The sequence below is a fragment of the Flavobacterium plurextorum genome, from assembly GCF_002217395.1.
In the GTDB taxonomy this organism is placed as follows: Bacteria; Bacteroidota; Bacteroidia; order Flavobacteriales; family Flavobacteriaceae; genus Flavobacterium; species Flavobacterium plurextorum.
This window is the reverse complement of the sequence record NZ_MUHD01000021.1, coordinates 1-115,343: the sequence shown is the minus strand read 5'-3', so window position 1 is coordinate 115,343 and position 115,343 is coordinate 1. Positions and strand designations below refer to the sequence as shown.

Sequence of the window (115,343 nt, the reverse complement as noted above, 5' to 3'; positions counted from 1 at the left end):
ATCAGCGGAACTCAAATGTTAGGTGGTGTTCAAAAAACAACTGACTTTTTAGACAAAAGTACTTGGACATTAGCAACTATTTTGATTGTTTTAATTTTACTTTCAAGCTTAAGCTTTACAGGATCATTAAACGACACAGGATCTAAAATTATTGAAAAAACAGAAGCTCCTGCTGCAACTACACCAGCTGCACCAGCACAGCAAACTCCTGCTCCGGCAGCACCTGCTACAAAATAATAATTTTGATATAAATTAAAATGCCAGCCTGTCAAAGCTGGCATTTTTTTTAGGAAATAATGTCAGTTTTATGAGCATGGCACAGTTTCTGAAAGTTTTTAGAACATTAAAAAACGTATAACCTAATAACATAATAAAATCATGGCTTTAAACATAAAACCGCTTTCAGACCGCGTACTTATTGAGCCTGTTGCAGCTGAAACCAAAACTGCTTCAGGAATCTTTATTCCAGATACTGCCAAAGAGAAACCACAAAAAGGAACTGTAGTTGCAGTAGGAAATGGATCAAAAGATCACACAATGACTGTAAAAGTTGGCGACACGGTACTTTACGGTAAATACGCAGGAACTGAATTAAAACTAGAAGGAACTGATTATTTGATTATGCGTGAAGATGACATCTTAGCGATAATCTAAAAACACATATTGTATTAAGTACGAAGTCTTAAGAACTTCAATAACTTGAAACAAATCAAACTTTAAACAAAAATTAAAATGGCAAAAGATATAAAATTTGATATTGAAGCACGTGACGGATTAAAACGTGGTGTTGATGCATTAGCAAATGCTGTAAAAGTAACTCTTGGACCAAAAGGTCGTAATGTAATCATTGGAAAATCATTTGGTGGGCCAACGGTTACTAAAGATGGTGTTTCTGTTGCAAAAGAAATCGAATTAAAAGACCCATTAGAAAACATGGGCGCGCAAATGGTTAAAGAAGTAGCTTCTAAAACTAATGATTTAGCGGGTGACGGAACTACAACTGCTACAGTTTTAGCACAAGCTATCGTAAAAGAAGGTTTGAAAAACGTTGCTGCAGGTGCAAATCCAATGGATTTAAAACGCGGTATCGACAAAGCTGTTGAAGCTATCGTTGCTGACTTAGCTTCTCAAGCTAAAGTTGTTGGAAGCGATTCTGATAAAATCAAACAAATTGCTTCTATCTCTGCTAACAATGACGAGGTTATTGGTGAATTAATCGCTACAGCTTTCGCTAAAGTGGGTAAAGAAGGTGTTATAACTGTTGAAGAAGCTAAAGGAACTGATACTTTTGTAGATGTTGTTGAAGGTATGCAGTTTGACAGAGGATATCTTTCTCCTTACTTCGTAACAAACCCAGAAAAAATGGAAGTTGAATTAGATTCTCCTTACATCTTATTATACGACAAAAAAGTATCTTCTTTAAAAGAATTACTTCCAGTTTTAGAGCCAGTTGCTCAATCAGGAAAACCATTATTAATTATTGCTGAAGACGTTGACGGTGAAGCTTTATCTACTCTTGTAGTAAACAAATTAAGAGGTGCTCTTAAAATTGCTGCTGTAAAAGCTCCAGGTTTTGGAGACAGAAGAAAAGCAATGTTAGAAGATATCGCAATCTTAACTGGTGGAACTGTAATTTCTGAAGAAAGAGGATATACTCTTGAAAATACAACTATCGAAATGTTAGGAACTGCAAAAAGAGTTTCTATCGATAAAGACAACACTACTATTGTAAGTGGTGCTGGTGAAGCTGACATTATCAAAAACAGAGTAAACCAAATTAAAGGTCAGATGGAAACTACTACATCTGATTATGATAAAGAAAAATTGCAAGAACGTTTGGCTAAATTAGCTGGAGGTGTTGCTGTTCTTTACGTTGGTGCTGCTTCTGAAGTTGAAATGAAAGAGAAAAAAGACAGAGTTGACGATGCATTACATGCAACTCGTGCTGCTGTTGAAGAAGGAATTGTTGCCGGAGGCGGTGTTGCTTTATTAAGAGCAAAAGCAGCGTTGGCTTCACTTAAAGCGGATAACGCTGACGAAGCAACTGGAATCCAGATTGTATCTCGCGCTGTTGAATCTCCATTAAGAACAATTGTTGAAAATGCAGGTCTTGAAGGTTCTGTTGTTGTTGCTAAAGTTGCTGAAGGTTCTGGTGATTTTGGATACAATGCAAAAACTGACGAATATGTAGATATGCTTAAAGCTGGAATTATCGATCCTAAAAAAGTAACTCGTGTAGCTCTTGAAAATGCTGCATCTGTTTCTGGAATGATCCTTACTACAGAATGCGCATTAATCGATATTAAAGAAGAAAACGCTGGCGGAATGCCAATGGGCGGCGGAATGCCAGGAATGATGTAATTCATTCTCTTCTTAAAACTTAAAAGCGCTGGATTTTTATTCGGCGCTTTTTTTGTTTGACACAAATTACACGAATTTTCACGAATTATTTTTTAGCCACTGATTTAAAGGATTAGAAAGATTAAAATCTGTGAGAATCTTTTTAATCTGTGGCACTTTTTTTTCGCAAAGCATTCGTGTAATTCGTGTAATTCGTGGCAAGCTTTTTTATTTAACATTCTCTTTTTCTTTAAAAAATCTGTTATTTCTACCTTTGCAGTTCTATTAAAATTACAAAATGAGAAAATTCACAACTCACCTATTATCTTTTACACTCTTACTTCTTACTACTTTTTTACAAGCTCAAACTAACAAAGATTCTTATGTAGTTTTAGTTTCTATGGATGGATTTCGCTGGGATTATGCGAAACACTTTAAGCTTCAAAATTTAAAGCAAATTGCAGCTGAGGGCGTTCATGCAAAATCAATGAAACCTTCTTATCCAAGTAAAACTTTTCCAAATCACTATTCCATTGTTACCGGACTTTATCCAGATCACCATGGTATAATCAATAATGTTTTTTATGATGCTGCTTTAAACGAATCTTTCTCACTATCAAGCGATGCAAAAAGTGATTCTCGCTATTATGGCGGAAATCCTATTTGGAATCTAGCTGAACAGCAAGGTGTAAAAACAGCTTCTTTTTTCTGGCCTGGCTCTGATATTGATAAAAGAAATCCAAGTTATTTTAAAAAATACGATGGTAAAATTCCATACGGAGCTCGAATCGATACTGTCATGAAATGGCTTCAGCTTCCAGAAAAGCAACGACCTCATCTTGTAACTTTGTATTTCGATGAACCAGATCACACAGGTCACAACTTTGGACCATCATCGGCAGAGACTAAAAAAGCAGTAATAAAAATGGACTCGATTATGGGTGCAATATCACGAAGATTAGATCAATTAGAAATTGGAAAAAAAATCAATTTGATTATTGTTTCAGATCACGGAATGGCGAGCATCAGCAATGATAAAAAAGTGGCTGTTTTAGATTATTTAAAACCAGAATGGCTTGGATACAAAGCTGTAATTAACCCAATTATGAGTCTTCAGGCAAAAGCCGGCTGTCAAGATTCAATTGCAAAAGCCTTAAAAAAAGTACCGCACATTAAGTTTTGGAAATCAACTGAAGTTCCAAAACGACTTCATTACGGCACCAATCCGCGTGTGCATGATTTTGTTATCGAAGCAAAAAAAGGATACAGTTTAGTCAATAAAGAAAGTCAAAATATAAAAGGCGGAACGCACGGTTATGACAATAATGAGAAAGATATGCATGCCATTTTCTATGCAAAAGGCCCAGCATTTAAAGTTGATAAAACGGTAAAAACTTTTCAAAACGTTTCTGTTTACCCTTTAATTGCTCATATTTTAGGCTTGCAGATTGGGGAAATTGATGGAAAGTTCAACGATGTAAAATCGATGCTTCGTTAATTATAGAATGTGGCAATTAGAAAATTTGATAATTAGATAATAATCTAATTATCAAATTGATCGAAACTGAAAAGCACTCGAATTAGCAAGAGCTTCGACTCCGCTCAGCTAGGCAAAAAAAGAAACCCGACAGGTTTTAAAATCTGTCGGGTTTCTTTTTTTTTATATATGTTACGTAGACGCACTGCAGTGTGCTTCTACAAATACATTATTCTACATATAATTATCAAATTTTCTAATTGCCACATTATCTCATTCTCAGGACACCACTTTATACGTCGGATCTTCAATTATATTCACATTAATAACAGCATTGGCATTTTGAAGCAATTGCCTGCAGTCTGCACTTAAATACTGCAATTCTACAACTTTGTTTACTTGACTGTATTTTTTTGTCAAATTATTCAAAGCTTCGATCGCTGACATATCAGAAACACGGCTTTCCTTAAAATCAATAATAATATGATCTGGGTCGTTTTTAATGTCGAATTTCTCCATAAAAGCTGCTATCGACCCAAAAAATAACGGACCAAAAATTTCGTAGTGTTTTATTCCGTTTTCATCAATATACTGTCTAGCTCGAATTCTTTTGGCGCTTTCCCAAGCAAAAACTAAGGCAGAAATAATTACTCCAATTAGAACTGCTAAAGCTAGATTATGTAAAACAATTGTAACAAGGGCAACCAAAACACCAACAAAAATATCATGTTTAGGCATTTTATTGATAATTCTGAAACTCGACCATTCAAATGTTGTAATCGCAACCATCATCATAACACCAACTAAAGCTGCCATAGGTAATTTACCAATAACCGGCGCTCCAAAAAGTACAATCAGTAAAATTGTCAAAGCAGCAATAATTCCAGAAAGTCTTGCTCTGGATCCTGCACCAAGATTTACTAAAGTTTGTGCAATCATTGGACAGCCGCCCATTCCGAAAAAGAAGCCGTTTAAGATATTTGAACTTCCTTGCGCAATACATTCGCGATTACTATTTCCTCGTGTTCCTGTAATTTCGTCGACAAGATTGAGCGTAAGCAAACCCTCTGTCAAACCAACAGCTGCGACTATTACAGAATATGGAAATATGACTTTAAGGGTTTCGAAAGAAAAAGGAATATTAGGAATATGAAACGGAGGAAATCCACCTTGAACCGAAGCAATATCTTCGACTGTTTTAGTTTCAATATTAAAGATAAGCACAATGGCAAACACTACCATAATTGCCACTAAAGAAGCAGGAACTGCTTTTGTAATTTTTGGAAAAAGCAGAACAATACTAATTGTAAGGGCGGTTAAACCTAACATTATATACAAAGGCGTTCCTTGCAGCCAAGTTGTTTCGCCATTTACAATAGTTTTAAACTGCTCGAGCTGCGACATAAAAATCACAACCGCTAATCCGTTTACGAAACCAAACATAACGGGCTGAGGGACTAACCGAATAAACTTTCCGAGTTTAAAAAGTCCAACGGCGATTTGCACCAGTCCGCCAAGCGCAACCGCTGCAAAAACATATTCTAATCCGTGCGATTTCATTAGGGCAATTAAAACAATCACTGTTGCTCCTGCGCCTCCAGAAATCATTCCTGGTCTTCCGCCAAAAACTGCAGTAACTAATCCTGCAATAAAAGCGGCATACAAACCAACTAAAGGCGGAAATCCAGCCAAAATTGCAAATGACAAAGATTCTGGAATCATTGTCATTGCAACGGTTAAACCCGCTAAAATTTCATTTTTGTAGTTGACTTTTTGAGTAAAATCGAAGAGTTGAAAAGCTTTTTTCATAGGGCACAAATGTAAAAAATAATGCCCATAAAGTGAACATTGCTTTGTTCTATAAAAAAAGCAATAAAGAAAATTTTAACTTAGAACAACTGCTTTAATAGTAAAACTAAAGCAGTGAGAATAAAATTTATCATAATCTATTTTTGACTTTTATAAGAAATTAGAGTCCAAAATTATTTATAAAAGCAATATAAACAACTAGGTATTTATACCTGTTTTTACACGTTTTTACACTGCTGCACTCTCTTCTTATTACAGAATCAAATCTAAATCAATCCCATTTCACTTTTAATAAAAAAGTGTGTCACGGAAACCGTTAAAAATACAACTTCTTATCTCTGTTCTCCTTCTGCAATTTGCGCTTCTAAATATTGAATTACTTTTTGAAGACTTTCAATTGTCTCTTTTCGAGCTTCTGCAAGATCTTTATAATTGACAGCTTCATCTTTATCTAACTTCTCGGTTTTGTAATATATAACAGGTTCGTCACGAAAAGCGTCTAAATTTATCATGTGACCTGTACCTTTTAAAAGCCATTCGAGATTGATATCCGAATATCTTCTTAGAATATTTTCGAACTTATCCAGCCCAATTGTTTTATTTTTTTTTAATTGGCTTGCAAAAGAACCGTTAGACATACCAATCTCTCTCTCAAAAGCACTAACCCTAATATCTTTGTAATCAAGATATTGTTTTATTCTCTGTAAGGTGTTTTCTGACATAATTCATTATTTTATTAGAAAATATTCTATTTATTTGGTAATTAAGAAATATCTTACTATATTTGTCTCGTTTTTAATACAAATTAAGCAATGGACAAAAATATAAAAACTAAACCGAGTTACAACCAAGATGTCTTAAAGATTATCAAAAATAGATACGGATATTCTTACGACTATATTCGAAAGTCCATTCGAGGTGACAGAAACGGGATTACTTGCGACCTTATTAAAGCTGAATATTCCAAGCTTGTTAATGAGTATAAAAAACTAATGGCCAGCCAAATAAGCCAATTAAAGGATGTGAAAAAATAGCAGCCTTCATCAAAAAATATCAGAATTTAAACCTCTAAAAAACAAATTACACATAAAACAGACCCTACACTAGTCTCCATAATAGTGCTTATAACATAATACAGAAGAATCCTAACTCTCTGCACAAAAAATATAAGAAGGGTCGATGCAAATCTATTCATGCAATAGAAACGATTTTAGGTATGTAACTGATCCGCACATATCTAAGGTAATCTCTCAAGGAAGTCAAGGCCGTAAAGAAATTTCTTTACGGCTTTTGTCTTTTTATACTGATTCCAGTTTCAAATTAAGTGGCTATGAAAATCTTTATTCCTTTCTAAAAAAACTTAAAAAATCAAATTTGGAGCAGTATTTTTGCGTTACATATATACTTCACAATTAAAGCCCAAAAAATCGATATGACACGAGAACATTACATTCCTTTTAACAAGGAATTTTTACTCGAACAACAAATTACTGCTTTCGCTAAGGACTCACAAAAAACAGCCGATTTTAAAAAATTATTCGACATTATAGAACATTACTATCATTATGAATCTTTTAATCTGAATCGAAATCTAAAACAAAATTACTCTCTTTTTGATCCTGATTTGAGCGAAAAAGAACGCGAGGGTTTTATTGGAAAAAGTGATTTCTCTGTTTTCAAAAGTACTTTACTCACGGTTTTAGAACGCGGCAATTACCATCGCATAAACAAAGAAACTTTAGAAGTTGCTTTTAAAGAATCTGACTTGATTGGACTTGATTTATCGATTGATTTTAATGCTTTTAAAGATTACGAATTATATGTTCGCGGTCATCATAAGGCTAAAGAAAAAGTTTCGAAATATATTTTCTGGAAAAAAGAGGTTGAAATTGAATATTACGATCGAGTTATGATTTTTCTTAATTATAATGAGGCTGATTATTTAAGCGAAAAGAAAGTTAAACTGGGAAAAATGCCGATTGATCCGGGTTCGATCGCATTAAAAATCTTTAAACGTGTTCCTAAAAACGACCTTGAAACTATTTTCCCAAATGCCATTCCAAAAATGTCTTTAAAGGACAAATTACTGCTTTGGGTACCTGGACTTTTTGGAGGTCTTTCCTTATTAAGCGCTAAAGTAATTCCTGCTTTAATTAATATGTATGACGCTTATGAAACAGGTGAAACCATCGATTTACTAAACAGTAAAACATCTTTAAATCAAGGTTTGATTGCTTTAGGAATATTGTCTGCTTACTGTTTTCGTCAGTACAACAATTTTGTAAATAAAAAAATCAGATATTCTAAAATGCTTTCTGACAGTTTGTATTTCAAAAATCTAGGAAACAACAGCGGCGCTTTTTATTCGCTTTTAAATTCATCTGAAGAAGAAGCTTTAAAAGAAACCATTTTGGCTTATTCTTTTTTAAGCAGAAGCCAGCATCCGCTAAGCGCACAAGAATTAGATTTACAGATCGAGACTTGGTTTGCTGCGCACTTAAAAACGGAATTAGATTTTGATGTTAATGATGCTTTGTCGAAATTGAAAAGTATTGGCATCGGAATAGAAACCAATGGAAAATGGAACGTTATTCCGTTAAACGAAGCACTTATAAAGATTGACGAATTGTGGGATGGCGTTTTTAATTATAATGAGTGCAATAAATTACAAACGGAAGTTCTTAACTAAAAAAAACAGATCTAGAATTACAGTTTTATAAATTCTATCTGCCTATTTATTATTGCCATTCTCAATAAAACATTCGAAACTGAACAAGTAAAATCAAAAGAAAATTTTACTAGATTTACAAATACCTAAATCCAAAGAGAATGAGAACATTAGAGCAATGGTTTACTGAATATGCTGTAAGTCACCAAAACCCAAAGAACAAAGCGATACATTATATTTGTGTGCCCGCGATTTTCTTTTCTATTGTTGGTTTATTAATGAGTATTCCAAGCGGCTTAATTGCAAATACGCTAAAACTAAATGCTCCGCTTATCGAGAACTGGGCATTTGTCGTTTTACTCTTTGTTCTAATTTTCTACATCCGATTATCGATTGCAATGGCGATTAAAATTGCCATTTTTTCGGCTCTTTGTTTAATTGCGAATTATTATATCAGACAGGTTTTTCCGTTATGGATTTTCTCAATTGGCGTGTTTGTAATTGCTTGGATTGGGCAATTTTACGGGCACAATATTGAAGGCAAGAAACCTTCTTTCTTGAAAGATCTTCAGTTTTTATTAATTGGCCCGGCTTGGGTGGTAGAAAATTTATTTTCTAGAAAGCATTAATTATTACTCATTTACTTTAACAAAAGTAAACATCCACTTTACTGGGTTTTGCCAATCTTTACCTTTAAAACCTCCAACAGGCAGTTTAACTCTCACGGTATTCCAGCCTTTTTTCAGTGTGATTTTTGTTGGATCTCTAAACTCATATCCTTCATCAACCAATGGAATCTCTGAATTACCTTTCATATCAGGATGTTTCCAAATTGGCGGATTTACCAATAAATTATTCACCCAAACTGCGCTATTTAAATTATTCCAAGTACCAGCAGCCGGCGAATCTGTACTCATTGAACGTGATAAATTATTAAAGCCTATCCAAAATTCCTGCTCTTTATCTTCATCACTCCAAATTTGAGTTTGAGCATACCAAGTTGTATTTTCCTGCGGTTTCTCGATGACGCCAGAGATTTGCGGCGCCCACCAATGTCTCATAACCAAAGTACCGCCAACAGCTTTGTAAACAGGCTTTTCTTTCACTGCAGTAAATGACTGTTTTTCGAATGAAAAAGCTTTGGCTAAATCACCTTTATTATCATAAGGTCCATAAATATCCCAAACTAAATCGCCTTGCTTAACATAATTAAAAGACAAGTCTTTAAAATATTGTTTTTTTTGATCTAATAAACGATTTTCAAACTCTATAAATGCTTGTGCTTTTTCGGTTTCTGACTGACCAATAACTGCCGTCCAGCCTGCATAACCACCGCCACGCCAACTGCGTTCTGCAAAAGCCAGCATGCCTGGATAAACTGGATTCATTTTCATAACATCTTCTTCATTCGCCACTGCTCTATCATTCCATACGCAGACAGTGCCTCCTAAAGCATTTTCATTGCCTTCGGTTAAATTACATATCTGTCGATTAAAAATAGTAATAACACTTTCTAAAGGATCCATATGATTTAAATACAGATGTCTAGAATCTAAATATTTTATATTTTTATTCTTACTCACGCTCGCCGCACCTTCCATCCAAAGCTGACGAATTACTCCATCATTAAAATTCCCTCCAGGCTCCCATCCTATTACTTTTTTACCTAAACTTTCAGCCAAAGCAATAACTTCCGGCAAAAATTTCTGATTGGTTATTTTAACTTCGTCAGCACCTAAATGCAAATAAGGAACATCATAAGTTGCACAAAATTCTTTGATTATATTTTTTACAATTTCCAGACCTGCATCGCTTTGCATATCGACTCCCATTGCTCTTTTGAATGCTGCACTATGTCCAGGCATGTCAATTTCAGGGACTAAAGTTATGTATCGTTCTTTACAATACTTAATAAGCTCTTTTAAATCGCTCTCTGTATAATATTCTCCTTTATCACGAAGCATATATTCTGGAGCTGTTAACTGCGGATATAACTTACTTTGCAAACGCCATGCAATATCTTCTGTAGGATGAAAATGAAAGATATTTAATTTATAAGCCGCCATAACATCTATTTGCTGTTTCAAGAGTTTAACCGACTGATAATTTCTTCCTACATCAACCATAAAACCGCGCCAAGCAAAAGCAGGCCAATCGGTAATATCAGAAGCATCTACAAAAGTATTATCCCGCATTAATTGCAGTAAGGTTTGAATACCATTAAAAATTCCCTGCGAAGTATTAGCGGTAAGAATTATTTTATCTGATGTGGTTTCTAAGTGATATGCCTCAGATTGATTTTTTGGAACAGAAACATTCCCAAAATGCAACTGAATATATTTTTGATTGTATGCCGTTTTATTGGTCAATTTTACTCTCAACCCTTTTTGCCCCATAGCTTCTTTCAGGATCAAAGCTTCTTTCTCTAAAACTGGATCATCAAATAGAATTGCTGTTTCTGCAGTTAATGAAAAAGCACCTGTATTCCATTTCAACTGCTGTGGTTTTGGCAATAATGAAGGCTTTGATTCGAGATCAAAAACATAAGGATAAACTAAATGTTTCCATAATAAATAACCGTCTCCTTTAAGATGCAAACCGTCATTTGTTAACTCTTTTACTAACTTTCCGTTTTCATCACAAAAGGAAGCATGTAAATCAATATAGGTATAATGATAAACGGTAGAATTTTGCTTCAAAACAGCATTTAAGCGTTTTATCTGTTCTCCTTTACTCGTATGACTTTCAAATTTTTTATAGAAATCATTTACAGGTAATATACTTTGTACAAACAATTTTGTCGAGGGAGATTCTTGTTTTAAATACGAAACTATTTTTGCAATATTTTTAAAAATACTATCGGTCGAAATATTCCTTGACAAATCATTAACTCCAATCAACAAAAAAACCTTTGCTGGTTTTCTGATGGCAATTTCATCAATTCGATTCAAAACTGCAGCGCTTACATCACTGCTTATTCCACGGTTTTTTATACGATTATCCGCAAATAACTCAGCCCATTCTGCACCATTTGTAATACTGTTTCCAACAAAAACAATGTCATTTTTTGTCAAAGGCAGCGTTCTAAAATGAGAAACGCGCTGATGATAAAAAGTAGAAAATAAACTATCAGGCAGTATTGTTTTTTTTATCTGACAATTTGCACTTACTGCAGTACACAGGATAACAATCACGGCAAAATGAAACCAGCTGTGTTTTTTATAATAATTCATAATTCAATTCTAATTTTCCCATTTTAAACGTTCGCTTTTCTAATCTACTTTTAAAACACTTCGCTAAATCAATACAAGTTTGAAATATATAACACTCTATAATTATTACTTCCTTTCTTGAATTACTCTTTTAAATTACACCGTTTATTTAGAAAATTCTATATCAACAAACCTGCTCAATCCTCCTTTGGCAAGATCATTTTAAAACCCTCGTCATCATAGTGTAATTATTGCTAGTCATTATTAAAATTTTTTACCTCATTTTTCTTCTTCTTTTATTTCATCAAATAAAACCTCTCCTTTTTTACCTTTTTACATCAATTAATTAAACATTTCCTAAATATCATTCCTCCATTTGATTTTTAAAAAACATTCTTTTTTTGAGTAAAACACAAAAACAATACTTTACTTTATTTAATAAAATATTTTAATATTTAACAAATGTATATATTATAATCTAAGAAAAAAAGCAAAATAGTAAAAATGTGTTCGAACACATTGTGCAATAGCATGAATTAATAAAAATATTTAAAATGTTTTATTTTAAGATAAAAAATTACAATACAACAATATAAGCGTCATGCGCTGATTTCTTTACGGTTTTCCACATTGTTAAAAAATACTTAATAAATTTTTTTAATAATTAGATTGATTTATTAAAAACATTTCATACGTTTACAACCTAGAAAAACGTTTTAGTCAAAATTATTTGGTTCTTTTTTGATCTTTTGCTCTTTTATGCAGTAAAAACGGAACTAAAATATTTTAGTAGTATAAGCTAAAATCGAAACAGAAATACTATCGCAAAAAAAAGAATCCTCCCTTCTTTGAGCGATAGGTAATCTTGAGAGTTATTTACATTGAAATAACCGACTTGATTTAATTATAAATACATCAAAAAGGAAAAGAAGTTTTACCGGAACGTTTTGATTGAAGTTTATAATTACTAGAAAAACACTAAACCAGTATTTAGAAAGAAAGGATATCAAATTTAAAACAACAAGCCAATTTGACTAAAACGGGGAAACCCATTTTTATAGTTTTTTTTCATAAAAAAGCCAGCAGATGCTGCGAACACTACTGGCCGATTTCTTTTTATCAAGAAATACAGATTGGAAAAAAATAAACATGACCACGAAGGAAAATTATTATTAACCAAACCATTACAAAAGTATGAAATTACTACCAAAAAGCAAGCCTGAAAATTATTGGCTTATGCCTAAATTCGGGAACGTTATCAAATTAACTCCCTTATTTTTAATACCTTTTACTATACAGGTATCGGCAGCAAAATCTACTGCATCGACTATTTTATCAGAAAAAAATGAGGTCGTAAAAGCAGCTAATGACAGAACAGCAATTAACTCCTCTTTTTTTCAAAAACAAATAAAAGGAAAGGTACTCGACGAGGCAGGAAATCCTTTGCCTGGAGCAAATATTGTTGTTAAAGGAACTAAGGTTTCAACTCAAACTGACTTCAACGGTAACTTTGAAATAAATATTCCTGACGGCGCTACAAAACTTATCGTTTCTTACATCGGTATGGAGCAGCAGGAATTAACTATTGGCTCATCATCAATTACGGTTGTTTTAAAAGAGTCTGGACAAAAACTGAATGAGATTGTTGTTGTAGGTTATGGTACTCAGAAAAAATCTAAAATAACTGGTTCTGTATCAAAACTAGACAATAGAGTTTTAGAAACTGGAGTGCGCTCTAATCCTGCTTCGGCTTTGGCCGGTACTATACCTGGTTTAAGAGTGCAGCAAGCTTCAGGAAGTCCTGGTGCTGTTCCAATCATCACTTTACGCGGGGGAACTAATTATGATGGAAGTGGATCTCCATTAGTAATGGTGGACGGTTTTTTGAGAGCTAGTTTCAGCGAAATCAATCCTGATGATATTGCGTCTATAGAAGTTTTAAAAGATGCTTCGGCGACAGCTATTTATGGCGCTAGAGCAAATAATGGAGTTATTTTGATTACTACCAAAAAAGGTAAAGCGGGTGTTTCAAACATCACGATAAATACAAATCTTGGTATTAATACTTTAAATATCCCTTTTGATTTTATTAATGCACAAGAATATTTATACTGGTCTAGAAAAGCTATTCAAACTTCTGGTTCTTATGATGCCAGTCGTCTAAGTCAGTTAAATTCTACTGGGCCGTTTGGTACTGGAAACCTTTACAAAGATGCATCTGGAAACATTCTTGATGGTAATAAAAACGCATCTGCTGTATGGAGTCCAATGTTTAGAAACCCAAGTAATGAAGAGTTATTGGGGCAAGGCTGGCAAAGTATGACTGATCCTGTTCGCACAAATGCCGCTGGAGCTTATGATCCAAATGGAACTAATAAAGAAATCATTTTCAAAGATTTTAATTATAAAGACTACGCTCTTAGACCTCAAGGTATAACTAAAGATATTAATTTATCTATGACAGGCGGCAGCGAAAAAGGCAGTTATTACGCTGGTATTGGTTCTTATAATGAAGAAGGTTTACCAATTAATACTTTTTACAAAAGGCTGACTTTTGTTTTTAATGGTGATTATAAAATAAAGCCTTGGCTGACTTCTACTTCTGGCTTGAACTTCGCAACAGCACAATGGAGAGGTCCGCAAACAAATGGCGAAAGCAATTATTTAACTCGTTCTCTAGGTGCACCGCCAACAATGAGAGGAATGAATGCTAATGGAGATTTATTAGTAGGTAGAGATTATACAGATGGTAATCCGGCTGTTAATGATGATAAGTTCATCCGTAAAAACCAAACGGATAAATTTACAATGACGCAATCTTTTAAGGCTGATATATTGAAAAATCTATATTTTAGAACTAGTGCCAACTGGTTTTATAATGAAGGTTTTTATGAATCTTTCAATAAAGATTTCTTATCAAGCCCTAACAACATCAACAAAACTCGTTCTTCGTCAGCACAATTTGACAGATCATTTAGTCAGACTTACAATGGTACTTTTAACTATAATACTGATTTCTTAGGAAAAAACCATGTTGATGCTATGATTGGAACAGAGTACTATGACATCTACTCAAATGGAGTTTACGCTGCAGGTTCGGGTGCACCATCTGATGATTTTATGGATTTACAGTACACTAGTTCAGATAAAGACAAAAGAACTATTGACACTTACCACACGCGTCAGCGTATTTTATCTTTCTTTGGTCGTGTTACATATGATTATAATGAGAAATACTTAGCAACTTTTACTATCAGACGTGACGGATACTCTAAACTTCTAAATAATCGCTGGGGTAATTTCCCTGGAATATCGGTAGGTTGGAATGTACATAAAGAAAGCTTCTTAAGCGATTCTAAAATAATCAATACTTTAAAACTAAGAGCGAGTTATGGTCAAAACGGAAATGTGAGCGACAACCTTATCGGACCATACCAATTGCAAGGATCTTACGGAAGCAGCAAATATGACGGAACTGTTGGTTATCAGCTTAACGGACTTCCTTTTCCTGATTTATTATGGGAACGTTCTGCAACATATGAGTTTGGTTTAGACACTCGTTTATTCAATAGATTAGATCTTTCTCTAGCTTATTATAATAGACAAACAAAAGACAAAATTTCAAGTTTTACCCTTCCAGCTACCTCAGGCATAACGTCGATCACTACAAACTTAGGTAATATGCAAAACAAAGGTTTGGAAGTTGAGTTGAATTACAAAGTCATCAAAACTGCTGATTTCTCATTAGATTTCAATGCAAATGCGGCTTATAATGTTAACAAAATACTGAAACTGCCAAACAATGGTTTAGAAAACAATAGAGTTGGCGGAAGTCAGGTTACAGATAAAGACGGCAATTTAATTTGGGTCGGCGGACTGCAGGAAGGTCAAGATCCAAACGTTGCTTATGCTTATGTTGCAGAAGGTATTATTAGAACTCAAGCCGACTTAGATTCTTACGCATTAAAACTAAGAGATTTAATTGGAGCTAAAGTTTTAGTTCATCCAGATGTTTTTAACGCCATGAGTCCATCTGAAAAAGCGTTGTCTTATCCTATTGCTTTAGGAGACGTGAAATGGAAAGATGTAAACGGAGATGGTATCATCAATACTTATGATAGAGAATATATGGGACGAACTGTTCCTAGAGTAACTGGTGGTTTTGGTTTCTATACGACTTACAAAGGATTCTCTTTTAGCTCTCGTTTTGATTATGCTTTAGGTTTTGTTCAGTATGATGGTCCTAGATCTTGGTTTTTAAGTAATGCGCAAGGAACATTTAATACTACCAAAGAAGTTTTTGATACTTGGACTCCTGAAAACCCAAATGCTAAATACCCAACATATTACTGGGCTGATCAGTTGTTTAAAAACAATACTATGCGTACTTCAAGTATGTTTTACAATAAGGCAGATTATCTATCCTTTAGAGAAATCAGCTTATCATATTCATTGCCTGCTGACTTAATGACTAAATTAAAAATTGAGGGAATCAAACTTACTTTAACTGGACAAAATTTAGGTTATATAAGTAAATCGACTTTGTTTTCACCAGAGAAAACAGATCAAGGGATAAATGTTACTGGAGGTTATCCGTTACCTCGTACTATGGTTTTTGGTGTTCAAATTATTTTATAAAAAAAGATATGAAAAAGATATTAATAGGAATTGCATTTTTAGCGTTGTCAATTACGTTTAATGCCTGCGACAAACTGGATTTAGCTCCAGAAGATTATTACGCTAGTGAAAGCTTTTGGAAAACTCCTTCTCAAGTAGATGGAGCGATGGTAGGATTACATAACCAACTAAGAAACTATCAATTTACATTGTATACATTAGGAGAACTTAGAGGAGGAACATTAAGAGATGGAACCAGCTTTACTGGAACTGCATCTTTAAACTCAGGATCTATAGTTCGTCAGGATATTAGAGAATCATCACCTGGTATTTCAAGCTGGGCGGGACTTTACGCACCTATATTTCAGGTAAACAATTTTATCTATCAAGTAGAAAAAGCCCAATATTTGACTGCTGCCGACAAAAGTTATTACCTTGGTCAGGCTTATGGTTTAAGAGCGTTTTATTATTTTCAATTGTATCGCACTTACGGAAGACTTCCTGTAACCAAAGAACCTAAAGTAGCGATTACTACACCTACAACAGCTCAGGATGCTTATTTGCCTCGTACAAAAACAGAAAAAGAAACTTTAGACTTTATTAAAGAAGATGTAACAAAATCTATTGCAAGTTTTTCTGGAGATTATACGTCTAAAATGCAAAAAGGACAATGGTCACTAGGAGCTTCACAAATGCTTCAAGCTGAAGTATATCTATGGTCGGCTAAAGTAAAAATTGATGGTGCCAATCCAACATCTACAGCCGCTGATTTAGCGATTGCAAGAACTGCAGTAGAAGCAGTTATACCTAAATACAGCTTACAATCAAGCTTTGCTAACATATTTAACTCAGCTGCAACAGCTTCAATAAAAGGAAATAATGAAATTATTTTTGCTTTAAGATTTGGTTTTGGAGAAGCAACGAACAGCTACAGTCAATTTATTTATGCTATAACTGATCCATTAGCAGGTTATGTTGACGATAAAGGTGTTGCTATTCCTTCTAATGATCCACTAAAGGTAAATGGAGGCGGAACCATTATAAGATACGAGTACAAATATGAATTGTATCAAAAATATGATGCTGCAGACACGAGAGCAAATGTCACTTTCCTAAACTTCAACAAAGGAACAGTTCATGCGACCAACTTGCGTAAATTTATCGGAACTATTGTCGATGGCGCGCGTACCTTCTCAGATGACTTCCCTGTTTACCGCCTTTCTGAAGCTTATTTAATGCTGGCAGAAATAAAAAATAAACAAGGTCAAGATCCTTCTGCCGAAATCAATATTATTAGAACCCGCGCTTATGCCGGCGGCGGAGGTACTGCTCCTATTTATGCAAATGGTTCGTTCGAACAAAATGAATTAGCTATTTTTACTGAAAGACAAAAAGAATTTGTAGCCGAAGGAAAAATTTGGTACGACTTACGCCGTATGCAAGATGCAACTGGAACTCCTTTAGCATTTAGAACAGATCTTCCTTTAGTAGGTGTACTGCAAAACATCAGCGGAATAAGCCATAAAATAATATGGCCAATAGATATCCCTACTTTAAACAGTGATCCAACTTTAGAACAAAACCCATTATACAAAGGCACTTAATGCTTTTAAACTCAAAGCCTCAACAAAGCAATTTTGTTGGGGCTTTTTTAAAACAATAAAGTTGATTCTAGAAAATAAAAATTCGTCATTTAAGCATAAAATTTTAAATGATGTTTAATTCTCTGATTCGACGTTAATATTATTAATTAATCGTGTTTGTGTTGATTCAATAAAACAGTAAGTCCACTGAATTTTATCCCCATATCAGTACCAAAAGAATCCAACAAATTAAAAGTTCTTTTGATTATTTATAAGTTTATTATTATATATTTGATAAATCCTGACCTCCGTCAGACATATCTACCCAATTTTGATGTGATAAGCCTGATGTTATCAGTAGTATATACTAGTTGGCAGCAAGCAGAAACAAACATCCGTACCAATAAGAAACAAATGAAAATACGAAAAATAGAACTAAATGACATTAAGAATTTATCCGAGCTTTTTAATGACTACCGAATTTTCTATGAAATGGAATCTGACTTGGAAGGGGCAAAGAAATTCCTGCTTGAAAGAATTAAAAACAAGGAATCCGAGATTTTTGTAGCAGAAAATCCAGAAAACAACTTAATTGGTTTTGTTCAAATGTATCCAATTTTCTCATCGACAAGAATGAAAAGACTTTGGCTTCTGAATGATTTATTTGTTGTTGAAAATCACAGAGGACTTGGCGTTTCGGTTTTGTTAATCAATAAAGCAAAAGAACTTTGCATAGAAACCAATTCTTGTGGCATAGTTTTAGAAACTGCAAAATCAAACGATATTGGAAACAAACTATATCCAAAAGCTGGATTTTCAATGGACTTAGATCATAATTATTATTCGTGGAATAACAAATAAAAAAAAGAATGTTAGAAATTAGACCTATTTGTGAACATTGCGCAAAATCTTTACCAAACGAAAGTGAAGAAGCAATGATTTGTACTTTTGAATGTACTTACTGTAAGGATTGTGTAGACAATCTCTTAGAAAATGTTTGCCCAAATTGCGGAGGTGGATTTGAGAAAAGGCCAATTAGACCGAAAGAATTGCTACTGAAATATCCATCCAAAATAGAACCTCTACTAAAGCCAGTTAATTTAATTGAGTTTGAAGTTTTGAAGAGTAAAAACAAGGATTTAAAACCCAACAAACGATAATGCCAGCCTCTTTAATTGGTCATTCTAATGGTGCTGGCATTACCCAACACGATTCATAACAATATGGATGATAGAGATGACGAAACAGATCATAAAGTGATAGCAAATTATGTATTGACTTTTGTGAATGATTAGTCAAACAAAGAATAATAGCAAACCGCCAACATCTGCTACTAGTGATTTGGGCAATTGGCTTAATAGAAAGTTGGCTTTGTATTTGGGATGGTTTGGCAAATCCGAAGAATGAGCTTGATTTAGTTCCAAACATGCTGTAGTACCAAAACGTTATGGGTAAGTTAAAAACTAGATGTGCGAACTTAACAGATCAATGACGGAGTTCGAACCAAAATCTCCTTTAAACATAGTTATTTTCAAAACTAGAAGAAAATCTTAAGAACTTTCGAACCATAAAAAAAGCCTGAGAATATAAATTCTCAGGCTTTTTAAATTTTAAAGTGACCTTGACGGTGCAGAATTCGAACCATTTGTTAGAAGATTTAAAGATTTTAAATGACAACTTCTAATTCCATTGACTTATCATATAGAAGTCGTGCCTAGTCTAAACTTTGTAAATTTCGCCCCGAGGTTTATGAATTACTTAGCAGTAATTTTTATCTTTTTGCATTTTTCTTTGCCATAAGTTTTTCATATGCTTCTTGGCCATCAAAGCAATTTTTCCCTCTTTTGGTTACATAATTTTCTTTAAGCCAATTTTTAAGCTGATTCGTTATTGCTTCAAACTGATCAGACTTATCTTTTACATTTCCTTTGTCAAGATACTGATTACAGAAATTTATATAATACAAAAGACCATAACCCATAATTACGTAGGGAGCGGTTAATTGAATAATTTCATCTCTTCTCCAAATCCCTTCTTTTAAATATATCCCATTATCGTCAATCAACTTTGTATAGTTCGAGGTTTCTAATTCCTTTTTAGAAAAATAGAAGTTTAAGTATTTGTGATTGACTGTAATAATTTGAATTGCTTTTTCAAATGATACTTTTTCAAATCTTCTTTTATTTTCTGGATGTTGAGAAAACCAACAATAAACATTAAGATTTAAATCGCTAAAAATAAACTTCAAAAAATCTTTTAAGTTGTCCCCTGACCAATAACTTGTCAATTCTTGGAACTTATATTTAATCTTTGGCTTCGGACAAAAAGTAATGGGATTTTCAATCAATTCTTCAGTTGGAGAATAATCAATGTCTATTGACATTGGTTTAGAAATTTTATTGCAAAGAACGCAAGTTGTTACAATTAGTATTTCCCTAAAATCTTCCGTTCCGAGTCTTGGTATATAATTAAATGCAACCTTAAACCACTCGCTTTTACAACTGCATTTTTTCTTTTTTGGATACTCGCTTTGTATTAAGTCATACCAGAAGTCTAAACTGTCAAGGATAAGATAGTTTTGTTCACTTTTAGTTGTCAAAAGTCCAACTCCATCATTTTTAAGCAGACGGATTTGAAATTCATTTTCACCGCTTTCCGTCGATATATTTTTTATTACTTCTTGTTTCAAGATGTTTAAGGTTATTTGACAAAGTGAACTTAATAACTTTATTTTCAATATGCAAATAAAAAGTTACTCCATAAATTTAGAGACTTGACGGAGTTCGAACCAAAATTTGCCGTAAATACTGATATTTCAAAAAAAATAAAATTTTAGATAATAATTTTCGAACCAAAAAAAGCCTGCAAAATATACACTTTGCAGGCTTTCATTTTTTTAGTGACCGCGGAGGGGTTCGAACCCCCAACCCTCAGAGCCGAAATCTGATATTCTATCCAGTTGAACTACGCGGTCGATTGATTTATGATTTTAGAATGTAGATTTTAGATTACTGATTGCAATCTAAAATCTACATTCTGAAGTCTAAAATTATTTAAACTAAAAGTTTCTTTACAATTGCAGAGATGGTTTTTCCTTCAGCAGTTCCGCCTAATTGAGCAGATGCTAATCCCATAACTTTACCCATTGAAGCAATTCCTGAAGCTCCAGTTTCAGCGATAATTTTTGCAACCACAGCTTCCACTTCTTCTTCGCTTAACTGCGCAGGTAAAAACTTCTCGATTACTGCAACTTGAGCTAATTCTGGCTCAGCTAAATCAGGACGATTCTGCTCTGTAAAAATTCTAGCGCTCTCTTTACGAGTTTTTACTAATCTTTGAAGTAATTTAATTTCTTCATCTTCTGACAAATCTTCTTTAGATCCTGAAGCTGTCGAAGCTAACAATAACTCCGATTTAATAGCTCTTAATGATTCTAGTGCTACAGTATCTTTTGCTTTCATGGCCGTTTTTATCTCGTCCATGATTTGTGTTTGTAAACTCATGTTTATGTTTTATTTAAAATAAGCAAAATGCCTATTAATTGATATATTAATTTGGAATTTTTATTAACCTAATACTGTAGTTTGTCAGGCTGAGTCCTTCGTCCTCGCTCAGGATAAACTTAGTCGAAGCTCTTTCCAACAAGAAGCCCTTCGACTACGCTCAGGGTGACAATATTATTTTAAAAGTACTATTTAAAAGTCAAATTTCTAAATTCTGTGCGAAGATAAAAAAAATAACCCGAAAATTAAATCCAATTTTCGGGTTACCCTAATATTATGATTGTAAAATTAATCTACGTTGTCGTGCAAAAATGAATTATTTGAACGCAATTGAAGATCATTATTACTATCTGTTCCAACTGAAATTCTAGAATTTGTATTGTTAGATTGCGTATTTGATAAATCAATTCCTAATCTTTTGTAAGCTGGTTCTTTTTCCAACTCATCAATTCTAGAAACATTATTATGAAATTTATAATTAAACTCTTTTAGTTTCTTTCTTCTTTCTTCAGCTCTTAAACGTAATGTTTCTTCAATTGTTAATTCCATTGGAGAAACTTCTGAAGTTGTTGAATAATCTGCTTCTGTTGCAAAATCTACTCTTGGTTTCAAAGTAATGTTCAGCTCTTCTGGAACTACATCTTCGATCACTTTTTCAGCAGGTTTTGAAGACATTAAGTCATTCTCAACTTCCATATATTCTTCTAAAGAATATTTTATCACACCTTTATCTGAAAGTTCAGTTACCGGCACAAATTGTACAGGATCATTTACTTTAATGTTGCGAGTTTCATTACTCAACTCAAACATAATTTTTGATTCTTGTTCAGCAACCGGTTCTCTTTTAACTTCAGGCTCTGATCTAAAAAGAGGAAGATCAAAAGAAAAAGTCGTTTGTTCTTCTTTCTCAAATGTTCTTTGTTGTACTGGTTTAACTTCTTGAACAATTTCTGCTGCAGGCGTTGAAATTTTGAAATCAATATCTGTAATTGGCGAAACAATTTCAAAAGTTACGTCTAGGTTTTTAATAAACTCAGACATTACCACCAATTCTTCTTGATTAATTGTTGGCGTTGTTACAGGAGCAGCTGGAATTTCATTTACGGGAGCAACCGTATCCGTATCGTCCATTAAATCAAAAATAACTTTTTCCTCTGATTTTGCAATAGGTGTATCTGCATTCAAATCAAAAGAAGCAAGCGTTTTATTTGTTAAATTATGAACACTTCTTTGCTCATCTTCTAACGTATGAATTATTTTTTTAGGCTCTGTATTAACGATTTCATTTTGTTGTTCCACATCAAAACCAGTAGCAATAATAGTTACCGCAATAGCTTCACCAAGAGTTTCGTCTTCACCAACTCCCATGATAATATTAGCGTTATACCCCGCTTCTGCTTGAATGTGATCATTGATTTCTCCAATTTCGTCAAGCGTTATCTCATTAGATCCAGAAACGATAAGCAACAATACGTTTTTGGCACCTGTAATTTTATTGTCATTTAATAATGGTGAATCTAATGCTGATATAATCGCATCTTTAGCTCTATTTTCACCTTCTGCTACAGACGAACCCATTATAGCGGTTCCGCTGTTTGCTAAAACTGTTTTAGCATCACGTAAATCGATATTTTGAGTATAGTGATGCGTAATTACTTCGGCAATACCTCTAGAGGCAGTTGCTAAAACTTCATCGGCTTTAGAGAATCCTGCTTTGAAACCAAGGTTTCCGTAAACTTCTCTTAATTTATTATTATTAATTACGATTAAAGAGTCAACTTGTTTACGTAATTTTTCGATTCCTAAAAGCGCTTGTTCCTGACGTACTTTCCCTTCAAATTGAAACGGAATTGTCACGATACCTACGGTAAGGATTTCTCTTTCTTTTGCTAATTGCGCGATTACTGGAGCAGCACCTGTACCAGTACCACCACCCATACCTGCAGTGATAAATACCATTTTAGTACCACGATCCAATACTTTTTCGATATCGGCAATACTTTCAATAGCAGACTGCTGTCCTACATCAGGATTTGCACCTGCTCCAAGACCTTCTGTTAAATTCATACCTAACTGAATTTTGTTAGGCACTGAACTGTTTTGCAGCGCTTGTGAATCGGTATTACAAACGATGAAATCAACGCCTTTAATACCTTGTTTAAACATGTGATTAATGGCATTACTACCACCTCCACCTACACCTATTACTTTGATAACATTTGATTGGTTTTTTGGTAAATCAAATGAAATACTTCCAAATTCTGAGTTGCTCATCATCTTTTTGGTTTTTGAAATTCTTATTTAATACATTTTTTACTTCTTGGCTTGGGGCAAAGAGTAATCCTTTTCTTTTATTATTCTGCGTTGTCTAAAAAATCTTTGATTTTATCGACATATCTATCAAAAAATGATCTTCTTATTTTTGTTTCTGTAGATTCAGGTTTTTCAACTCTGCTTACTGTTTCTCGAGTATCTTCGATAGTTTCTACTCTTTCAACGTAATTTTCTTCTACTTCGTATCGCTGCACTGGCGGAGGAACATTTCTGTAAACTACTTTTGGCTGTTCGTTTACAATTTCCATTCTAACGGCACTTTGTGTGCTGTTTTCAATACTGTTCATCACTAAACCAACAGCTGTTGCAAACAATGGACTTGAAATTTCTTCGCTTGAATTTCCAGCTAAATGCTCGTTTGGATATCCTATTCTGGTATCCATTCCAGTAATATATTCTACTAATTGTTTAATATGCTTTAATTGAGCACCGCCTCCAGTAAGAACAATTCCTGCAATTAACTTTTTACGAGGATCTTCGTGTCCGTAAGCTTTGATTTCTGCAAAAACCTGTTCTACAATTTCCACAACACGTGCATGAATAATTTTAGATAAGTTTTTAAGCGAAATCTCTTTTGGTTCTCTGCCTCTTAAACCTGGAATAGAAACAATTTCATTGTCTTTATTTTCTCCCGGCCAAGCTGATCCGAATTTTATTTTTAAAAGCTCTGCTTGTTTTTCGATAATCGAACAACCTTCTTTAATGTCGTCTGTAATTACATTTCCACCAAAAGGGATTACTGCTGTGTGGCGAATAATTCCGTCTTTAAAAATAGCCAAGTCTGTTGTTCCGCCTCCAATGTCAATTAATGCAACACCAGCTTCTTTTTCTTCTTGACTTAAAACCGCATCTGCTGAAGCTAATGGCTCTAATGTTAATCCAGACAATTCGATTCCTGAACTTTGAATACAACGTCCCACATTTCTAATTGAAGATGCTTGACCAACTACAACGTGAAAACTAGATTCTAATCTTCCGCCATACATTCCAATTGGCTCTTTAATTTCAGATTGTCCGTCAATTTTAAACTCCTGTGGTAAAACGTGAATAATTTCTTCACCTGGCAGCATCGCCAATTTATTTACCTGATCAATCAAAAGCTGAATATCTTTCTCTCCAATTACCTCTTCTGGATTATTACGGCTGATGTAATCTGTATGCTGAATACTTCTGATGTGCTGTCCGGCGATACCCACAACAACATCTTTTATTTTATAACCTGAATTGTTTTCTGCTTCAAGTATAGCCTGCTGAATTGATTGAATAGTTTGCGTAATGTTGTTTACAACTCCTCTCGCAACTCCTAAACTTTTAGATTTCCCGATACCTAAAATTTCAAGCTTCCCATACTCATTTTTCTTGCCTATCATGGCAACTATCTTTGTCGTTCCAATATCTAGACCTACTGCAATGTTATCTTTTTCCATTTTCTATTATTTTGTGCAAACTACTTGTTCCGTAAACCTAAGGTCAATTTTATTGTATTTATATAACGAACTATCCAAAACCGCTTTTTGAAAAAAGGCTTTATAGTTTTTAAATTTTTTATCAACATTCATCATTCTGCCAAAATCGATGAAGTAATTATAATTTCTATTAAACATTTTTAGGCTGCCATTCGGCATAATTTCTATTGCAATGATGTTTTTTTTTAAAAACGCATCGTCATAAATTGTGCGAAATAAAGCAGCTAAATCTTCGTTATTTTTTTCATTTATTGCCCCTGAAACAAGAGGAACTCTAGCCGTAAAATTGTCTGACAAAGGCATTTTATCACCCTCATAGTCAATATAAAAAGACTGATCACCATCATAAACTCGCGCTATGGGTGTCTTCTGTTTTACTACCGCTTTTAGAATACCATCGATACTTACAAAAACATTCGACTTTTCAATCATGTCTTGCGTATCAAGGTTTTTTTCAATCTTATTCAAATCTAACTCATCTTTTCTAATACTGGAAGCGTCTCTTTTATTTTCTATCAACAATTTATTAACCGTTTCCGGCTTCACAAAAAGCGTATTTTCTCCTACAAAAACAACCATAGATTTCTTCAATTTTCGATCTCCATTTCGGTGTTGTGCGAAAGAATATAAAAAAAGCACCAACCCAAAAATTAGTATTAATCGAATATTTGTCCAATTAAATATTTTCATACAGCATTTTTTTGATTGACGGCACCATCTCTCCAACATCTCCAGCTCCTATTGTTACAATTATTGGCGCATCACTGGCTTTGATTTCCGCTAATAAATCATTTTTTGCAACAATTTTTTTGTTCGAATTCGTCATTTTACTTAAAAGCCATTGCGATGTAACTCCTTCCATCGGTAATTCACGTGCTGGATAAATATCCATTAAAAACACTTCGTCAAACTGAGAAAGACTTGCAGCAAATCCGTCAACAAAATCTTTTGTTCTGCTAAACAAATGAGGCTGAAAAATCGCCAAAACTTTTCGTCCTGGATACAATTCTCTAACCGCCTGATGAACAGCATTTATTTCAGTTGGATGATGTGCATAATCATCTATATAAACCAACTTATCCGATTTGATCTGATAAGAAAAACGTCTTCTGATTCCGTTAAATGAAGCAATGGCTTTTGCGATAGCACTGGTCGGGGTGCCATAAGTTTTTGCCATCGCAATAGCCATTAACCCATTCATTAAATTATGTTTACCAGGCAGTCCAAAATGAAGATCTTTCATTATTTCCGATGGCGTCTGCACATCAAAAACATAAGCTCCATCTTCGATTCTAACATTATACGCCTTATATACTGCATCTTCATTTATCGCACATTGAACTCCTTCAAGAGGTAATTCTTTTGTGATAAACAGATTATTCTTGTCTTCTACTTTCGCTGCAAATTCTACAAACGAAGCTTCAATAGCTTCACTTGTTCCATAAATATCCAAATGATCTGCATCCATTGAGGTTATGCAGGCAATATTTGGGTGCAAATGCAAAAACGAACGATCAAATTCGTCTGCTTCAACAACAGTAACTGTTTTTCCTGTTCCGATTAAGTTAGAGTTGTAATTCTCTACAATTCCCCCCACAAAAGCCGTTACATCAGCACCGCTTTCATATAGAATATGTCCCAAAATACTAGACGTTGTTGTTTTACCGTGTGTTCCTGCAACCGCAAAACTAAAAGTGTCTTTGGTAATGATTCCTAAAACCTCGGCACGCTTTTTAATTTCGTAATTTCTTTCTATAAAATAATTCCACTCCGAATGTGATTTAGGAACCGCAGGCGTAAAAATTACCAATGTATTTTCTACATGATAATTTGTTGGAATTAAATTAATATTATCTTCAAAATGAATATCTATACCGCTTTCAATCAATTCACTTGTAAGCATTGACGGCGTTTTATCGTAACCAGAAACCTGTTTCCCAATATATTTGAAATAGCGGGCCAGGGCACTCATTCCGATGCCTCCAATACCAATAAAATAAACGTTTTGTATTTGATTTAAATTCATTTCTTTTTTTATTTATAAAAACATTCCAACACTTTATCCCTCAACTCTGAAAGAATATAAATACCCACTATAATTAGCAGTAGGAACACAATATCACTTATTGATTTTTGAAAATATTTCTTATCTTTTTTAAAATCATAATAATAACCTAAACCAATTAAAACAACGAACACAAAAAGAATAATTAAAATATAATTCATTAATCCTGTTTACTATTTAATTAACTTGACAATTTCAGCAACAATATCTTTTGTCGCTTTTGGCATTGCCAATTTTTTAATATTTGCACTCAATTGTTTTTGTTTTCCTTCATCTTTCAGCAGCGCTTCAAAAACAATGCTAAACTCATTATCCAATTCAGATTCTTTCAACAAAATTGCACCTTTAGCCTCTACAATAGCTTGCGCATTTTTAGTTTGATGATCCTCAGCTACATTCGGTGACGGAATAAAAATTACCGGCTTTCCAACAATACATAATTCTGACACTGATGATGCTCCTGCTCTTGAAATAATAACATCTGCAGCAGCATACACAAAATCCATTCTTTCAATGAAATCAACCACTTTCACACCTGGTTGATTGTATTTTTTATATTCTTCAAAATATAACTTCCCACACTGCCAGATTACCTGAACATCTTGCGAAAGAAAGTTTGGTAATTCTTTTTCAATTAACTGATTGATTCTTCGAGCACCTAAACTTCCACCTAGAACCAACAATGTTTTTTTATTCGGATCTAAACCATAAAATGCAATCGCTTCATCACGCTTACTTTCAATGTCAATTAGATCCTGACGAACTGGATTTCCTGTCAAAACAATTTTCTCTTTTGGAAAAAATCTTTCTAAGTTTTGATATGCTACGCAAATTGCATTTGCTTTTTTGCTCAACAATTTATTCGTAATTCCAGGAAAAGAATTTTGTTCCTGAATCACTGTCGGAATCCCTGCTGAACCAGCTGCCTGTAACAATGGACCGCTGGCAAAACCGCCAGTTCCAATAACTACATTTGGCTTGAACTTTTTAATAATTCGTCTTGACTCCAATAAACTTGAAGCCAATTTTAAAGGAAACATCATGTTTTGCAATGTTAACTTTCTTTGTAAACCAGCAATCCAAAGACCTTTTATTTCATAACCTGCTTGCGGTACTTTTTGCATCTCCATTTTATCTTTGGCACCAACAAAAAGAAATTCAGCATCAGGAAATTGTAATTTTAATTCATTTGCAATCGCAATTGCAGGATAAATATGTCCTCCTGTTCCTCCTCCGCTTAGTATGAATTTATACTTTGTCATATTTTCTAATAGCTATTATTATAAACTATCTTATCCTATTTATTTAAAACTGCATTCATTGGATTTCTTGAACTATCCTCGATCGAATACATTTCTGAATCTTCATAAGCTTCTTTTTCATCAACAGCTAAATCTTCTTCGGCTAATTCTTTATCAATTAATCTTTGAAGTGCTTCTTTTCGTCTTTCTTTCTCCTCCATTTCTTCGGCAATCTCCTCGTCTTTCTTGGTTACACTTATAATAATTCCTAGTGAAAAACAAGTCATCCAAATCGAACTACCTCCAGAACTTATCAGCGGAAGCGTCTGTCCTGTTACGGGTAATAATTCTACTGCAACCGCCATATTAATCATTGCTTGAAATATCATGGGGAATCCGAGACCGACGACGACTAATTTTCCGAATAACGTATTGGCTTTATGCGATGCAATCACAAATCGGAATAACAACAATAAATAAAGAACCAATATCGAAACTCCTCCTACCAAACCATATTCTTCTACTACAATCGCATAAATAAAATCTGAAGATGATTGCGGCAAAAAGTTCTTTTGAACACTTTTCCCAGGTCCTAACCCGCCTAATCTTCCTGATGCTATTGCAATTTTTGCTTTCTCAATTTGATAATCATCTTCATCTGGTTTATCAGTAGTGAAGTTCATAATACGACTTTCCCAAGTTGATACCCTGCTGAAGAATCTTGAATCCGGAAATGCTTTTGCCACCAAAAGGAAAAAAGCCAGCATTGCAATTCCTGAACCAATGATAAATCCAATATATTTTAATGGATACTTACCAATAAATGTCAACATCATAACCATCGAAAAAATCAACGCTGTGGTCGAAAAGTTAGCTGGTAATATAAGTGCCAAAGTGATAAAAACCGGAACCCAAAGCTGAATAAATGAGGTTTGAAACGGTTCGTTTTCTTCTTTGGTTTTTGACAAATAACGAGCAACATAAATAAACAATACACTTGCAGCTAATGTTGATGTCTGAAATGTAATTCCAATGAACGGCACCTGAATCCAACGACTTGCATTTGCTCCCGCAATTACAGTTCCTTTCAACAAGGTGTATAATAATAATAACCAAACTACTGGAAGTGCAACCTTAGAAATCGCTCTAAAATAATGGTATGGCACTCTATGAACCCAGTAAATAATCAAAAAACCAATACAAACGTGTGCTAAATGCTTAACCAAATAACCTAATGTATTCCCAGTTCCATGACCTATGTATGCTAGATTACTACTCGCACTAAAAACCGGCATAAATGAAAACAACGCCAACAGAGCCACGAATGACCATATTACTCTATCTCCTTTTAGTTTGTTAACTAACTCCTTCATTGTTGTTTTGTTTCAAGTTTCTTTTGTTTCAGGTTTCAATTTCGATAGCTATCAGAACTGAAACTTTAAACTATTTTCTACAAGTTGTGCACTGCTTGTTTAAATTGCTTTCCACGATCTTCGTAATTTTCGAATAAATCGAAACTTGCGCAAGCTGGAGACAACAAAACAGCATCACCTTTTTCTGTTAATCTTTGTGCTGTTTTCACAGCGTCGTTCATATTATTTACTTCAACCATAATATCAACAACGTTTCCAAAAGCATCAATAATTTTACGATTATCGATTCCTAAACAAATAATTGCTTTTACTTTCTCACGAACCAATGACATTAATTCGTTGTAATCATTTCCTTTATCAACGCCGCCGACAATCCAAACCGTTGGAACATTCATGCTGTCTAAAGCAAAGAAAGTAGCATTTACATTTGTTGCTTTTGAATCGTTGATATATTGTACATTCTGAATTTTTAATACTTTTTCTAAACGGTGCTCAACACCTTGAAAATTAGATAAACTTTCGCGAATTGTTGCATTTCTAATCTGCATCAATTTTGCTACGGAGCTTGCTGCCATTGCGTTTTTCATGTTATGTTTTCCTTCTAACGCAATGTGTTCTGTTTCCATTGTAAACTCTTCTTGGTTGATCTTTATTTCCATTTTGTTGTTATTTATAGAAGCCCCTTCATCAAATTTCTGAGTCAATGAAAAAGGAATTAATTTTGCTTTTGTTTTGTTGTTTTTTAACCATTCTACACTTGCTTCATCATCTGCATCGTAAATGAGATAATCGCTTTCAGTCTGGTTCATTGTTATTCGGAACTTCGAATTGATATAATTTTCATATTTATATTCATATCGATCTAAATGATCCGGGCTTATATTTGTAATTATAGCAATATCTGGTCTGTAATCTATAATACCGTCCAGCTGAAAACTGCTTAATTCAAGAACGTATGCATCGTATTTATTTTCGGCAACCTGCCAGGCAAAACTCTTTCCTATATTCCCTCCCAAACCTACATTGAGTCCAGCCGATTTTAGTAAATGATAAGTCAACATTGTCGTTGTTGTTTTACCATTACTTCCCGTGATTCCCACTGTCATTGCTTCTGTAAATGGAAATGCAAATTCAATTTCCGAAATCACTTTTATTCCTGCTGCGATCAGCTTTTTTACTATCGGAGATTTCTCAGGAATTCCAGGGCTTTTCATTACCACATCAGCATTCAGAATCAAATCTTCAGTGTGCTGTTCTTCTTCCCAAGGAATTTTATTTATGATAAGAACTTCTTTATAACTCTCTTTTATCTTTCCGAAATCAGATACAAAAACATCGTAACCTTTTTTCTTCCCGAGGATAGCAGTTCCAACTCCGCTTTCTCCTCCTCCTAGTACAACTAATCTCATAGTTTTTACAATTAAAAATTGAGAATTAAAAATTAAAAATCACTTAATCTGACTTTCAATCACCCTCTATTTTCCTTTTAAGGTTAGTATTATTTTCGCTAATATTCTGCAAATCTCATTTGCCTCAAAATGAATACTGTCAAATTCATTTACAGAAATATAATCTGTTGCTTTTAATAATTTCAGCCAATAAATAGTTTCTCTTGCTTCTTTATATGAAATTTCAAGCTTAAACAAAAACTCTTTATCAGAACGCCCTCCAATCGATTCTTCAATATTTGCTCCTATTGAAGTACCAGATCTTAAGACTTGCTTACTCAAAACATATTCTTTTTTATTCTCAGTCAAGTACTTGTACAAATTGACAATTCTAACTGCGAAATCAAATGATTTATCTTGAATAACATTTTCCTTCATATTATAAGAACGTGTATTTTTTCAATTTTTAATTCTCAATTTTTAATTGAACTTTATCGAAGTTTCAACGTAATGATTGATAATATGGCTAACATAATTGCAACAATCCAGAATCTTGTAACGATTTTACTTTCGTGGTATCCTTTTTTCTGATAGTGATGATGCAATGGCGACATCAGGAAAATTCTTCGACCTTCTCCAAAACGTCTTTTTGTATATTTAAAATAAGCTACCTGAATAATTACCGAAGCACTTTCTGCTAGGAAAATTCCACAGAACAAAACGATTAATATTTCTTTACGAACTGCAATTGCTAAAACTGCAATGATCCCTCCAATAGTTAAACTTCCAGTGTCTCCCATAAAAACAGATGCCGGATAGGAGTTGTACCACAGAAAACCAATCAGTGCCCCAACAAAAGCAGAGATAAAGACGGTCATTTCTCCCGAGTTGGGTATATACATTATATTCAAATAATTGGAGAAAATAATATTACCTGAAACGAACGTAAAAATTCCGAGTGCGAGGACTGAGATCGCCGAGGTTCCGGCCGCAAGACCATCTATTCCATCTGTTAAATTAGCTCCATTAGAAACTGCCGTGATAATAAAAATTACTACAGGGATAAATACTAACCAAGCCCATTTTTCATATCCATCTCCTAAAAATGATAAAACTTCAGCGTAATCAAATTCATTATTTTTTACAAACGGAATTGTTGTTGCAGTAGATTTTTCTTCAGCAGGAGCTGGTAATACCACAGCGGTGCTTGCATTTACCTTAAAGATATCTGCTCTTCCAGTATCCGTTCTAACGGTAACCGCTGGGTTAAAATAAAGAACCGCACCTACTATAATACCGAGACCAACTTGTCCGATAACTTTGAAAATACCTTTAAGCCCTTGTTTATCTTTTTTAAATATTTTGATATAATCGTCAACAAAACCAATTGTACCCATCCACAATGTAGTTACAATAAGCAATACAATGTAAATGTTGTGCAGTCTTGCAAATAACAAAACCGGAACTAAGGTTGCAAAAATGATAATCAAACCTCCCATTGTAGGCGTTCCTGCTTTTTCATTTTGTCCAGCAAGACCAAGCTCACGAACCGTTTCTCCTACTTGCTGGTTACGCAAGAAGTTAATAATTCTCTTTCCGTAAATCGTTGATAAAAGCAGCGAAAGCATAAAAGCCAAAGCTGATCTAAAAGTGATGTACTGAAAAACTCCTGTTCCTGGCCAATCCAGTGTTTTGTCAAAATATTCAAATAAATAATATAACATATATCGTGGTTTATTTGTTTAATCGTTGGTTTGTTGATTCGTTAATTGCTCATTTAATAATTACTCCATTAAACGAATAACCAATTAACCGTTTAAACTTTACTTTGCTAGTTGATCTAAAATTTCTTTTACAGTTTCCATATCATCAAAATGATGACGAACTCCGTTTATTTCCTGATAAGTTTCATGACCTTTTCCTGCAATTAGGATAATATCATTGGGCTGAGCCAATTGACAAGCCGTTTTTATTGCTTGTTTTCTATCAGTAATTCTTAGTATTTTTTTGTAATTATGCGCTTCCACTCCTTTTTCCATTTCATCCAAGATCACTTCAGGATCTTCGTTTCTAGGATTATCTGAGGTTAAAATTGCTTTGTCACTAAGATCTGTTGCAATTTTTGCCATAATTGGTCTTTTTGTCTTATCTCTATTTCCGCCGCAGCCCACAACTGTAATCAATTGCTCGTTTTTAGTACGGATGTCTTCAATTGTTTTTAGAACATTTTCTAAAGCATCAGGTGTGTGTGCATAATCGACAATTGCTGTGATTTTAGAATCTGTAACAATATATTGAAAACGACCTGAAACACTTTCTAAATCAGACAATAAGCGCAACGCTTCAAGACTATCCATACCCAATTCTACAGCAGTCCCGTAAATAGCTAAAACATTGTATGCATTAAAAGTTCCAATTAGTTTTACCCAAACTTCATTGTCATTTACTTTTAACAATAAACCTGATAATTGACTTTCTAATATTGTCGCTTTAAAATCTGCATATGTTTTTAAAGCATACGTAAATTTTCTTGCAACCGTATTTTGCAGCATTACAGTTCCATTTTTATCATCGATATTCGATAAAGCGAAAGCTGTTTTTGGCAGAGAATCAAAAAATGATTTTTTCACATCTCTGTATTCAGCAAAAGTTGGATGATAATCTAAATGGTCGTGTGAAAGATTCGTAAAAATTCCACCTACAAAATGCAATGCTTCTGTACGTTTTTGATGAATTCCGTGTGAACTTACTTCCATAAAGCAATGCGTTACTCCAGCTTCAATCATCTCATTTAAATAATGATTGATTGTAATTGAATCTGGCGTTGTATGCGTTGCAGGATACTCAGTTTCATCCACCATGATTTTTACAGTTGACAATAAACCAACTTTAAAACCTGCTTTTTGAAACAACTGAAACAATAATGAGGCAATTGTAGTTTTACCATTTGTTCCCGTTACTCCAACCAATTTTAATTTTGCTGACGGATCTTCGAAATAATTCGCCGCCATAAAAGCTAAAGCCGTATTGGTGTCTTTTACCTGAACATACGTAATTCCTTTTTGAATTGTCTCAGGGAGTGTATCACAAATAACTGCTGCAGCACCTAACTCAATAGCTTTATTAATATAATCATGGCCATCTGAAAGTGTTCCTCGTATTGCCACAAAAACATCGTTTGCTTCAACTTTACGCGAATCAAATTCAATTTTATGAATAGCTGTTTCTGTTGAACCTATAACAGATTCAATCGCCGCTTTGTATAATATGTCTTTTAGTATTTTCACGATAATTCTAATACTATAATTGAGTTTCTACTAATATTTTGTCCCGCTTGAATCGATTGATTCTTAACTTTTCCTACTCCTGTTACTTTCACTTTTAAACCTAAGTTCTCAAGTAAAGCAATTGCATCCATTCCCGGCATTCCTTTTAAATCAGGAATTTGTTTCGATTTTTTATTAGATTCTACATCATATTTATCGTAACTGCTTTCCTGCTTCGCAATTTTAGAATCAAGCTGTTTAATTTTATTTGTGGATGGTGCGTCTGTAAATATTTTTTGAGCGATTCTTTTAAAAACCGGTCCTGCAACGTCTGCACCGTAATAATTATTTCTAGATGTATTTGGTTTATGAACCACTACAATACACGAATATTTTGGATGATCTGCTGGAAAATATCCAACGAAAGAGGACGCATAATACATTCCTTCTCTTCCTGCATTACCATAATTCACCATAGCAGTTCCTGTTTTTCCTGCCATCGAAAAATCTTTTGAATACAATTTAGAACCCGTTCCTTTTTTTACCACATTCGCTAAAACTGCTTTCACTTTTTTAAGCGTCTCTGGCGAACAAACCTTCGGATTAATTACTTCTGTATCAAACTTTTTAATTGTTTTATTCCATTCCTTAATTTCCGATACAAATTGTGGTTTTACCATTACACCATTATTTGCAACGGCATTATACAAGGCTAAAGTCTGCATTGGCGTAACCGAAACATTATACCCAAAGGCCATCCACGGAAGCGTAGTTCCTGACCAATGTTTATCTCCAGGCTGCGGAATATACGGTCTTCCTTCTCCTTGAAAATGCAACCCTAATGTCTTGTTTAACCCATAACTATTAATATGATTTACAAACTTAGAGGGGTTATTTTTGTAATTCTCATAAACTGCCTGTACCATTACAGTATTTGAAGAAAGCTCGAATCCTCTTGCTAATGTAACTTTTCCATAACCGCCTTTATGTGAATCACGAACAGCACGTCCGTAATATCTAATTTCACCACCTCGACTGTCATAAACTGTACTTGTATCAGCCACTTTATCTTCTAAAACAGCCATTAAATCTACTAGCTTAAAAGTAGAACCAGGCTCATGAGATTCTGCAATTGCGTAATTTGTAGTTTCATAATACGATCCATCTTCAGCTCTTCCTAGGTTCGAAATTGCTTTCACATGTCCCGTTTCTGTTTCCATTACCACTACACAACCATGATCTGCTTCGTAGTCTTCTAATTGTTTTAATAAAGCATGGTGTGCAATATCCTGAATAAAAACGTCGATTGTCGAAATAACATCATAACCATCAATAGGATCAACTTCGTTCAAATCACGAATTGGCTTCCATTGTCCTTTTGCGATTTTTTGCTTTAAGATTTTCCCGTCTTTTCCGTTCAAATAATTCTTAAAAGCCCACTCAATTCCTTTTCCAACTTCAACTCCTGTTGCTGGATCAATTCTATCGTATCCAATTGTTCTCTCGGCAATTTTTCCTATCGGATGTTTCCTAACTGTTTCTTGCTCAACAATAATCCCTCCTTTGAAAGCTCCTAAGTTGAATAATGGAAAACCTTTTATTTTTACATATTCAGTATAACTTAAGTTTCTAGCAATCAAATAATAACGATTTTTATTTGCTCTGGCTTTTCGTAATTCTTTCTCAAAATAACTTCCAGATTTTCCTAAAACCGTTACAAGAGAATCAGATAATGCTTTTACATGCTTCTCAAAAGTTTCTGTTTTTGGAGCTTTAGCATCAAAACGAATCTCATAATTCGGAATTGATGTCGCTAATAAACTTCCATCAGCAGAGTAAATATTTCCTTTGTTTGCCGGAATTACAAAATTTCTAACGGTACGCTGTTTTGCTAATTTTCGGTAATAATCTCCTTCAACCCATTGAATATTGGTTAATTTAACAACAATAGCAATTGCCATCAAAAAGATGAAAACTGCTACGAGGTAAATTCTGTAGGATATATGTTTATCGTCTACTGCCATATTCTTTTAAAGAAACTTTTTTCTTCTTCTTTTTTAACTTCTATTTTGACTGGAGGAACTGTCGATGGAAAAATTTGCTTTTCGAGCATCTTGTCCGATATTGTTGACTCCATTTTTAACTTCATCAATTCTGAACGTCGATCAACAAATTCAGATCTTAGTTCTTTTACTTCGTTATTTAATTTTGCAATTTCAAAAACCTTTTGCTCATAACGCTGTGTATTTGCAATCATCAAAATTGCCAGCAGAATTATAAAAACAATGAATCGCCAATTCTTTACCGCATCATCATTTAGCAGAAATCTTGCTTTTAATATTCCAAATACTCCACTCTTCATTTTCTACCTATATATATTATATCTTTTCAGCAATCCTTAATTTCGCACTTCTTGCTCTATTATTGATTTTAATTTCAGCATCATCAGGAACAATCAATTTTCCGATAGTTTTAAACGGTACTGAAAAATTCCCGTAAAAATCACGTTCTGGTTCTCCTTCAAACATTCCGTTTTTGATGAATCTTTTTACCAGCCTGTCTTCTAATGAATGGTATGAGATTACTGAAAATCTCCCGCCTGGTTTCAAAATTTCTAAAGACTGCTCAATAAACTCTTTCAAAACATCCATTTCTTGATTTACCTCAATACGAATCGCTTGATAAATCTGAGCTAATATTTTATTCTTAACTCTTTCCGGCAAATACCTCGCAAGAACCTCTTTTAATTCATCAGTTGTCTTGATTGGGTAATCTTGTCTCGCCTCAACAATCGTTCTTGCTAAAACTGGCGCGTTTTTCAACTCCCCATAATCAAAAAAAACACGACGTAAATCCTGTTCTTCATATTCGTTAACCACTCGATAAGCATTTAAATCATTTTTTTGACTCATCCGCATATCTAGTTCGGCATCAAATCTGGTTGAAAAACCTCTCTCTGGAACATCAAATTGATGCGATGAAACTCCTAAATCTGCCAAGATTCCATCTACTCCTTTAACACCATGAAAACGAAGAAATCTTTTTATAAATCTAAAGTTCTCATTAATCAAGGTAAACCTTTCGTCTGGCAATGCATTTGCAAGCGCATCCTCATCCTGATCAAAAGCAAATAATTTTCCGTTTGGCCCCAATCTTTTCAAAATTTCTTTTGAATGACCGCCGCCTCCAAACGTTACATCTACATAAATGCCGTCTGGCTTAATATTTAAACCATCAACTGTTGGATGAAGTAAAACTGGATTATGATATTCCATTGTCGTCGTCATTAATATTTCCCATTACTTCCTCGGCTAAATCTGCAAAATCCATATCTTCGCCGCTTATTGATTTTTCGTATAAATCTTTATCCCAAATTTCCACAATATTAACCGCAGATGAAAAAACAACATCTTTAGAAATACCTGAAAACGTCACTAAATCTTTTGGCACTAATAATCTCCCTAATGCATCAATATCTACCACTTTAACGCCGGCAGTAAATCTGCGAATGAAATCATTATTCTTTTTTACAAAACGATTCAGCTTATTAATTTTTGCCATCATTAGATCCCACTCTTCCATTGGATACAATTCTAAACATTGCTGAAAAACGGAACGCTTCAAGACAAAACCGTCCTGAAGAGAAGAAGCCAATTGCTTTTTTAAAGGCGCAGGTATCATTAACCTCCCTTTTGCATCGACTTTACACTCATATGTTCCAACAATTGTATTCAAGAAAAACGTACTAATATGTTACACAGCAAAAATATAAAAAAAAATACCACATATTACCACTATATACCACTTTGTTAATAAGTTTAACCACTTTACTACCACCTCACCTAAATCATGAACAATCAATACGTTAGACAAAAATCAGTTTAGAAATATTTTCATTTAAGAATTACAAAAAATCCGCTTTATTTCTCTTAAAAAAGTAAACATTCTGCAATTTATTTAACAACTCATTTTTCCGGAAATCAAGCACTAAAACCTGATTTATAATCACTTACTAATTCTAACGAAATAATCTAGTTAAAAAAGGGCAGCAAAAATTCATTTTTATTTATTTAACCCTATATTTGTCCAAAATGAAATTGGCATTAGATTAGATGGACAAAAACTACAAAAAAGAAGGCAAATACAGCTATTATGAAGCTGGAGAGGGGACTCCTATCGTTATTTTACACGGGTTAATGGGAGGCCTTAGTAACTTTGATGCTGTAGCGGAATATTTTCCAACGAAAGGATACAAAGTTGTCATCCCAGATTTGCCAATATACACGCAGAGTATTTTAAAAACAAACGTAAAAAGCTTTGCCAAATACGTAAAAGATTTTATTAATTTCAAGGGTTTTGATCAAGTTATTTTACTTGGAAATTCACTTGGAGGACATATTGCACTTTACCACACCAAACTATATCCCGAAAAAGTAGCCGGACTCGTAATCACAGGAAGCTCTGGACTTTACGAAAGCGCCATGGGCGACAGTTACCCAAAAAGAGGCGATTACGAATACATCAAAAAGAAAGCTGAAGATGTATTTTATGACCCAAAAATTGCGACACCAGAATTAATAGATGAAGTTTACGCAACTGTTAATGACCGCATAAAATTAATAAAAACATTAACGATTGCTAAGAGTGCAATTCGCCATAATATGGCCAAAGATTTACCTAAAATGACAGTTGAAACCTGCATTATCTGGGGTAAAAATGACGCTGTAACACCACCTAATGTCGCTGAAGAATTTGACAACTTATTGCCTAATTCAACTTTGTATTGGATAGACAAATGCGGACACGCTGCTATGATGGAACATCCTCAAGAATTCAACAAAATTCTTGAAGAATGGCTTGTTGCAAAGAATTTATAGCATCTAACTTTCGAATTTAAGAAGGTTTTAAAACAAAAAACATGAAAATTAATACCGCCGAATTTATTATCAGTAATTCTGATGCTTCAAAATGCCCGGCCGAATTTCTGCCGGAATACGCTTTTATAGGCCGATCAAACGTTGGTAAATCCTCTTTGATCAACATGATTACCAATCATAAAAATTTAGCAAAAACATCTGGAAGACCAGGAAAAACTCAATTAATAAATCACTTTAAAATCAACAACAACTGGTTTTTAGTCGATTTACCTGGATACGGATATGCTAAGGTTTCCAAAAAAACAAAATCTGTTTTCCAACAATTCATTACTGATTACTTTGAAAATAGAGAGCAATTAGTCTGTGCTTTTGTTTTGATCGATATTCGCCATGAAGCACAAAAAATCGACATTGAATTTATGTCGTACATGGGTGAAAGCGAAATTCCGTTTTGCATTATTTTTACCAAAGCAGATAAAATCAGCAAAGTAAAAATCGATTCACATGTTGCGGCATACAAAAAACAAATGTACGCGAACAACTGGGCCGAAATGCCGCATTACTTCGTAACCTCATCTACAGAATCAATAGGAAAAGAAGAACTGCTTTCTTATATAGACGAAGTGAATCAAGAAGTCTTTAAAAACAACAACGACTTTTTGAATTCTAACTAAAAATACCGAGATACTAAATATAAAAAATCCCAAATTCCAAGTTTTACAACTGGAGTTTGGGATTTTTCATTGGCTGTTAATTCTAATTTCATTACTATTCATTATAATCAAAAGCATCATAATCTGATTCTTGAATTACTACTTTATTATTTAAAGCTTTCCATTCTTTAAATATTAAAAATTGATATATGATATAAAACAATGAATTAAAAAACCAAAAATCGAGCACAAATGGCTCAGTAAAAATTACTGAATCTGTATTACCGCTCAAAAAAATACTTAAACTGCAGATTAAATAAAGAATCAACCCATTACAGAAATAAAAATAATCAGACATATCAGTTTTAAAATTCTGTATCAAAAAGATAAATGCATACAAAATCAATAATCCTGAGGTAACACCAATTTCAAACAAATTGAATTCCCAATAAAGCTCTGGTGTTCTATAATACTGTATCGACAGTAAAACCAATACTGTAATAAGAAAGAAAAGAATCATTCTCTTTAAAGCAATATTTGAAAGCAGCCGATGAAAAAATATACTTAAAGCTATAAACTGAAAAATAAAATAATAATGCGAAAGAAAGAAATTCGATCCTGGATGATAAAACCCAATAATATTACAGCACAATTCCTGCACAAATAAACACCCCAAATAAACCATAATTATCAAATACAGAGTGTCTTTATTTTTTCTCTTCACATAAAAACAAATACTGTTTATCAGCAAAAAGAACAATCCTACAAGACTTACAAGGAATGGAAATAACATATAATTAAGTTTTCTTTGATCATCAATTTTACTTCACCAAGGTAATCCATAAAAAATAAATACTCTATAAAATCTGGCCGAAATTTATTTTACAATCAGAATTTACAAAACATCAAAAAACGCACAATTCTCATCCATAATTCTTAATTACAGATAAAGCTGAAACGAAAAAATCCCAAATTTCAATTTGTACAATTGAAACTTGGGATTTATCCCGAAGCTTCGGGATTGGATTTTCTATTACTTAGTCAACTCAAGTTTTTCTGCAAAGTAATCGCAGAAATCTTTCATCGTGTCTGACATTTTTTCGTCGTCTGTTGCACGTTTAAAAGTATCCGCCATTGCTACTAGTGTTTGATGGAAGAAAATTTTCATTTCATCAACAGGCATATCTTTTGTCCACAAATCGATACGCATTGTTTCTTTAGCTTTACTGTCCCAAATAGACAACATTATCGCTTTTGCTTCTTCAGCCTTAACTCCGCCGTCTTGTGCACTCCATGTTAATTTTTCTGGAACGCGGTTTTCATCTAATTCTATATTGAATTTAATCTCTGAGTTTATTGTATTTGACATTATTTCTTAGGTTTATATTTTGACTTTTCAAAAATTTCTTTTGCATTCACTTTTAATAATTCCGACAGCTGTACATTATTATTTTTCATATAAGAACGAACTATCTGCCAGCCAATCCACGCTCCCACTCTTCCAGGAGAATCGTTATCAATCTCTAAATAAAATTTTGAAAACGGAGCCGGCGCAATAAAACGTGTTGTTAATTTAGGATCTGCACTGTACAACATCTCTTTTTCTAAAAAATAACGCCACATATAGGCTTCATTTTCCTCACACCATTTAATTTGTTCTGGCGAATAACCAATTTTCTCAGCATCTGTATATTCTGGCAGCAATAAATCTTTTGCATACAACTGTTTCCCTTCAAAAATCATTTGAGAAACTAAATTCTTATCTGGATATGCAGGAATGTTTCTATAAGCAAAACTCGAAACAACATCCGGCATAATTTGTTTTTCCTCAAAGTTGTATTTTAAATAATTTGGAAACTCATAGAACTTATGCTCTTTTCCTAAATACAATTCTAACGCAACAATAACCAAACTATCTGCATAGATTGCTTTAGCATTATAGTCCATTTCTCCAATAACAGTAATTACTTTCGGTGTTTTCGTTTTAGGAAAATAATACTTTACATGTTGAAAAAGCGAATTAAATTCCTGACGAACCGGCTCAAAATTGGCGTATTTTTTTTGCACTTCTTCATAAACCTCACGCCAAATTGGTTCCTGCATTTTCTTTAACCAAACTGAATCATCATTACCAGCTGGAAAAAAGAAAGGAAACTGTTTTTTTACTTTTTCCAGATCCTCTGGTTTTGTTTCAAAAAACACTTTATCAAAACGTTCTACTTTAATATCAATTGGAATTTCTTCGACTTCTTTTTCAACCTTTGTTTTCTGGCTGCAAGACAAAAAAAACACGCACAGAACCACTGCAAAGCGATATATTTTCATTTTATTTTAATTAGATTTGTGTTGCATAAATTTAAATAATCGCTTACTCAAAAATATTTGTGCAAATATACATCCCTGTATCTTAAAACTTAAACTATTATGGCTAAAAAAAGCACTATTCAAACAGAAAAAGTAAACAAACATATTGTAGAATGGTTAAAAAATTATGCTGACAATGCAAAAGTAAATGGTTTTGTAATTGGAATTTCGGGCGGAGTCGACTCTGCTGTTACTTCTACATTGTGTGCACAAACTGGTTTACAAGTTTTATGTGTCGAAATGCCAATTCACCAAGCCGAAAGCCAAGTTTCTAGAGGGAGAGAACATATTAAACAATTAAAAAAACGTTTTGCAAATGTTTCGAGTGTAGAAACTGATTTAACAGCTGTTTTTGAAGCTTTTAAAGCCGCAGTACCAGAAACTGATGATCAAGCAAAAGTAAATTTATCCTTTGCCAATACACGCGCTCGTTTACGAATGACTTCTTTATATTATTTAGCCGGAATTCATGGATTACTGGTTGCAGGAACTGGAAACAAAGTAGAAGATTTTGGCGTAGGATTTTACACAAAATATGGTGACGGAGGCGTAGATTTGAGTCCAATTGCCGATTTAATGAAATCGGATGTATATGCTTTAGGAAAATTTTTAACAATTCCCGAATCTATTTTAACGGCAGCGCCAACAGATGGTCTTTTTGGGGATAATAGAACCGATGAAGATCAATTGGGAGCTAGTTATGACGAACTTGAATGGGCAATGTTAGCCTCGGAGTCAGGAAATACGGCGGATGACTTTACCGGGAGAGAAAAATCTGTCTTTGAAATTTATAAAAGATTAAACACCAGCAACAAGCACAAAATGGATGCAATACCCGTTTGTTTGATACCAAAAACGTTAAAATAAAACTTTTAACATTCATCTGCAATTAATTACAGAATTTATTTATTAATTTTACAGTTCCAAAAACATGAACAATTCTAAAAAAGGTAAAAATTATGATTAAAGTATGTCTTGCAGACAATCATCCTGTGACTCACTTTGGCGTTAAGTCTTATTTTAAAGACCACGATCAAATTTCAATTGTTGCCAATGTAGGCAATTTTTCAATGGTTAGAGATATCCTTCAGACGAAGGAAATTGACATTTTAATTCTAGATTTAGAGTTAGAAGGTCTTTCTAGCATCTTCGAAGTAAAGTCAATCTTGAAAAATTTCCCAAAAACAAAAATTGTAATTTTCAGTGACTTAGCTGAGCAAATGTATGCTCCAAACGCTATTAAAGCTGGAGTATCTGGGTATGTACACAAAACAGAAAAACTTGAAACTTTAGGTCTTTCTATTATTAAAGTACACGAAGGAAAAATTATTATCAACGAAACTGTACGTAAAAACATGGCACTTATTGCTAAACAAAGCAAAAGCGAGCGTTTGTACAGAAAACTTTCTAATCGTGAAATCGAGGTTTTACGTTACTTAAGTGATGGTAAGAAAAACAATGAAATCTCTAAAATCTTAAATCTGAACGAAAAAACGATCAGTACTTACAAATTAAGATTATTGACAAAATTGAATGTTACTAATTTAGTTGACTTAGTAAACAAAGCTAAGACTTTAGAAATTATTTAATTTAAAGGCATCTGATTTTACTTTGGTAAAATCATAAACCTAAAAAAAAGCTCTATACTGTTTAACATTATAGAGCTTTTTGATTTTTATTGATGATAAGGAACTACTACTCTTCCTAATTTTCGAGAAAAATTATTTAATAATTTAGAATAATCTATAACCATAGACAACAATTCTGAATTATCATCTTGCGGATCTGTCAGCAGTGAGTTTTTTAAATCGTGAATGATCTTTGAAACCAAATACCAGCGCATAGAAAATATTGTATCAGAAACATTTTGCTCAATTGTCTCATTTTTTTGTTTCGGAAAAATATTTTGGCCTTCCCAGTTATGGATAGTTAATCTTTCGTCTTCCATTAAAATATTGGTTACTTCCTGAGCAAATTCAGGCTGTAAATGCATCAAATATTTATCTAAACTAAAAGTCTCATTTTGATTGTAAAAATCAATTAATCCCGAAAAAATATTTTGAAACAATACATTTGAAAGTTCTACCTCATCTTCTTGCAGACTTAAATAGATTTTTTCGTATACTTTATATTTTCGTTTTTCGCTGACTTCTTTAACAACTCCTTCTTCATCTGCTTTTAGAAATACATCTTCAAAATCTTCTAAAACACTTCCGTAGAGCAATAATATTTCAATAATTTTCCGTTCAAAACCATCTAGAATATTAACCTTTTCTGCCTGCTCTTGAGGATATCCAGGTTCGCCCGGATAATAATCATCTGGCGGCCCTGTTCTTGGATCTTCTGGATCTCCCCCTGAAAACCCAGTATTCTTTGGAGCTTGGTTTCTAAAAACTTCAAAAGGTTTTTGTTCCTGTTTTTGCTTTTTAGCGACTTCTGCAAGATCTTTTTGAATCAACTGCGCCAAAGTACTTACCAAAACCTGCTCAGAAATCTCCATAATTCTGGCACATTCCTGAACATAAACTTCACGCTGAATACGATCTGGTATTTTAGAAATACTGGTAACCATATCCCGAATCAAATCGGCTTTTTTAATTGGGTCGTTTTTAGCTTCATTCATCAAAATCGAAGCTTTAAACTGTATGAAATCTTTACTATTGTTTTCTAAATAAGCAACTAAATCATCATGCGAATTTTTTCGAGCAAAACTATCCGGATCTTCTCCATCAGGAAAAGAACAAACTCTTACGTTCATACCTTCTTCCAGAATCAAATCGATTCCTCGAATAGACGCACGTAAACCAGCAGCATCACCATCAAAAAGTACCGTAATATTTCGAGTCAGACGATTAATCAAACGAATCTGATCTGGCGTTAAAGCAGTTCCAGACGAAGCCACAACATTCTCAATTCCGGCTTGACTAAACTGAATAACATCTGTATAACCTTCAACTAAATAACAGTTGTTTTGTTTGGCAATAGATTGCTTGGCGTGATAAATTCCATAAAGCACTTTACTTTTATGGTAAATATCACTTTCTGGTGAATTTAGATATTTTGCTGCTTTTTTATCATTCGTCAAAATACGTCCTCCAAAACCTAAAACTCGGCCCGACATACTTTGAATTGGAAACATTACACGTCCTTTGAATCGGTCAAAAGGGCGATCTTCTCTCGCAATGGTTAATCCTGTACTTTCTAAGAATTCCATTTTATATCCTTTTCCTAATGCTTCTTTAGTCAAAGCATCCCAAGTTTCTGGAGAATATCCTAAATCGAATTTCTTAATGGTTTCATTTGTAAAACCTCTTTCTTTAAAATACGAAAGACCTATTGCTTTTCCTTCTTCAGAATTTATTAAAACATCCTGAAAATATTTAGCAGCAAATTCCGAAACCAAATACATACTTTCACGAACATCAGTCATTGCTTTTTCAGCATCTGTTTGTTCGGTTTCTTCGATCTCAATATTATATTTTCTGGCTAAATAACGAATGGCTTCCGGATAAGTAAACTGAGAATGTTCCATTAGGAATTTTACAGAATTCCCTCCTTTTCCTGTACTAAAATCTTTCCAGATTCCTTTTGCAGGCGACACCATAAACGATGGAGAACGTTCATCTGAGAAAGGACTCAGACCTTTGAAATTACTTCCTGCACGTTTTAAATTGACAAAATCACCAATAACCTCCTCAACACGAGCAGTTTCAAAAACAGTATCTATTGTATTTTGTGAAATCAAAACTTAAATTATTTTTAAAAATGAGAGCTTGTAAAAGTACATAAATCCTACTTCAATTTTTAGAATTTTTGAGCAAAAAAAAGCGTTTCTCTCGAAACGCTTCTCTTCTTAACTAAACTCAATTTCATACTAATTAAAATCAAAACGAATACCTAACGAAACATTATTTTCGTCAACTGTATTATTTTTAAACAAAGGATTCAAATCATATTTTAAGTACAAACTTATTTCCTTGTAACCTACGTAAGAACTCAGTCCATAAATAAAATTATTTACATTGTAATCTCCTTTTGTTTTTTGTGTTGTTTTATAATCGTTGTCTTCAAATTTTAAAATCTGTTTCGATTTTACATTGATTCCTGCATATCCGCCAAATCCTGCACGAAAACCTTTATGTGTTCTATAATATGTTTTCCCATTAGAATGACCATCTTTTGAAAAATCAAATTCTAAATGAACAGGAGCGACTAAATACACATTTCTAAAACGAGATTCTTTCAAATTTATCGGATTTGTGATTAAATCTGTTTGATCACCATTGACAACAAAACTGCGATTATCTGACGGTCGAAGGTTGTTATACATTAACGAAAGTCCATATTTGGCATGCAATAAATTATTGTCTTTCAATATTCTGGAATTAAATGTAAGACCCCATTCGTAAAAATGCGAACCAATAAAATCATAATTTGAATCCTGAAGTTTACCATCCGCCATTGTACTATTTAAACCTGCGGCAAATACAAATTGCGAAGTCGTTCTTTTTTCGCCTCGAATTGAATCTTTGGTTTTTTTATGATTCCAGTCATTCTTATCCCAGTATATAACGATCTTACTTTTTCTTGTTGAATCCTGTTCTTTCAGTTTTCCATCTACTTTTTGCTGAACCAGATCATTGAGATCATTTTGAGCCAAAGTCACTTTTTCTTCAATAATTACAGCTCTAGCTTCCGCTAATTCTTTCTTGCGCTTATCTGCTTGTTGCTGTGTAATTTTCCCCTCAGACAATTGCACATTTACAGCTTCAACTTCCTCTTTTAGCTTTTCTTTTTCTTCTTTAGTAACTTTTTCTATTTGATTTGCAATTTTCTTTGCCTTTGATTCGAAAGTTTCCTGACCCAAAACCTTACTGACAAATAAAAAAATTAGAACTACGAGATAAATGGTAAAATTTTTCATGATTGATTTTTTAGATTGATTGTTGATTGATGATAATTCTTTTAATTGTTAATTGTTAGCGGTAAATTCTTTATTCCATATCCATATCTGGTTAATCCTGAAGTCTCAGGACGACGCTGCAATATGAATCGTTCTTTCGGAACTAAAAATCTACATTCTTCCTTCTTACTTCTTCCTTCTTTCTTCTTTCTTCTTCCTTCTTTCTTCTTCCTTCTTTCTTCTTCCTTCTCTCTTCTTCCTTCTCTCTTCTTTCTTGCTCCTTTACGACATTCTCAATTCTCTACTCCTGTTGATTTCGGTTTGCCAGAGCGACTTTTACTGATTGATAATTTTTGTTGACTTTTGTAACTACTTTTTCTCTAAAGGAAAGCTCCAATTCGCCATCGACCTGATTAAGTAAATCATTAGCATTTACTTTTACTTTTGATTTTGGCTTAGCCGAATTTTCTGCTACAATTGTTTTTTCTGCCGAATCTAATAATTGATCTACACTTTCTTTTTTAGAAGTTTCAGCAATTGTGGTTTGATTTGTTTTTGATTGTTTTTCTTGATTGTTTTTGATGATGATTGAAGACTCCGCTATTTCATTTGATCCATTTTTAGTTGATTTACTTGATTTTTGACCCGAAACATCTAAGTGTTTATGTTTTAGTTTTTCCTCTTTCTCAACAGATTCTTTTTCTGAAACTACAACTTCCTGCTTTATTGAATCTACAACATTTAAAACCGGCTGAACAATTGAGTCTTTCTCCCTATTTTCTTCTACTACAACATTATTCTTTGGAGTTTCGACTGAATTTTCTTTTTGATTAAATAAGATAGTTCCAACTAGTAAAAACCCAGCAATACTTGCAGCTATGTAAAGCCATTTTCTTTTTGAATCTTTTTTTGAGCGTGGCAAAACTGTTGTTTTCTCTTCTTCAGCTATACTCAACATTGCATCCAATCGATCCCAGGCTTTATTGCTTGGCTCAATTTTGCGTTGATTTAGTTTGTCACGAAAATCCTTTTCAAAATTATTCTGTGCCATTTTCTTGTTTTTTTAAAATAGTAATTTGTGTTTGCAGCATTTTTCTAGCATGCGATAATTGCGATTTTGATGTTCCTTCATTAATCCCTAACATCTTGGCAATTTCATTATGTTTATACCCTTCGATAGCATATAAATTGAAAACCATTTTATAACCATCGGGTAAAGCATCAATTAAAAACTGAATCTGATCTACGGTAAATTGACTGTCGATTGCGTTGAAACTTTCTTCAACAAAAAACTCATCTTCGGCAAATTTTACTTTTTTCTGAACTCTTAAATACGAAATACATTCGTTAACCATGATTCTGCGAATCCAACCTTCAAAACTTCCTTTATTTTCAAATTTGTTTAAATTGGTAAACACTTTCATAAAAGCCGTTATCGTAACATCTTCTGCCAGCTGAATGTCTTTTATATATTGACGGCAGACACTCAGCATTTTCGAAGAAAACCTGCTGTAAATCTGTTGTTGTGCCTGCCGATTATTTTCGACTGCCAACTTTATGATTTCGGTTTCTTCTTGATGTAACGGAATAATTTTCATTAATAAGCTTTCGGTTTTTGGTTTTAGAAACAGTCTTCTATTAGCATAGACGATTGTCGATTTGAAATGGTTGCATGAAGTTTAAAAAATTTCAATAAAAAAAAAACTTAATTTCGAACCAAACGGAAACAAACAACTGACTTACAATAAAGTAAATCAATTATATAATTAATAAATCTAATTAAAAGAAATTATTTCTTTCTTTCAATAACGTAATTTACCATTAAAGTAAGTGCCGCTTTGAAATCAGAATCAGGGTAATTCTCTAAAAGCGAAAGTGCTTCTTGCTGAAATTGCACCATTTTATTTTCGGCGTAAGCCAAACCATTATTATTTTTTACAAAGGCAATAACTTCTTTTACGCGTTTTTTGTCTTTGTTGTGGTTTTTGATGGAGTTTATCAGCCACTTTTTTTCTTGCGGAGTACAAGTATTTAAAACATGAATTAAAGGCAAAGTCATTTTTTGCTCTTTAATATCGATTCCCGTTGGTTTACCTATTGCTTCTTCGCTGTAATCGAATAAGTCATCTTTAATTTGAAAAGCCATTCCGATAAGCTCGCCAAATTTTCGCATATTTTCAACCTGGACATCATCTTCAATTACTGATTTTGCACCAAGCGCACAACAAGCTGCTATAAGTGTTGCAGTCTTTTTTCGGATAATTTCATAATAAACATCTTCGGTAATATCTAGCCTGCGGGCTTTTTCTATTTGAAGCAATTCTCCTTCGCTCATTTCGCGAACGGCAACAGAAATAATTCGAAGTAAATCAAAATCTCCATTATCAATAGAAAGCAGCAAACCTTTTGAAAGTAAATAATCTCCCACCAGAACCGCAATCTTGTTTTTCCAAAGTGCATTGATCGAGAAAAATCCGCGACGGCGATTACTATCGTCTACAACGTCATCATGAACCAAAGTTGCCGTATGAATTAATTCAATTACCGAAGCTCCTCTATACGTTCTCTCATTTACAGCACCTCCAGAGACCATTTTTGCGGTTAAAAACACAAACATTGGACGCATTTGCTTACCTTTACGGTTTACTATGTAATAGGTAATTCTGTTCAGTAACGCCACCTTTGAAGTCATCGATTCATGAAACTTTTTTTCAAAAAGTTCCATTTCGTTAAAAATGGGCAGTTTTATTTGTGAAGTAATATTCATTTCGATTCCAAATATACTATTTTAAATAAAAAAACGTTGTGTATTTTATGTTAGTATATCAACATTTTTCTCTACCCGCCTAAAAAACTCACCAAAAACACATTCTAGTTAAAGCCTAATTTGTATTCATTAATTAAAATCAAGAAAACTATTTATTATGAAAACAAAATTTTTATTTATTGGAACATTAGTCGCTTTATCTTTTTTTATCAGTTGTAATTCTGATGAAAAAACAAATGACGGATCATCTGACGCAATTACAAACACTGAAATAGTTACAAATTCTAAAATTGATGCCTCGATTCAAGATGTAACTGCTATTGCTGAAGATCAATTTAATGCACAGCAAAATTTAACTGCAAAACCAAGCGGTCCGGTAAAAAATTTCCTTCCGAGCTGTGCTACTATTACAACTGCATTAACTAATAGCACCTGGACAATTACTGTTGATTTTGGTGTTGAGGGCTGTACTCTGGAAAACGGAAACACTGTGAAAGGAAAAATGGTTATTTCTTTCTCTAATGATTTTTCAGCGTCAACTCAAACCATTAGTTATACTTTTGATGGATTTTATCACAATGGCAAAAAACTTCAAGGAAGCAAAAGCATAGTTCGATCTGTAAAATCAACAGATTTACTTGCAGATGCACATCCGGTTTCAACAGCTGCAATAGATATGACTATTACTTTTGATGATGGAAGTGTTTACACCAGAAAAGGCACTTTGGTTAAAGAAATGACTGCTGGTTATAAAACTTGGTCTGATTGGGAAGATAATGTTTATGTAGTAACCGGAAGCGGTACAACTACTTTCCCAAATGGAGATACTTTTTCGGCAGAAATTACAACCCCTCTAGAATTTAAAGCTTCATGCAAAACCCCATTCCCTGTAAAAGGTATTGTGTCAATAACTAAAAATGATGCAAAAGCAATTATTGATTATGGCAACGGTGACTGTGATACGCTTGCTAAAGTAACAAAAGATGGAGTAACGGAAGAAATCGATTTGAAAAAATAAGAATCCTTTTTGCCCAGAAAAAAAGCATTAAAAACAAGACTATTTTTGTTTTTAATGCTTTTTTTATATTTCAAGATAAAATTCTATCCTTCTTTGTTTGCCAATTGACCGCAGGCAGCATCGATATCTTTTCCGCGGCTGCGTCGAACTTTAACCACAACTCCAATGTTTTCTAGAGCTTTAATATATGCTAAAATTGATTCTTCTGAAGCCTGTTGAAACTCTCCATCATCAATTGGGTTATATTCTATTAAATTAACTTTACAAGGCACATATTTGCAAAATTTAACCAATGCATCAATAGAAGCTTTGTCATCGTTAATTCCTTTCCAAACCACATATTCATACGAGATTTTACTTTTTGTCTTTCTGTACCAATATTCTAATGCTTCTCGTAAGTCCTTTAAAGGAAAGTTTTTACTGAAAGGCATAATTTTAGCTCGGGTTTCGTCTATTGCCGAGTGCAATGAAACTGCTAATTTAAATTTCACTTCATCATCAGCCATCTTTTTAATCATCTTTGGAATTCCGGATGTCGAAAGCATAATACGTTTTGGAGACATTCCTAAACCTTCAGGCGACGTAACCATATCTATCGCTTTAATGACGTTATTATAGTTCATTAAAGGCTCTCCCATTCCCATAAAAACAATATTCGAAAGCGGATGATTGTGATACAAACGACTTTCTTTATCAATCGCCATGATTTGATCGTAAATCTCTCCCGGCTCAAGATTTCGCATTCTCTTTAATCGTGCTGTAGCACAAAAATTACAATCTAAACTGCAGCCAACCTGACTAGATACACAAGCGGTGGTTCTAGTTTCTGTAGGAATCAAAACAGATTCAACAACAAGTCCGTCATGAAGTCTAACGGCATTTTTTACGGTGCCATCTGTACTGCGTTGCATTGTATCAACCTTAATATGATTGATTACAAAATTGTCTTCAAGCATAGATCGTGTTGTTTTGGCAACATTTGTCATATCTTCAAAACTATGAGCTCCTTTGCTCCATAACCATTCATAGACTTGATTTCCGCGAAAAGCTTTGTCATTATTTGCGACAAAAAAATCTCGTAATTGCTCTTTTGATAAGGCTCGTATGTCTTTTTTCTCCATTTGCATGCTGCAAAGTTAATCACTTTTGTCCTTTTTTTTGATTTTTAAACGCATTCTTAATTAAATCGAAAAAATCATCTACAATAAAAAGAGTTTTACACCATTCTTAAAAACACAAATAATCCACTAATAAACAAGCACTTAATATTACAAACATTTTTCTGCGAACCTATAATTAAGTTCAATTTGCCTCCCTATTATTTACTATAACAATTTATATCACTTTTGCCCTGATTTTTATCATTCTATTTTTTACAGATGCCTGATAATTTTGACATAAGAAATTCAAGGAAGCATTAAACTCTTTAACCACTGCAAATGTTTTAAGCTTTCTAAGTTAAATGATCAACCTAAAATTCTCAAAAATGAAAACAATTAAATCAATTTTATTTACAGTGATTTTTACAACAATCTCATTACAATTAAGTGCACAAAAAACCTATTCAGTAGTTGAGGCAAAATCAACTTTTGAAGTTGCAGGAACTTCTACCGTGCATGATTGGGTTATGAGATCCACAGAAGGAACAGGTATTGCTAATTTAACGGTTAAAGAATCCAAACTAGCCGGCATAAACAGCTTGACTATTTCTCTGCTGGCAGAAAGCTTAAAAAGCAGTAAAACCAGTATGGACAGAGTAGCATACGAAGCTTTAGATACAGAGAAAAATAAGAACATTGAATATGTTTTAAAATCTGCAGAAAAAATAAACGAAACAACTTGGATTCTAACAGGAACTTATACTATTGCCGGTGTCAGCAAAGAATATCAAACTCAAGTAAAAATAACTTCCAATAACGGCACTTTTATTCTGCAAGGCTCCAACCAAATTACTTTTAGCGATTTTGAAATGGCTCCGCCAAAAGCAGCTCTTGGAGTTGTAAAAACCGGAAAAGATTTAACTGTTATTTTCAACATTATTTTAAGCTGAAACAAATTTCACCAGATAAAAACAGCCTCTCTCTTTATAAAGAAAAAATTATTGGATCAAAGTGCAACCTCTGCTAATTTGATAAAAATTCAAATTCTTTTTTAATATTAATATTGATTTTACCAAAAATGAAAACGTTGTAGTTATTAAATACCAATTTAATAAAATTTTAACAATGATTTTTATCATGTCTCATACTAATTTATAAAGGGATCTTTGATACAAGTTAAAACAACATTCTTAATACTAGTATAGAAAAACGGCCGACTGATTAACTTATTTTTTACACTAAAAACATGACAAAATGAAGATCAACAAAATAAAACTATTTGCATTTGTAATTGTGCTCTTTGGAGTTACCACATTTGCTTCAGCACAAAAATCATACACATTAGATCCTAAATCAACTTTTTCTGTTGCGGGTACTTCAACACTTCATGATTGGGAAATGAAATCAGGTTCAGGAAGCGGAACGGCAACTTTAACGATTGCCAATTCAAAACTAACAGATATTGAAGCGTTGTCTGTAACTCTATTAGCTGAGAGCATTAAAAGTGAGAAAAAAAGCATGGACAAAGTTGCTTATACAACTTTAAAAACGGATAAAAACAAAAACATTAAATATGTTTTAAAATCTGCAGAAAAGGTAAATGAGACAACTTGGGAATTAACTGGAACTTATACCATTGCTGGAGTAAGTAAAGTTTATAAAACCACGGTTAAAACAACTATTACGAAAGATGGATTAAACATGCAGGGATCGAACAAAATCACTTTTGCCGATTTTGGAATGAAATCTCCAACTGCAATGCTCGGAACGATTAAAACAGGACAAGATCTAACAATAAAATTCAATTTAAACTTTAATTTATAAACGCCATGAAGAAAATTTATACTCTCGCAATAACATTAGTCTGCACATTTGCTGTTAATGCACAGGTAAGTTTCGGAAACATGCAAAACCAAATTTCTAGAGGAAAAGATGGTATAAATGTTTTCGACGTACAGAAAGACACTAGAGAATTTAAAGGTCTTAGTATTGACCTTGGTGGTGCTTTTAATATGGATTTCCAAGCAACAAATTCATTTAACAATCAACCTGCCAGCACTACAACTACGACTAATACGGCTACCGGAACTACTGTTAGATCAATTACTGGATATCGCTTAATGAACAATGAAAACAATTTTACTCTTCCTGCTGCTGATATGTATATTGGTGCTCAATTGTTTGATGGAGTACGAGTAAATTTAGATGTTTATTTAGCTTCAAGACACCACAATGATTCTTATGTAAAAGGTGGATACTTACAAATTGACAAGTTAGACTTCATCAAAAAAGACTTTTTAGCTGATGTAATGAAATATACTACAATTAAAATTGGGCAGATGGAGAACAATTTTGGTGATGCTCACTTCAGAGGTTCTGATAATGGTAATACAATCAGAAATGCATTTGTTGGAAACAACATTATGTATTCTTTCACTACAGAAATGGGTATGGAGGTTTATTACAACAGAAATGGATTGGTAAGCATGTTAGGTGTTACAAATGGTAATTTAAATCAAAGTAATGAAGAAGTTTTTTACCCTGCCGGACCAAACGCTAATACAACGCACAGCCCTTCAATATTAGCTAAACTTGGTTATGACAAACAGCTTAATAAAGATTTAAGAGTAAGACTAACGGGTTCTTATTACCATAATGCAAATCTTGGTAATGCAAACATATATTCTGCTAATAGATCAGGATTTGGTTATTGGGGTATATTGAATAATAACCCTTATAAAAACACCGTTACTAAGACCGATGCAAATGGTAATGTTATTTCTACAACTACTACTGATGTTGCTAGTAGTTTCAGTAAAACATCTACTCCAGAAGCAACTTTCAATCCTAATTTTAAAAATTGGGCTACGACATACATGATTAATCCTTTTGTAAAATATAAAGGACTTGAATTCTTTGGAACAATCGAATTAGCTTCAGGAGGTGATAAAGCCGGTACTGACGACAAGCGTACAGCTAATCAATATGCTTCAGAACTTATTTACAGATTTGGAGAAACTGAACAATTCTACATCGGAGGAAAATACAATACCGTATCTGGAAAATTATCTAATGCTGATGCTAAAAAGGTTACCGTAGATAAATTTGAAGCAAGTGCTGGTTGGTTTATGACTAAAAACATTTTAGCAAAATTAAACTACGTTAATCAAAAATATAAAGATTATTCACAATTTACAGGAGATCCTGCTACTGGAAATCTAAACAACTTTTATGGTGGTAAATTTGAAGGTCTAGTATTCGAAGCCGTAATTGCATTCTAATATAACAAAAAATGCTTAATAGATTCGTTTTTTTAATTCTGGGTTTAGTAATTTTCTTTTTCTTAGGAAGTGCTAAACCCACTTTTTTAGCAGATGATACAACTTTGGTAATAAACAAAATTAAAATAGAAATTACGGGACTATCATCTGTTGGCAAGTACAACTGTTCGAATACTTTTTCTATAAAAGATACAGTTTACTTAAACTCAAACAAAAAAAATACTTTTAATACCGCCATCAAAATGACAAACTTTGATTGCGGCAATAAAATAATGACGAAAGACCTGCAAGGAACCGTTAAGGCTAAAATATTCCCTAACAGTACCGTTTGTCTAACCGATATAAAGCCTAATGGCAAAAATTATAAATGCAACCTGAACTTTTTTATCACTAATAAAACACTAAAATATAAAGACTTTGTTTTATACAATGCTGATGATAAAATTCAAGGCACACTTTCTTTAAAATTCTCTGATCTTGAATTAGAACCTCCGGTAAAAATGGCCGGACTTATAAAAGTTAAAGATGATATTGTTATAAACTTTAGTTTGTATAAAAACTAAAGTCTCAATTGTCATTAAAAAAAATGCTTCGGCTGATCAAAATTTAAAAATTTGGCACGAGAATTGTCTTGCACTCAAAAGAAAATATAATCTTACAAAGCGCGCAATCATTTTAAAATTTGTATTTTTATTATTCCACTTTATAACGTTTTAAAATTTTTAACCTAAAAAGACAATTTATTATGAAAAAACAAATTTTAACTTTAGCTGTACTTGCATTATTAACATTCGCTGTGCAATCATGCGAAAAGAAAGAGCCAAAACCTGCAGAAGATGAATTAACTCTTGGAAACAAAGTTGACTCTTTAACAACAGATATTAAAGAAGTAAAAGACAGCGCTGTTACTAAAACAGAAAATGCTGCCGAAGAAGTAAAAGATGCCACTAAAAAGGCAGCCGATGATGTTGAAACTGCTGCTAAAAAAACAGCTGCCGATGTAAAAGACGCTACTAAAAAAGGTGCTGAAAAAGTAGAAAATGCTGCTAAAGTTGCTAAAGACGGAACTGTAAAAACAGCTAAAGAAGTAAATGACGCTTTGAAAAAATAATTTTCAACTCAAAATTAATACTGAAACCATTCGTTCACACGAATGGTTTTTTTATGCAAAATTGTAAGCGGATATTTTTTGTATTTTTGCTTTAAATTAGAACAAAATACAAGATGCATTTTATATCACAAGATCTAGAAGATTATATCGAACAACATTCTGAAAACGAACCAGAATTGCTGGCAAAACTCAATAAAGAAACTTACCAGAAAATACTTTTACCACGAATGCTGAGCGGTCATTTTCAAGGCCGCGTTTTAAGTATGCTCTCTAAATTGATCCGCCCGGTTAATATTCTTGAAATTGGAACTTACACGGGTTATGCCGCTTTATGCTTGTGTGAAGGAATGCAGGAAAACGGACAATTGCATACCATTGATATTAAAGAAGAATTAATCGATTTTCAGCGTAAGTATTTTGATGCATCTCCATGGGGAAACCAAATTTTTCAGCACTTAGGAGAAGCAATTGATATTATTCCGACTTTGGATATAAAGTTTGACTTAGTTTTTATTGATGCTGACAAAGAAAACTATCTTAATTATTGGGAAATGATCGTACCAAAAATGAACAAAGGCGGGATTATTTTATCAGATAATGTTTTATGGAGCGGTAAAGTACTAGAACCAGTTCATCCGAATGATGTGAGTACAAAAGTGCTTTTAGAATATAATCTACATTTAAAAAATGATCCAAGAGTAGAAACGGTTTTACTACCAATTCGCGACGGATTGACAGTGAGCAGAGTATTGTAGATTTTAAAATACTGAGATCCAAGGTTTTTTCTTTTCAAATTTTTAATCTATTTAGAATGAATCATTCAAATCAGATAAACAATGAAGGTTTTTCAATAATAAACAATGTTTATACCACTAATGAAATTGAAAAATTGATTTCATTAATTGAAAATGTCACCAAAAATGATTTTAATATTTCAACTTTTAGAAAATCGCAAGATTTGTTCGCGATCAGACAATTTCACAAAGAAATTCCAGAAACTTTAGACTTGATTTTCAATAAAAATTTAAATGAGATTATTAAATCTAATTTTGGAAAAGGATATTTCATAACCAAATCAATTTATTTCGACAAACCTGAAAAATCAAATTGGTTTGTCGCTTATCATCAAGATTTAACAATTTCTGTAGATAAGAAGATTGATGTTGAAAATTTCGAAAATTGGACTGTAAAGCAAAATCAATATGCGGTTCAGCCTCCACAAGAAATTTTAGAAAACAATTTCACAATCAGAATTCATATTGACAAAACCACAAAAGATAATGGCGCTTTAAAAGTCATCAATAATTCACATTCAAAAGGAATTTTAAGAATTGAAAATCTCAATTTTGAAAATGAAAAAGAAACAATATGTGAAGTCGAAAAAGGTGGCATTATGATAATGAAACCACTATTATTTCATGCTTCAAACAAAACCACAAACAACGAAAGAAGAAGGGTTATTCATATTGAATTTAGCAAACAAGAGCTTCCTTCAGAATTAGAATGGAGCGAGAAAACAACTCTACAAAATAATTAAGGTTCTAAGTTTTTCTCAAACAAAAACTTAGAACCTTAGTATCTTAGAAACTCAGAACCTTAAAAAACTATCCTGGGAAATATTGTGGTTTTAATCTTCGGTAAGCTAAATAAATTAAGAAACCAAAGAGAGCTCCAAAGAAATATCCTGTTAGAATATCACCTGGATAATGCAATCCTAAATAAATTCGGCTGTAAGCGAAAATTAAAGGCCATAAGAACAAGAAGCCTAAATACTTGAAATGGCGTTTTAAAACCAAATACAAGAAAGTGGCAACTGCCATTGTGTTTGCTGCGTGTCCCGAGAAAAAACTGAATGATTTTCTAACCTGAACAACTCTAATAATCGAATTGATATCAGGATTATTACAAGGACGTAAACGCTGAAATGTATGTTTGAATAAATTGGTAGTTTGATCTGTAAATGCAATTAAAATTGCAATAAAAAGTAATAAATACAAGGTTTGCTTCCCTCCTATTTTTTTATAAATAAGATAAAACATTAATAAAAATAATGGAGTCCAATACAATTGATTGGTAATAATCAGCCAAAGTTTATCATAAGTCTCAGAACCCAGTCCGTTTAGATATACTAATAAATTTACATCTAATTCTTGTATTTTTTCAAGCATATTACCTTTGACGTTTTACTGGTCCTGAAATTGAATCTATATCTTCTTTTACCTTATCGATTTCTGTTGCAGTATCTCCAAGCAGATTTCCAGTATCTCCTAATATATTTGATTTTGCATCATTTATCTGTGCATTGATATTACCTGTTATATCAGTCAAAGATTTTGTATCAAGACCATTGGCCTCTGCTCCTTTTTGAATTTCGCTTTTAATATCGTTGGTTGCATTTTTTAACTGAGCCATTGCCTTACCCATAGTACGTGCAATTTCGGGCACTTTATCAGAACCAAAAAGCATTAATACTATAAACAGTATGAAAATTAATTCTCCTCCTCCTATACCAAACATAACTTTTATTTTTGTGTGCCACAAAGATATTAAATTTTGCAGCGTGCCGTTTTAAAATTTCCTTAAAAAAAAAGACTCTTCTCAGAGTCTTTTAGGTTTATTCTTAGTCAAATTTTGACTTTTGTTCTACTTTTGGCCAAGAATTATTAGTTACATCAATATCTGCAGTTAATAATTTTGGATCTATTTGAATGCTTTTTATTGCTTTTGAAACTGCGTACACTTTCTTAGCTGTATCATTGTTTTTTCTCCAAATTTGTGCAGGATATTTGTAATTATCTTTTGTCCCGTCTTCATAAGTTATTTCAACAAGAATTGGCATAATCATACCTCCTGGCTTATTAAACTCAACTTCATAAAAATATTTAGGCGATTTTATACTTGCTTTTTCCTCAGCAGTAAATGTTTGATCAACATAATCTGCCAGTGGTTTAATGTCTTCAACATCTAATGCTTTTTTCTTAGAAGAATTTACTTCCGCATTATCTCCAGAAACTAAGTATACGAAAGGACCTTTTTCAAAACCAAAACGACCTTTTCTAACTTTTACATCTTTAATATCTGCCGTTGGAGTATCAGAAACATAATATTGCTTAACATCTTTAATTCCAATATCTACGAAATCAGTTGAATAAAACCAACCTCTAAAGAACCAATCTAGATCTACAGCCGAAGCATCTTCCATTGTTCTAAAGAAATCCTCAGGCGTCGGGTGTTTAAATTTCCATCTATTTGCATATGTTTTAAATGCATAATCAAACAACTCTCTTCCCATAACAACTTCTCTTAAAATATTAAGACCTGTTGCAGGTTTTCCGTAAGCGTTATTTCCAAACTGGTGAATTGTTTCAGAATTAGACATAATTGGCTCTAAAAACTTTTGATCGCCGCTCATGTAAGGAACAATATTTTTTGCAGGTCCGCGTCTTGAAGGAAACGTTGGATCTAATTCCTGCTCAGCCAAATATTCTAAAAAGGAATTTAAACCTTCATCCATCCAAGTCCATTGACGCTCATCTGAGTTTACAATCATTGGAAAAAAGTTGTGCCCAACTTCATGAATAACCACACCAATCATTCCGTTTTTAACCTCTTTACTAGTCACCCCATTTTCATCAGGACGCCCGTAATTCCAGCAAATCATCGGATATTCCATACCTTGATCTTCAGCAGAAACTGATACTGCTTTCGGGTAAGGATAATCAAAAGTATGCGCTGAATAACTTCTTAAAGTATGCGCAACTGTCATTGTAGAAGTTTCTCCCCAAAGCGGATTTGATTCTTTTGGATAAACAGACTCTGCCATTACAATTTTATTGTTCAATTTTACAGCCATCGCATCATAGATGAATTTTCTTGAAGATGCAATTCCGAAATCACGAACATTTTTAGCGCTGAATTTCCAAGTTTTTTTCTTTTCAGAAAAACCTTTTTCTGCTGCTTCAGCTTCAGCTTGTGTAACAATTACAACAGGTTTATCAAATGATTTTTGAGCCTGTTCGTAACGTTTAACTTGTTCTGCCGTAAAAACTTCACTTCTATTTGTTAATTCTCCAGTCGCATCAATTACGTGATCTGCAGGAACTGTAATATTTACATCAAAATTCCCAAAAGGCAGCGCAAATTCTCCGCTTCCCCAAAACTGCATATTCTGCCATCCTTCAACATCATTATAAACTGCCATTCTTGGATAAAACTGAGCAATTACATATAATTTATTCCCATCTTTTTCAAACAATTCATAACCTGAACGTCCACCTTCTTTTCTATAATTATTGATATTGTACCACCATTTTACTGAGAATACGATTTTCTCTCCTGGTTTTAAAGGTGAAACCAGATTAATCCGCATCATAGTTTCATTGATCGTATAAGACATTGGATTTCCCTTTGCATCTTTTACCTGCTCAATATTAAAACCACGTTCTAAATCTTTCTTTAAATATTTATTAGAAAAACCTTCAAGCGGTAAAACTTGATTGATTTTTTCACCTTCAGCCAATGAAGTCTGTGTATTAGCTTTAGCTTGGTTTTGATCTAATTGCACCCATAAATATTCTAAACTATCTGGCGAATTATTAGAATAAGTAATTGTTTCATAACCACTTAATTTTGATTTTTTATCGTCTAATTCAATATCAATCTTATAATCTGCCTGCTGCTGGTAATATGCCGGTCCAGGTGCACCAGATGCTGTACGAAACATATTTGGTGTTGCCAGCAAATCGTACATCTGACTAAACTTATTAGTATCGTATTTACCTTGTTGTCTTGGTGCTGTTCCTTTTTCCTGAGCAATTAACATAGCAGGAAAAATTAATAATAATGAAAGTTTTTTCATAAAAATTTAATGGTAATTATATCTGGGTGTGAAAATAATAATTAATATACTTATTTAACTTATAAATTAGTATTTTAACAATTCTTTCCTCGAAGACGGAGTAAAAAGCACACTCCTTTTAGTTCCAAATGCAGTTACATGTGTAATATTCTGCTGTTCTGCATTCCAATCAACCAAAACTGTGTTTACAATTTCGATCGTCTTAAACTTCTCAACATCTTTTATTTTGGAATAGCAAACCAAAACATCTCCTTCAACTTCTTTAGACAAAAAAGTGATTGGTTTTGCCTGTCCGTTTACTTTAATCGAAAAATTTTCGGAAAGGTATTTTTTAAGAAGATCTGCATCTGCAGGAGTTTCACGCTCTGTGCCTACAAATGTTTTTTTATGGTATTTTTTCTCCATACCATTATTCAAATCATCAATAAAAATTCGAGATGTAATCTGAATCATTTTCTTTTCTGCCGCATATTCAACCTGAAAAACACCTACATAAAACTTATGAAAGGCAAAAGCGGAAAGCGAAAGAAATAATATCCCTATTAAAGGATAAACGAACCTTTTTTTCATTACTGCGGAGAATTCACCTTTTTAAATTCCTTATTCTTATTGATCATAAAATCGATCAATTCAAATTTTTCTTCTGGCTTAAGATGCCTTTTAGATTCAGGATCATTAGAGCAATACATTAAAAACAAATCAATTTCATCCTGTTTCAAACCTAAAGTTTTTGTATAAAAATCTGGTTTAAAATTAGCTTTAGAATATTCTACAAAAGCAATATCAGATATCACTTCTTCTTTTACATCTTTATTTTTAGAAAGAAGTTTTTTTACATCCTTAAATATTCTAACGAAATCAGTTCCGTATTTAATTGTTTGATCAGAGTACATTACAGTATTCTTTGCTGTAGACTGCTTATCATCTTCAAACTGCATATCGACAAGAGTCTGTGAGTTTCCGCCTTGAAAAGCTTTAACTTTTAAATCTTTTCGAACTAAAACTTCTTTCAATTCATTACTTACCAAATCTAATGGCACTGAAAAAAGAATTTGAGAACAGTCTTTCTCTGTTAAAACAATTTTCTTTGATTGAAAAGCTAAACCAGTAAACAACAGCGTATCTTTAGGTCTTGCCATAATATCAAACAACCCGCCAGAACCAATAAATGTTCTAATTTTAGCATTTACATTCATAACATAACCGCTTTCTATAGCAAGCGATCCATTAACAACCTGACCATGCAAAGAGGTTCTTGGATTATTTTGACCAAACATTACTTGACAAAACAAGCAGATAACAACAATTGTAATTTTATTTTTCATTTTCAAGGATTATAAGATATTTACGAGCTAAATCAGTAATTAAAAACATGCTCATTGTTTTATTCTTAGTATTCAAAGATACGGCAAATTCAGTATCATCTACACAAAATAATTGAAATCCTCTAATATCATTAATAGGGATTTTTAATCTTTCAGTATAATAGTTCTCATCAAAAAGATATTCTATTTTTCTAAAAAGCATCTCTTTTTTCTCAACACTTATCTCCTTTTTCAGCATTGCAGTCCGTCCCGAAATCCCATTTAATATTTTATCCACCGAGGTTGAAGTTGCCGTATAAACTTTCCTTTCTGCCGGCGTATACGTTTTTTGTCCATGAGGTACAATTCCTAAATTTTCAGCCGTAATACCGTAATTATCATTTACAACAACTTCTTTTAATTCAATTTCTTTTGCTGTCATTTTAATCGAAAGCAAACTCAAACTAAGATCACCATTTGTAATCCGACGTTTTACAGGATCTAAATTTACTGCCGAAAACACCAAAACATCTCCTTCTTTTACCGAAATTGAAAAACGCCCATCATCATCAGAAACAGTCGCAATCTGCGTATTATTATTAATAACATTTACACCGCCGATTGGAGTAGATTGTTCAAATATTTGCCCCAAAATTACTTTTCCATTGCTGTTTTGCCCAAAACAAATTTGAACAAAGCACATAAAAAAGATTATATATAAAGTATTACTTAAGTTCACTTGCTATTATTTCTTTGTATTTTACAGCCAGCTCGTTTATTAAAAACTCCAGCTTAGACTTCTCTTTGCTTCTCAAAAGAGAAACGACTTCTTCATTCTCAACAAGGTAATATTTAAAATCTGTAACATATTCAGAAGAAACACCTAAACGATCCACAAAATAAGCCTGTTCAAATAAATATCCCAGTTGTACTATACTGACTTCCTTCTTCTCGACTTCAATATTCTTTTTCAAGTTTTTAGTCCGTCCAATTATTTTATTTAAAATAGGATCAAGAGGCATTGAACCTCCTAATAATCCTAAAAGAGAAATAGGCTTAAAATCCCCGGCAACAGCCAATTTTCTTTCAGCAGCGGTATATTTCTTTTGATTTTTCGAAACGATTCCAAGATTCACAGCATTTATATGAGCATATTTATTCACGACAACTTCACTCAATTCTGTCTGCTTTGTTTTCATTTTAATTTGTATCGAAGCCAAACTAAAATCGGTATTTGTAATTCGGTATTTTTGAGACTCCAAATTTATAGCCGAAAAAACTAAAACATCTCCTTCTTTTACTTTTATAGAAAATTTTCCATCGGCATTAGAAACAGATGTTACCTGAGTCGCGATATTAATAATATTTACTCCTTCAACCGAAATAGACGGTTCTAAAATTTGCCCCGAAATTTCTTTCGAAACCGTTTCTTGTCCAAAACTTATTTGAACAAACAATATAAGAAGCAAACTACTATTTGTTTTCACCCGCGATTATCTCTTTGTATTTTACTGCCAGCTCACCTAACAAAAACTCAACAGAAGTTTTGTTTTTCGAATTCAAAATAGCCGTAAATTTTTCATTATCTACAGCATAATATTCAAACCCTTTTACATAGTCAAGCGGAATTTTCAATCTATTAATAAAATGATCCATACTAAACATATTCTCTAAAAGCCTCATAAAAGCTTCTTTCTTCTCGACAGCGACTTCTTTTTTAAGCATTGCTGTGCGGCCCGAAAGAAAATTTATTAAAGGATCTGCAGTCAAACCACCTCCTGGAGCTTTTAAATCCGTTGCTGTATGCAATTTCCTTTCGGCTACTGTATACCTTTTTTGCCCCTCAGGAACAATCCCTAAAGAAACAGCATTTATTCTATCGTATCTCTTTACAACTACTTCCTGCAGCTGATTCATCACCATATTCATTTTTACCGTAAAGTTTAAATCTGTAAAATTAGCCACAGACAGTGAGACTCTATTTTCTTTAAATTGTATAGATGAAAAAACAAGCGTATCATCGGCTTTTGCCATAATCGAAAAAGCACCAGAAGCATCTGTAGTAGTCATTGCTTCTGTTTGCGCATTTACAACATAAACTCCTTCTAAATCATTGGTATTAGCAATGATTTTTCCATTCAAAACAGAGCGTTCTTGATTTTGAGACCATACATTTTGACTCATAACAGCAACAAAAAAACATACAACTTTTGTGATCAAAATAAAAAATCTTAGAATTTTATTAAAAAGGTAAAAATATCCTAATGTATTCCAAATTTAATATTAATGAGTTGGTAAAAATATGTTAATTAACCAAAGTTAAACACATGCAGAAAGCTAGATTTTTAATACCTTTAACATACAAAACCAGAGTTTAAAAATTATGAAAAGCATTATCATTGCAAGCACCTCTACTTTACACGAAGGCAGCTATTTAGAATACTTATTACCTACATTGCAAGTACATTTTAAAAACTGTAAAAGCATATTATTTATTCCGTATGCACGTCCAGGCGGAATTTCTCATGACGAATACACGCAAAAAGCTGCACAGGCTTTTGCTTCAATCAATATAAAACTGCAAGGAATTCACGAATTTGAAAGTCCTGAAAGCGCCTTAAAAAATGCTGAAGGAATATTTACAGGCGGAGGAAATACTTTTTTACTTGTTACGCAATTGTACAAAAACAACATTATGCAATTGCTTGCCGAAACTGTAAAAAACGGAACTCCATATCTTGGAACAAGCGCCGGAAGCAACATTTGCGGGCTGTCTATGCAGACAACTAACGACATGCCTATTATTTATCCGCCAAGTTTTCAAACTTTAGGATTAATTCCATTCAACCTAAATCCGCATTATTTGGATCCCGATTTAAACTCTAAACACATGGGTGAAACACGCGAAACAAGAATAAAAGAATTTCATGCTTTTAATTCGATTCCGGTTTTAGGCTTAAGAGAAGGCAGCTGGCTGGAAGTAAAAGGCGAAAAAATAACTTTAAAAGGAAGTTTACAAGCGCGTTTATTTTTACAAAACGAAACGCCGACAGAACTAGAAACTGAAAGCGACTTAAGTAATTTAAAGTAAAAAATTAAATATTTTAAATTCCAGATTCCAAAACTAAAGGAATAAATATAAAATTGGGATTTGGAATTTAAAGTATTGAATTTACATTTAGCTTAAAAACAAAAAAGCCTCAAACAATGTTTGAGGCTTTTGAAGAGCGAAAGACGAGGCTCGAACTCGCGACAACCAGCTTGGAAGGCTGGAGCTCTACCAACTGAGCTACTTTCGCATTAACAGGGTGCAAATATAAACAATTAAATCATTCTAAAAAATAAAAATCAAAAAATTATTTAATTTTGGTAAAAAAACCGAAACGATTAAATTTCGGTTTTTTAGAGCGAAAGACGAGGCTCGAACTCGCGACAACCAGCTTGGAAGGCTGGAGCTCTACCAACTGAGCTACTTTCGCATTACTGTGGTGCAAATATAGAAAATAAGTTAAGTTCAAAACAAGCTTTTTCGCAAAAAAAATCAACTAAAATCAACATTTATTTATAACACATTTAAAATTAAAAAGTTATAAAAACAATTATTTTTCAAAAATCATGAATATCATCAAAGAAATCCCCTCAAAAGAAACCTATATTGTCCGCCAACCAGTTTTAAGAAATGGAAAACCCATAGAAAGCTGCATCTTTGAAGGAGACGATTTAGAAACGACTCATCACTTTGGCTTGTTTCAAAACGAAAATTTAACAGGAATTATTTCATTATTCACTCAATCCAACCCTATATTTGCCGAAAATTTACAGGGTCAAATTCGCGGCATGGCAATTTTAGAGAATCACCAAAAAAAAGGATTCGGAGAAGCTTTAGTAAAACATTGCGAAGACTATTGCAAACAAAACAAAGTTGATTTGATTTGGTTTAACGCCAGAACCGCAGCGGTAGGTTTTTACAAAAGAATGAACTACGAAGTTCTTGGCGAACCATTTGAAATAAAAGATGTTGGAGAACATTATTTGATGTTTAAAAAAATATAGAATGAAAAAATTTTACCTTTTATTAGTATTATGCAGTTTGATTAGTTGTAAAAAAGACACTCCTAAAATCATACCTGTTGTTGTAAAAAAAGCTCCAGCAATCATACTTACTGATGAAAGAACAGTACAAATTGATACTGCACTAATTGGTACTTTTAAAAGTGAAACTTTAAAACAATTCTACAACTCTTCTGAAAACAAAACGGTTTGGGGAAATCTAAAAAAGAGAAATTATATCCTATCGCAATTAGAAAAGTCAGATGAATTAGGATTAAATCCTGAAGACTATAAAGTATCTAAATTAAAAAAGTTCGAAAGCAAAATCGGCTCTCTGAGCGATTCTGACTTGGCTGCTTATGATATATTACTGACTTATAACTTTGAAAAATATTTAAATCATCTTTACAAAGGCAAACTTGATCCTAAAAAAATATATACTGATTGGGATTTAGATCAGAAAACTTTTGATGTAAATAATGTCCTAATTAAAGCTTTTAATAAAGATAAATTAGACAGCATTGTCGACAACATTCAGCCAAAATCGCAAACTTATAAGCAGCTGTTACAGGCATTGAAAATCATTAAAACTTTTCCAGATGACGAAATAAAAAATATTCAATCTCTTGAAAAAATCACTTTAAACGACACAAATTCTGCTTTAATAAACATAAAGAAAAGGCTTTTATTCTGGAATGATATGTCAGGAAAAGACAGTCTTACAAACATTTACAATCAAAAGACATTTGAATCAGTCAAAAAATTCCAAGAAAGACACGGACTGGCTCCTGATGGAGTTATAGGACAAGGAACTATAAATGCTTTAAACTATTCTAAAGAAAAAAGAAGGCAACAAATTATTGTCAATTTAGAGCGATGGAGATGGTTCCCTACTGATTTAGCCGAAGAATATTTCATTATCAACATTCCAAATTACAGTTTAGATGTTGTCGAGAATCAAGACACTATTTTATCAAGAAATATTGTTGTTGGAACAAGCAAAAGAAAAACACCAATTATTACCTCTATACTAAAAACAGTTGTTTTTAATCCGACATGGACCGTTCCTCCAACAATTCTAAAGGAAGATGTGGTTCCGGCAATGAAACGCAATCGAAACTATTTGGCTAATAAAAGCATTACTATTTATGATACTGCCGGAAATAAAGTAGAACCAACGGCGTGGAACGAAAACAAACCTAACAACTATCGTTATATTCAAAGTCCTGGATACAATAATTCATTAGGATTAATGAAAATTTTATTCCCAAACCGCCATAGTGTTTATCTGCACGATACAAACCATCGAAATTACTTTGGAAGAAACAATCGTTCCTTAAGCTCTGGCTGCATCCGTGTTGAAAATCCACTGGAATTAGCAGAGCATATTCTGGATGATTCTGAAAAGTTTTCAAAAGAAAAAATTGATACTATAATTGCTTCCAAAAAAACAACTAGCGCAAGAATTACTAAAAAATATGCATTATATCAATGGTATTGGACTGCTTGGAGCAAAAAAAATCAGCTCATTTTTAGAGCTGATATTTATAATCTAGATTCAGATTTGTACGCTAAACTAAGAAATTAGCCTCTCCTCCATCGTAAAACTTCTTGATGGGTGATAGATATACAAACATGATTTATCTTTTATCGTTTCAATTATCTCATCTGTCAATTCAACCGGAAGAGCAGGACAACCTTGGCTTCTTCCTAACCTTTTATGATCTCTAATAAAAGATTCCGAAACATAATCAGCTCCATGCATCACCACTCCTCTTTCGCGAGCATTGTCATTCAAACCTCTTTCTAAACCATCTAAACGTAATGAAGCTCCATGTTTTCCTCGGTAAATTTCACCTGTAGCATAAAACCCTAAGCTGCTTTTAAATGATGAATTTATATTTGAAAATGCCGATGCAAATTCTTCACCAGTATTTCTACCATGTGCAACTAACGAATTGAACAGAATTTTATTCGTTGTCATATCAATCACCCACAAACGTTTGGTGTTTGATGACAAACTAAAGTCAATTAATGTTAAAATGTTTTTTTGAACAATCCCTCTTTCCTTTAAAAGATAAAAACCTTTTAAAGCTTCTGTAAAAGTTTTAAGTTCTGGAACATTAAAATTGTTAGTATCTAATGTTTTATAAATACTTTCGATTTTTGCATCAACTGTAAGGTTCTTTTCAACCTTAGCAATGTTTTTATTCGTTGTATTCTTAAGTTCGGGTGTGTTTTTTGAATCTTCGCCAAAAGATAATAATAAAAACACAAGCAGTGGATAAATTTTGTAAATCATTGAATTTCTTTAGGTTAATAAAAAATCTGGGTATGGCAAAAATATAAATTATTTACAGTCGTCAAAATAGAAGCCTGAAAATCAAGCCTTTTTTATTCAAACTTTAACATAATTAACATAAAAAAAGGGGTTCCTGTAAGATATTTACTTCTCCCTAAAACACAAAGATTCCTGCGCAAATTCTTAAAGAAAACACAATTAAACGCTTTTCTTTTAGTAATCAGGAGTATAATTTCCGAAACAAAACATAAACAATTGACAAAGAGAAAAGTAAAGTATACCGATATTTTACAAAAAATCACAATATTATCTTCCCTTTAAAACTCCGTATACCATTTCAACACTTTTATGCTGTCAAAAATAAGTTCAGAAAAGGAGCTTAGCGTGAATTAATTTTAAAAAATAAAGGCTTCTATAACTAAATTATTATTTTTTAATACGCTTCATTTTATTAAACATAAATGTAACAATGCTTTCACGCAAATTTTAGAAATGACTTATCTTTGTAAAAAACAAAAAGTAATGAACAAAAAAGTTATCCTTATGATTTTAGATGGTTGGGGAAAATCTCCTGACCCTAAAGTATCTGCAATAGACAATGCAAATGTTCCTTTTATAAACAGCCTTTATAAAGATTACCCAAACGCACAACTTCGTACTGACGGCTTAAATGTTGGTTTACCTGAAGGGCAAATGGGAAACAGCGAAGTTGGACATATGAATCTTGGCGCTGGAAGAATTGTATATCAGGATTTAGCCAAAATTAATTTAGCAGTAGCCCACAAAACACTTGCTAAAGAACAGGTTTTAATTGACGCTTTTACTTATGCTAAAGAAAACAATAAAAAAGTACACTTTTTAGGATTAGTTTCTGACGGTGGTGTTCACTCTCACACTTCTCACTTGCGCGGTTTAATTGATGCTTCGCAAGAATATGGTTTAGACAAAGTTTACGTACACGCTTTTACTGACGGACGTGATGTTGACCCGAAATCTGGAGCTAAATACATTCATGATTTAGAAGATTATATTAAAGATACTCCTGTAAAAATCGCTTCGATAATTGGTCGTTACTATGCAATGGATCGTGACAAAAGATGGGAACGTGTAAAATTAGCTTACGATTTAGTTGTTAACGCAGTTGGAACTCCATCAAAAAATGCAGTTGCAAGCGTTCTTGAGAGTTACGAAAAAAACATAACAGACGAGTTTATCGAGCCTGTTGTTATGGTAGATGAAAACGAAAAACCTCTTGCAACAATTGAAGAAGGTGATGTTGTTATTTTCTTCAATTTTAGAACTGACAGAGGGCGCGAACTTACTGAAGCGCTTTCACAACAAGATTTTCACGAGCAAAACATGCACAAATTAAACTTGTATTATGTTACGCTTACAAACTACGACGAAACATACCAAAATGTAAAAGTGGTTTACAACAAAGATAATATTACCGAAACTCTTGGTGAAGTTTTAGAAAAAGCAGGCAAAAAACAAATTCGTATTGCTGAAACTGAAAAATATCCTCACGTAACATTTTTCTTCTCTGGTGGAAGAGAAACTCCTTTTGAAGGCGAATCTCGTATTTTAAGAAATTCACCAAAAGTAGCAACTTACGATTTACAACCAGAAATGAGCGCTTATGAACTTACAGACGCACTTGTTCCTGAATTAAATAAAGGCGAAGTAGATTTTGTTTGTTTGAATTTTGCAAACGGTGATATGGTTGGTCATACAGGAATTATGAGCGCCGCTATCAAAGCTTGCGAGGCTGTTGATGCTTGCGTAAAACAAGTTATCGAAGCTGCTCTTGCAAACAATTATACTACAATTGTAATTGCCGATCACGGAAATTGCGAAACAATGATTAATCCTGACGGAAGTCCAAATACAGCACACACAACAAATCCAGTGCCGATTATTTTAGTTGATAAGGATTTAAAGAACATTCAAAATGGTGTTTTAGGAGATATTGCTCCAACTATTTTAGAATTAATGGGAGTACCACAACCAAATGCAATGACCTGTCACTCATTACTATAAACTCCGTTTAAATAATTTTTAAAAGCTGCTCTAATTCAAGAGCAGCTTTTTTTTTGCAAAAATAAAAGCTAAATGTTCTTTATTGATAGTAATACTATTATCTTTGCATTTAAAATAATTTTTATGGAAATTATACTATCGAATCTAAAAATCCAAGTAAACGAAAAGATCTATGTAAAAGATCCCGAAACATCAGCGCTGGGAAAAAAAATAATTGAACAGAGTATTCTGCTTATCGATACCATTGGTTTTGATAATTTTACATTTAAAAAATTAGGAGAAAAAATAGGATCAAACGAGAGTTCGATTTATCGTTATTTTGAAAATAAGCATAAGCTCTTAGTTTATCTATCTTCTTGGTATTGGAGCTGGATTGAATACAAACTAGTATTCACCACAACGAATATTATGGATAAAAATGAAAAACTAAGAAAAGCCATCACATTAGTTACAGAAAAAATAACAGATGATGTTTCGACAGATCATATAAACGAAGCTGTTTTAAATCAGATAATAATTGCTGAATTTACAAAAACACTTCATACTAAAGAAGTTGATCAGGAAAACAAAGAAGGTTTTTTCTTAATTTACAAACGGGTTATCAATAGGATTGTTGCCATTGTAAAAGAGGTAAATCCAGATTATCCATATGCAAAATCTCTGGTTTCAACAATTGTTGAAGGAAGCCTGCATCAGCACTTTTTAACAGATCATTTAAAAACAATTACCAATTGCAATGAAACTGTGACAACCACACAGTTTTACATTAATCTAGCAGAAAACGTTTTACGCTAACTATAAAAAAATCAACATGACACCTTTAAAACGATTTTACAATTTACTTGAATTAGACAAAAAAGACATTTACCAACTCTTTTTCTATGCCATTTTTGCGGGTTTAATCAGTTTATCACTTCCTTTAGGAATTCAGGCAATTATAGCTTTTATACAATCTGGCAGAGTAAGTGCTTCTTGGATCGTACTTATTATTCTAGTGGTTGCCGGAGTAGCCCTTGTTGGGGTTTTAGCTTTTATGCAATTGCGAATTACTGAAAACCTACAGCAAAAAATATTTGTTCGCGCTTCGTTTGAATTTGCAGCTCGTTTACCAAAAATAAAATCTGAGGAATTATACGGTACTTATCCGCCGGAACTAACAAATCGTTTTTTTGATACGCTAACTATTCAAAAAGGAACTTCAAAATTGCTAACTGATTTTTCTGCTGCACTGCTTCAAATTATTTTTGGACTTATATTACTATCTCTCTATCATCCCTATTTTATTGTATTTGGTCTTTTACTGTTTCTACTCTTATATTTTATCTTCAAATTCTCCTATAACTCTGGACTAGAAACGAGTTTAAAAGAATCAAAATTCAAGTACAAAGTGGCTGGCTGGCTGCAAGAAATGGCACGTAATAATTTCAGTTTCAAAAATCAATTGAACTATGATTTTGCACTTCAAAAGAATAATAAAATAGTAACAAACTATCTTAATTATCGTGAGAAACATTTTAGCATCATCAAAAAGCAATTTACACAGCTGATTCTTTTCAAAATTATCATTACTGCAAGTTTATTATCTATTGGAGGATATCTTGTATTAAGTCAGGAAATGAATATTGGTCAATTTGTTGCTGCCGAAATCATTATTTTATTAGTAATAAATTCTGTCGAAAAGATTATTCTTGGACTTGAAAGTTTCTATGATGTCTTAACAGCTGTTGAAAAAATAGGACAGGTAACTGATTTAGAATTAGAAGAAAACATAGATTCTGAAAGCGATAATTGCTACACTAATATCACTTTGGAAACTGAAAATTTAAAATTTAAATTCCCAGATTCGCCTATAAACGCATTAGATTCTATAACGCTAAAAATAAATCAAGGAGAAAAAATTGTTATTGAAGGCGAAAATGGCTCTGGAAAAACAACTCTTATCCGCTTATTATCTGGTTTATTAAAACAAAGTTCTGGCGCTTTTTATATAAATGATGACACATTTAGAAAAATAAACATCAAACAATATCGCTCGCAAATTGGCAATATCATTCATAATGAAACACCTTTTGAAGGAACAATTTTAGAGAATATAACTTTTAATGATCCTTCAATAAGTACTGAAGATTTAAAATGGGCGCTTGACGGAGTACAGCTGAGTTCTTTTATAAAACTTCTGCCAAAAGGCTTAGACACACATATTTATCCAGAAGGAAGACAACTATCCTCTTCTAACGCACAGAAAATATTATTAGCTCGAAGTATAATTCATAAACCAAAAATACTTTTTTATGAAGACCCAACTGATACTATGGACGAAAGTGTTGCTAATGAAATTATAGATTTTATTACTTCAGATAAAAACAAGTGGACGATTATTGTTTCATCCAAAAATCCGCATTGGAAAACAAAATCGACACGACAAATTACAATGCAAAACGGTCTTATTCTACTTGATCAAAAAAACGATATGCCATGCTAAACATTTCTGACAATAAAACCAAGCTGCAATCTCTTGAACGATACGAGACTGTAAAAAACCTAAGCAACAGAACTCATTATAAAATTTTAAATAAGATTATAATAGGTACTTCAATTCTAGGAATAACTGCTCTTTTTCTGCCATGGACACAAAATGTTTCTGGATCAGGATCTGTAACAACTTTAAAGCCTAATCAAAGACCACAATCGATTCAGAGTGTTATTTCTGGTCGAATTGAAAAATGGTATGTACAAGAAGGTGATTTTGTAAAAAAGGGAGATACTATCTTATTTATTTCTGAAATAAAAGAGGATTACATGGATCCTAATTTGGTCGAAAACACCAAAAATCAGGTAGAAGCTAAGAAAAACTCTCTAGAATCATACGATGAAAAAGTGCAAACTCTTTCTAGTCAAATTCAGGCGATTGAAAATGAAAAGAGACTAAAACTAGAACAAGCTAGAAACAAAGTCAGACAATCTCTTTTAAAAATAAAAAGTGACAGCATTGATCTTGTCGCTGCAAGAACACAGCTTCGAATTGCAAATACGCAATACAACCGATCTGTTCAATTAAACAAAGAAGGTTTAAAACCGCTTACAGATGTCGAAGAGAAACGTTTAAAACTGCAAGATGTTGATGCAAAAATCATAACACAGGAGAATAAGTTTTTATCCAGTAAAAATGAATACATAAACGCTAAAGTTGAAGTTAACCGAATTTCTGCTGAATATGCTGAAAAAGCAGCTAAAGCAAAAAGTGATCAATTTACCACACTAAGCAACAAGTTTGATACTGAGGCTCAAGTAAGTAAACTTGAAAACCAATACACAAATTACAGCTTAAGAAATGGTATGTATTACATTAAGGCAGTACAAGACGGCTACATAAACCGCGCTTTGCAAGCAGGTTTAGGCGAAACGGTCAAAGAAGGAACTCCAATTGTAACAATAATGCCTTCTCAATATGATCTTGCTGTAGAAACTTATGTAAACCCAATTGATCTGCCTTTGATTAAAAAAGGCGAAAAAGTCCGTGTTTGGTTTGACGGCTGGCCAACAATTGTATTTTCAGGATGGCCGGATATATCCTACGGAACTTTTGGAGGAAAAGTCGTGGCGATAGAAAACTTTATAAGCAGCAATGGAAAATATAGAGTTTTAATTGCTCCGGATCCTGATGAAGCACATTGGCCTAAACAATTAAGCATTGGCTCTGGCGCACAAACAATTGCTTTACTAGATACGGTGCCAATTTGGTTCGAAATCTGGAGAACTTTAAATGGTTTCCCTCCTAACTATTACAAAACTGGCGAAAAAGCAACTAAAGAGAAAAAATAATGAAACGGATACTTATAGCTTTTCTATTTTTGAGCTGTACGGTTTTTAGCCAGCAGCCCATATCTAAAGAACTCACCTATGATGAGTTTCTTGGATATGTAAAAAAATACCATCCTTTGGTAAAAAATGCCAATTTAGAAATCAGTAAAGCACAAGCCAATTTAATGATGGCAAGAGGTGGTTTTGATCCAAAAATTGAAGTAGATTTTAGTCAAAAAAAGTTTAAAGACAAAGAATATTATTCTATTTTAAACAGCAGTTTTAAAATTCCAACTTGGTACGGAATCGAGCTAAAAGCTGGATTTGACAACAATGAAGGTGTTTATCTTAATCCTGAAAACACAACACCTAATCAAGGTTTAACTTCATTTGGAATCAGCGTTCCTGTTGGACAAGGACTATTCATTAATCAACGAATGGCAGATGTTCGTAAAGCAAAAATTCAGATAAAACTAAGTGAGTCTGAACGAAAACTTGAGGCTGTCAGCGTTTTATATGATGCTTCTCTTGCTTATTTCAATTGGAAAAAGAATTTTGAAGAAATGAAACTGTATGAGACTTATAATAAAAATGCCGAAATACGTTTGGAAGGAATTAAATCTTTGACAAATCAAGGCGACAAACCTGCGATTGACAGTATTGAAGCAGGAATTATTGTAAAAAACAGAGCTTTGAGCCTTGAAGATTCTAAATTAAAATTAGCAAAAGCAAAACTGGAATTATCAAATTTCATGTGGCTTGACAACAATATTCCCCTCGAAATTTCAGATGAACTTGTACCAGAAAGCACGCTGGAAAGCACATTGCAGGAAACGCTAAAAACAAACGATCTTTTGCAAAAAGATTTCAGTTTAGAAACGCATCCAAAACTAAATGCGATGCAGAACAAAATAGACATCTTGAATGTAGAAAAAGATCTAAAGCAAAATATGCTGCTGCCAAAAATAAACATTGGTTATGCTTATTTATCGGAACCAAATTACATCGACAATTATAAATTTGACGATTACAAAATTGGTCTGGAATTTTACTTTCCTTTATTTCTGCGAAAAGAAAGAGGAAGTTTGAAATTAGCAAAATACAAACTACAGGAAAACGAATTTGCATTAGCATTAGAAAAAACACAATTGACTAACAAAATCAGTGCTCAAAAAATAGAAATCAATTCGCTTATAAAACAGAAAAAACTAGCTAAAGATTTAGTAGAAAACAACTTGACAATGTTAAATTCTGAAGAGCGTTTATTCTCATTTGGAGAAAGCTCTTTGTTTTTGATTAACACTCGTGAGAACAACTTAGTAAGTGCAAAACTTGCTTCAATAGCACTTGAAAACCGTTTTTATATCTCTAATTCTGAGCTTTTCAAAATCATGGCAAATCCTGATTGATAAAACTTCAACCATATAAGTGATATAAGCTCATTTAAATAAAAACAAAAATGCAGCAACTTAAAATCACTTATATGGTTTAAAATAATTGGTTAAACTATAAAATAATGATACGTCCATTCGACAGCATAAATTACAAGACCAATAAGTCCCCCAACTAAAGTCCCGTTGATTCTGATATATTGAAGATCTTTACCAATTTCTAATTCTAGTTTTTCAGAAACCTCTTTACCATCCCAACTTTTTACGGTTGAAGAAATCAAATCGCCTATAACTTTTTTATTATTCAAAAGAACAGACAAAAGATCATTTTTAATAAAATTATTGATCTTATCAATCATATGCGAATCTTCCTTTATTCCGTTTCCGAAACTTTGAATTAATCCAGCAATACTATTTTTAATAGACGAATCTTCCCCTTTTTTCAAATCATTAGAAATCGAAAGCTTTATTTCATCCCAAATCCCATTAATATAATCCTGAACTTCTTTTTTGCCCACAAAACTTAAAATCATATTATTGATCTTAACTCTCATTTCTTCAGAATTTTTGACCTTCTCTAAAAAATTGTATACGTATTCATCAATTTTAATTCGTACTGCACTTTCTGGATTTTTTGCTTCATTCAAGAAATCTTGTAATCCATTAAAAACACCTTCTGTAATACTTTTATCAGCAAGACCAAAACTCAGAAACGGAGTTGACGCTTTTACTTTTTTCCGAATCAAGTCTTTATTATTTGTCAATTCAGCACTCATAACCGTCAAAAGATTCGTCAATAACTGATCTTTTACATTTCCTTTTTGTAAAGGTTCTAAAGCCAAAGCCACCCAATCTCCGAAATTAATTCCTTCTAGTTTTTCTGCAAACTGAACCTGAATAAACCGCTTTACATCTTCGTCTTTTATAGTTCTTAAAACTCCCGGAATAATATTTACAGCAACAACATTTGCAATTTTATCTGCATTTTCCTGCTGTGAAAGCCAATCTGATGCTTTTGATGCAAAATTGAATTCTTCCAATTTAATCTCTAATTTTTCACGATTTAGAAATTCTTCCGAAACAAAATTTCCAAGATTCTCTCCAATCTCGTTTTTCTTGGTCGGAATTATAGCTGTATGCCAAATTGGTATTCCAAGCGGATGACGAAACAAAGCCACAACTGCAAACCAATCAGCAATTCCGCCAACCATCGCTGCCTCGCTGAACGCTTGAAGCATTGGGATTTTAAAATAAATTGCCACTACAAACAGCAAAACGGCAATACCCAAAAGCAACAAAGCATTTCTCTTCATTTTCTTTAATGCTTTTACTTTTGCAATATCCTGATCAGTCGAAATTTCCATGATTATTGACATTTTACTACTAATTTATGGCTTTTTTCTGAGACATCAGATCTTTTCAACTTTCTTTTTAAAAGCCCAGAATTTCATGAATTATCACGAATTAAAATTTGAGAGAATTTTTAAACACAATACAATTAGTGATAATTCGTGAAATTCGTGGCGAAAAAAATAATATAAAATTGTACTTTTGCGAACTGAAAATGGGAAAAATATGATTATCCAAAAAACTAGAGAAGAAATCGAATTAATGCGCGAAAGTGCTTTGATCGTATCAAAAACATTAGGAATGATTGCTTCTGAAATTAAAGAAGGAGTTACAACATTATATCTTGACAAATTAGCCGAAGAATTTATCCGTGATCACGGTGCCGTTCCAAGCTTTTTAGGACTATATGATTTTCCTAATTCACTTTGTATGAGTCCAAATTCTCAGGTTGTTCACGGAATTCCAAATAACACTCCTCTAAAAAGCGGTGATGTAATTTCGGTAGATTGCGGAGCATTTAAAAATGGATATCACGGAGATCACGCTTATAGTTTCGAAATTGGAGAAGTTGCACCTGAAGTTAAAAAACTTTTGCAGGTAACTAAGGAATCTCTTTATGTTGGAATTAGAGAATTTAAAGCAGGAAATCGTGTTGAAGATGTTGGAAATGCGATTCAAAAATATACAGAAGCTCATGGTTACGGAGTTGTTCGTGAACTGGTTGGACATGGTGTTGGGCAAAAAATGCACGAAGAACCAGAAATGCCAAACTACGGAAAACGAGGTCGTGGAAAACTATTCGTTGAAGGAATGGTAGTTGCAATTGAACCAATGATTAACCTTGGAACCAGAAACATTAAGCAGCATAAAGACGGCTGGACAATTACAACTGCAGATGGAAAAGCCAGTGCACATTTCGAACATGACGTGGCATTAGTTGATGGTAAACCTGAATTATTATCTACTTTTCAATACATCTACAAAGCTTTAGGAATCGAAAGCAATGAAGAAGACGAATTTAGAAAAGTGCCGCTTGTTTTATAACACAGATTTCACTAATTAGCACGAAATATACTTTGCCGAAATTTCACAAAATAAAAAAGTTGATGCATAATGAGTGATTTATATTTAAGAGATGAGTCTTATAAAATTATTGGAATCTGTATGGAAGTCCATAAAATTTTAGGGAAAGGACACAATGAAAAGGTTTATGGTGATGCTTTAGAATATGAATTCCAACGAAATGAAATCCCTTATAATCGTGAATTAAAATATAATATTACGTACAAAGACATAATATTGCCTAGTTATTATTTTGCTGATTTTGTTATTTTCGACGAAATTATTTTAGAACTCAAAGCAATCGCAGCTTTATCAACAAGTGAAATTAAGCAGACCTTAAATTATTTAGTAGCATCAAAAAACAAATTAGGTTTGTTAGTCAATTTTGGCGAAGACAGCCTTAAATACAAAAGAATAATACTTTAACCCAAATTAAAAGTTCGTGAAATTTCACCACAACATTAATCCGTGTCAATTTGTGAAATTCGTGTTCAAATTTATTTAACTGTGAAAAAACTTTTCAAATTAGTTTTAAATACTATTCCAAGACCTATATTAATTCGTTTGAGTTACGTGGCACGTCCTATTTTAGCTTTATCGCTGAAAGGAACTAAATTCACTGATCCTATTGACGGAAAAAGCTTCAAATCGTTTTTGCCTTATGGATACGGAAAACAACGTAATAATGTACTTTCGCCAAGTACACTTTCGCTAGAAAGACACCGATTGCTTTGGTTGTACTTAAATGATCAAACTGATTTTTTTACAGCACCAAAAAAAGTACTTCATTTTGCTCCGGAACAAGCTTTTTATAAACTTTTCCGTAAGCAGAAAAATCTTGATTATACAACAACCGATTTGTTTTCGCCTTTGGCAGATGTAAAAGCAGATATTTGCAACTTACCTTTTAAAGACAACGAATACGATGTGATTTTATGCAATCACGTTTTAGAACATATTCCAGACGACACAAAAGCAATGCAGGAATTATTTAGAGTTTTAAAACCTGGCGGAATGGCAATTCTTCAAATTCCACAAGATCTATCTCGTGAAGTTACATTTGCTGATGATTCGATTACAGATCAAAAAGAACGTGCTAGAATTTTTGGACAATACGATCATGTTCGCATTTACGGACGTGATTATTTCGACAAATTAAGAAGCATTGGTTTTATTGTAATTGAAGAAGATTATACTAATAAAATTACACCAGAACTGGTAGAAAAATATTGTTTAGCAAAAGGAGAAATTATCCCGCTTTGCTTCAAACCAGAAAACTAAAGAATAAAGATTTCTTTACAGTATACAAGTCATTAAATTTCATTAAAAACTTTTCAAAATAGCAATACTTTGAAAAGTTTTTAATTTTTAGACTATTTATCTAATTACAACCAAACCAAATCTCAAACCTTGGAACCTGCAAAATCATTTCAATTTTGTTTTGACATCAGTTTTGAAAAAAACCTGAACACTTATCTTCCAACAGCATATATTGTTGAAAATAATAGTGAAATCAAATATTTAAACAAAAAAGCAAGCACAGAAGTACTTGAAAGTTTTGGAATCGCATTTGAAAGCTTAGATTCTAACACAAAAAAAATACTGACCGCTTGCGAGTCTTTAAAATTGGAATTCATTTTCAAAAAATTCAGCGCAAAAGTAAAATCAGCAAAAACCATTACTGATTTACAAAAAGATTCTAAAATTGATTTTGCCATTCGTCAGTATTTAAATTTTAATCTAAGTTCGTTTTATAATCTAATTGTAAAAGAACAATTTCCGCTGTCTATTGACATTGGACCTGAGAAAGATTTTTATCGTTCCAGAGTTGATGTAAATCCGCTGTATTTTGAACCGCTGATTCAGTTTGACAAACATTCTGAAGGAATCACTTATACCCTTTCTTTAAAAGAAAATGAAACTGTTTTTCTACCGATGAACAGTAAGATTGATATTCTTTTGAATGAACCAGGCTGGCTGATTATCAATAAAAAATTAGGACAGCTGAAAGATCTAAACACTAAAAAACTACAGCCCTTTTTAACTAAAAAATCAATAGAAATACCTTCTAAATTAGTCGATAATTTTTTCAAGAATTTCATTCCTGAAATAGCTAAAAAAATCGACATCGAAGCAACTGGTTTTGAAGTTGAAAATCGTGACAAGATTCTTTCCTGCACGATTCAGCCCGTTTATGATTTCTTTAAAAACTGTTATTACCTCAACCTTTATTTTGACTACAACGGTTATACATTTGACGCAGGTAAAACAAAAAAAACACATTCATTTGTAGATTTCAACGCTGCAGGCGAACCTAAAGTTATTCAGTTTAAACGAAGTTCTGACGAAACCTTATATACAGAAAAACTGCTTGAACTTGGTTTAATAAAAATTAAAAATGAATTATTTGGATTAAATACTGCAATAGAAACTCCAGATCCTTATCTCAATATTCAATTCATTATTGATCACAAAGAAGACCTTGAAAGTTTGGGTTTTACAATTGAAAATCTAAAACTGGAAAGTAAAGAAATTATTACCGAAAATCATTCTGTTTTAACTTCAAAAGAAACTGCTGGAGACTGGTTTGACATCAAAATAATCATCACAATTGGTTCGTATACGATCAATTTTAGTGAAATCATTCCCAATATAAAAAGCAAAGAGAGACTCTTTTTACTGCCAGACGGAAACTATTTTTTGATTCCGCTAGAATGGTTCAGTAAATACAGCTCGCTGGCCAAATTAGCTAAAACAGAAAATGGAAATCTGCTTTTGCGTAAAAGTAATTTTGCGACATTAGACACCATTACAGAAATCAAAAACGAAGTTATTCACAAAGCTGAATATACCTCTTCTGAGTTACTAAAAGCAACTTTAAGACCTTATCAAATTGACGGCGTAAAATGGCTTTTAGGTCACCACAACTCTAATTTGGGCGCTTGTCTTGCCGACGACATGGGACTTGGAAAAACATTGCAAACTTTAGCCGTTCTAGTTGCCGTACAGGAACAATTAGGTTTTACAACAAAAACCACAAATTTTGATTTGTTTGCCAATGAAACTACGATAGAAAGAGAACCGCTCAAAGCTTTAATTGTTTTGCCTTCTTCACTAGTTTTTAACTGGTATAATGAATCAGGAAAATTTACTCCGCATTTTTCAAAAATGCAATATGTGGGTAATGACAGAAAACAATTAGCCAGCAGATTAGCCTCAACTGATTTAATTTTTACAAGCTACAGCATTATTCATCGCGATATTGCAATTTTAGAAAAGTATGATTTTCGTTATTTAATTTTGGACGAAAGTCAGTACATAAAAAACAAAGATTCTAAGATTTTTAAAGCTATAAATAAAATTGAAACGGCTCATAAAATCGCCTTGAGCGGTACTCCAATTGAAAACTCGCTGGACGATTTATGGTCACAGATGCAATTTATAAATCCAGATATCTTGGGCAGTTATAATTTCTTTGCAGCCAATTTTAAAATTCCAATTGAAAAAAAACAAGATGAGAATATTTTATCTGAGCTAAAAAACCTCGTTCAGCCTTATATTCTAAGAAGAACTAAAGAACAGGTTCTAAAAGATTTACCTGAATTATCGGAGCAGATTTATTACTGCAATATGGATCCTGAACAGGAAAAATTATACGAAAAAGAAAAATCAAAAGCGCGTAATTTTTTACTTAAAACTGATGGTTCAAGTCCTGACAAAATCAGCATTATCAATACGTTGATGAAGCTGCGACAATTAAGTAATCACCCGAAAATGGTAGATAAGGATTCAGAAATCGATTCTGGAAAATATATCGCTGTCACAAATTATTTAGAAACTTTAGTAAAAGGAAAACAAAAAGCGATCATTTTTAGTTCATTCGTTACGAATCTAAGTTTCTACACTGATTGGTGTAAGGAGAACAAAATAGAGTATTGTGAAATTACAGGCGAAACTCCTGCTCATAAAAGAGAGCAGCAGGTAAAACTGTTCCAGGAAAAAGAAAATCCTTTGTTGTTTTTTATTTCACTTAAAGCCGGCGGCGTTGGATTAAATATCACCAAAGCTTCGTATGTTTTATTTTTAGATCCGTGGTGGAATCCTTTTGCTGAAAAACAAGGAGTTGGTCGTGCGCACCGAATTGGACAGCTTAACAAAGTCAATGTTATACGATTTATTTCGAAAAATACGGTTGAGGAAAAAATAATCAAGCTGCAGGAAAACAAAAAACTGCTGTCTGATTCGCTTTTAGAAGAAAGTTATATCAATGACGAAATCGAAGCTAATTTAGAGTACATTTTAAATTCTTAATACGTTAAACCAATAAAACAGTCTATTTTTCGTTACATAAAATTGTTATATTTACAATCTTACAACGTAATAAGATGCCAAAATTTTTATATACAAGCTTATTTTTTATTCTAATTTTCACTTTGGCGAAAGCCCAAAATGTTCAAAAAGAAATTGATCCGCCTTATAATATCAAAACTGTTTCGTTTGTACAAAATGGCAGTAATGTTGTTCCTATTTTTGAATTAGGATCAACATTTGAATTTCAATTTGATGATTTATTTGGAAGCGAGGCCAATTATTACTTCGAAATTACGCATTGCGATTACAATTGGATTCCGTCAGACATTCCAAAAACAGACTTTTTACTTGGTTTTGATGGTCAGCGAATAACTGATTATTCTAATTCTTTTAATACACTTCAAATATATTCGCATTATAGACTTCGGTTTCCAAATCAATTTACTACGCAATTGCGAATTTCTGGAAACTACATTTTAAAAATTTTAAATGAAGATAAAGAAGTTGTACTTGCGAGAAAGTTTATTTTGTTTGAAAATCATTGTACCGTTGCAGCTCAAGTAAAAAGAAGCCGAAACCTAAGCAATATTGATTTCAAACAGAATCTTGATTTTGCAATAGTCTCAAATGATATTACTTTTCAAACGCCGACACAAAATGTAAAGGTTCTTTTATTGCAAAACGGAAATTTCAATACTGCAATAAAAAATATCCCTCCACAATATACAATTGGAAATCAGCTTGTTTACAAATACGATGCTGAAACTCAGTTTTGGGGCGGGAATGAATTTTTATATTTTGAAAACAAAGACATTCGAGCTGCCAATAATAATGTTGGAAAAGTAGGAACCAGCAACGATGTTTATAATTCTTATTTGTACACAAATCGTGCTCGAGGCAATCAGATCTATACTTTATATCAAGATGTTAACGGAAATTTTGTGGTTAAAAACATAAACGGATCAAATAATGATATTGAGGCCGATTATGCGTGGGTTTACTTTTCGCTTTCGGCTCCTGCTTTCAGACTTAATAAAGATATTTATATAACTGGAATGTTTAATAATTACAGTTTATCGCCAGAATACAAAATGGATTATAATACTGAAAAAGGTATCTATGAAAAGGCTGTAATGATAAAACAAGGTTTTACGAATTTTCAATATACGGTAGCTGATAAAAAAGGAAACATCGATAATGAAAATGCTATTGACGGCAATTTTTATCAAACAGAAAACGAATACACAATTTTGGTTTACTACAAGGAAAGCATAGATCGTTATCAAAGAGTTATAGGAAAAGGAAATGCAAACTCAATAAATATCGTAAATTAAAACATTGTTAAGGTTTTAGGACAAAAGATTTTTTTTTGTAGATTTGCATATATAATATACACATATTTACTACGTTAGTATGGTTTCTCAAATTACAAGAGGCATAAAAATATCTGTTTTGACTAGTTTTGAAGGAACTTACTTCAAAAACTACAAAATTCACTTTGCTTTTAGTTACGTAGTTACAATCGAAAATCACAGTAAAGATTCTGTTCAGTTAACTTCTCGTCATTGGGAAATTTTCGACTCTCTAAATGATTTGGAAGTTGTAGACGGTGAAGGTGTAATTGGTAAAAAACCAGTTTTAAAACCAGGAGAAAATCACACTTATAGTTCAGGTTGTTTATTATCGTCACCATATGGCGCTATGAAAGGTCATTTTAACATGATCAATTTTACTACAACAAAAACATTCAAGGTTATTGTACCTACTTTTAGAATGTGTGCTCCTTTTGCTTTAAACTAAATCATAGTTTAAAAGCTATCTTCTTTTTATCGTTATCTAAATCATAAATTTATCAAATTATTAATTTATCCTTTGTACTTTTGTGCGACGTTAGATTATTCGTAACAATCAAATCATCTAACCTGCAAATTGTCTAATTATCTAATTTTAAATAACATGCTAAAAGGATTCTTTCATGTACCAAAAGCGGTAAACGAACCGGTAAAAGGCTACGCACCTAACTCTCCAGAAAAAGCAGCTGTTCAAGCGGCTTACACTACAATGTGGAACTCTCAAATTGATGTTCCTTTATATATTGGAAGTGAAGAAATCAAAACTGGAAACACTAGAAACATTACAGCTCCTCATGATCACAAACATATCGTTGGAAAATATCATTTAGCTGAAAAACAACATATCGAAAGCGCCATTGCAAATGCTCTTGAATCAAGAAAAGCATGGGCAAATATGGCATGGGAACAACGTGCTGCTATTTTCTTAAAAGCTGCTGAATTAATCGCTGGACCATACAGAGCGCGTATTAATGCTGCAACCATGATTGGTCAATCTAAAAATATTCACCAAGCAGAAATTGATGCTTCTTGTGAATTAATTGACTTTTTACGTTACAACGTAGAGTTCATGACTCAAATTTATAACGATCAGCCAAAATCAGATTCTTCTGTTTGGAACCGTTTAGAATATAGACCTCTTGAAGGATTTATTTACGCAATTACTCCTTTTAACTTTACTGCTATTGCCGCAAACCTTCCTGCAAGTGCTGCAATGATGGGTAACGTTGTGGTTTGGAAACCAAGTGACAGCCAAGTATTCTCTACAAAAATTATCCTTGAAGTTTTCAAAGAAGCTGGAGTTCCTGATGGAGTTATCAATGTAGTTTTTGGAGATGCTTTAATGATTACTGATACTGTTTTAGCAAGCCGCGATTTTGCAGGTGTTCACTTTACAGGTTCAACTCACGTATTTAAAGATATTTGGGCAAAAATTGGAGCAAATATTCACAATTACAAAACATATCCTAGAATTGTTGGAGAAACTGGTGGTAAAGATTTTATCATTGCACACCCAAGTGCAAACGTAAAACAAGTAGTTACAGGAATTACTCGTGGTGCATTTGAATTTCAAGGGCAAAAATGTTCTGCTGCTTCAAGAGCTTATATCCCACAAAGTTTATGGCCGGCTGTAAAAGAGCAATTAATTGCTGATGTAAAATCAATGAAAATGGGTTCTCCAGAAGATTTCGGAAACTTTATTACTGCAGTTATCCACGAAGGTTCTTTTGATAAATTAGCAAGTTATATCGACCAAGCTAAAAAAGATGCTGACGCTGAAATTATTGTTGGTGGAAATTACGATAAATCTGTTGGATACTTTGTTGAACCAACGGTTATTGTAACTACAAATCCAAAATATACTACAATGGAAACTGAGTTATTTGGACCAGTTATCACAATTTATGTTTACGAAGATGCTAAGTGGGAAGAAACTTTAGAATTAGTTGATACTACTTCTGAGTACGCTTTAACTGGAGCGGTTTTCAGCCAAGATCGTTATGCTATTGAAGTAGCTACAACGAAATTACAAAATGCAGCTGGTAACTTCTACATCAACGATAAACCAACTGGAGCGGTTGTAGGAATGCAGCCTTTTGGTGGAGCAAGAGCTTCTGGAACTAACGATAAAGCAGGTTCTGCATTGAACTTATTGCGTTGGGCTTCTCCTAGAACTATCAAAGAAACTTTTGTAACTCCTGAAGATTACAGATATCCTTTCTTAGGTTAATTTTTGTTTCATCCCGACAGCTATCGGGACAAGTTTCAAATTTTGTGACTTATTCATATAAAAAAGCCGAATCTTTTCATTGAGATTCGGCTTCTTTATTTCTTTTAAATTTGGGTATACCTACAAAAATTGATCTTTTAATTGCCTAAATCAAAACTTGAAATAGTATGAAAGGCATCTGCTTCTTTATTTTTTTCTCCGGGAAAAGTATCGTAATTAACTACCAGTAATTTTCCTTTATAAATAATAGTTTCACACGGATTATCTAATTTCCCATCGGAACCATCGGCATCGTCATTTTCCCAAATTAAAGAAATTGTGTTCGTGTTTAAATTGAGTTGATGTACGCTGTTATTTTCATAATTTGCAATAAAAATGGCGTTTCTTTTTTCATCATAAAAAAAACCATCACAACATTTTAATTGATCTGAATCAAAAACAACTTTATTTGATTTTACTCTTCCATCTTTCTCAAATTCGATTTTATTGATAACGCCATCACCAAAATTTCCTGCATAAAGATTCCCTTTTTTATCAAAAGCAATTCCGTCAATTCCTATCGTTCTTTTTGTAACTTCGGGTTTTAATGTAAAAGTTGCAATGAGATAATTTTTCTTATTCGATGCATCCAAAATAATATTTTTAGCGTTTAATTGCTCTAGCGAAAAACTATAAATTCCGCTTTCTCTTCTATTTTCAAACAAAGCATCTGTTATATAAATTCGGTTTTTAGACCATCTCACCGCTTCTCCAAAATTAAATCCTTCTACCAAAACCTCAGCATTCAAAGGTTTCCCGTCTTTTACAATAACTCTAATCAATCTGGAAAAGTTCTCTTTTTCAGCAAAAAACTGATTATCCATTATGTATAAATTCCCATCAGGACCAAACTCCATTCCCATTGGATGCACCTTTTTTGTGATTGGGTGCAATGGCAATTTATCAAACCAAACTACTGGTTTATCATTTTTATCAAACGTTAGAATTTTACTTCCATATTTTTCAAATGTAATTGGATTTGTAATAGATAAAAACAAGTTGCCTTTTTTATCCAAAGCCATTCCATCAGGCGTTTGGCAGGTTTCTCCCAAATCGGCAAATAAAGTTGGTTTTATTACTTTCGAAGTCTTACTATATGTAATTTCTTGATTGCTTGCTTGTGAAAATAAATTCGAGGCATTGAATAAAATTAGAATCCCAATGGCAGTTTTAATTGCTTTTTTCATTTGTTTTAGTTTTACTTGTTTCTTGGTTAAAAAGGTTTTCATTTTAATGTATTACTTAAAATTGTCACTAACAGAATAATAAATTTGATCATTGTTTCTATTTTTTGACGAATATAAATGCGGTACCAATATCTTACTTTGCGCATAGCTGAAAAACCTCTTTTAGCATTCAAACAATCCTTTTTCGACAAACTGTTGGGTTCGTATGCGCAGATTGTCATTTTAAACGCTAAAACGTATTATTCAGATTTGTGAACAAGGCTTTTTTCTATATTTTGTTATCTTGCTCCCAATTAAAGATCTTATGAATTTTATTAGACAAATTGATTTTAAAAGAGTTGCTCTTCATTGTTTATACTGGATTTTCTTCTTGTTTTTTTATATTACAAATAAATCAAATGACACCAGTACTTATGATTTTACGTTTGTATATACTTGGAAGATTCTAGCGCAGGCAATCGCTGGTTATGGATTAATATATTGGATTATTCCGCAGACACTTAACAAAAAGAAATACCTACTTTTTATAGTTTCTGCTTTAAGCTGGCTCTATATTGTTTTTGCATTTTTGATGATCCTTAAATATTATTATTTGGAACCAAAATTTCCAGGATTTTTTGATGATTGGCTTGGACATAAAATGAACATTCCTCAAAGATTAACTTCTGTAAAATTGATTCTACGAGAGTTTTCTTTTATTACCTATCCAATTATTATTTTAGGTTTTATCAGCTTCAACAGAAAACAACAGCGTCTTTTAAAACTCGAAGAAGAAAAGAAATCAATGGAATTAAAGGTTCTGAAAAATCAATTAAATCCTCATTTCCTTTTTAATACCTTAAACAACTTATACACTTTAACACTAAAAAAAGACGATAAAGCACCCGAAGTAATTGCTAAACTATCTGAAATTCTAGACTTTGTTTTGTATCGATGTAATGAAGATTATGTTTCTATTGAAAAAGAAATCGCTTTAATTGAGAATTATATTGCTTTGGAAAAACTCCGCTACAGCGAAAACAGATTAGATATTTCATTTACCAAAGACATTCAGGAAAGCAATAAAATTTCTCCTTTAATTGTATTAACTTTTATCGAAAATGCTTTTAAACATGGTGTAGTTAATGAAACAGAAAAAGCTGCAATTCGGTTAAAATTAGAAAGTAAAAAACAGCAGATTATTTTTAGTATTGAGAATACAAAACCCAAGAATGATTTTGCCGCAATTTCAGACAAATCAAAAATAGGTTTAATAAATGTTCGTAAACAACTTGATTTGCTATATCCCAAAAAGCATAAAATGGAAATTAACGAAACGCAAACACATTATACAGTAAAACTTTACCTTAGTCTTTAATTTAGCTTGTTGTATAGAACACAAATGAAGAAGTTATATAAAAGTGACCTGAACTAAATTCAAAAAAAATGAAACATAAATGTATTATAGTTGACGATGAACCTTTGGCAAGAGAATTAATCGCTTCGCATTTGACAAATTTTGAAAATTTTGAATTAATTGATTCTTTCGAAAATGCACTGAAAGCTTATGCTTTTTTGGAAAACAATGTTGTTGATCTTATTTTTTTGGATATAGAGATGCCTTTACTAAAAGGAAATGATTTTTTGAAAAAATTGAAAAACCCTCCAAAAGTAATTTTCACTACAGCTTACAGAGAATATGCGCTGGAAGGATATGAACTCAATGTAATTGATTACCTTTTAAAACCTATTACTTTTGATCGTTTTTTTGTTTCAATTGAAAAATTCAGGCAATTACAAGCTCCAAAAAAAGAAAATAATTCAACGTCCGAAAACTACATTTTTGTAACCAGCGGAAATAAAAATATCAAAATTATTCTGGATGAAATATTATTTATTGAAAGCTTGAAAGATTACATTACTATTCATCTCGAAAATAGAAAATCATATCACATCAAACAAAACATCTCTGTTTTCGAAAAGTTACTAAATTCTGATTTTGTTCGTGTTCATCGTTCTTACATTATTCAAACAAAAAAATTGACTTCTTATTCTAAAAATGAAATCGAAATACATTCTATTGAAATCCCTATTGGGAATAGCTACAAAGAAAACTGGTTAAATCATTTAAATACAATCATCTAAAAAAAGCCGAATCATTTTCAAGATTCGGCTTTTACTTTTATTACTTCAGATTTACAGAAAAATAACTTCTCCCGAATGCAAATCATAATAAGCTCCTATGATTTTGATTTCGCCTTTATCTGCCATTTCTTTTAAAATTGGACTTTTTGCTTTGATATTTGCGATTGTTTCAATCACATTTGTTTTTGCAACATAATCAACAAATTCATCATTTTTAGACGTTTTGTCTCCTTTAAAATCTTGAGATTTTGCTACTGCTGGTTTTATTTTAGCAAGCATTGCTGTAATGTTTCCTAATTCTACATTGTCAATCGCTGATTTTATTGCTCCGCAGGATTCATGTCCTAAAACCAAAATAAGTTTTGCACCCGAAACTTTACAGCCAAATTCCATGCTGCCTAACAAATCTTCATTCACAAAATTACCAGCAACTCTTCCAACGAAAAGATCTCCAATTCCTTTATCAAAAACATCTTCTACCGGAATTCTGCTGTCGAGACAAGAAAGAATAACTGCTTTTGGATATTGCCCTTCGACTGCATCGCGAACCAATGCCGAATGATCTCTTAAGGTTAAATCATTATTCATATAGCGTTTGTTTCCTTCTTTCAAACTCTGAATAACCAAATCGGGCGTAAGAGCTTTTTGTTGTTCTGCGGTCAGAACTTTTTCTTTTAACGGAACTAATTTTGAAGCTGTTTCGATCATTACATTTTCATGTAATTCTTCAGGTTCTTTTGTTTCTTTTGTTTGTTTCTTTTCGCAAGAAACTACAAAAAACATCATTAAACCAATCGTGCATAGTATTTTATTCATCTTAAATATTTTAAAATTAGATAATTAAAAAGGCCAAATAATAAATTGAAAAAGTAAAATTTCTTACAAGTTTTACCAAACTAAATTTATAAAAAATAGCCTTACTTTAATTAACATTTTCATTCAATTTTGTTGTAATACTTTTCTTATAACATTGATTCCTAATACCATACAGTTGTTAAAAAACTTATTTTGTTGTTTTAAAAACTTCTTATACCATTTCGCAAAAAAACATCCTTTTAAATTTGCTTAAAATAATTTAAGCATCAATTATAATTTAACACTTTGGTCAAATGAGGAATTTAAACAATGTCCCTAAAGTAATTTTAGAATCAAAAAGTATAGGTCATTCAATTGATTTTGCTTGGACTAGCAAGAAAATAGATAAATTTTTAGATCCTCTCGAACAAAATCAAGAGCTGGAAAATGCGTTAACTCATATTAATCACAAAGGCTCAATTGGTCTAACTGCTGCATTATTAGAATGGATTTACTGGCGCTTTACAGGATTTACACAAACAACAAATGACACTCAAAAACGAATTGAAGCTCTTTGGTGTTCTATTAATGACCGAGAACAAACAGAACCTTTATTATTTGATACAAACTTTGAAATCACAGCAACTGGCTCAGTTGACGGAGCATTATGGATCGCTTTGATGAACGTAAGAATGATTGACGTTAGATATAGAAAAGGATCCTATTTTTTACAAAACGAACTTTTAGGCTTAACATTATTAGCACGTCACATTACTCCAAAAAAGAAAACTTTTGATAAATGGCTTAACAATACTATTGCAAATTTAGCCACATTATATCCTTGCACCTATAGTTATAATGATTTAGACGAATCTGATGAAGGGGTTTACAATTCATCTAATGAACCTGTAATATGCCGCGAATTTTTCTTTGATCCCGAATTTAAATATAGTCCTGAAGCATCAGAAGATGCAATTCATAGTTTTATTGACAATCTAGATCTTAAAGCAAATCCGTTTTTGAATTTTGCTAAAAAAGCCTCTAAATCAGCATAATATAATTTAAAAAAAAATAACCCGAAAGAAAATTCATTCGGGTTATTTTTCATGTTTAATCTAAGCTTTAAATTTTAAAGGCAGGTGAACCACTTTTTTAGTTTCAAAAAATTCATCTTCAAATATTTCTGCTAAGTCATACAGAGTAGTATTTGGAAAATCTTTTAATTCTTCGGCTAGATCTCCTCCTTTTAAGTATAGAATTCCGTTTTTCAAAGTATGTTTATGCTGCTTTTTAATTTTGTCTTTTATCCAAGAAACAAAATCTGGCATATTGGTTACGGCGCGGCTAACAATAAAATCAAAATCACCTTTTACTAATTCTGCTCGCTTTTGTTCCGCTTTTACGTTCTTTAATTCTAATGCATCAACAACACCTTGAACTACTTTTATTTTCTTTGCGATTACATCAATTAAATAAAAACGTGTTTCAGGAAAAAGAATCGCCAACGGAATTCCAGGAAAACCACCTCCAGTTCCAACATCAAGAACTGTTGCTCCCGGCTCAAATTTCATTATTTTAGCAATTCCTAATGAATGCAAAATGTGTTTTGTATATAAGGCATCAATATCTTTTCTAGAAATCACATTGATTTTTTCATTCCAATCGTGGTATAAAAAGTCTAATTTTTGAAATTGTTCGATTTGAAGATCGGTCAAATCAGGAAAATATTTCAATATCTCATCCATTGCTCTAAATTTTTAACAAAAGTACTACTTTACGATTGAAATATTTAACTCAATTTTGCAAATTGAAAATTTATAATAATTACCTTTGAAAACTATTTAAATTAATTATGAATAACACTGCTCCAACTTTTGCAAGGCAAGACAATCTGAAGTTTTTCAGAACACTTAACTCTCGGGTAAACAATTACTTTAAAGAGAACAACATTCAGAAGACCGGAAACTGGAAGCTGCACCTAAAAGCTGTTATTCTGTTCGCGGTTTTTCTTACTCCGTATTTTTTAATTCTTACACTTAATATGCCATTTTGGGTAATGCTGCTTTTATCGATCGTAATTGGTATTGGTATGGCTGGTGTTGGAATGAATGTAATGCACGATGGAAATCATGGTTCATATTCGAACATAAACTGGATCAACAAATTTATGGGAGGTACTATTTATGTACTGGCAGGAAATGTTTACAACTGGCAGGTACAACATAATGTGCTTCATCATACTTATACCAATATTCCTGGACATGACGAAGATTTAGATGCTGGAAGAATTATCCGTTTTACGCAAGATGCAAAATGGCATAGCTTTCACCGTTTTCAACATTATTATTCTGTTTTCTTATATGGATTATTGACTTTCAATTGGGCAATTACTACCGATTTTAAGCAAATGAGAAACTACCTTAAAAGAAAATTATCTTATGGTGAACCAAAAAGCCCAAAAATTCTTTGGACAACTTTAATCATCACAAAAGTCATTTACGTGTCAATTTGGATTGTTTTACCAATTGTAATCGGAATTACATGGTGGAAAGTTCTTCTTGGCTTTTTCGTAATGCATTACACAGCAGGATTAATCTTAAGTGTTGTTTTTCAATTGGCTCACGTTGTAGAACACACTACAAATCCAACGCCAAATGAATTGGGAGAAATGGACAATACTTGGGCAATTCACCAATTGTTTACTACAACAAATTTTGCTCCAAAAAATGCAATTGTTAACTGGTACACAGGAGGATTAAATCATCAAATCGAACATCATATTTTTCCAAATATAAGTCACATTCATTATGGTAAAATTGCAAAAATCGTAAAAGAAACAGCAAAGGAATGCAACTTACCTTATTACGAATACAAAACAATGCGAAGCGCTATTATAGCACACTTTAAGCATTTACGCGATTTAGGAATGAAACCTGAATTATCTGTTTAAGCTAAAAAAATCTATTAATAATAACCTTCCTTAATTAAACCTTGAAAATTAAGGACATTCAAAATTTTTATAATGAACCATATTCTTTCAGACAGAATCAACAACCTTGCGACTTCACAAACATTAGCAATGGCAGCATTAGCTCGCGAATTAAAAGCACAAGGAAAAGACATTATCAGTTTAAGTTTAGGTGAGCCTGACTTTAATACACCTGACTTTATTAAAGAAGCTGTTAAAAAAGCAGTAGACGAAAATTATAGCACATACTCTCCAGTAGAAGGTTACCTTGAATTAAGAGAAGCAATCTGCAGAAAATTTAAAAGAGATAACGGATTAGAGTACAAACCAACTCAAATTGTAGTTTCTACAGGAGCAAAACAATCTTTATACAACATTGCACAAGTAATGTTAAACGACGGTGACGAGGTTATTTTGCCTGCACCATATTGGGTTTCATATTTCGAAATCGTTAAACTTTCAGGCGGAGTTCCTGTTGAAGTTCCAACTTCTGTAGATACAGATTTCAAAATTACACCTGAACAACTAGAAGCTGCTATCACACCAAAAACAAAAATGATGTGGTTCTCTTCTCCTTGTAATCCTTCAGGATCTGTTTACAGCAGAGAAGAATTAACAGCTCTTGCAAAAGTTTTAGAAAAACACCCAAATATTTACGTAGTTGCAGATGAAATCTATGAGCACATTAATTTCTCTGGAACTTTCTGCAGTATCGGTTCAATCCCAGGAATGTTAGAAAGAACAATCACTGTAAACGGAGTTGCAAAAGCTTTCGCAATGACAGGATACAGAATTGGTTATATCGGAGCTCCGGAATTCATCGCAAAAGCATGTACAAAAATTCAAGGACAAGTAACATCTGGAGCAAATTCTGTAGCACAACGCGCTACAATTACAGCAGTAGACGCAGATCCAAGTGTATTAAACCACATGGTTCAGGCTTTCCACACACGTAGAGATTTAGTTGTTGGATTATTAAAAGAAATTCCAGGAGTAAAAATCAACGTTCCAGAAGGAGCTTTTTACGTTTTCCCAGACGTTTCTTCTTTCTTCGGAAAAACATTAAAAGGAACTGAAATTAAAGACGCAAACGATGTTTCAATGTATCTTTTAGCAGAAGCTAACGTTGCAACTGTAACAGGAGATGCTTTCGGAAATCCAAACTGTATTCGTTTCTCTTACGCAACAAGCGACGATATTTTAAAAGAGGCATTACGCAGAATCAAAGAAGCTTTGACTGCATAACAACATAAATAAGTTTTATTAAAAACGGCTTAAGGTTCAAAAGTTTCATCACTTTTATACTTTAAGCTGTTTTTTTTTATGGCTTTATTTTGGGCGTGTCCCACCGAAAAAGGCGGGTCGGGCTTTCGGCTATATCTTTTATTCCGCTCCACTCCGTAAAAGGATACCGCCTCAATCCCTCACGCAAACGGTAAAACAAGAAAATTCATTTTCAAAAAGAAACTTAAGTTCCAATTCTAAAACTTTATTAAAGTCCCTACAACTCTTCAAAAATGAAATAATACTCCCGAAGAAACTAAATCCTCTTTTATGTTCTATTAAAAATTGAAATACCATATTTTTATATCAAAATACAATAAGACAAAATAGTATCCTATGAAAAAAGTAATTCTAGATTTAGCTGTAACCTTAGATGGTTTTATTGAAGGTCCAAATGGAGAAATCGATTGGTGCATTATGGACGACGAGATAGACTTTGATGCTTTTTTATCAGGTATAGATACTATTTTTTATGGGCGGGTAAGTTATAATTTTTGGGGTAATTACGAGCCAGAAGCAAATGCAAGTAAAGCCGAACAAATGCTTTGGAAAGGAGTACATTCAAAAAAGAAATATGTTTTTTCAAGTCAAAGCAACCAAAATAGCAATGCAACATTTATAAATTCTGATATTGCAACAAAGGTAAATGAGATTAAAGCACAATCTGGAGGTGATATTTGGCTGTATGGCGGAGCAAGTCTTATTAAAACTTTTATCCAATTAAACCTTATTGACACATACAGAATATCAGTTCATCCAATAGCTCTTGGAAGCGGTAAACCATTATTTGAAGATTTAAAAGAAAGACTCGAATTAACATTACTTAAAACCAATATTTTCAAATCAGGAGTGGTACAGCTTATTTATGAACCAACTAAATAAACAAAAACTTCATTTATCATCATTCCATATTAAGTTAACAATTTCAAAAAAATCCCTCTATCATTAGCAAACTCAAATATTTTATAAGACCTTTGCACACTTTTTTTCGGGAATACCACAAAAGTCTAAAGTTTTAGAAATGAAGAAGAAAATCGAAATATTAGCTCCTGCTAAAGATTTAATTGGAGGAATGGCAGCCATCAACAGTGGCGCCGATGCAGTATATATTGGTGCGCCTCAATTTGGTGCGCGTTCTAACGCCAACAATTCTATTGAAGATGTTGCGGCTTTAGTACAATATGCGCATTTATTTAACGCTCAGGTTTTTGTCGTTATGAATACTATTTTGTACGATAACGAATTAGAAACTTGTCGTTCAATGATCTGGGAATTATACGATATTGGTGTTGATGCCTTGATCATTCAGGATATGGCGATTATGGAAATGGACTTACCTCCTATCGTACTTCACGCCAGCACACAAGCCAATAATCGTGATGCTGATAAAATTAAATTCTTAAAAGATGCCGGAATCAAACGTGTCGTTTTAGCACGTGAATTGAACTTGCATCAAATTAAAACCATTTACGACGAAGCTGATGTCGAATTAGAGTTTTTCGTAACCGGAGCTTTATGTGTTTCTTTCAGCGGAAACTGTTATATGAGTGTGGCCAATGGAGAACGCAGCGCTAATCGTGGTTCTTGCGCGCAAAACTGCCGTTTACCATATAACTTAATCGACGGAAACGGAGAAACTTTAATCAAAAACAGTCACTTGCTTTCGATAAAAGATTTAGATATTTCAGAACAAATTCCAAATTTAATTGAAGCCGGAATCGTTTCTTTCAAAATTGAAGGCCGATTAAAAGATGTCGTTTACGTAAAAAACAACGTTTCTTATTTACGTCAAAAACTAGACAGTTATTTAGAAGGTGCAGGAAGTGAAAAATACACAAAAGCTTCTTCTGGAACTTGTACTTATACTTTTGATTCTTCTTTAAACAGAACTTTCAATCGCGGTTATACGGATTATTTTGTAAATGAAAGACACAGCTCGATTGGTTCTTGGGAAAGCCCAAAATCAAAAGGTCAATATATTGGTAAATTAATCAGAACCGTTGGAAACGCTTACGAAATCGAAAACGGCGAATTATTAAACAATGGCGACGGACTTTGCTTCATCAACGAAAATAATGAAGCAGACGGAATTTACGTAAACAAAGCCGAAAACGGTAAAATTTACCCGAACGTTCTAAAAGAAGTAAAAGACGGAACTTTCATCTACAGAAATAACGATGCTGCTTTCATCAAAATTGTAGAAAGAGAAGACAGTGCGGTTCGTAAATTAAGCACCACTTTATTACTTACAGAAACTGAAAACGGTTTTGAATTAATCGCAACCGATGAAGACGGAAACGTAAGCATCGTTAATTTAGAACACGCAAAAGAGCAAACCAAAACCGGCGAATCAATCGAAGAAAACATTAAAACGCAATTAGCAAAAACAGGTTTTACGCCTTACACTGCCAATGAAATCAACATTATGTTTTCGCAAAACTGGTTCCTTCCTATTTCAAAAATCAACGAAATGCGAAGAACCGTTTACGATCAGTTAACCGAAATTCGTTTGAAAAATTACAAACGCGAAGAGCACCAAATGGTGAAAACGTCACATCCGTATCCTGAAACCAAACTGGATTTCATGTACAATGTTTCGAATAAAACTGCTCGTAAATTCTACGAACGTCACGGTGTAACCGAAATCGAAAAAGCATTCGAATTACAATGGGATCCAGGAAAATCTCGTGTAATGACAACCAAATATTGTATCAAATACGAATTAAAAAAATGTCCGATACACCAAAAAGACATAGTTGGTGTCAAGGTAAAAGAACCTTTGGTTTTAAAACAAGGCGAACTTGAATACAAACTAAAATTCAACTGCAAACCCTGCGAAATGGAAATTTGGGAAAAAGATGCCGAATTCGAAATTGAAGAAGATCATTTTCATTAACATACAAACCGATACTTTTAAAAGAAGTATCGGTTTTTTATTTTGGGCGTGTCCCGCCGAAAAAGGCGGGTCGGGCTATCCATTACAAGTCCTCGCACTTCCTTCGTCAGGCTGTGGGCTTTCCACTTCTATCCCTCACGCGAACGGGTTTACAAGAACTTTTACGTTTATAATTTTCCACAATCTTGTCATTTCGAGGAATGAGAAATCGCACGTGGGATTCCACAAAGTAAAGCATCAATCTTTGTCGAGTTTCTCGCGAAGATTTCTCCTTACGTCGAAATGACAAACTGCATGGTTACTTTATATAAAAATGAATTACTATTTAAATTAAAATCTGCCGAATCTGCAAAATCTGCGTGAGAAAATCTTTGTGAACTTTTTTTATCCTGCTATTTCCACAATCTTGTCATTTCGACGTAAGGAGAAATCGCACGAGGGATTCCACAAAGTAAAGCACAAATCTTTGTCGAGTTTCTCGCGAAGATTTCTCGTTCCTCGAAATGACAAACTATATGGTTACTTTGTCTAGAAAGTATATTCTAAGCTAAAATAAAATCTACTGAATCTCCAAGATCTAAGTGAGAATAAATTCCATTTTATTTATCTTTACTCTGGAAATAAATTCAACTAGAGTTTTACAAAATATCTTCTCAGAATTATCAGAATGAATAAAAAAGAAAAATCTTTGATCTTAAATTTCTTCCAAATAACAGAAGAATTACGAAAAGAACAAATTATAAATAGCTCAAGATATTTAGGAGATATAGCTGAGTATATTTGCGAAACAATTTATTCATTAAAATTATGTGATAACAAGAGAGAAATTGGATATGATGCGGTTGATCTTGAAACCAAAAAAATAAAATATCAGATAAAAATTAACAACAGCACAGAAAAAACTAATCAACATATAGGTAACAAAGAACATTATAATTATCTATTACTTTTAATTACATCAGATAGCAAATTGTATTCTTCAAATCTTAAACACAAAATTGCAGTTTATAAATTTGCAAAAGAAGATTTACCAAAAACAAAAAATATTGCAAAAACTTTCATCTCAAAATTTGAACCTGAATTATACCTTGATGAGAATCTAAATATTGTAAAAAAATGAAAATACTACTCCTAGGTTCAGGCGAATTAGGCAAAGAATTTGTCATTGCCGCACAACGAATCGGACAAACCATAATTGCAGTCGATAGTTACGAAAATGCACCAGCCATGCAGGTCGCTCATGGTTTTGAAGTCATCAATATGCTCGACGGCGAAGCTTTAGATAGAATCGTAGCCAAACATAAACCAGACTTTATAGTTCCCGAAATAGAAGCCATTCGCACTGAACGTTTTTATGATTACGAAAAACAAGGAATTACCGTTGTTCCTTCAGCGAAAGCGGCAAACTTTACCATGAACCGTAAAGCCATTCGCGATTTAGCAGCAAAAGAGTTAGGTTTAAAAACAGCCAAATATCAATACGCAACTTCAGCAGAAGAATTGCAAAAAGCCGTTCAGGAAGTTGGAATTCCATGTGTGGTAAAACCTTTAATGTCTTCATCAGGAAAAGGGCAATCGACTATAAAAACCGAAAGTGATATCGAAAAAGCCTGGCAATATGCCGTTGCAGGCTCACGTGGCGATGTAATTGAAGTGATCGTTGAAGCATTTGTCGATTTCAATTCGGAAATTACACTTTTAACTATTACTCAAAATGGAAATCCAACTTTGTTTTGTGCTCCAATTGGGCATCGACAAGAGCGCGGTGATTATCAAGAAAGCTGGCAGCCGGCTCAGGTTTCTGAGGCTGATTTGTACGAAGCGCAGGATATGGCCGAAAAAATTACCGAAGCACTTGGCGGAGCAGGACTATTTGGCGTTGAATTTTTCTTAACCAACGACGGCGTTTATTTCTCAGAACTCTCTCCCCGTCCACATGATACTGGAATGGTAACTTTGGCAGGAACACAAAACTTCAACGAATTTGAATTGCATTTAAGAGCAATCTTAAGTCTTCCAATTTTTGAAATTACTTTAGAAAAAGCTGGAGCAAGTGCAGTAATTTTAGCATCCGAAGATTCAACAAATCCAACTTTTAGCGGAATTGAAAAAGTAGCGGCTTTACCAAAAACTGATTTCAGAATATTTGGAAAACCAACTTCAAGACCGTATCGTCGTATGGGAGTTGTTTTAAGCCACGATTCATTAGCAACTCCAATAGAAAATGTAACCGAACGCGCCAAAGAAACGGCGAAATTAATAACTATAAACTCTTAAAAATGAAAAAACTTATATTCATGATTTTCCTATTTGTTGGCATCTCAACTCAGGCTCAAAGTAAAAAAGTAATTGATAAACCAACAGTTGTAGAAGCTGCCTGCGGAGAATGTCAATTTGGAATGAAAGGTAAAAGCTGTGATCTAGCCATTCGCATTGATGGAAAAACGTATTTCGTTGACGGAACAAAAATCGATGATCATGGTGATGCACACGCTCAAGATGGATTTTGCAATGCTGTCAAAAAAGCAACAGTAACAGGAACAATCGAAAAAAATCGTTTTAAGGCCACTTCATTCACTTTAGTAAACGAAAAATAATGGCTTTGATTCTTGAAAATATTGCTAAACATGTTTCACTAACACCCGAAGAACAAGCTCTTTTTCTGTCTAAAACAGAAACACATACTTATAAAGCCAAAACTATTTTACTAAGTGCTGGAGAAGTATGCAAACATTCGTATTTTGTAAACTCTGGAATTTTAAGAAGTTTCAACATCAACGATAATATTGTAGAGCACGTTCTTTCATTTGCCTGTGAAGGCTGGTGGATGAGCGACATGTACAGTTATTTTTCACAAAAACCAGGACAGCTTTTTATTGAAGTTTTAGAAGATGCAGAAGTCGTTTCTTTATCCAAAGAGAACCAAGAGCAATTGTTTCTTGAGATTCCAAAACTAGAACGCTTTTTTAGAATTCTAATTGAAAATTCATTGGTCGCTAATCAACAAAGATTAATGGATAATCTAAGTTTACCCGCCGAAGAACGTTTCGATAAATTCTGCAAAAAATATGGAACATTGGTTCATAAAGTTCCTCAAAAACAAATCGCATCTTTTATAGGAGTAACACCAGAGTTCTTCAGCAAAATGAAAGCTAGACTTTTAAAGAAATAATTTTTTTTGCCTCTCCCGATAGCTGTCCGGATTGACAGATTAAAAAAGATTTAAAAAAAAATAACGACACGAGTTTCACGAATTAGCACTAATTTTTATTTGATTTTTAACCCAATTTAATTAGTGAAAATTTGTTTAATTCGTCGCGAAAAAATAAAGCCAGTTCTTTGAACTGGCTTTTCTTTTGAATTAAAATTGCTCAACCTCTGTAGAATGTTTCATTGCAGTCGTTGAAGATTTCCCAATCATAACGGTATTTTGAACGGCATCGAAATAAGAAGTTCCTACGAAAGCTTGATGTTTTACAGCTCTGAATCCGTTTTTCTGTAAAGCAAATTCACGTTCTTGCAATTCAGAATAACCTGCCATTCCACGTTCTTTATAAGCTCTGGACAATTCAAACATACTTGTGTTCAAAGCATGAAATCCTGCCAAAGTAATAAACTGAAATTTATAGCCCATTGCAGCTAAATCTTCTCTAAACGTTTCCATTTCGGCAACCGTTAATTTTGCGGCCCAATTAAAAGATGGAGAACAATTGTACGCCAGCATTTTATCTGGGAATTCTTTTTTCATAGCCGTTGCAAACTTTCTCGCAAATTCTAAATCGGGATTACTGGTTTCCATCCAAATTAAATCAGCGTAAGGTGCGTAACTCAAACCTCTTGCAATTCCCTGCTCGATTCCATTATTTACATAGAAAAAACCTTCACTCGTTTTTTCACCAGTTAAAAATTTTCTATCTCTTGGGTCAGCATCACTCGTTAATAAATTAGCTGCATCTGCATCTGTTCTCGCAACGATTAGAGTTGATACTCCCATAACATCTGAAGCCAAGCGTGCTGCAATCAATTTATTAATCGCTTCCTGAGTCGGAACCAAAACCTTTCCGCCTAAGTGTCCGCATTTTTTAGCAGAACTCAACTGATCTTCAAAATGAACTCCAGAAGCTCCCGCTTCAATCATCGATTTCATTAATTCGAAAGCATTTAAGTTGCCGCCAAAACCCGCTTCTGCGTCAGCCACAATCGGAACCAAATAATCTTTTTTATCTTCAATATTATTTACAGTCTGAATTTGATCTGCACGCAATAAAGCGTTGTTGATCTTTTTTACCACCATCGGAACGCTGTTTACTGGATAAAGCGATTGATCAGGATACATTTCTCCCGCTAGATTTGCATCAGCAGCAACCTGCCATCCGCTCAAATAAATCGCTTCTAAACCGGCATCAACTTCCTGAATTGCCTGATTTCCAGTCAACGCACCCAAACCAGCCACAAAATCCTGACTTTTTAACTTTCTCCATAATTTTTGCGCTCCCATTTTGGCAATAGAATGCTCAATATGATACGAACCCTGAAGTGTAACTACTTCACTCGCAGTGTAAGGACGTTCAACACCTTTCCATCTTGGGTTTGTAATCCAATCGTTAATCAATTCCTGAATTCTGTCTTCTGTTGTTTTCATAAATAGTTTAAGTTAAAGTGGTTAGTAAGTAATAGTTTTATGATATTTTAGATTTCCTGCAAGGTCTTTTTTTGACCTTGTAGGTATTCGTAATCACGATCACGATACCTACAAGGTTTTTAAAACCTTGCAGGAATTCCAATCCATTCTTTTACAAATATTTGTAACACGGAATTGTTAAGAAATCAACGAAATCAGGATTAACTACTAATCTTTCCAGTACTTTTTCAGCCAGCGGAAATTGTTGTTTTTCATGATTTTCCTCTCCTAATTCATCTTTTATTTTTCTGAATTCATCCAAAGCCAATTCGTGATAATAAGCCAAATCTAATTTTCGTCCATTATCCAAAAGCACTTTATTCTGAAGCCATTGCCACAATTGAGATCTCGAAATTTCAGCTGTCGCTGCATCTTCCATCAAATTATGCAAAGCTGCAGCGCCTTGTCCATTTAACCATGAAGCCAGATATAAAACGCCAACGTTAATATTTTTTCGAACACCGTTTTCCGTGATGATTCCAATTGGTGGTTCAATCAAATCTTCTTCCGTAATTTTTCGATGTTCTCTTTTTATATGAATTTGATTCGGAGTCGGCATTCCTTTATCAAAAATTTCTTTTGCCAACGAAACTAAGTCCGGATGCGCAACCCAAGTTCCATCGTGACCGTTTCGAACTTCACGCTCTTTATCAGTTTTGACTTTTGCGAAAGCAACTGCATTGGCTTCTTCATTATTTCGAATCGGAATCTGTGCTGCCATTCCGCCAATCGCATGAATCCCTCTTTTATGACATCTTTGAATAACCAAATTTGAATAGGCGTTCATAAAAGGTGAAGTCATGTTTACTTGATCGCGATCTGGAACAATGAATTTTGGATTCTTACGGAATTTCTTGATATAAGAAAAGATATAATCCCAACGCCCGCAGTTCAAGCCGACGATATGTTCTTTCAATTCGTAAATAATTTCATCCAGCTGAAAACTTGCCGTAATAGTTTCAATCAAAACCGTCACTTTTACAGTTCCTCTTTTCAGTTTTAAATAATCCTCAGTAAAATCAATTACATTATTCCACCAACGTGCTTCTAGATAATGTTCTAATTTCGGAATGTAGAAATACGGCCCAGAATTATTTTCTAAAAGTCGTTTATGATTATGAAAAACATACAATCCAAAATCTACCAAAGAACCTGAAACTTCATTTCCCTCAATTACAAGATGCTTTTCTGGCAAATGCAAACCTCTTGGACGTACAATCAGCGTTGCAATTTTCTCATTTAAATGATAAGACTTTTGCTTTACCAAATCAGTATATGTAATTGTCTTGTTTACGGCATCAATTAAATTCACTTGTCCGTCCATTAAATTTTGCCAGGTTGGTGAAGTACTGTCTTCAAAATCGGCCATAAAAGTTTTCGCTCCAGAGTTCAACGCATTGATGATCATTTTACGGTCAACTGGTCCTGTAATCTCCACTCGTCGGTCTAATAAATCTTTTGGGATTTCGCCAGCTGTCCAATTACCTTCTCTAACGCTTTTTGTCTCCGGAATAAAAACAGGCATGATTCCTTGATCGAAAGCGACTTGTTTTTGATCGCGTTGTAAAAGCAGTAATTTTCGCTGCGATTCGAATTTTCTATGCAATTCGGTTATAAAAACAATCGCTTCTTCTGTCCAGATCTTTGGATAACGAAGCTTCTTTTCGGCTAAAAATTCCATTGCCGTCTCGGTAATTTCTAATTGGTTTTTCATAGCTGTGATTTTATTTTTTATTAGAAAAAAATCTCATCGTCACGTTATCTTTCATCCGTTTCAGGATATAAAAACCATAACTTTTTGATCTTTAACAATTTCTACGCCACAATATTAGAAAAAAGTTTTTTACAAAACAAGCGAACGTTCGCTAAAAATGAAAAATAATTTTTTGGCGATTATTTTTATATTAGTTATATTTGGTTCATGGATATCGAAAAAGACTATATAAAGCTGATCTTCGGACTAAAATTGAAGCAGGTTCGTACGCAAAAAAATCTTTCACTTTTTGGCTTAGCCAAATTGACAAATCTTTCAAAATCGTATTTAAACGAAATTGAAAAGGGAAAAAAATATCCAAAAACAGATAAAATTTTATTGCTCTGCGAACATTTGGACGTGACTTACGACCAAATGGTGTCTTTAAAACTCGATAATAACCTCGCTCCGATTGGCGAAATCTTAAAATCAGGAATTTTAAAAGAGATTCCGTTAGAACTTTTCGGAATTCAGGAAGCAGATTTAATTGATATTATTGCCAATGCTCCTGCAAAAGTCAATGCTTTTATCAGTACAATTATTGAAATCGCTCAACACTATAATTTAAGTCGGGAAAGTTTCTTTTTAGCCGCTTTACGTTCGTATCAGGAAGCGCACAGTAATTATTTTGAAGATTTAGAAGAAAAAGTAATTGCGTTTTCGAAGTCGTTTCAGATAAACTTAGATTCTAAGATTACGATAGAAGAATTAGAAGCGATTTTAAAAGAAGAATACGAATACAAAATTCAGGAAATTGCTTTTACAGATCAGGAAGCTTTGGGCGATCTGCGTTCGATTTACGTTCCGAAAAGTAAAACTTTATTGCTTTCAACAGAAATTGATGCTCCACAAAGAGCTTTTATTTTAGCTAAAGAAATCGCTTATAACTATTTGAAAATTTCTGATCGTTTATTGACTTTCAGCTGGATTAAGTTTGAAAATTTCGATCAGGTTTTAAATAATTTTTATGCTTCTTATTTTGCCGGCGCTTTATTATTACCAAGAAAATTGGTTGTTGACAAAGTAAATGCTTTTTTAACTAATGAAAAACCTAATCCGGAAGAATTCGTATCGTTGATTGAAAGCTTCGAAGTCTCACCAGAATCATTTTATCAAAGATTAACGAATTTATTACCAAAAGATTTTCAGCTCAAAAACTTATTCTTTTTAAGAATGTCTCATAAAATGGGTTCAGACGTTTATCAAATTAAAAAAGAATTGCACATTACCAATCAGCAAGAACCACACGCCAACGAAACCAACGAACATTATTGCAGAAGATGGGTTTCGGTAAAAACCATAGATGAAGCCATCAAACAAAACAAACCGCACTTTTTTGATGCCCAGATTTCGAGTTACGTTCATAGCGGAAACGAATATTTGGTTTTTTCATCGGCAACTAAAGATCCTTTTTTGCACGATACTATTAGAAGTATCTCTGTTGGAATTTTAATTAATCCGACTATGAAAAAGAAATTCAAATTCATTGAAGGAAAACCGCTTGTTAAAAGAATTGTTGGTGTTACTTGTGAGACTTGTGATGTAAAAGATTGTCTTGAAAGAGCCTCTCCTCCAATTGAATTGGAAAAGAAAAAACGTCACGAGAATACGGATGCGGTTGTACAGCAGTTTATTTCTCAGTATAGCTAAGTGTTTTTTAATCTCGCAAAGTCGCGAAATCGCAAAGCTTATTTTTCTTGAGCATAATTTTTAACACTATCTTGTTATCTCGACGGAGGAGAGATTCACACAAGCAGCTTGACAAAGCATTAAAATCCCAAAACTGTAAGCAATGAAATTATTCAACTCCATTTTCCTTTTACTTCTAATGACTTTTTCAAGTTGCTTAGGCCAAGTTACTTCAAACAAAGAGAAAACTAATATTTCAAAACCGACAGCTAATATTGAAGAATTAGAAATGGAAGTAAATAATGGAGGATTTAATCAGTACTTTTTTAATTCAAGTGGTCAAAATTGTTTTGAAACATTAAAATCATTAAAGAAAAATAAAAAGTTTAAAACCGCAAAAATTCTTGAATCGGCAATTAATTTAATTAATCCAAAAAAACTATCCAATGAAGATTTGATTAAAAAACTCCGAAATCGAGAAGTTGAAGAACTTAACAATGAAAAAATAAATACACAATTAGAACTCTTGGATTTAGAGTTTTACAAATATCCTGATGGAAATTTACAAGAGTAATCTACACCAATCTTTGTCGAGTTACTTGTAGAGACCACTCCTTCGTTCCTCAGGATGTCAAACTGTGCGGTTACTTTCTTTTTAAGCTATACATACAACGACTTATAAAAATGAATCTTCTAGCATAGCCCCGATAGAAGTGAAAATCCTTTTGTGTCCGCCGCGGCGGACACAAAAGATTGCAACGGATAGCGGGACGTCACGTCTTTTGAAAATCAAAATTTCTGCTTCAAAAAAATTACAGCAAAAAACCTTAGCATCTCAGCATCTTAGAACCTCAGAACCTTTTCTTAATCTACATTAAGTGCTTTTCTTTGACCATGACCGTATCTTTGCACTATAAAATTAACAAAACATACAAAATCATGGAAAATATAGTATTGCACAAAGCAGAAACAAGAGGAAATGCAAATCACGGATGGTTGAACGCTTATCACAGCTTTAGTTTTGCGAGCTGGTACAATCCAGATAGAATTCAGTTTGGAGCACTTCGTGTTTTGAACGATGATACAATTGCAGGTGGAATGGGTTTTGGAACGCATCCTCACGATAATATGGAAATCATTACGATTCCGCTAGAAGGTGATTTGGCTCATAAAGACAGCATGGGAAATACCGAAATCATCAAAAATGGTGATATTCAGGTGATGAGTGCCGGAACTGGAATTCAGCATAGTGAGTTTAATCCTAACGCAGATCAACAGACTAAATTATTGCAAATCTGGTTGTTTCCAAATAAAAGAAATGTTACGCCTCGTTACCAACAAATTACTTTAGATGTTGCTGACAGACACAATAAATTAGCTCAGGTTTTATCTCCAAATGCAGATGATGAAGGTGTTTGGATTCATCAAGATGCTTGGTTTAATATGGGAAATTTTGATGCAGGAATTGCAACAGAATATAAAATCAAAAAAGAAGGTAACGGAGTTTATGCTTTTGTTTTGAAAGGAAATGTCACCATCAATGGTCAGGAATTAAACACTCGTGATGCTGTTGGAATTTCAGGAACTGACATTTTAAACATTAAAGCAAACACAGACGCTGAATTTTTATTGATGGATATTCCGATGAACTATTAATTCAAAGATTACAATTAATATTTTTTTTAGAAACGATATTTAAGTTGATTTTCAACTTATTATCGTTTCTTTTTTTGTTCAAATTTTACTAAAAATAAAAAAGAAAACGTAATTTTATTAGATGAAAATTGGTCTTAATTCACTTAAAACTAACTATTAAAATTTTCAATCATGAATCCAGACAACTTAATTAAAGAATACACAAATGGCGAAGTAACGATTGTTTGGCAATCTGGAAAATGCATACATTCTGCTAATTGCGTAAAAAACAATCCGGATGTTTTTCGTCCCAAAGAAAAACCATGGATTGTGGCCGAAGCTTCGACTTCTGAAAAAATTATCGAAACGGTAAAAAAATGCCCTTCGGGTGCGTTGACATTTTATATGAATAACAAAAGCTAAGCTTTAAGCATTAGTTTTTCTTCCCACAGATTTCACAGATTAAAGTGATTTTTTTTGCCACGAATTCACGAATTATTTTTTACAATCCTTGAGAAAAAATTTGTGAATTCGTGGCTATATTTTTTCTAAAATCTTTTTAATCTGTGAATCCCGATAGCTATCGGGAGTGGCAAATAACATCACATTTTTTATTTCTTAATCTAGGTTAAGTGCGTTACGCTTACTACCACCGTAACTTTGTCCTATCAAAATGAAACAAACAAATAAATTAATTATTTAAAAAAATAAAATTATGGCAACTACAAAATGGTCAATTGACCCAACACACTCAGAAATTGGTTTTAAAGTGAAACACATGATGTTTACAAATGTTTCAGGAAAATTTGGAACTTATGATGCAACAATTACTTCAGACGGAGATAATTTCGAAAATGCAGCGATTGAATTTTCTGGCGATATCGCTTCAATCGACACTGCAAATGCAGACAGAGACGGACATTTAAGAAGCGGAGATTTCTTTGATGCCGAAAATCATCCGAAATTGGCTTTCAAAGCTTCCTCTTTCAAAAAAGTAAACGATGGAGAATATGAATTAACTGGTGATTTAGATATTAAAGGGATTTCTAAAACTGTAAAATTCCCTGTAGAATTTAGCGGAACTATGACTGATCCTTGGGGAAATACAAAAGTAGGTTTAAACATTGAAGGAAAAATCAACCGTAAAGATTGGGGTTTAAACTGGAATTCGGCTCTTGAAACTGGAGGTGTTTTAGTAGGTGAAGAAGTAAAATTAAACATTGAATTACAATTTGTAAAACAAGCTTAATACTTTATAATACGTTTTAATTTGGTTGGTTAAGAAGCCTGCACTTTTTTTAGGAAGTGCAGGCTTTTTTGTTTGCCAAGAATTACACGAATTTCCACGAATTATTTTTTTGCCACAGATTAAAAGGATTTTCACAGATTATTTATTCTCACAATACAGGAAAAAAAATCTTTTTTAATCTGTGGCAAAAAAAATAGAAAATAATAATTCGTGGAAATTAGTGTAATTCGTGGCTAAAAAATCAGCGAATTGTATTTCGGAATTCTGTTGGAGACATTCCTGTTTGTTTTTTGAAGAATCTGGAGAAATAGGAATAATCTTCGTAACCTACTTTAAAAGCCACTTCATTTACTGCTAATTGTTTATCAATTAGCATTCTCTTTATTTCTAAAATCACACGATCTGTAATCACTTCTGTGGCAGTTTTCTGCAGAATTTCATTGCAGATTCGGTTTAAATGTTTTAGCGTAATATTTAGCTTTTCCGCATAGAAAGACGGGAGTTTTTCTGTTCTAAAATATTCTTCCAATAACGATTCAAACTTGTTGATTTTAATATTATACGAATGTGTTTGATGCGAATAGGTCTCACTGTACTTACGAGCGATTTCAATATGAATTGAATCTAACAAATTCAACATTTTATCCAATTGATATTTCGCATTTTCATTACTTTCCTGAATCAGTAAATTAAAATACGAAAGAATTCTAGGAATTTCTTTTTCTTCAAAAACCATTTCAGGACGATTATGGATCGAATGGTAAAAATTATAATCGTTGATATTTTTTTGTCCGAAATATAGATTATACAATTCCTGAGAAAAAATAATTACAAAACCCTCTACATCTTCAGACAAACTCCAATGATGCATTTGCCCAGGCTGCAGCACAAACAAACTACCTCTTTTTATTTCGAATTGATCAAAATCGACTTCGTGCAATCCAGAGCCTTTTGTAAAAAATACCATTAAGTAAGAATCATGACGATGCGGTTCTTCGACAAAACTGTGGCTTTTTAGATGTTCTTTAAATGTATTTACATAAAAATCGCGATGAATATCATTGCAGTTAAAATTCTGAACACTATAAACAGGATATTTTTTCATATATGTAGAATTTGTTTTTTTTTATTGATCACATGCACAATCGTATATTCACTTTTTTCATTTACGAAGTCGTTTAAGGTCGCGATGCTATAAAAATGTCTTTATTGTGCTATAATCAGCGAAGATATAAAAAAGCCTTTTATAATACTCTGAATTACCTTTGTATAAATAAAAAATAACAAAATCATGTCAAGCGCATTAACTCATATCTTAAGCAACGAATGTCCTATTTGTCATAAAGGAAAAGTGTTTACAGACAAAAATATTTTTTTGACTTTTGGTCTTCCAAAAATGAATGAATACTGTAGTCATTGCAATTACAAATTTCAAAAAGAGCCTGGTTATTTCTTTGGTGCGATGTACGTAAACTACGGATTAACAGTTGCTCAAGGAATCGCGACCTATTGTATTGCACAATTTTTCTTTGAGAAAAATTTCGATTTAAGAATCATTCCAATCATAGCAGTTGTCATAACTTTACTCACTTCTTTTAATTTAAGATTTTCGAGGTTAGCATGGATTTACATGTTTAAGGATTATACGAAATAAAAAAGTGTTATTTTTGCCTTTCAATTGAAACTAATTTCAATTCCAAAAAATAAAAAACAAATTAGACAAATGAAAGCATACGTATTTCCAGGTCAAGGCGCACAGTATACAGGAATGGGCAAAGACTTATATGAAAACTCGGCTTTAGCCAAAGAATTATTCGAAAAAGCTAATGAAATTTTAGGTTTTAGAATTACTGATATTATGTTTGAAGGCACTGCCGAAGAACTAAAAGAAACTAAAGTTACACAGCCTGCTGTATTTTTGCACTCTGTTATCCTGGCTAAAACTTTAGGAGATGATTTTAAACCAGAAATGGTTGCCGGACATTCTTTAGGAGAATTTTCAGCTTTGGTTGCCAACGGAACTTTATCTTTTGAAGACGGATTAAAATTGGTTTCTCAACGTGCTCTTGCTATGCAAAAAGCCTGTGAAATTACTCCATCTACAATGGCCGCAGTTTTAGGTTTAGCAGATAATATTGTTGAAGAGGTTTGTGCTTCTATCGATGGAATCGTGGTTGCCGCGAATTACAACTGCCCAGGACAATTAGTAATTTCTGGAGAAACTACTGCTGTTGAAAAAGCTTGTGAAGCGATGAAAGCTGCAGGAGCAAAACGTGCTTTAATTTTACCTGTTGGAGGCGCATTTCATTCACCAATGATGGAACCTGCAAGAGAAGAATTAGCAGCTGCGATTGAAGCAACAACTTTCTCTACTCCTATTTGCCCAGTATATCAAAACGTAACTGCAAATGCAGTTTCTGATGCAAACGAAATCAAAAAGAACTTAATTATTCAATTGACTGCTCCAGTTAAATGGACTCAATCTGTACAACAAATGATTGCTGACGGCGCTACTTTGTTTACAGAGGTTGGACCAGGAAAAGTATTAGCTGGTTTGATTAATAAAATTGACAAGGAAGCTGCTACTGCTAATGCTTAAATTTTAGTATTCAGTGATCCGTTTTTTAGTGATCAATTAAAAACTATAGATATAAAAAAATCCCAAATGATAATCATTTGGGATTTTTATTTATATCGAATTATTAACGGCTGATCACTAAATCAAGAACAAACTTTCTGTTCCCATTTCCAAGCGCTTGCCATCGCTTCGTCTAAACTTAATTGAGCTTTCCAGCCTAAAACATTATTTGCTTTATCTGTATTTGCATAAGCTTCGGTAATATCACCTTCACGACGCGGCATAATTTTATAAGGCAGCTTTTTACCACTCACTTTTTCAAAACTTTGAATTACTTCTAGAACTGAACTTCCTTTTCCCGTTCCCAAATTGAAAGTTTCTACTTTTGCCAAATTCTTTTTATTCAACAAACGCTGTAATGCAATTACGTGCGCTTTCGCTAAATCTACGACATGAATATAATCACGAACGGCAGTTCCATCAGGTGTTGGATAATCATCTCCAAAAACGGATAACTCCTTACGAATTCCTATTCCAGTTTGCGTAATAAATGGCACTAAATTTTGAGGAACACCAATTGGCAATTCTCCGATTTCATTTGTAGAATGTGCCCCAACTGGATTAAAATAACGCAGCAAAATAGCATTGATATTAGTTACTTTTGCTGTATCTGAAATAATTTCCTCTCCAATTTGTTTCGTATTTCCATAAGGAGACATCGCGGTTTGCACTGGAGCATCTTCTGTAATTGGCATTTTTTCGGCTTGACCGTAAACCGTACAAGACGAACTAAAAATAAAACTTGCTTCTGGTTTTTGTTGTAATTCCTGTAAAAGATAAACTAAAGTGTTAATGTTGTTTTCATAATACAACAATGGATTTTCAACACTTTCTCCAACTGCTTTCGACGCTGCAAAATGAATTACCCCAGTAACATCGTTATGTTTTTTAAAGAAATCCTGAACGGCACTTTTTTCTCTTAAATCAATTTTTTCAAACAAAGGCGTTTTTCCTGTAATTGCTGTAATTCCCTTTAAAACATCTTCGGTAGAGTTTGAAAGATTATCAATTATCACAACTTCAAAGCCTTCATTTTGCAATTCGACTACGGTATGAGAACCAATAAATCCTAATCCTCCTGTTACTAATACTTTCATTTTGTGGTTGTTTTGTGCTGTTGTTTATTTGGTTTAATTATTTTATTTATTCAAAAATTCCAAAACAGAATCGGTAATAAATTTAATTTGTTCATCATCAAGTTCTGTATGCATTGGTAAAGCGATAACCTCTTTTACTAATTGATTTGTAACTGGAAATTGCTCTTCTTTATAACGAGAATCTACATATGCTTTTTGAGAGTGCAACGGAATTGGATAATAAATTGCACATGGAATTCCTTTATCTAATAAATGCTGCATCAAAGCATTTCTATCAGCATCTAAAATTCTTAATACATACTGATGAAAAACGTGATCGTTTTCATTTGCATCAAAATCCGGCGTAATAATATGTGCATTTCCAGCGAAAGCTGCATTGTATTTTGTTGCTGCTAAACGACGTGCTTTATTATATTCATCCAACAAAGGCAGTTTTGCATTTAAAACCCCAGCTTGAATACTGTCTAAACGTGAATTTACTCCAACAACATCATGATGATAACGCTCATACATTCCGTGATTTACAATTCCGCGGATTATGTGCGCTAATTTATCATCATTTGTAAAAATTGCTCCTCCATCTCCATAACAACCAAGATTTTTAGAAGGAAAAAATGAAGTCGCAGCAACATGTCCGATAACCCCAACTTTACTTTTTGTTCCTGATTTAGAAATATAATCAGCACCAATAGCCTGAGCATTATCTTCAATTACATATAAATTATGTTCAGCAGCAATTTCCATAATCGCATCCATATTTGCGGCGCGACCAAATAAATGAACTGGAACAATCGCTTTCGTTTTTGGTGTAATTGCCTTTTTAATGGCTTCAATATCAATATTCATATTTACCATATCAACATCAACCAAAACAGGTGTTAATTGCAGAAGCGCAATAACCTCAACAGTTGCTGCAAAAGTAAAATCGGCAGTAATAACTTCGTCTCCCGGTTTTAAATCCAATCCCATCATAGCGATTTGTAAAGCATCAGTTCCATTTGCACACGGAATTACATGTTTTGCTCCTAAATAATCTTCAAGATTTTTTTGAAATTGATGTACTAAAGGTCCGTTTATATAAGTATTAGTATCTAAAACTTCTTGAATCGAAGCATCAACAGTAGTTTTTATTTTTTCATATTGACTCTTTAAGTCAACCATTTGAATTTTTTTCATTTTCAATATATTTTTAAAATTAAAGATCTGTTTTACTATCAGATTCTCTAAAAGGAGGAACAAAAATAGTTATTTAATAACTTCAAACCATGAAAATAGTCGAAAGAAATGTAATTTAGCCACAAAAATAAACAGATGCTTTTTCTATATAATTTAGTTATTTCTATTGCGGGCTTTTTTCTGAAAATTGTCGCCCTTTTTAGTCCGAAAATTAAGCTTTTCGTTGAGGGACGAAAAAACGTTTTTGCAATTTTAGAAGAAAAAATAAAACCTTCAGACAAAACTATTTGGTTTCACTCGGCTTCACTTGGCGAATACGAACAAGGTCTTCCTGTAATTGAAAAAATCAAAGAAAAATATCCTTCTCACAAAATCATTGTTACCTTTTTTTCTCCTTCAGGATATGAGGTACGTAAAAACAATACTGTTGCCGATGCAACCGTTTATTTGCCATTAGACTCTAAAAGCAACGCAAAACACTTTCTAAAACTCGTTCACCCTGAATTTGTCTTTTTCATTAAATATGAGTTTTGGCTTAACTATTTAAAGGAGCTGGAGAAAAGTAAAACACCAACCTATTTGATTTCAGGAATTTTTAGAGACAATCAGATGTTCTTTAAATGGTACGGCGGATTTTATAGAAATGCTCTAAAAGCTTTTACCTTCTTTTTTGTTCAGAACGAAAGTTCGAAACAAAAAATCGAAGCAATTGGTTTTAAAAATGTAGTTATCTCCGGCGACACTCGTTTTGACAGAGTCGCAGCAATTTTAGAGAGAGACAACAAGCTTGATTATATCGAAAATTTCAAAAACAATCAACCTGCGATAGTCATAGGCAGTTCTTGGCCGAAAGATGAAGCTTTAATAGCCGAATATATCAATCAAGCACCAGACAATATAAAATTCATTATTGCCCCGCATAATATCAAAACTGATCAAATTGCTGCATTAAAATCACTCCTTACTAAATCTACTGTTTTATATTCAGAAAAAGAAGGCAAAGATCTATCTAATTATAATGTCTTTATAATAGATACTATTGGACTTCTTACCAAGATTTACAGTTATGCCGCAATCGCATATGTAGGAGGCGGTTTTGGAAATCCAGGAATTCATAATATTTTAGAACCAGCCACATTTGGAATTCCGATTGTAATAGGACCAAATTTTGCAAATTTTGCAGAAGCTGTATCTTTAGTAGAACTAAAAGGATGTATTCCTGTATCTACTTTTAGCGAATTGAAGATTGTTTTTGATCGTTTGTTAAACGATGATGCCTTTTTTAAAGAAAAAAGCAAAATCTGTAAATCATTTATTGAAGAAAACAAAGGTGCAACAAGCACTATAATGACAACCATTTCATAAGCGTTCTTTCTCTTTCTACGTTTTATGATTCTTATTTTTACATTGTGTACACATTTACACATTATGTTCTTATCTATGATCTTATAAATTCGTTAAGAAAAGAAAACAAATCATAAATAAGAGGTTTAAAACCACTCATTTCAATAAAGAATATTCACTAAATAATAATTTGCACAGAAAAATAAACAATTTAAGATAACTTTATCATTCTGGCACATTATTTGTTAACTAAGATAAACGTGAGCAATGAAAATATTTTAAAAAAAAAATAAAAAAATATTTTACATATTAAAAAATTTATATCTTTGCCACGAATTAATAATTAACCTTTTATAATAAAGTAAGATGAAAAAAGTATTT

General features: G+C 33.0%; 102 protein-coding genes and 3 tRNA genes (1 of these 105 running past the window's edge). 56 read left to right on the top strand and 49 right to left on the bottom strand.

The window, feature by feature from the left end:
• From secG to B0A81_RS12050, 4 genes are all read left to right on the top strand, one after another.
• Nucleotides 1-237, top strand: the 3' portion of a protein-coding gene (gene secG / locus B0A81_RS12065; protein WP_089053992.1) for a preprotein translocase subunit SecG. Its footprint begins 105 nt before the window's first position; 237 of the gene's 342 nt are visible here — the last part of the coding sequence; its start codon lies off the left edge, out of view; it ends in the stop codon at nucleotides 235-237.
• A gap of 141 nt (nucleotides 238-378) precedes the next feature.
• On the top strand, nucleotides 379-654 hold the full coding sequence (locus tag B0A81_RS12060) for a co-chaperone GroES (RefSeq protein ID WP_012023920.1): 276 nt from the start codon (nucleotides 379-381) through the stop codon (nucleotides 652-654).
• Nucleotides 655-732: 78 nt separating this feature from the next.
• Nucleotides 733-2,361 carry a chaperonin GroEL gene (gene groL, locus B0A81_RS12055; RefSeq protein ID WP_089058265.1) on the top strand — a complete coding sequence of 543 codons (1,629 nt, stop codon included), beginning with the start codon at nucleotides 733-735 and terminating at the stop codon, nucleotides 2,359-2,361.
• Between the two features lie 277 nt (nucleotides 2,362-2,638).
• Nucleotides 2,639-3,838 carry an alkaline phosphatase family protein gene (locus tag B0A81_RS12050; protein WP_089058264.1) on the top strand — a complete coding sequence of 400 codons (1,200 nt, stop codon included), beginning with the start codon at nucleotides 2,639-2,641 and terminating at the stop codon, nucleotides 3,836-3,838.
• Between the two features lie 258 nt (nucleotides 3,839-4,096).
• Here B0A81_RS12050 and B0A81_RS12045 read toward each other — a convergent pair whose 3' ends face one another.
• Nucleotides 4,097-5,626: a SulP family inorganic anion transporter gene (locus B0A81_RS12045; protein ID WP_089058263.1), complete on the bottom strand. Its 1,530-nt coding sequence runs from the start codon at nucleotides 5,624-5,626 to the stop codon at nucleotides 4,097-4,099.
• Between the two features lie 332 nt (nucleotides 5,627-5,958).
• On the bottom strand, nucleotides 5,959-6,348 hold the full coding sequence (locus tag B0A81_RS12040; protein WP_089058262.1) for a hypothetical protein: 390 nt from the start codon (nucleotides 6,346-6,348) through the stop codon (nucleotides 5,959-5,961).
• Nucleotides 6,349-7,058: 710 nt separating this feature from the next.
• Here B0A81_RS12040 and B0A81_RS12030 point away from each other — a divergent pair.
• Entirely contained in the window at nucleotides 7,059-8,315 is a 1,257-nt protein-coding gene (locus B0A81_RS12030; protein ID WP_089058260.1) for a TMEM143 family protein, read from the top strand.
• 140 nt (nucleotides 8,316-8,455) lie between these two features.
• Nucleotides 8,456-8,923 (top strand): Mpo1 family 2-hydroxy fatty acid dioxygenase, encoded by a 468-nt coding sequence (locus tag B0A81_RS12025; RefSeq protein ID WP_089058259.1) that lies wholly within the window; start codon nucleotides 8,456-8,458, stop codon nucleotides 8,921-8,923.
• A gap of 3 nt (nucleotides 8,924-8,926) precedes the next feature.
• On the opposite strand, the gene B0A81_RS12020 is transcribed toward B0A81_RS12025, so the two are convergent.
• On the bottom strand, nucleotides 8,927-11,527 hold the full coding sequence (locus B0A81_RS12020) for a family 20 glycosylhydrolase (RefSeq protein WP_089058258.1): 2,601 nt from the start codon (nucleotides 11,525-11,527) through the stop codon (nucleotides 8,927-8,929).
• 1,173 nt (nucleotides 11,528-12,700) lie between these two features.
• Here B0A81_RS12020 and B0A81_RS12015 point away from each other — a divergent pair.
• The 4 genes from B0A81_RS12015 to B0A81_RS12000 all read left to right on the top strand — a co-directional run bounded on the left by B0A81_RS12015 (nucleotide 12,701) and on the right by B0A81_RS12000 (nucleotide 18,866).
• Nucleotides 12,701-16,144, top strand: a complete 3,444-nt coding sequence (locus B0A81_RS12015) for a SusC/RagA family TonB-linked outer membrane protein (RefSeq protein ID WP_208861314.1) — start codon at nucleotides 12,701-12,703, stop codon at nucleotides 16,142-16,144.
• Nucleotides 16,145-16,152: 8 nt separating this feature from the next.
• Nucleotides 16,153-17,727, top strand: coding sequence for a RagB/SusD family nutrient uptake outer membrane protein (locus B0A81_RS12010; protein ID WP_089058257.1), 1,575 nt, complete (start codon nucleotides 16,153-16,155; stop codon nucleotides 17,725-17,727).
• A 393-nt stretch (nucleotides 17,728-18,120) separates the two neighbouring features.
• Nucleotides 18,121-18,567, top strand: a complete 447-nt coding sequence (locus B0A81_RS12005; RefSeq protein ID WP_089058321.1) for a GNAT family N-acetyltransferase — start codon at nucleotides 18,121-18,123, stop codon at nucleotides 18,565-18,567.
• 8 nt (nucleotides 18,568-18,575) lie between these two features.
• Nucleotides 18,576-18,866 (top strand): DUF1272 domain-containing protein, encoded by a 291-nt coding sequence (locus B0A81_RS12000; RefSeq protein WP_089058256.1) that lies wholly within the window; start codon nucleotides 18,576-18,578, stop codon nucleotides 18,864-18,866.
• 611 nt (nucleotides 18,867-19,477) lie between these two features.
• On the opposite strand, the gene B0A81_RS11995 is transcribed toward B0A81_RS12000, so the two are convergent.
• From B0A81_RS11995 to B0A81_RS11915, 17 genes are all read right to left on the bottom strand, one after another.
• Nucleotides 19,478-20,395 (bottom strand): hypothetical protein, encoded by a 918-nt coding sequence (locus tag B0A81_RS11995; RefSeq protein ID WP_089058255.1) that lies wholly within the window; start codon nucleotides 20,393-20,395, stop codon nucleotides 19,478-19,480.
• A 211-nt stretch (nucleotides 20,396-20,606) separates the two neighbouring features.
• Nucleotides 20,607-20,680 (bottom strand) — tRNA-Arg (locus B0A81_RS11990).
• Between the two features lie 79 nt (nucleotides 20,681-20,759).
• Nucleotides 20,760-21,209 (bottom strand): GatB/YqeY domain-containing protein, encoded by a 450-nt coding sequence (locus B0A81_RS11985; RefSeq protein WP_089058254.1) that lies wholly within the window; start codon nucleotides 21,207-21,209, stop codon nucleotides 20,760-20,762.
• Between the two features lie 288 nt (nucleotides 21,210-21,497).
• A complete protein-coding gene (ftsZ, locus tag B0A81_RS11980; protein ID WP_089058253.1) occupies nucleotides 21,498-23,486 on the bottom strand; it encodes a cell division protein FtsZ in 1,989 nt (662 codons plus the stop codon).
• A gap of 77 nt (nucleotides 23,487-23,563) precedes the next feature.
• A complete protein-coding gene (ftsA, locus tag B0A81_RS11975; RefSeq protein ID WP_089054910.1) occupies nucleotides 23,564-24,970 on the bottom strand; it encodes a cell division protein FtsA in 1,407 nt (468 codons plus the stop codon).
• A 6-nt stretch (nucleotides 24,971-24,976) separates the two neighbouring features.
• A complete protein-coding gene (locus B0A81_RS11970; protein WP_089058252.1) occupies nucleotides 24,977-25,699 on the bottom strand; it encodes a cell division protein FtsQ/DivIB in 723 nt (240 codons plus the stop codon).
• Entirely contained in the window at nucleotides 25,686-27,035 is a 1,350-nt protein-coding gene (murC, locus tag B0A81_RS11965; protein WP_089058251.1) for a UDP-N-acetylmuramate--L-alanine ligase, read from the bottom strand. The genes B0A81_RS11970 and murC overlap by 14 nt, the downstream gene beginning before the upstream one ends.
• 212 nt (nucleotides 27,036-27,247) lie before the next feature.
• The gene (murG, locus tag B0A81_RS11960) at nucleotides 27,248-28,336 is read right to left on the bottom strand and encodes an undecaprenyldiphospho-muramoylpentapeptide beta-N-acetylglucosaminyltransferase (protein ID WP_089058250.1); all 1,089 of its coding nucleotides are present in this window, start codon (nucleotides 28,334-28,336) and stop codon (nucleotides 27,248-27,250) included.
• 35 nt (nucleotides 28,337-28,371) lie between these two features.
• On the bottom strand, nucleotides 28,372-29,688 hold the full coding sequence (locus B0A81_RS11955; protein WP_089058249.1) for an FtsW/RodA/SpoVE family cell cycle protein: 1,317 nt from the start codon (nucleotides 29,686-29,688) through the stop codon (nucleotides 28,372-28,374).
• Between the two features lie 77 nt (nucleotides 29,689-29,765).
• Nucleotides 29,766-31,097: a UDP-N-acetylmuramoyl-L-alanine--D-glutamate ligase gene (murD, locus tag B0A81_RS11950; protein WP_089058248.1), complete on the bottom strand. Its 1,332-nt coding sequence runs from the start codon at nucleotides 31,095-31,097 to the stop codon at nucleotides 29,766-29,768.
• A gap of 66 nt (nucleotides 31,098-31,163) precedes the next feature.
• Nucleotides 31,164-31,514, bottom strand: coding sequence for a four helix bundle protein (locus B0A81_RS11945; RefSeq protein WP_089058247.1), 351 nt, complete (start codon nucleotides 31,512-31,514; stop codon nucleotides 31,164-31,166).
• 53 nt (nucleotides 31,515-31,567) lie between these two features.
• Nucleotides 31,568-32,800 carry a phospho-N-acetylmuramoyl-pentapeptide-transferase gene (gene mraY, locus B0A81_RS11940; protein ID WP_089058246.1) on the bottom strand — a complete coding sequence of 411 codons (1,233 nt, stop codon included), beginning with the start codon at nucleotides 32,798-32,800 and terminating at the stop codon, nucleotides 31,568-31,570.
• Nucleotides 32,801-32,899: 99 nt separating this feature from the next.
• Nucleotides 32,900-34,363 (bottom strand): UDP-N-acetylmuramoyl-L-alanyl-D-glutamate--2,6-diaminopimelate ligase, encoded by a 1,464-nt coding sequence (locus tag B0A81_RS11935; RefSeq protein WP_089058245.1) that lies wholly within the window; start codon nucleotides 34,361-34,363, stop codon nucleotides 32,900-32,902.
• On the bottom strand, nucleotides 34,360-36,366 hold the full coding sequence (locus B0A81_RS11930) for a penicillin-binding protein (protein WP_089058244.1): 2,007 nt from the start codon (nucleotides 36,364-36,366) through the stop codon (nucleotides 34,360-34,362). The genes B0A81_RS11935 and B0A81_RS11930 overlap by 4 nt, the downstream gene beginning before the upstream one ends.
• A complete protein-coding gene (locus tag B0A81_RS11925; protein WP_089054919.1) occupies nucleotides 36,357-36,704 on the bottom strand; it encodes an FtsL-like putative cell division protein in 348 nt (115 codons plus the stop codon). Before B0A81_RS11925 ends, B0A81_RS11930 begins: the two co-directional genes overlap by 10 nt.
• 16 nt (nucleotides 36,705-36,720) lie before the next feature.
• Complete coding sequence (rsmH, locus tag B0A81_RS11920; RefSeq protein WP_199170251.1) at nucleotides 36,721-37,629, bottom strand: 16S rRNA (cytosine(1402)-N(4))-methyltransferase RsmH; 909 nt, start codon at nucleotides 37,627-37,629, stop codon at nucleotides 36,721-36,723.
• Nucleotides 37,604-38,077: a division/cell wall cluster transcriptional repressor MraZ gene (locus tag B0A81_RS11915; protein WP_089058243.1), complete on the bottom strand. Its 474-nt coding sequence runs from the start codon at nucleotides 38,075-38,077 to the stop codon at nucleotides 37,604-37,606. Before B0A81_RS11915 ends, rsmH begins: the two co-directional genes overlap by 26 nt.
• Nucleotides 38,078-38,454: 377 nt before the next feature.
• On the opposite strand from B0A81_RS11915, the gene B0A81_RS11910 reads away from it, so the two are divergent.
• Both B0A81_RS11910 and yihA read left to right on the top strand, forming a co-directional pair.
• Complete coding sequence (locus B0A81_RS11910) at nucleotides 38,455-39,219, top strand: alpha/beta fold hydrolase (RefSeq protein WP_089054921.1); 765 nt, start codon at nucleotides 38,455-38,457, stop codon at nucleotides 39,217-39,219.
• Nucleotides 39,220-39,260: 41 nt separating this feature from the next.
• On the top strand, nucleotides 39,261-39,893 hold the full coding sequence (gene yihA / locus B0A81_RS11905; protein ID WP_089058242.1) for a ribosome biogenesis GTP-binding protein YihA/YsxC: 633 nt from the start codon (nucleotides 39,261-39,263) through the stop codon (nucleotides 39,891-39,893).
• A gap of 94 nt (nucleotides 39,894-39,987) precedes the next feature.
• Here yihA and B0A81_RS11900 read toward each other — a convergent pair whose 3' ends face one another.
• The 3 genes from B0A81_RS11900 to gldB form a co-directional block, all read right to left on the bottom strand.
• The gene (locus B0A81_RS11900; RefSeq protein ID WP_089058241.1) at nucleotides 39,988-40,392 is read right to left on the bottom strand and encodes a hypothetical protein; all 405 of its coding nucleotides are present in this window, start codon (nucleotides 40,390-40,392) and stop codon (nucleotides 39,988-39,990) included.
• 513 nt (nucleotides 40,393-40,905) lie between these two features.
• Nucleotides 40,906-41,241, bottom strand: a complete 336-nt coding sequence (gene gldC / locus B0A81_RS11895; protein ID WP_164973718.1) for a gliding motility protein GldC — start codon at nucleotides 41,239-41,241, stop codon at nucleotides 40,906-40,908.
• Complete coding sequence (gene gldB, locus B0A81_RS11890) at nucleotides 41,241-42,197, bottom strand: gliding motility lipoprotein GldB (RefSeq protein WP_089058240.1); 957 nt, start codon at nucleotides 42,195-42,197, stop codon at nucleotides 41,241-41,243. Before gldB ends, gldC begins: the two co-directional genes overlap by 1 nt.
• A 99-nt stretch (nucleotides 42,198-42,296) precedes the next feature.
• Between gldB and nadE the strand changes: the two genes are divergently transcribed.
• Both nadE and B0A81_RS11880 read left to right on the top strand, forming a co-directional pair.
• Nucleotides 42,297-43,103 carry an NAD(+) synthase gene (gene nadE / locus B0A81_RS11885; protein ID WP_089058239.1) on the top strand — a complete coding sequence of 269 codons (807 nt, stop codon included), beginning with the start codon at nucleotides 42,297-42,299 and terminating at the stop codon, nucleotides 43,101-43,103.
• Nucleotides 43,104-43,195: 92 nt separating this feature from the next.
• Nucleotides 43,196-43,825, top strand: a complete 630-nt coding sequence (locus B0A81_RS11880; RefSeq protein ID WP_026730588.1) for a response regulator transcription factor — start codon at nucleotides 43,196-43,198, stop codon at nucleotides 43,823-43,825.
• Between the two features lie 86 nt (nucleotides 43,826-43,911).
• Here B0A81_RS11880 and dnaG read toward each other — a convergent pair whose 3' ends face one another.
• The 5 genes from dnaG to B0A81_RS11855 all read right to left on the bottom strand — a co-directional run bounded on the left by dnaG (nucleotide 43,912) and on the right by B0A81_RS11855 (nucleotide 49,906).
• Nucleotides 43,912-45,981 (bottom strand): DNA primase, encoded by a 2,070-nt coding sequence (gene dnaG, locus B0A81_RS11875; RefSeq protein ID WP_089058238.1) that lies wholly within the window; start codon nucleotides 45,979-45,981, stop codon nucleotides 43,912-43,914.
• Between the two features lie 129 nt (nucleotides 45,982-46,110).
• Nucleotides 46,111-47,160: a hypothetical protein gene (locus B0A81_RS11870; protein WP_089058237.1), complete on the bottom strand. Its 1,050-nt coding sequence runs from the start codon at nucleotides 47,158-47,160 to the stop codon at nucleotides 46,111-46,113.
• Nucleotides 47,161-47,440: 280 nt separating this feature from the next.
• Nucleotides 47,441-48,190 (bottom strand): hypothetical protein, encoded by a 750-nt coding sequence (locus tag B0A81_RS11865; protein WP_089058236.1) that lies wholly within the window; start codon nucleotides 48,188-48,190, stop codon nucleotides 47,441-47,443.
• Nucleotides 48,177-48,737, bottom strand: a complete 561-nt coding sequence (locus B0A81_RS11860) for an RNA polymerase sigma factor (protein ID WP_089058235.1) — start codon at nucleotides 48,735-48,737, stop codon at nucleotides 48,177-48,179. Before B0A81_RS11860 ends, B0A81_RS11865 begins: the two co-directional genes overlap by 14 nt.
• Nucleotides 48,738-48,928: 191 nt before the next feature.
• Nucleotides 48,929-49,906: a polyprenyl synthetase family protein gene (locus B0A81_RS11855; protein ID WP_089058234.1), complete on the bottom strand. Its 978-nt coding sequence runs from the start codon at nucleotides 49,904-49,906 to the stop codon at nucleotides 48,929-48,931.
• Nucleotides 49,907-50,063: 157 nt separating this feature from the next.
• Between B0A81_RS11855 and B0A81_RS11850 the strand changes: the two genes are divergently transcribed.
• Nucleotides 50,064-50,924 (top strand): hypothetical protein, encoded by an 861-nt coding sequence (locus B0A81_RS11850; RefSeq protein ID WP_089058233.1) that lies wholly within the window; start codon nucleotides 50,064-50,066, stop codon nucleotides 50,922-50,924.
• An 83-nt stretch (nucleotides 50,925-51,007) separates the two neighbouring features.
• On the opposite strand, the gene rlmN is transcribed toward B0A81_RS11850, so the two are convergent.
• Nucleotides 51,008-52,051: a 23S rRNA (adenine(2503)-C(2))-methyltransferase RlmN gene (gene rlmN, locus B0A81_RS11845; RefSeq protein WP_089058232.1), complete on the bottom strand. Its 1,044-nt coding sequence runs from the start codon at nucleotides 52,049-52,051 to the stop codon at nucleotides 51,008-51,010.
• Nucleotides 52,052-52,410: 359 nt separating this feature from the next.
• Between rlmN and B0A81_RS11840 the strand changes: the two genes are divergently transcribed.
• The 7 genes from B0A81_RS11840 (at nucleotide 52,411) to B0A81_RS11810 (ending at nucleotide 57,953) form a co-directional block, all read left to right on the top strand.
• Nucleotides 52,411-52,974 (top strand): YceI family protein, encoded by a 564-nt coding sequence (locus B0A81_RS11840; protein ID WP_199170252.1) that lies wholly within the window; start codon nucleotides 52,411-52,413, stop codon nucleotides 52,972-52,974.
• Between the two features lie 304 nt (nucleotides 52,975-53,278).
• Nucleotides 53,279-53,848, top strand: a complete 570-nt coding sequence (locus tag B0A81_RS11835; RefSeq protein WP_089058230.1) for a YceI family protein — start codon at nucleotides 53,279-53,281, stop codon at nucleotides 53,846-53,848.
• A 5-nt stretch (nucleotides 53,849-53,853) separates the two neighbouring features.
• Nucleotides 53,854-55,305 carry a hypothetical protein gene (locus B0A81_RS11830; RefSeq protein WP_089058229.1) on the top strand — a complete coding sequence of 484 codons (1,452 nt, stop codon included), beginning with the start codon at nucleotides 53,854-53,856 and terminating at the stop codon, nucleotides 55,303-55,305.
• 11 nt (nucleotides 55,306-55,316) lie between these two features.
• Nucleotides 55,317-55,868 (top strand): hypothetical protein, encoded by a 552-nt coding sequence (locus B0A81_RS11825; RefSeq protein ID WP_089058228.1) that lies wholly within the window; start codon nucleotides 55,317-55,319, stop codon nucleotides 55,866-55,868.
• A gap of 182 nt (nucleotides 55,869-56,050) precedes the next feature.
• Nucleotides 56,051-56,416 (top strand): hypothetical protein, encoded by a 366-nt coding sequence (locus tag B0A81_RS11820; protein ID WP_089058227.1) that lies wholly within the window; start codon nucleotides 56,051-56,053, stop codon nucleotides 56,414-56,416.
• Between the two features lie 113 nt (nucleotides 56,417-56,529).
• Nucleotides 56,530-57,171, top strand: coding sequence for an O-methyltransferase (locus B0A81_RS11815; RefSeq protein ID WP_089058226.1), 642 nt, complete (start codon nucleotides 56,530-56,532; stop codon nucleotides 57,169-57,171).
• Between the two features lie 56 nt (nucleotides 57,172-57,227).
• Entirely contained in the window at nucleotides 57,228-57,953 is a 726-nt protein-coding gene (locus tag B0A81_RS11810; RefSeq protein WP_089058225.1) for a phytanoyl-CoA dioxygenase family protein, read from the top strand.
• Between the two features lie 67 nt (nucleotides 57,954-58,020).
• On the opposite strand, the gene B0A81_RS11805 is transcribed toward B0A81_RS11810, so the two are convergent.
• The 8 genes from B0A81_RS11805 to B0A81_RS11770 all read right to left on the bottom strand — a co-directional run bounded on the left by B0A81_RS11805 (nucleotide 58,021) and on the right by B0A81_RS11770 (nucleotide 64,798).
• Nucleotides 58,021-58,584, bottom strand: coding sequence for a phosphatase PAP2 family protein (locus B0A81_RS11805; protein WP_089058224.1), 564 nt, complete (start codon nucleotides 58,582-58,584; stop codon nucleotides 58,021-58,023).
• Between the two features lies 1 nt (nucleotide 58,585).
• Nucleotides 58,586-58,933: a Sec-independent protein translocase subunit TatA/TatB gene (locus B0A81_RS11800; protein ID WP_089058223.1), complete on the bottom strand. Its 348-nt coding sequence runs from the start codon at nucleotides 58,931-58,933 to the stop codon at nucleotides 58,586-58,588.
• A 103-nt stretch (nucleotides 58,934-59,036) separates the two neighbouring features.
• Nucleotides 59,037-61,274 carry a M1 family metallopeptidase gene (locus B0A81_RS11795; RefSeq protein WP_089058222.1) on the bottom strand — a complete coding sequence of 746 codons (2,238 nt, stop codon included), beginning with the start codon at nucleotides 61,272-61,274 and terminating at the stop codon, nucleotides 59,037-59,039.
• A 66-nt stretch (nucleotides 61,275-61,340) separates the two neighbouring features.
• Complete coding sequence (locus B0A81_RS11790; RefSeq protein WP_089058221.1) at nucleotides 61,341-61,844, bottom strand: DUF6702 family protein; 504 nt, start codon at nucleotides 61,842-61,844, stop codon at nucleotides 61,341-61,343.
• Nucleotides 61,844-62,599, bottom strand: coding sequence for a hypothetical protein (locus B0A81_RS11785; protein ID WP_089058318.1), 756 nt, complete (start codon nucleotides 62,597-62,599; stop codon nucleotides 61,844-61,846). The genes B0A81_RS11790 and B0A81_RS11785 overlap by 1 nt, the downstream gene beginning before the upstream one ends.
• Nucleotides 62,589-63,281, bottom strand: coding sequence for a carboxypeptidase-like regulatory domain-containing protein (locus tag B0A81_RS11780; protein WP_089058220.1), 693 nt, complete (start codon nucleotides 63,279-63,281; stop codon nucleotides 62,589-62,591). The genes B0A81_RS11785 and B0A81_RS11780 overlap by 11 nt, the downstream gene beginning before the upstream one ends.
• Before the next feature lie 22 nt (nucleotides 63,282-63,303).
• A complete protein-coding gene (locus tag B0A81_RS11775) occupies nucleotides 63,304-64,065 on the bottom strand; it encodes a carboxypeptidase-like regulatory domain-containing protein (protein ID WP_244281401.1) in 762 nt (253 codons plus the stop codon).
• Nucleotides 64,052-64,798, bottom strand: a complete 747-nt coding sequence (locus tag B0A81_RS11770; RefSeq protein ID WP_244281390.1) for a carboxypeptidase-like regulatory domain-containing protein — start codon at nucleotides 64,796-64,798, stop codon at nucleotides 64,052-64,054. Before B0A81_RS11770 ends, B0A81_RS11775 begins: the two co-directional genes overlap by 14 nt.
• Nucleotides 64,799-64,961: 163 nt before the next feature.
• On the opposite strand from B0A81_RS11770, the gene pepE reads away from it, so the two are divergent.
• Nucleotides 64,962-65,669 carry a dipeptidase PepE gene (gene pepE / locus B0A81_RS11765; protein ID WP_089058218.1) on the top strand — a complete coding sequence of 236 codons (708 nt, stop codon included), beginning with the start codon at nucleotides 64,962-64,964 and terminating at the stop codon, nucleotides 65,667-65,669.
• A 135-nt stretch (nucleotides 65,670-65,804) separates the two neighbouring features.
• Here the strand turns inward: pepE and B0A81_RS11760 are convergent.
• A tRNA-Gly gene (locus B0A81_RS11760) sits at nucleotides 65,805-65,877 on the bottom strand.
• Nucleotides 65,878-65,984: 107 nt separating this feature from the next.
• A tRNA-Gly gene (locus tag B0A81_RS11755) sits at nucleotides 65,985-66,057 on the bottom strand.
• Nucleotides 66,058-66,193: 136 nt separating this feature from the next.
• Here B0A81_RS11755 and B0A81_RS11750 point away from each other — a divergent pair.
• Nucleotides 66,194-66,631 carry a GNAT family N-acetyltransferase gene (locus tag B0A81_RS11750; protein WP_089058217.1) on the top strand — a complete coding sequence of 146 codons (438 nt, stop codon included), beginning with the start codon at nucleotides 66,194-66,196 and terminating at the stop codon, nucleotides 66,629-66,631.
• A 1-nt stretch (nucleotide 66,632) separates the two neighbouring features.
• The gene (locus B0A81_RS11745) at nucleotides 66,633-68,216 is read left to right on the top strand and encodes a L,D-transpeptidase family protein (RefSeq protein ID WP_089058216.1); all 1,584 of its coding nucleotides are present in this window, start codon (nucleotides 66,633-66,635) and stop codon (nucleotides 68,214-68,216) included.
• Here the strand turns inward: B0A81_RS11745 and B0A81_RS11740 are convergent.
• On the bottom strand, nucleotides 68,205-68,930 hold the full coding sequence (locus B0A81_RS11740) for a murein L,D-transpeptidase catalytic domain family protein (protein ID WP_089058215.1): 726 nt from the start codon (nucleotides 68,928-68,930) through the stop codon (nucleotides 68,205-68,207). The two genes, B0A81_RS11745 and B0A81_RS11740, sit on opposite strands and share 12 nt — an antisense overlap.
• A 522-nt stretch (nucleotides 68,931-69,452) precedes the next feature.
• On the opposite strand from B0A81_RS11740, the gene gpmI reads away from it, so the two are divergent.
• From gpmI to B0A81_RS11715, 5 genes are all read left to right on the top strand, one after another.
• On the top strand, nucleotides 69,453-70,970 hold the full coding sequence (gpmI, locus tag B0A81_RS11735; RefSeq protein ID WP_089058214.1) for a 2,3-bisphosphoglycerate-independent phosphoglycerate mutase: 1,518 nt from the start codon (nucleotides 69,453-69,455) through the stop codon (nucleotides 70,968-70,970).
• 123 nt (nucleotides 70,971-71,093) lie between these two features.
• Nucleotides 71,094-71,765, top strand: a complete 672-nt coding sequence (locus B0A81_RS11730) for a TetR/AcrR family transcriptional regulator (protein ID WP_089058316.1) — start codon at nucleotides 71,094-71,096, stop codon at nucleotides 71,763-71,765.
• A gap of 16 nt (nucleotides 71,766-71,781) precedes the next feature.
• A complete protein-coding gene (locus tag B0A81_RS11725) occupies nucleotides 71,782-73,452 on the top strand; it encodes a peptidase domain-containing ABC transporter (RefSeq protein WP_089058213.1) in 1,671 nt (556 codons plus the stop codon).
• A complete protein-coding gene (locus B0A81_RS11720; RefSeq protein ID WP_089058212.1) occupies nucleotides 73,446-74,792 on the top strand; it encodes an HlyD family secretion protein in 1,347 nt (448 codons plus the stop codon). Before B0A81_RS11725 ends, B0A81_RS11720 begins: the two co-directional genes overlap by 7 nt.
• Nucleotides 74,792-76,180, top strand: a complete 1,389-nt coding sequence (locus tag B0A81_RS11715) for a TolC family protein (RefSeq protein ID WP_165768062.1) — start codon at nucleotides 74,792-74,794, stop codon at nucleotides 76,178-76,180. Before B0A81_RS11720 ends, B0A81_RS11715 begins: the two co-directional genes overlap by 1 nt.
• Nucleotides 76,181-76,272: 92 nt before the next feature.
• Here B0A81_RS11715 and B0A81_RS11710 read toward each other — a convergent pair whose 3' ends face one another.
• A complete protein-coding gene (locus B0A81_RS11710; protein ID WP_089058211.1) occupies nucleotides 76,273-77,526 on the bottom strand; it encodes a DUF445 domain-containing protein in 1,254 nt (417 codons plus the stop codon).
• A gap of 211 nt (nucleotides 77,527-77,737) precedes the next feature.
• Here B0A81_RS11710 and map point away from each other — a divergent pair, with 211 nt between their 5' ends.
• The 7 genes from map (at nucleotide 77,738) to pruA (ending at nucleotide 86,467) form a co-directional block, all read left to right on the top strand.
• Nucleotides 77,738-78,556 carry a type I methionyl aminopeptidase gene (gene map, locus B0A81_RS11705; protein WP_089058210.1) on the top strand — a complete coding sequence of 273 codons (819 nt, stop codon included), beginning with the start codon at nucleotides 77,738-77,740 and terminating at the stop codon, nucleotides 78,554-78,556.
• Nucleotides 78,557-78,625: 69 nt separating this feature from the next.
• Nucleotides 78,626-79,000, top strand: coding sequence for a GxxExxY protein (locus tag B0A81_RS11700; RefSeq protein ID WP_089058209.1), 375 nt, complete (start codon nucleotides 78,626-78,628; stop codon nucleotides 78,998-79,000).
• 81 nt (nucleotides 79,001-79,081) lie between these two features.
• A complete protein-coding gene (locus B0A81_RS11695; RefSeq protein WP_089058314.1) occupies nucleotides 79,082-79,855 on the top strand; it encodes a class I SAM-dependent methyltransferase in 774 nt (257 codons plus the stop codon).
• A gap of 129 nt (nucleotides 79,856-79,984) precedes the next feature.
• A complete protein-coding gene (locus tag B0A81_RS11690; protein ID WP_089058208.1) occupies nucleotides 79,985-82,885 on the top strand; it encodes a DEAD/DEAH box helicase in 2,901 nt (966 codons plus the stop codon).
• A 74-nt stretch (nucleotides 82,886-82,959) separates the two neighbouring features.
• Nucleotides 82,960-84,219, top strand: coding sequence for a type IX secretion system plug protein (locus B0A81_RS11685; protein ID WP_089058207.1), 1,260 nt, complete (start codon nucleotides 82,960-82,962; stop codon nucleotides 84,217-84,219).
• Nucleotides 84,220-84,298: 79 nt separating this feature from the next.
• Nucleotides 84,299-84,685, top strand: coding sequence for a Co2+/Mg2+ efflux protein ApaG (apaG, locus tag B0A81_RS11680; protein WP_008467225.1), 387 nt, complete (start codon nucleotides 84,299-84,301; stop codon nucleotides 84,683-84,685).
• A 156-nt stretch (nucleotides 84,686-84,841) separates the two neighbouring features.
• A complete protein-coding gene (pruA, locus tag B0A81_RS11675; RefSeq protein ID WP_089058206.1) occupies nucleotides 84,842-86,467 on the top strand; it encodes an L-glutamate gamma-semialdehyde dehydrogenase in 1,626 nt (541 codons plus the stop codon).
• Between the two features lie 137 nt (nucleotides 86,468-86,604).
• On the opposite strand, the gene B0A81_RS11670 is transcribed toward pruA, so the two are convergent.
• Nucleotides 86,605-87,693 carry an NHL repeat-containing protein gene (locus B0A81_RS11670; RefSeq protein ID WP_165768061.1) on the bottom strand — a complete coding sequence of 363 codons (1,089 nt, stop codon included), beginning with the start codon at nucleotides 87,691-87,693 and terminating at the stop codon, nucleotides 86,605-86,607.
• A gap of 304 nt (nucleotides 87,694-87,997) precedes the next feature.
• On the opposite strand from B0A81_RS11670, the gene B0A81_RS11660 reads away from it, so the two are divergent.
• Nucleotides 87,998-89,050, top strand: a complete 1,053-nt coding sequence (locus B0A81_RS11660; protein WP_089058203.1) for a sensor histidine kinase — start codon at nucleotides 87,998-88,000, stop codon at nucleotides 89,048-89,050.
• Nucleotides 89,051-89,118: 68 nt separating this feature from the next.
• Nucleotides 89,119-89,817, top strand: coding sequence for a LytR/AlgR family response regulator transcription factor (locus B0A81_RS11655; protein WP_089058202.1), 699 nt, complete (start codon nucleotides 89,119-89,121; stop codon nucleotides 89,815-89,817).
• Between the two features lie 51 nt (nucleotides 89,818-89,868).
• Here B0A81_RS11655 and B0A81_RS11650 read toward each other — a convergent pair whose 3' ends face one another.
• On the bottom strand, nucleotides 89,869-90,633 hold the full coding sequence (locus tag B0A81_RS11650; RefSeq protein ID WP_244281380.1) for a carbonic anhydrase family protein: 765 nt from the start codon (nucleotides 90,631-90,633) through the stop codon (nucleotides 89,869-89,871).
• A gap of 293 nt (nucleotides 90,634-90,926) precedes the next feature.
• Between B0A81_RS11650 and B0A81_RS11645 the strand changes: the two genes are divergently transcribed.
• Nucleotides 90,927-91,667, top strand: coding sequence for a hypothetical protein (locus B0A81_RS11645; protein WP_089058200.1), 741 nt, complete (start codon nucleotides 90,927-90,929; stop codon nucleotides 91,665-91,667).
• A gap of 60 nt (nucleotides 91,668-91,727) precedes the next feature.
• On the opposite strand, the gene rsmG is transcribed toward B0A81_RS11645, so the two are convergent.
• Nucleotides 91,728-92,357: a 16S rRNA (guanine(527)-N(7))-methyltransferase RsmG gene (rsmG, locus tag B0A81_RS11640; RefSeq protein ID WP_089058199.1), complete on the bottom strand. Its 630-nt coding sequence runs from the start codon at nucleotides 92,355-92,357 to the stop codon at nucleotides 91,728-91,730.
• A 107-nt stretch (nucleotides 92,358-92,464) separates the two neighbouring features.
• On the opposite strand from rsmG, the gene B0A81_RS11635 reads away from it, so the two are divergent.
• From B0A81_RS11635 to B0A81_RS11600, 8 genes are all read left to right on the top strand, one after another.
• Nucleotides 92,465-93,562 (top strand): fatty acid desaturase family protein, encoded by a 1,098-nt coding sequence (locus B0A81_RS11635; protein WP_089058198.1) that lies wholly within the window; start codon nucleotides 92,465-92,467, stop codon nucleotides 93,560-93,562.
• Between the two features lie 72 nt (nucleotides 93,563-93,634).
• A complete protein-coding gene (locus tag B0A81_RS11630; RefSeq protein ID WP_089058197.1) occupies nucleotides 93,635-94,825 on the top strand; it encodes a pyridoxal phosphate-dependent aminotransferase in 1,191 nt (396 codons plus the stop codon).
• A 375-nt stretch (nucleotides 94,826-95,200) separates the two neighbouring features.
• Nucleotides 95,201-95,746 (top strand): dihydrofolate reductase family protein, encoded by a 546-nt coding sequence (locus B0A81_RS11625; RefSeq protein ID WP_089058196.1) that lies wholly within the window; start codon nucleotides 95,201-95,203, stop codon nucleotides 95,744-95,746.
• Nucleotides 95,747-95,885: 139 nt separating this feature from the next.
• Nucleotides 95,886-97,760, top strand: coding sequence for a peptidase U32 family protein (locus B0A81_RS11620; protein ID WP_089058195.1), 1,875 nt, complete (start codon nucleotides 95,886-95,888; stop codon nucleotides 97,758-97,760).
• A gap of 667 nt (nucleotides 97,761-98,427) precedes the next feature.
• The gene (locus tag B0A81_RS11615) at nucleotides 98,428-98,880 is read left to right on the top strand and encodes a hypothetical protein (RefSeq protein ID WP_089058194.1); all 453 of its coding nucleotides are present in this window, start codon (nucleotides 98,428-98,430) and stop codon (nucleotides 98,878-98,880) included.
• Nucleotides 98,877-100,037: a formate-dependent phosphoribosylglycinamide formyltransferase gene (purT, locus tag B0A81_RS11610; protein ID WP_089058193.1), complete on the top strand. Its 1,161-nt coding sequence runs from the start codon at nucleotides 98,877-98,879 to the stop codon at nucleotides 100,035-100,037. The genes B0A81_RS11615 and purT overlap by 4 nt, the downstream gene beginning before the upstream one ends.
• A gap of 2 nt (nucleotides 100,038-100,039) precedes the next feature.
• Nucleotides 100,040-100,357, top strand: a complete 318-nt coding sequence (locus tag B0A81_RS11605; RefSeq protein ID WP_089058192.1) for a DUF6370 family protein — start codon at nucleotides 100,040-100,042, stop codon at nucleotides 100,355-100,357.
• Complete coding sequence (locus B0A81_RS11600) at nucleotides 100,357-100,932, top strand: Crp/Fnr family transcriptional regulator (protein ID WP_068844176.1); 576 nt, start codon at nucleotides 100,357-100,359, stop codon at nucleotides 100,930-100,932. Before B0A81_RS11605 ends, B0A81_RS11600 begins: the two co-directional genes overlap by 1 nt.
• Nucleotides 100,933-101,121: 189 nt before the next feature.
• Here the strand turns inward: B0A81_RS11600 and aceA are convergent, their stop codons facing one another.
• The gene (aceA, locus tag B0A81_RS11595; protein WP_089058191.1) at nucleotides 101,122-102,402 is read right to left on the bottom strand and encodes an isocitrate lyase; all 1,281 of its coding nucleotides are present in this window, start codon (nucleotides 102,400-102,402) and stop codon (nucleotides 101,122-101,124) included.
• A 151-nt stretch (nucleotides 102,403-102,553) separates the two neighbouring features.
• Nucleotides 102,554-104,155, bottom strand: coding sequence for a malate synthase A (gene aceB / locus B0A81_RS11590; RefSeq protein WP_089058190.1), 1,602 nt, complete (start codon nucleotides 104,153-104,155; stop codon nucleotides 102,554-102,556).
• 207 nt (nucleotides 104,156-104,362) lie between these two features.
• Between aceB and B0A81_RS11585 the strand changes: the two genes are divergently transcribed.
• The 5 genes from B0A81_RS11585 (at nucleotide 104,363) to B0A81_RS11565 (ending at nucleotide 108,707) form a co-directional block, all read left to right on the top strand.
• Nucleotides 104,363-105,844, top strand: a complete 1,482-nt coding sequence (locus tag B0A81_RS11585; protein WP_089058189.1) for a helix-turn-helix domain-containing protein — start codon at nucleotides 104,363-104,365, stop codon at nucleotides 105,842-105,844.
• A 142-nt stretch (nucleotides 105,845-105,986) separates the two neighbouring features.
• Nucleotides 105,987-106,397, top strand: coding sequence for a DMP19 family protein (locus B0A81_RS11580; protein WP_089058188.1), 411 nt, complete (start codon nucleotides 105,987-105,989; stop codon nucleotides 106,395-106,397).
• Nucleotides 106,398-106,762: 365 nt separating this feature from the next.
• Nucleotides 106,763-107,479, top strand: a complete 717-nt coding sequence (locus B0A81_RS11575) for a pirin family protein (RefSeq protein ID WP_089058187.1) — start codon at nucleotides 106,763-106,765, stop codon at nucleotides 107,477-107,479.
• A 171-nt stretch (nucleotides 107,480-107,650) separates the two neighbouring features.
• Nucleotides 107,651-107,881, top strand: coding sequence for a (4Fe-4S)-binding protein (locus tag B0A81_RS11570; protein WP_089058186.1), 231 nt, complete (start codon nucleotides 107,651-107,653; stop codon nucleotides 107,879-107,881).
• Nucleotides 107,882-108,173: 292 nt separating this feature from the next.
• The gene (locus B0A81_RS11565; protein ID WP_089058185.1) at nucleotides 108,174-108,707 is read left to right on the top strand and encodes a YceI family protein; all 534 of its coding nucleotides are present in this window, start codon (nucleotides 108,174-108,176) and stop codon (nucleotides 108,705-108,707) included.
• Nucleotides 108,708-108,948: 241 nt separating this feature from the next.
• Here the strand turns inward: B0A81_RS11565 and B0A81_RS11560 are convergent, their stop codons facing one another.
• A complete protein-coding gene (locus B0A81_RS11560; RefSeq protein ID WP_089058184.1) occupies nucleotides 108,949-109,812 on the bottom strand; it encodes a helix-turn-helix domain-containing protein in 864 nt (287 codons plus the stop codon).
• Between the two features lie 186 nt (nucleotides 109,813-109,998).
• On the opposite strand from B0A81_RS11560, the gene B0A81_RS11555 reads away from it, so the two are divergent.
• Both B0A81_RS11555 and fabD read left to right on the top strand, forming a co-directional pair.
• Nucleotides 109,999-110,361 (top strand): DUF983 domain-containing protein, encoded by a 363-nt coding sequence (locus tag B0A81_RS11555; protein ID WP_071636409.1) that lies wholly within the window; start codon nucleotides 109,999-110,001, stop codon nucleotides 110,359-110,361.
• Nucleotides 110,362-110,430: 69 nt separating this feature from the next.
• Complete coding sequence (fabD, locus tag B0A81_RS11550) at nucleotides 110,431-111,306, top strand: ACP S-malonyltransferase (RefSeq protein WP_089058313.1); 876 nt, start codon at nucleotides 110,431-110,433, stop codon at nucleotides 111,304-111,306.
• 122 nt (nucleotides 111,307-111,428) lie between these two features.
• On the opposite strand, the gene galE is transcribed toward fabD, so the two are convergent.
• Nucleotides 111,429-112,442: a UDP-glucose 4-epimerase GalE gene (gene galE, locus B0A81_RS11545; RefSeq protein WP_089058183.1), complete on the bottom strand. Its 1,014-nt coding sequence runs from the start codon at nucleotides 112,440-112,442 to the stop codon at nucleotides 111,429-111,431.
• Nucleotides 112,443-112,484: 42 nt separating this feature from the next.
• The gene (locus tag B0A81_RS11540) at nucleotides 112,485-113,618 is read right to left on the bottom strand and encodes a DegT/DnrJ/EryC1/StrS family aminotransferase (RefSeq protein ID WP_089058182.1); all 1,134 of its coding nucleotides are present in this window, start codon (nucleotides 113,616-113,618) and stop codon (nucleotides 112,485-112,487) included.
• 135 nt (nucleotides 113,619-113,753) lie between these two features.
• Here B0A81_RS11540 and B0A81_RS11535 point away from each other — a divergent pair, with 135 nt between their 5' ends.
• Nucleotides 113,754-114,983: a 3-deoxy-D-manno-octulosonic acid transferase gene (locus tag B0A81_RS11535; protein WP_089058181.1), complete on the top strand. Its 1,230-nt coding sequence runs from the start codon at nucleotides 113,754-113,756 to the stop codon at nucleotides 114,981-114,983.
• Nucleotides 114,984-115,343: the final 360 nt, after the last annotated feature.

Excerpts from the sequence above, each read along its gene's own strand:
- B0A81_RS12060 (WP_012023920.1), top strand. The coding sequence starts at position 379 with ATGGCTTTAAACATAAAACCGCTTTCAGACCGCGTACTTATTGAGCCT.
- groL (WP_089058265.1), top strand. The coding sequence starts at position 733 with ATGGCAAAAGATATAAAATTTGATATTGAAGCACGTGACGGATTAAAA.
- B0A81_RS12050 (WP_089058264.1), top strand. The coding sequence starts at position 2,639 with ATGAGAAAATTCACAACTCACCTATTATCTTTTACACTCTTACTTCTT.
- B0A81_RS12045 (WP_089058263.1), bottom strand. The coding sequence starts at position 5,626 with ATGAAAAAAGCTTTTCAACTCTTCGATTTTACTCAAAAAGTCAACTAC.
- B0A81_RS12040 (WP_089058262.1), bottom strand. The coding sequence starts at position 6,348 with ATGTCAGAAAACACCTTACAGAGAATAAAACAATATCTTGATTACAAA.
- B0A81_RS12030 (WP_089058260.1), top strand. The coding sequence starts at position 7,059 with ATGACACGAGAACATTACATTCCTTTTAACAAGGAATTTTTACTCGAA.
- B0A81_RS12025 (WP_089058259.1), top strand. The coding sequence starts at position 8,456 with ATGAGAACATTAGAGCAATGGTTTACTGAATATGCTGTAAGTCACCAA.
- B0A81_RS12020 (WP_089058258.1), bottom strand. The coding sequence starts at position 11,527 with ATGAATTATTATAAAAAACACAGCTGGTTTCATTTTGCCGTGATTGTT.
- B0A81_RS12015 (WP_208861314.1), top strand. The coding sequence starts at position 12,701 with ATGAAATTACTACCAAAAAGCAAGCCTGAAAATTATTGGCTTATGCCT.
- B0A81_RS12010 (WP_089058257.1), top strand. The coding sequence starts at position 16,153 with ATGAAAAAGATATTAATAGGAATTGCATTTTTAGCGTTGTCAATTACG.
- B0A81_RS12005 (WP_089058321.1), top strand. The coding sequence starts at position 18,121 with ATGAAAATACGAAAAATAGAACTAAATGACATTAAGAATTTATCCGAG.
- B0A81_RS12000 (WP_089058256.1), top strand. The coding sequence starts at position 18,576 with ATGTTAGAAATTAGACCTATTTGTGAACATTGCGCAAAATCTTTACCA.
- B0A81_RS11985 (WP_089058254.1), bottom strand. The coding sequence starts at position 21,209 with ATGAGTTTACAAACACAAATCATGGACGAGATAAAAACGGCCATGAAA.
- ftsZ (WP_089058253.1), bottom strand. The coding sequence starts at position 23,486 with ATGATGAGCAACTCAGAATTTGGAAGTATTTCATTTGATTTACCAAAA.
- ftsA (WP_089054910.1), bottom strand. The coding sequence starts at position 24,970 with ATGGAAAAAGATAACATTGCAGTAGGTCTAGATATTGGAACGACAAAG.
- B0A81_RS11970 (WP_089058252.1), bottom strand. The coding sequence starts at position 25,699 with ATGAAAATATTTAATTGGACAAATATTCGATTAATACTAATTTTTGGG.
- murC (WP_089058251.1), bottom strand. The coding sequence starts at position 27,035 with ATGAATTTAAATCAAATACAAAACGTTTATTTTATTGGTATTGGAGGC.
- murG (WP_089058250.1), bottom strand. The coding sequence starts at position 28,336 with ATGACAAAGTATAAATTCATACTAAGCGGAGGAGGAACAGGAGGACAT.
- B0A81_RS11955 (WP_089058249.1), bottom strand. The coding sequence starts at position 29,688 with ATGAAGGAGTTAGTTAACAAACTAAAAGGAGATAGAGTAATATGGTCA.
- murD (WP_089058248.1), bottom strand. The coding sequence starts at position 31,097 with ATGAGATTAGTTGTACTAGGAGGAGGAGAAAGCGGAGTTGGAACTGCT.
- B0A81_RS11945 (WP_089058247.1), bottom strand. The coding sequence starts at position 31,514 with ATGAAGGAAAATGTTATTCAAGATAAATCATTTGATTTCGCAGTTAGA.
- mraY (WP_089058246.1), bottom strand. The coding sequence starts at position 32,800 with ATGTTATATTATTTATTTGAATATTTTGACAAAACACTGGATTGGCCA.
- B0A81_RS11930 (WP_089058244.1), bottom strand. The coding sequence starts at position 36,366 with ATGGCAGTAGACGATAAACATATATCCTACAGAATTTACCTCGTAGCA.
- B0A81_RS11925 (WP_089054919.1), bottom strand. The coding sequence starts at position 36,704 with ATGAAGAGTGGAGTATTTGGAATATTAAAAGCAAGATTTCTGCTAAAT.
- rsmH (WP_199170251.1), bottom strand. The coding sequence starts at position 37,629 with ATGACGACGACAATGGAATATCATAATCCAGTTTTACTTCATCCAACA.
- B0A81_RS11910 (WP_089054921.1), top strand. The coding sequence starts at position 38,455 with ATGGACAAAAACTACAAAAAAGAAGGCAAATACAGCTATTATGAAGCT.
- yihA (WP_089058242.1), top strand. The coding sequence starts at position 39,261 with ATGAAAATTAATACCGCCGAATTTATTATCAGTAATTCTGATGCTTCA.
- B0A81_RS11900 (WP_089058241.1), bottom strand. The coding sequence starts at position 40,392 with ATGATTCTTTTCTTTCTTATTACAGTATTGGTTTTACTGTCGATACAG.
- gldC (WP_164973718.1), bottom strand. The coding sequence starts at position 41,241 with ATGTCAAATACAATAAACTCAGAGATTAAATTCAATATAGAATTAGAT.
- gldB (WP_089058240.1), bottom strand. The coding sequence starts at position 42,197 with ATGAAAATATATCGCTTTGCAGTGGTTCTGTGCGTGTTTTTTTTGTCT.
- nadE (WP_089058239.1), top strand. The coding sequence starts at position 42,297 with ATGGCTAAAAAAAGCACTATTCAAACAGAAAAAGTAAACAAACATATT.
- B0A81_RS11880 (WP_026730588.1), top strand. The coding sequence starts at position 43,196 with ATGATTAAAGTATGTCTTGCAGACAATCATCCTGTGACTCACTTTGGC.
- B0A81_RS11870 (WP_089058237.1), bottom strand. The coding sequence starts at position 47,160 with ATGAAAAATTTTACCATTTATCTCGTAGTTCTAATTTTTTTATTTGTC.
- B0A81_RS11865 (WP_089058236.1), bottom strand. The coding sequence starts at position 48,190 with ATGGCACAGAATAATTTTGAAAAGGATTTTCGTGACAAACTAAATCAA.
- B0A81_RS11860 (WP_089058235.1), bottom strand. The coding sequence starts at position 48,737 with ATGAAAATTATTCCGTTACATCAAGAAGAAACCGAAATCATAAAGTTG.
- B0A81_RS11855 (WP_089058234.1), bottom strand. The coding sequence starts at position 49,906 with ATGAATATTACTTCACAAATAAAACTGCCCATTTTTAACGAAATGGAA.
- B0A81_RS11850 (WP_089058233.1), top strand. The coding sequence starts at position 50,064 with ATGAAAACAAAATTTTTATTTATTGGAACATTAGTCGCTTTATCTTTT.
- rlmN (WP_089058232.1), bottom strand. The coding sequence starts at position 52,051 with ATGCAAATGGAGAAAAAAGACATACGAGCCTTATCAAAAGAGCAATTA.
- B0A81_RS11840 (WP_199170252.1), top strand. The coding sequence starts at position 52,411 with ATGAAAACAATTAAATCAATTTTATTTACAGTGATTTTTACAACAATC.
- B0A81_RS11835 (WP_089058230.1), top strand. The coding sequence starts at position 53,279 with ATGAAGATCAACAAAATAAAACTATTTGCATTTGTAATTGTGCTCTTT.
- B0A81_RS11830 (WP_089058229.1), top strand. The coding sequence starts at position 53,854 with ATGAAGAAAATTTATACTCTCGCAATAACATTAGTCTGCACATTTGCT.
- B0A81_RS11825 (WP_089058228.1), top strand. The coding sequence starts at position 55,317 with ATGCTTAATAGATTCGTTTTTTTAATTCTGGGTTTAGTAATTTTCTTT.
- B0A81_RS11820 (WP_089058227.1), top strand. The coding sequence starts at position 56,051 with ATGAAAAAACAAATTTTAACTTTAGCTGTACTTGCATTATTAACATTC.
- B0A81_RS11815 (WP_089058226.1), top strand. The coding sequence starts at position 56,530 with ATGCATTTTATATCACAAGATCTAGAAGATTATATCGAACAACATTCT.
- B0A81_RS11810 (WP_089058225.1), top strand. The coding sequence starts at position 57,228 with ATGAATCATTCAAATCAGATAAACAATGAAGGTTTTTCAATAATAAAC.
- B0A81_RS11805 (WP_089058224.1), bottom strand. The coding sequence starts at position 58,584 with ATGCTTGAAAAAATACAAGAATTAGATGTAAATTTATTAGTATATCTA.
- B0A81_RS11800 (WP_089058223.1), bottom strand. The coding sequence starts at position 58,933 with ATGTTTGGTATAGGAGGAGGAGAATTAATTTTCATACTGTTTATAGTA.
- B0A81_RS11795 (WP_089058222.1), bottom strand. The coding sequence starts at position 61,274 with ATGAAAAAACTTTCATTATTATTAATTTTTCCTGCTATGTTAATTGCT.
- B0A81_RS11790 (WP_089058221.1), bottom strand. The coding sequence starts at position 61,844 with ATGAAAAAAAGGTTCGTTTATCCTTTAATAGGGATATTATTTCTTTCG.
- B0A81_RS11785 (WP_089058318.1), bottom strand. The coding sequence starts at position 62,599 with ATGAAAAATAAAATTACAATTGTTGTTATCTGCTTGTTTTGTCAAGTA.
- B0A81_RS11780 (WP_089058220.1), bottom strand. The coding sequence starts at position 63,281 with ATGTGCTTTGTTCAAATTTGTTTTGGGCAAAACAGCAATGGAAAAGTA.
- pepE (WP_089058218.1), top strand. The coding sequence starts at position 64,962 with ATGAAAAGCATTATCATTGCAAGCACCTCTACTTTACACGAAGGCAGC.
- B0A81_RS11750 (WP_089058217.1), top strand. The coding sequence starts at position 66,194 with ATGAATATCATCAAAGAAATCCCCTCAAAAGAAACCTATATTGTCCGC.
- B0A81_RS11745 (WP_089058216.1), top strand. The coding sequence starts at position 66,633 with ATGAAAAAATTTTACCTTTTATTAGTATTATGCAGTTTGATTAGTTGT.
- B0A81_RS11740 (WP_089058215.1), bottom strand. The coding sequence starts at position 68,930 with ATGATTTACAAAATTTATCCACTGCTTGTGTTTTTATTATTATCTTTT.
- gpmI (WP_089058214.1), top strand. The coding sequence starts at position 69,453 with ATGAACAAAAAAGTTATCCTTATGATTTTAGATGGTTGGGGAAAATCT.
- B0A81_RS11730 (WP_089058316.1), top strand. The coding sequence starts at position 71,094 with ATGGAAATTATACTATCGAATCTAAAAATCCAAGTAAACGAAAAGATC.
- B0A81_RS11725 (WP_089058213.1), top strand. The coding sequence starts at position 71,782 with ATGACACCTTTAAAACGATTTTACAATTTACTTGAATTAGACAAAAAA.
- B0A81_RS11720 (WP_089058212.1), top strand. The coding sequence starts at position 73,446 with ATGCTAAACATTTCTGACAATAAAACCAAGCTGCAATCTCTTGAACGA.
- B0A81_RS11715 (WP_165768062.1), top strand. The coding sequence starts at position 74,792 with ATGAAACGGATACTTATAGCTTTTCTATTTTTGAGCTGTACGGTTTTT.
- B0A81_RS11710 (WP_089058211.1), bottom strand. The coding sequence starts at position 77,526 with ATGGAAATTTCGACTGATCAGGATATTGCAAAAGTAAAAGCATTAAAG.
- map (WP_089058210.1), top strand. The coding sequence starts at position 77,738 with ATGATTATCCAAAAAACTAGAGAAGAAATCGAATTAATGCGCGAAAGT.
- B0A81_RS11700 (WP_089058209.1), top strand. The coding sequence starts at position 78,626 with ATGAGTGATTTATATTTAAGAGATGAGTCTTATAAAATTATTGGAATC.
- B0A81_RS11685 (WP_089058207.1), top strand. The coding sequence starts at position 82,960 with ATGCCAAAATTTTTATATACAAGCTTATTTTTTATTCTAATTTTCACT.
- apaG (WP_008467225.1), top strand. The coding sequence starts at position 84,299 with ATGGTTTCTCAAATTACAAGAGGCATAAAAATATCTGTTTTGACTAGT.
- pruA (WP_089058206.1), top strand. The coding sequence starts at position 84,842 with ATGCTAAAAGGATTCTTTCATGTACCAAAAGCGGTAAACGAACCGGTA.
- B0A81_RS11670 (WP_165768061.1), bottom strand. The coding sequence starts at position 87,693 with ATGAAAAAAGCAATTAAAACTGCCATTGGGATTCTAATTTTATTCAAT.
- B0A81_RS11660 (WP_089058203.1), top strand. The coding sequence starts at position 87,998 with ATGAATTTTATTAGACAAATTGATTTTAAAAGAGTTGCTCTTCATTGT.
- B0A81_RS11655 (WP_089058202.1), top strand. The coding sequence starts at position 89,119 with ATGAAACATAAATGTATTATAGTTGACGATGAACCTTTGGCAAGAGAA.
- B0A81_RS11650 (WP_244281380.1), bottom strand. The coding sequence starts at position 90,633 with ATGAATAAAATACTATGCACGATTGGTTTAATGATGTTTTTTGTAGTT.
- B0A81_RS11645 (WP_089058200.1), top strand. The coding sequence starts at position 90,927 with ATGAGGAATTTAAACAATGTCCCTAAAGTAATTTTAGAATCAAAAAGT.
- rsmG (WP_089058199.1), bottom strand. The coding sequence starts at position 92,357 with ATGGATGAGATATTGAAATATTTTCCTGATTTGACCGATCTTCAAATC.
- B0A81_RS11635 (WP_089058198.1), top strand. The coding sequence starts at position 92,465 with ATGAATAACACTGCTCCAACTTTTGCAAGGCAAGACAATCTGAAGTTT.
- B0A81_RS11630 (WP_089058197.1), top strand. The coding sequence starts at position 93,635 with ATGAACCATATTCTTTCAGACAGAATCAACAACCTTGCGACTTCACAA.
- B0A81_RS11625 (WP_089058196.1), top strand. The coding sequence starts at position 95,201 with ATGAAAAAAGTAATTCTAGATTTAGCTGTAACCTTAGATGGTTTTATT.
- B0A81_RS11620 (WP_089058195.1), top strand. The coding sequence starts at position 95,886 with ATGAAGAAGAAAATCGAAATATTAGCTCCTGCTAAAGATTTAATTGGA.
- B0A81_RS11615 (WP_089058194.1), top strand. The coding sequence starts at position 98,428 with ATGAATAAAAAAGAAAAATCTTTGATCTTAAATTTCTTCCAAATAACA.
- purT (WP_089058193.1), top strand. The coding sequence starts at position 98,877 with ATGAAAATACTACTCCTAGGTTCAGGCGAATTAGGCAAAGAATTTGTC.
- B0A81_RS11605 (WP_089058192.1), top strand. The coding sequence starts at position 100,040 with ATGAAAAAACTTATATTCATGATTTTCCTATTTGTTGGCATCTCAACT.
- B0A81_RS11600 (WP_068844176.1), top strand. The coding sequence starts at position 100,357 with ATGGCTTTGATTCTTGAAAATATTGCTAAACATGTTTCACTAACACCC.
- aceA (WP_089058191.1), bottom strand. The coding sequence starts at position 102,402 with ATGAAAACAACAGAAGACAGAATTCAGGAATTGATTAACGATTGGATT.
- aceB (WP_089058190.1), bottom strand. The coding sequence starts at position 104,155 with ATGAAAAACCAATTAGAAATTACCGAGACGGCAATGGAATTTTTAGCC.
- B0A81_RS11585 (WP_089058189.1), top strand. The coding sequence starts at position 104,363 with ATGGATATCGAAAAAGACTATATAAAGCTGATCTTCGGACTAAAATTG.
- B0A81_RS11580 (WP_089058188.1), top strand. The coding sequence starts at position 105,987 with ATGAAATTATTCAACTCCATTTTCCTTTTACTTCTAATGACTTTTTCA.
- B0A81_RS11575 (WP_089058187.1), top strand. The coding sequence starts at position 106,763 with ATGGAAAATATAGTATTGCACAAAGCAGAAACAAGAGGAAATGCAAAT.
- B0A81_RS11570 (WP_089058186.1), top strand. The coding sequence starts at position 107,651 with ATGAATCCAGACAACTTAATTAAAGAATACACAAATGGCGAAGTAACG.
- B0A81_RS11565 (WP_089058185.1), top strand. The coding sequence starts at position 108,174 with ATGGCAACTACAAAATGGTCAATTGACCCAACACACTCAGAAATTGGT.
- B0A81_RS11560 (WP_089058184.1), bottom strand. The coding sequence starts at position 109,812 with ATGAAAAAATATCCTGTTTATAGTGTTCAGAATTTTAACTGCAATGAT.
- B0A81_RS11555 (WP_071636409.1), top strand. The coding sequence starts at position 109,999 with ATGTCAAGCGCATTAACTCATATCTTAAGCAACGAATGTCCTATTTGT.
- fabD (WP_089058313.1), top strand. The coding sequence starts at position 110,431 with ATGAAAGCATACGTATTTCCAGGTCAAGGCGCACAGTATACAGGAATG.
- galE (WP_089058183.1), bottom strand. The coding sequence starts at position 112,442 with ATGAAAGTATTAGTAACAGGAGGATTAGGATTTATTGGTTCTCATACC.
- B0A81_RS11540 (WP_089058182.1), bottom strand. The coding sequence starts at position 113,618 with ATGAAAAAAATTCAAATGGTTGACTTAAAGAGTCAATATGAAAAAATA.
- B0A81_RS11535 (WP_089058181.1), top strand. The coding sequence starts at position 113,754 with ATGCTTTTTCTATATAATTTAGTTATTTCTATTGCGGGCTTTTTTCTG.